Source organism: Stenotrophomonas sp. YJH_SMC_27, from assembly GCF_059369815.1.
In genome coordinates this window covers 615,284-720,027 of sequence record NZ_JCAFTA010000001.1, presented here as the reverse complement: position 1 = coordinate 720,027, position 104,744 = coordinate 615,284, and the positions used below count along the sequence as shown (strand labels likewise).

Below are 104,744 nucleotides of genomic sequence, written 5' to 3'. Positions count from 1 at the left end.
GAAATGGTGATGCCGGGTGACAACGTCAAGATGGTCGTCACCCTGATCAACCCGGTGGCGATGGACGAAGGCCTGCGCTTCGCCATCCGCGAAGGCGGCCGCACCGTCGGCGCCGGCGTGGTCTCGAAGATCATCGAGTAATCTGGTAGTATCTGCGCCCCGATGTTGCCTGGGTAGGGCATCGGGGCGTATCAAATGGGAAAGCAGGCACAGGATGTGCCTTGTGTTCCCCGGACCAGGAAGGGTCAATGCCATTCAGGCGGCGTCAACAGGCGACTGTTGACAGCTGCCTTGTGTGCCATTATGCTTCTACGTCTGGGCAGGCCGGGAAACTGGTCTGCCTACGTTTTTGAGGTCTATGGAGTGACCTTGTCGGCCTGCAGGAGTGTGGGCCGTCCGTATTCAGGAATTTCATGGGGCAAAGCAACCCAGAGGCTTTGTCTGTCGCTCTTTTAACGAAGGAACCTACCGCCATGGCGGACCAAAAGATCCGGATCCGGCTGAAAGCGTTCGATCATCGTCTGATCGACCGTTCGGCCAGCGAGATCGTTGAAACGGCAAAGCGGACCGGCGCGCAAGTGCGTGGCCCGATCCCGCTGCCGACCAAGATCGAGCGCTACACCGTTCTCGTCTCCCCGCACGTCGACAAGGACGCGCGTGACCAGTACGAGACCCGCACGCACAAGCGCGTGCTCGATATCGTTGACCCGAATGACAAGACCGTGGACGCGCTGATGAAGCTCGAACTGGCTGCCGGCGTCGACGTTCAGATCAAGCTGACCTGAGGACTACGACCATGACGAAGAAGTATTCGTTGGGCTTCGTGGGCCGCAAGGCCGGCATGAGCCGCGTGTTCACTGAAGATGGCCGCTCCATCCCGGTGACCCTGATCGAAGCAACCCCGAACCGCATCGCGCAGATCAAGACCGTCGAAACCGACGGCTACAGCGCCGTGCAGGTGACCGTCGGCGCGCGTCGCGCTGCCCTGGTCAACAAGCCGGAAGCCGGCCACTTCGCCAAGGCGAAGGTGGAAGCGGGTCGTGGCCTGTGGGAATTCCGCGTTGAAGACGCGCAGCTCGGCGATTTCGCCGTTGGCGGCGAAGTCAAGGCGGACATCTTCGAAGTCGGCCAGATCGTCGACGTCCAGGGTGTCACCAAGGGTAAGGGCTTCCAGGGCACCATCAAGCGCCACAACTTCCGTATGGGCGATGCAACCCACGGTAACTCGCTGTCGCATCGCGCGCCGGGTTCGCTGGGTCAGCGCCAGACCCCGGGTCGCGTTTTCCCGGGCAAGAAGATGTCGGGCCACATGGGCGCGGTGCAGCAGAGCACCCAGAACCTGGAAGTGGTCAAGGTCGACGTCGAGCGCGGTCTGATCGCCGTTCGCGGCGCCGTTCCGGGCGCGGCCGGTGGCGATGTGATCGTCCGTCCGGCGAGCAAGGCATAAGGAGAGATGACGATGGAACTCGTTATCACGGGTAGCAACAACAAGGTCTCGGTCTCCGAAGCCGTGTTCGGTCGCGATTTCAGCGAAGATCTGGTCCACCAGGTCGTCGTTGCTTACCGCAACGCCGGTCGCGCCGGCACCAAGGCACAGAAGACTCGCTCCGAAGTGGCTGGTACCACCAAGAAGTCGAAGAAGCAGAAGGGCGGCGGCGCGCGTCATGGCGCACTGACGGCTCCGATCTTCGTCGGCGGCGGTGTCACCTTCGCGGCCAAGCCGCGCAGCTTCGAGCAGAAGGTCAATCGTAAGCAGTACCGTGCCGCCATGTGCGCGATCCTGTCCGAGCTGAACCGTCAGGGCCGTCTGACCATCGTGGAGTCCTTCGACGTCGAAGTGACCAACACGAAGGGTCTGGTCGCCAAGCTGGCCGGCCTGGAAGTGGGCAAGCGCCCGCTGATCGTCACCGAAGAAGCGTCCGAGCACCTGTACCTGTCCGCCCGCAATCTGCCGTACGTGCAGGTGCGTGACGTCCAGGGCCTGGATCCGGTCTCGCTGGTGGGTGCCGACACGGTCGTCATCACCGCTGACGCGGTCAAGAAGGTCGAGGAGTGGCTGGCATGAACAGCAACGAAAAAATCTTCAGCGTGCTGCGTGCCCCGCGTGTCTCCGAAAAGACCGCGCGCCTGCAGGAACTCTCCAACCAGTATGTCTTCGAAGTTTCGAACGAAGCCACCAAGGCCGATGTAAAGGCCGCGGTTGAGCAGCTGTTCGACGTCAAGGTCGAAGCTGTCAACGTGGTCAACGTCAAGGGCAAGAACAAGTCCTTCCGTAACCGTGCTGGCCGCCGCGGCGATTGGCGCAAGGCGTACGTTCGCCTGGCCGATGGCCAGTCGATCGATGTAACGGCCAAGGCCTGAGGTACATCCCATGCCATTGATGAAATTCAAGCCCACTTCCCCCGGCCGCCGTTCGGCCGTGCGCGTGGTCACTCCCGACCTGCACAAGGGTGCTCCGCACGCTGCCCTGGTCGAGTCGCAGAGCCGCTCGGGTGGTCGTAACCACCATGGCCGCATCACCGTGCGTCACGTCGGTGGTGGTGCCAAGCAGCACTACCGCATCATCGACTTCAAGCGCAACAAGCTGGGCATTCCGGCGCGCGTGGAACGCATCGAATACGATCCGAACCGCACCGCCCACATCGCCCTGCTGTGCTACGTCGACGGTGAGCGCCGCTACATCATCGCCCCGAAGGGCCTGAAGGCCGGTGATCAGGTGATCGCTGGTTCGGATGCCCCGATCAAGGCTGGCAACACCCTGCCGCTGCGCAACATCCCGGTCGGTACCACCATCCACTGCATCGAACTGAAGCCCGGCAAGGGCGCTCAGATCGCCCGCGCCGCCGGTGCGGCCGTGCAGCTGGTGGCCCGCGAAGGCATCTACGCCACCCTGCGCCTGCGCTCGGGTGAAATGCGCAAGGTGCCGGTCGAGTGCTGCGCCACCATCGGCGAAGTCGGCAACGACGAGCACAGCCTGGAAAAGCTGGGCAAGGCCGGTGCCAAGCGTTGGCGCGGCGTCCGCCCGACCGTTCGTGGTGCTGCCATGAACCCGGTTGACCACCCGCACGGTGGTGGTGAGGCCAAGGCCGGCCAGGGTAACCCGCATCCGGTCACCCCGTGGGGTGTCCCGACCAAGGGTTACAAGACGCGCCATAACAAGCGCACTCAGCAGTTCATCGTCCGCGATCGTAGGGGCTAATCGACCATGGCACGTTCACTCAAGAAGGGCCCGTTCGTCGATCACCACCTCGTCAAGAAGGTGGAGGCCGCTGCGGGCAGCAAGAAGCCGATCAAGACCTGGTCGCGCCGTTCGATGATCCTGCCTGACATGGTAGGCATCACCATTGCCGTGCATAACGGCAAGAACCACATCCCGGTTCTCGTCAACGAGAACATGGTCGGCCACAAGCTCGGCGAATTTGCCATCACCCGGACCTTCAAGGGTCACGGTGGTGACAAGAAGTCGGGCAAGTAAGGAGAGATGACAATGGAAGCGAAAGCCATCCTGCGCACTGCGCGCATCTCCCCGCAGAAGGCTCGTCTGGTCGCTGACCAGGTGCGCGGTCTGCCGGCCGAACGTGCGGTCAACCTGCTGAAGTTCTCGGACAAGAAGGCTGCCCACCTGATCAAGAAGGTGGTGGAGTCGGCTATTGCCAATGCCGAGAACAACCAGGGCGCCGACGTCGACGAGCTGAAGGTTCAGACCATCATGGTTGATGAAGGTCCGACCCTGAAGCGTTTCATGGCGCGGGCGAAAGGCCGCGGTACCCGCATCCTCAAGCGCACCAGCCACATCACTGTGGTTGTGGGCGCCGCCAAGTAAGCGGATAAGGAAAAGACCATGGGTCATAAAGTTCATCCGATTGGTATCCGCCTCGGCATTTCCAAGGACTGGAACTCCAAGTGGTACGCCAACAAGGCCGAGTTCGCCGGTTACCTGGCAGCCGACCTGAAAGTGCGCGACATGCTGCGCAAGAAGCTGGCCCAGGCCGGCATCAGCAAGATCCTGATCGAGCGTCCGGCCAAGACCGCTCGCGTGACGATCCACACCGCCCGTCCGGGCGTGGTGATCGGCAAGCGCGGTGAGGACATCGAGAAGCTGCGCAAGGAAGTGAGCGAGATGATGGGCGTCCCGGCGCACATCAACGTCACCGAAGTGCGCAAGCCGGAACTGGACGCGCAGCTCGTTGCCGAGTCGATCGCCCAGCAGCTGGAGCGTCGCATCATGTTCCGCCGTGCAATGAAGCGCTCGGTCGGCAACGCGATGCGCCTGGGTGCCCTGGGCATCAAGGTCAACGTCGGTGGCCGCCTCAACGGTGCAGAAATCGCCCGTTCGGAGTGGTACCGCGAAGGCCGCGTGCCGCTGCACACCCTGCGTGCCGACATCGACTATGGCTTCGCTGAAGCCAAGACGACCTACGGCATCATCGGCATCAAGGTCTGGATCTACAAGGGCGAGGTCTTCGATTTCTCCCAGGTTGGCCAGGAAAAGCAGGACGACACCCCGTCGCGCAACGATCGTCACGATCGCGGCGACCGTGGTGACCGTCAGCGCCCGGCCCGTGAAGCGAGGTAACGACAATGTTGCAACCCAAGCGAACCAAGTACCGCAAGGTACACAAGGGCCGTAACGATGGCCTGAGCTGGAGCGCCAACGCTGTCAGCTTCGGCGAATACGGCCTGAAGGCAACCGCACACGGTCAGCTGACCGCGCGCCAGATCGAAGCGGCCCGCCGCTCGATCAGCCGCTACGTCAAGCGCGGCGGCAAGATGTGGATCCGCGTGTTCCCCGACAAGCCCATCACCAAGAAGCCCATCGAAGTCCGAATGGGTTCGGGTAAGGGTAACGTGGAATACTGGGTGGCCCAGATCCAGCCCGGCCGCATGATCTATGAAATCGAGGGTGTTTCCGAGGAAGTGGCTCGCGAGGCGTTCCGCCTGGCCGCCGCCAAGCTCTCGGTCACCACCACTTTCGTGACCCGTACGGTGCGCTGATGGATATCAAAACTCTCCGTGAAAAGTCGGCTGACGAACTCAAGGCCCACCTGATCGACCTGCGTAAGGAACAGTTCTCTGTCCGTATGCAGCAGGTCACCGGCCAGCTGCCGAAGACCCACGACATTCGCCGGGTCCGTCGCGAGATTGCTCGCGTCAAGACCCTGCTCGGCAGCACGAAGTAAGGATGGCCGCTATGAGCGACAATACTGAAAAGAAGACGCTGCGCACGGTCGAAGGCCGTGTCGTCAGCAACAAGATGGACAAGACGGTTACCGTCCTGGTTGAGCGTCAGGTCAAGCACGCGCTGTACGGCAAGTACATCAAGCGCTCGACCAAGCTGCACGCCCACGATGCCGACAACGCCTGCAAGGAAGGCGATGTCGTCCGCGTGACCGAGATTGCTCCGATGTCCAAGACCAAGAACTGGCGCGTGGTGGAAGTCATCACGCGTGCGGCTGAATAAGGAGTCTGAATCATGATCCAGATGCAGAGCTACCTTGACGTCGCGGACAATTCGGGTGCCAAGCAGGTGATGTGCTTCAAGGTGCTGGGTGGTTCCAAGCGCCGTTACGCCGGCATCGGCGACATCATCAAGGTCACCGTGAAGGATGCGATTCCGCGCGGCAAGGTCAAGAAGGGTGAAGTGTATGACGCCGTCGTGGTGCGTACCCGCAAGGGTGTGCGTCGCGCCGACGGTTCGCTGATCCGCTTCGACGGCAACGCGGCCGTCCTGCTGAACAACAAGCAGGAGCCGATCGGTACCCGTATCTTCGGGCCGGTGACCCGTGAACTTCGTTCGGAGAAGTTCATGAAGATCGTCTCGCTCGCTCCCGAAGTGCTGTGAGCGACAGGAGATAATCATGGCTAACCGTATCAAGAAGGGCGACCAGGTTGTCGTCAACGCTGGCAAGGACAAGGGCAAGCAGGGCGAAGTCGTCCGCGTCGACGGCGACCGTGTGGTCGTCGCCAACGTGAACATCGTCAAGCGCCACACCAAGCCGAACCCGCAGGCAGGTGTTGCCGGCGGCGTGGTCGAGCGCGAAGCTTCGATCCATATCTCCAACGTGAACGTGCTGAACCCGGCTTCGGGCAAGGGCGAACGCGTTGGCTTCAAGGTGCTGGAGGATGGACGCAAACTGCGTGTGTTCCGCTCCAGCGGTGAGGCGCTCGACGCCTGAGGAATGTGAAGATGACTTCCCGTCTCGAAAAGATCTACAAGGAAGAAGTGGTGCCGGCGCTGATGAAGCAGTTCGGCTACACCAATCCGATGGAAGTACCGAAGCTCGTCAAGGTCACCCTGAACATGGGTGTCGGCGAGGCTGCCACCAACAAGAAGATCCTGGAAAACGCCGTCGCGGACATGACCAAGATTTCCGGCCAGAAGCCGGTTGTCACCAAGTCGCGTATCTCGGTCGCGTCGTTCAAGATCCGTGATGGTTGGCCGATCGGCTGCAAGACCACGCTGCGTCGCCACAAGATGTACGAGTTCCTGGACCGCCTGATCAACATCTCGCTGCCGCGCGTGCGCGACTTCCGTGGTGTTTCCGGCCGTTCCTTCGACGGCCGCGGCAACTTCAACATGGGTGTGAAGGAACAGATCATCTTCCCGGAAATCGACTTCGACGCCGTCGATGCGATCCGCGGTATGGATATCGCCATCACCACCACTGCGAAGACCGACGCGGAAGCGAAGGCGCTGCTGGCAGCGTTCAAGTTCCCGTTCCGTAACTGATCTGTCGAGGAAACCGAAATGGCAAAGACCTCCATGGTCAACCGCGACATCAAGCGGGAAAAGCTGGCCAAGAAGTACGCTGAAAAGCGTGCGGCTCTGAAGAAGATCGTGTCCTCCGTGGACGCGACCTACGAAGAGAAGATCGAGGCCGCAACCAAGCTGGCCAAGCTGCCGCGCGATTCGTCGCCGAGCCGCCAGCGTAATCGTTGCGAGCTGTCGGGTCGTCCGCGTGGCGTCTACAGCAAGTTCGGCCTGGGCCGTAACAAGCTGCGTGAAGCCACCATGCGTGGCGACGTACCGGGTCTGCGCAAGGCCAGCTGGTAACCCCAGCCGGCCCTGCGATCAGGAGCCCCTTCGGGGGTTCCTGAACCGGGCAGGGGAGGCATTCAGCTTTCCCGACGCAAAAAAACCGAGGAGCCCGGCGCAAGCCGGGCTCTTTTGGCGTATACTCCCGCGTCTTGCCCTGCGCAAACGGGGTCGTAGGAGTGGGCTTCCGGCCCGCTGCATCAAGGGACCTGGCCCGTTTCCAGGAGACAACAGATTTTCGCGAAAGCGGATATCGGTGCACTCAAAGGTACTCATATGAGCATGACTGATCCCATCGCCGACCTGCTGGTCCGCATCAAGAATGCGGCCGCGGTGGGCAAGCAGACGGTGAAAGCCCCGTCGTCCAAGATCAAGGTTGCGATCGCCCAGGTCCTGAAGGACGAGGGTTACATCGCCGACCTGCGCGTGACCCAGCTGGAAAACAACAAGTCCGAGCTGGAAATCGTGCTGAAGTATTTCGAAGGCAAGCCGGTCATCGCGACCCTGAAGCGCTTCTCGCGTTCGGGCCTGCGCCAGTACCGCGGCAAGAGCGAGCTGCCGAAGGTCATGAACGGCCTGGGTATCTCCATCATTTCCACCTCCAAGGGCATCATGACTGATGCGCAGGCGCGCCAGCTGGGCGTCGGCGGCGAAGTCCTGTGCTTCGTGGCCTAAGGCGAAAGGAGTAGAACTATGTCCCGCGTAGCCAAGAAGCCGATTACCCTGGGTAAGGTTGAACTGAACGTCCAGTCGGACAGCGTCACCGCCAAGGGCCCGAAGGGCACCCTGTCGCTGGCCAAGCCGGCCGGTATTGCCATCAACGTCGACAACGGCGTTGCCACCCTGAGCACCGAAAGCGCCGACCTGATCGCACTGACCGGTACCGTGCGTGCGATCCTGTCCAACATGGTCAAGGGCGTGTCCGAAGGCTTCGAGCGCAAGCTGGAGCTGGTGGGCGTGGGTTACCGCGCTGCCATGCAGGGCAAGGACCTGAACCTGTCGCTGGGCTTCTCGCACCCGGTCGTGTTCGTGGCGCCGGAAGGCATCACGCTGTCGACCCCGACCCAGACCGAGATCCTGGTCCAGGGCGCTGACAAGCAGGTCGTCGGTGAAGTCGCCGCCAAGATCCGTGCGTTCCGCAAGCCGGAACCGTACAAGGGCAAGGGCGTGAAGTACTCCGACGAAGTCATCATCCGTAAGGAAGCCAAGAAGGCATAAGCGCGAGTCCCTCGCAAGAGCCCGCACATCCCTGTGCGGACTTCTCAGGGAAAAGCTCTTCCTTCAGCTTTCAAGGAATAATCAAAATGAACAAGAACATCGCCCGCCTGCGTCGCGCCAAGTCGACCCGTGCCCACATCCGTGAGCTCGGCGTCGCCCGCCTGTCGGTGCTGCGCACCGGCCAGCACCTGTACGCCCAGGTCTTCACCGCCGACGGCTCCAAGGTGCTGGCTGCTGCCAACACCACCCAGGCCGACGTCATCGAAGGCCTGAAGAACGGCAAGAACGCCGATGCTGCTGCCAAGGTTGGCCGCATCGTTGCCGAGCGCGCCAAGGCCGCCGGCATCGAGAAGGTTGCCTTCGATCGTTCGGGCTACCGCTACCACGGCCGCATCAAGGCCCTGGCAGAAGCCGCCCGCGAAGCCGGCCTGCAGTTCTAAGGGACAAGGGCAGGGGGCCATTGGCCTCCTGCCCACCTGCTCGCCAGCCTGAGTGAGGCTGGACGGCGCCGCTCTTCTGCAGCGGCCCACCGGAACAACGCGTCACGCCACAACCATAAGCGGCTTCGAGCCGTACATACCCAAACAACCAAGGAATCAACATGGCAGAAGAGCGTCAGCAGCGGGGTCGCGATCGCGACCGTAACCGCGAAGAGAAGATCGACGACGGCATGATCGAAAAGCTGGTCGCGGTCAACCGCGTCAGCAAGACCGTCAAGGGTGGCCGCCAGTTCACCTTCACCGCCCTGACCGTCGTCGGCGACGGCGAAGGCAAGGTCGGTTTCGGCTATGGCAAGGCCCGCGAAGTGCCGGTTGCCATCCAGAAGTCGATGGAGCAGGCCCGCAAGAACCTGGTCAGCGTTGACCTGAACAACGGCACCCTGTGGCACACCATCAAGGATGGTCACGGCGCAGCCCGCGTGTTCATGCAGCCGGCTTCGGAAGGTACCGGCGTGATCGCCGGCGGTGCCATGCGCGCCGTGCTGGAAGCCGTTGGCGTGAAGAACGTGCTGGCCAAGGCCACCGGTTCGCGCAACCCGATCAACCTGGTGCGTGCCACCGTGAAGGGCCTGGCTGCTGCACAGTCGCCGGCTCGCATCGCGGCCAAGCGCGGCAAGAAGGTGGAGGAACTCAACCATGGCTAATGAGTCCAACAAGACTGTCAAGGTCCGCCTGGTGCGTGGCCTGCGTGGCACCCAGTCGCGTCACCGCCTGTCGGTGCGTGCGCTGGGCCTGAACAAGCTCAACGATGTGCGTGAACTGAAGGACAGCCCGCAGGTGCGCGGCCTGATCAACAAGGTTCAGTACCTCGTCCAGGTTGAGGAGTAATCGACCATGACTCTGCGTCTCAATGAACTGAGCCCGGCACCGGGCGCCCGCACCGAGCGTACCCGCGTCGGTCGCGGTATCGGCTCGGGCCTGGGCAAGACTGCCGGCCGCGGCCACAAGGGTTCGTTCGCCCGCAAGGGTGGCGGCAAGATCAAGGCTGGCTTCGAAGGCGGCCAGACCCCCATGCAGCGTCGTCTGCCGAAGATCGGCTTCCGTTCGCCGATCGCCAAGGACACCGCTGAAGTGCTGCTGTACGCACTGGACAAGCTGCCGGCCGGTGAGATCGACTTCGCCGCCCTGCGTGCTGCCAAGCTGGTTCCGAGCACTGCCAAGAAGGCCAAGGTCGTCGTCAAGGGCGAAGTGACCAAGGCGTTCACCCTGAAGGGTATTGCTGCCACGGCGGGTGCCAAGGCCGCGATCGAAGCTGCCGGCGGCAGCGTAACGGAGTAAGAAAATCATGGCGCAAGCTGGCATCGGTAACCTCGCGGGCGGAATGGGCAAGTTCACTGAACTTCGCCAACGTTTGCTGTTCGTCGTCGGGGCTTTGATCGTCTATCGCATCGGCTGCTACGTGCCGGTGCCGGGCGTCAATCCCGATGCCATGCTTGCCATGATGCAACAGCAGGGCGGCGGCATCGTGGACATGTTCAACATGTTCTCGGGCGGCGCCCTGCACCGTTTCAGCATCTTCGCGCTGAACGTGATGCCGTACATCTCGGCATCGATCGTGATGCAGCTGGCCGTGCACATCTTCCCCGCCCTGAAGGCGATGCAGAAGGAAGGTGAGTCCGGCCGCCGCAAGATCACCCAGTATTCGCGCATCGGCGCCGTGCTGCTGGCAGTGGTGCAGGGCGGTTCGATCGCACTGGCCCTGCAGGGCCAGGTCTCGCCGTCGGGCGCTCCGGTCGTGTATGCGCCGGGCATGGGCTTCGTGCTCACCGCCGTGGTCGCGCTGACCGCCGGCACCATGTTCCTGATGTGGGTCGGTGAGCAGGTCACCGAGCGCGGCATCGGCAACGGCGTGTCGCTGATCATCTTCGCCGGTATCGTCGCTGGCCTGCCGGGTGCGATCATCCACACCTTCGACGCCTACCGCGACGGCAACATCCAGTTCATCCAGCTGCTGCTGATCGCCATTGTCGTGCTCGCGTTCACCTTCTTCGTGGTGTTCGTCGAGCGTGGCCAGCGCCGGATCACGGTCAACTACGCACGCCGCCAGGGCGGTCGCAACGCGTACATGAACCAGACCTCGTTCCTGCCGCTGAAGCTCAACATGGCCGGCGTCATTCCGGCAATCTTCGCCTCGAGCCTGCTGGCCTTCCCGGCCACCCTGGCCATGTGGTCCGGCCAGGCGGCCAACCAGAGCAGCTTCGGCCAGGTCCTGCAGAAGGTCGCCAATTCCCTGGGCCCGGGCGAGCCGCTGCACATGATCGTGTTCGCTGCGCTGATCACCGGTTTCGCGTTCTTCTATACCGCGCTGGTGTTCAACTCCCAGGAAACCGCTGACAACCTGAAGAAGTCGGGCGCGCTGATTCCGGGCATCCGTCCGGGCAAGGCCACCGCCGATTACATCGACGGTGTACTGACCCGCCTGACCGCAGCCGGCTCGGCCTATCTGGTCATCGTCTGCCTGCTGCCGGAACTGATGCGCACGCAGCTGAACGCCTCGTTCTACTTCGGCGGTACTTCGCTGCTGATCGTGGTGGTGGTGGTGATGGACTTCATTGCCCAGGTGCAGGCGCACCTGATGTCCCACCAGTACGAGAGCCTGCTGAAAAAGGCCAACCTGAAGGGCGGCAACCGCGGCGGTTTTGCCCGCGGCTGATTGGCCTGTTATACTTTCGTCTTCCTGACGTGATGGTCCCTCCGCTTCGCGGACTCCGGCCACACAAACGAAGGGCGGCCCCCGCAGCGGTTCCGGGTGGGGGTGTGATGAGGTGGTCCCGCGCTGGAGTAGCGCGGGCGGCCCCGGGGGATACCCCGGGTCCAACCCCATCCGGCGCCGGAGCCTGGGCACACTCCCCAGGCCGGGTTCATGAAACCAGTGGTTTCACGGGCTTCCATGTAAACCGGAACCTTGTTAGTATCGCTAGTTCACTTTTTTGATCCATCCTGCCGGATTGGCGTGCCCGAGGCGCGCTGTCGGCCATCACTCAGCTGGAGAACCGCGTCATGGCGCGTATTGCAGGCGTCAACCTGCCAGCCCAGAAGCACGTCTGGGTCGGGTTGCAAAGCATTTACGGCATCGGCCGTACCCGTTCGAAGAAGGTCTGCGAAGTCGCAGGCGTTGCTTCGACCACCAAGATCCGCGATCTGTCGGAGCCGGAAATCGAGCGCCTGCGCGCCGAAGTCGGCAAGTACATCGTGGAAGGCGATCTGCGCCGTGAGATCGGCATCGCGATCAAGCGCCTGATGGACCTGGGCTGCTACCGCGGCCTGCGTCACCGTCGTGGCCTCCCGCTGCGTGGCCAGCGCACCCGTACCAACGCCCGCACCCGCAAGGGTCCGCGCAAGGCGATCAAGAAGTAAGGGACTGAGAAATGGCTAAGCCCGCTGCTAAGACCAAGAAGAAGATCAAGCGCGTCGTCACCGACGGCGTTGCCCACGTCCACGCTTCGTTCAACAACACCATCGTCACCATCACCGACCGTCAGGGCAATGCTCTGTCGTGGGCGACCTCCGGTGGCGCTGGCTTCCGCGGTTCGCGCAAGTCGACCCCGTTCGCTGCCCAGGTGGCTGCTGAAAAGGCCGGTCGTGCTGCGCTGGACTATGGCGTGAAGTCGCTGGAAGTCCGCATCAAGGGCCCGGGTCCGGGCCGTGAGTCGGCCGTGCGTTCGCTGAACAACGTCGGCTACAAGATCACCAACATCATCGACGTGACGCCTATCCCGCACAACGGGTGCCGTCCGCCGAAGAAGCGTCGCGTCTAAAGGGAGCGATAAGAAATGGCTCGTTATATCGGTCCTACCTGTAAGCTCGCCCGTCGCGAAGGCGCCGACCTGTCCCTGAAGAGCCCGGCGCGTGCGCTGGACTCCAAGTGCAAGCTGGAGCAGAAGCCCGGCCAGCACGGCGCCACTGCCCGCAAGGGCAAGCTGTCCGACTACGCCACCCAGCTGCGTGAAAAGCAGAAGGTCAAGCGTATCTACGGCCTGCTGGAGCGTCAGTTCCGCAACTACTACAAGAAGGCCTCGACCAAGAAGGGCAACACCGGCGAGAACCTGCTGCAGCTGCTGGAAACCCGCCTGGACAACGTCGTCTACCGCATGGGCTTCGCCGTGACCCGTCCGGCTGCTCGTCAGCTGGTGTCGCACCGCGGCGTCACCGTGAATGGCAAGTCGGTCAACCTGGCTTCGTACCAGGTCAAGGCTGGCGACGCCATCGCCCTGTCTGAAAAGGCTGCCAAGCAGCTGCGCGTCCAGGAAGCCCTGACCGTCGCCGCCCAGCATGACCTGAGCCCGTCGTGGGTTGAAGTGGATTCCGGCAAGTTCACCGGCATCTTCAAGGCCGTTCCGGATCGTTCGGATCTGCCTGCGGACATCAACGAAGCGCTGATCGTCGAGCTGTATTCGAAGTAATTCACATTGGAGAGCCCCCGGCGACGGCCGGGGGTTCACTAGGAGAACCCGCAACATGACGGTTACCGCCAACCAGGTTCTGCGTCCTCGCGGTCCGCAGATCGAACGCCTTACCGACACCCGTGCAAAGGTCGTTATCGAACCTTTGGAGCGGGGTTACGGGCATACGCTGGGCAACGCCCTGCGTCGCGTGCTGCTGTCGTCCATCCCGGGCTTCGCCATCACGGAAGTCGAAATCGACGGCGTGTTGCATGAGTACACCACGGTCGAAGGTCTGCAGGAGGACGTGCTCGAAGTCCTGCTGAACCTGAAGGACGTGGCCATCCGTATGCACTCCGGCGACAGCGCCACCCTGTCCCTGTCCAAGCAGGGCCCGGGCGTTGTCACCGCTGCCGACATCAAGGTCGACCACAATGTGGAGATCCTGAACGGCGACCATGTGATCTGCCACCTGACCAAGGACACGGCGATCAACATGCGTCTGAAGATCGAACGTGGTTTCGGCTACCAGCCGGCTGCCGCGCGTCGTCGTCCGGACGAAGAAACCCGTGCCATCGGCCGCCTGGTCCTGGATGCCTCGTTCTCGCCGGTCCGCCGCGTCGCCTATGCCGTGGAAGCGGCCCGCGTCGAACAGCGTACCGACCTGGACAAGCTGGTCATCGATATCGAGACCAACGGCACCATCGATGCCGAGGAAGCCGTGCGCACCGCCGCCGACATCCTCAGCGACCAGCTGTCGGTGTTCGGTGACTTCACCCACCGCGACCGCGGTGCGGCCAAGCCGGCCAACAACGGCGTGGATCCGGTGCTGCTGCGCCCGATCGACGATCTGGAGCTGACCGTGCGTTCGGCCAACTGCCTGAAGGCTGAAAGCATCTACTACATCGGCGATCTGATCCAGAAGACCGAAGTGGAGCTGCTGAAGACCCCGAACCTGGGCAAGAAGTCGCTCACCGAGATCAAGGAAGTGCTGGCTCAGCGCGGCCTGTCGCTCGGCATGAAGCTGGAGAACTGGCCGCCGGCCGGCGTCGCCAGCCACGGCATGCTGGGCTGATATCGGTAATGCCTGAAGGCTCCACCGTTCGCGGTGGAGCCTTCAACGCAACACACCACGCCACGACGAACCGCAGGTTCGCGGGCAGGCCGTCCAGGACGGAGGGCCAGGACCAACCGCAGTCCGCGCAGCAACGCCAGGATGGCGACAACGATCCGCACAGCCTCATCATTAACCAAGGAATATCACCATGCGTCACCAGAAGTCTGGCCGTAAGTTCAGCCGCACCAGCGCCCACCGCGAAGCGATGTTCAAGAATATGGCCGCCTCGCTGTTCAAGCACGAGCTGATCAAGACCACCCTGCCGAAGGCCAAGGAACTGCGCCGCGTTGCCGAGCCGCTGATCACCCTGGCCAAGGTCGACTCCGTCGCCAACCGCCGTCTGGCCTTCGCCCGCCTGCGCGACAACGAAGCGGTGGGCAACCTGTTCACCATCCTGGGCCCGCGCTACGCGAACCGTCCGGGCGGCTACCTGCGCCTGCTGAAGTGCGGTTTCCGCGCCGGCGACAACGCGCCGATGGCCTACGTCGAGCTGGTCGACCGTCCGGTCGTGGCCGAGGAAGTGGCCGAGTAATCGGACCGCTCCAACGCGACACAGCGAAAGCCCGGCCTCTGCCGGGCTTTTGCGTTCTGGTAGCGCCGGGCCATGCCCGGCGTTTCCGTATCCGCTACGCTCGCCGGGCATGGCCCGGCGCTACCTGCGGCACAATGCGACCCACACCGTTCCGACAGGCGTCACCTGTGGCGGTTCGAATGGCGCGCGCTCTCGGTTACGCTTGGCGCCCTGATCCATTCGAGCGTTGACGATGAATCCACTGCGCTGGCCCTTCCGCGCCCAGTTCTTCCTGGGCTTTCTGATCTGCGCGGGCCTGCTCGGCTACGCGATCTTCCTGCAGCTGCAGATGGGCCTGGAGCCGTGTCCGCTGTGCATCTTCCAGCGGCTGGCCTTCGCCGCGCTGGGCCTGCTGTTCCTGATTGGTGCGCTGCACGGGCCGTCCAACCGCCCGGGACGCGCGACCTACGGGATTCTCGCCTTCATTGCCGCCGCGGTAGGCGTCGGCATTGCCGCGCGCCACGTATACGTGCAGATGCTGCCGCCGGAGATGGGCGCGACCTGCGGCCCGCCGCTGAGCTTCCTGCGCGAGACCATGGGGCCGCTGGAAGTGTTCCGCACGGTGCTCACCGGTACCGGCAACTGCGGCAACATCGACTGGACCTTCCTGGGCCTGACCATGCCGATGTGGTCGGGCGTGTGGTTCGTGCTGCTGGCGCTGTGGGCGCTGGTGGTGTCGCTGCGCAGGGTCAAGCGCTGAACGCAGGGTAGTGCCGGCCGCTGGCCGGCACACCGTGGGAATACCGGCCAGCGGCCGGCGCTACCTCAGAAATCCTGCTGCAGGCTCAGGTAAGCACCTCGGCGCGGTCCCCACTGCGGGGCGAACACGCCGACACCGCCGCCATCGCGCAGCTGGTAGCTTCGGTCCAGGGCGTTGACCACGGCCAGCTGCACATGCAGCGGATGCCCGCTGTCGGCATTGAAGTCGTGCCCGGCGCTGAGGTTCACCTGCAGGTACGACGGCAGCTCGCCGCCGTTGGGTACGCCCTCGATGTCCGAACGCAGGCCGCTGCCGAACACGTAGTTGGCACCGATCCGGTTGTGTCCGGCAAAGGCGTAGCTGAAGCCACCCGATGAGGTCAGCTTCTGGTCGTGATCGAGGTGGATCCAGTGGTCGGCCACATAGGCCAGTGCGTCCGGATCGAGGTTGTACTGGCTGGTGATCACCTGGGTGCCGATGGCCTTGTTGTACGCCGCGTTGAAGTAGGCGCTGAACGGGCCGTTGCTGTAGTCGGCACTGAACTCCAGCCCACGGATGTGGCCACGGCGATAGTTGAACGTCGAGTAGATGTAGGCGGCGCCGAACTGGCCTTCGTCCTGCAGGCGCGCAACGCGGCGATCGTAGGCGTCCAAGCCCAGGGTGAGGTGGTCGCCCACCTGCTGCGACACGCCGATGTCGTAGTAGTCGCTGCGTTCGGCCAGTGGCGTGTTGTTGCCGCCGCTGGGCTGCTGGTTGGTGGTGCCGTCGTATAGGGCGATATCGCTGCTGGCGATCAGCTCACTGGCCGGTGGCGTGAAGTAACGCGAATAGCCGGCATGCACGGTGGTGCTGTCGCTGGCATTCCAGACCACTCCCACGCGGGGGCTGAGCTGGCCCTCGGTGTGGCCAAAGGCCTTGTAGCGATCTCCGCGCAGGCCGTAGTTGACGGTCCAGTCGTCGCCGATCTTCCATTCATCCTGCACGTACAGCGCCAGCGTGCTGGCATGGAAGGCACTGCGGTCAGGTATCAGCAGCGGTGTGGTGCTGGACTGCTGGCCGGCGTCATCGACCGGAAACACCCAGCTGCTGTTGCTGGCCCGCGCATTCTCGTAGTTGCCGTACAGGCCATAGCGCAGCGTGTGGTCGTTGCCCAGTGGGGTGGAGAAATCGGCCTGCAGCGTGTTGGCGCGGTTGCTGCGTTGCACCTGCGAGGCGACGCCACTGAACACCAGGTCGCCGACGACATCCGGATGGAATGCCACATCGCTGTAGCGCTGCCCGGCCGAGAGCTGATATGCGGTGCTGCCCAACGTGCCCTGCAGCACCAGCATGCCGAAGCGGGTGGCCTCGCGCTGGGTTTCATCCAGCTGGCTGGAGTCGAAGGTGGTGGTATCGAGGTAACCGAACTGCGGTGTTTGCCCGGGGTTGACCGGGATCTGGAAGCGATTGTTGGCAAAGCCGGCGAACACGCTCAGGCGGGTGTTCTCGTTGACGAGGTAGGTAAGGTCAGCGAACGCTTTGCCCTGGTGGGTGTCGTCGTGCAGCGGCTTGCGCGAGCGGGTCGGGTTCTCCAGGCCAACCTCGTTCTGGTCGTAGTTGCCAGTCAGGAACCAGCTCCAGCGCCCCTGGTTGCCCCACCACGAGGCGTTGGGATTGATCTTGCCGAACGAGCCTGCGGTCAGCCCGGCGCTGCCGCCGTTGCCGAGCTCGGCGCCGCTGCGGGTGGTGATGTCGACCACTGCAGCGGTGCGCTCGCCGAACTGCGCCGGCAGCGCGCCATCCATCAGGCGGATGCTCTTGATGGTGCGTGCATCCAGCGTCTGGCCGAAGCCCGAGATCGATTCGGGCAGCAGCACGCCGTTGATGCGGTACTGCAGATTGGCGTGGTCGCCGCGCACGTGCACGCCGCCGTAGGAATCCTGGACCACGCCGGGCGCCTGCAGCAGCACCTGGCTGAGCGGCGCGGAGGCGCCCAGCGGCTGCTTCTGGATGTCCTCGGCGGTGATCTGGTACTGGCTGCTGCCGATGTCCGGCGACAGCGTGTTGCGGGCCTGGTCGAGCTGGGCGTGGACGGTGACCGCGTCGAGGTCCTTCACGGGAGCGGCGGCATCGGCGGCCACGGCGAGGGAAGGCAGGCTGGCCAGGGTCAGGGCGAAGGTGATGCCGGTAGCAAGCAGGGAGGGCTTCATGGCGGATAGGCTGTGGAAGGGGCCATTGGGGATTGAGTGTTACTTCGTAACAGTGCGTGGCGAATCATGCGCCTGACCGGCTGGCCGTGGGCATGCCGCTTTTGGCCAATCGCGATGCCCTTTCCCCGGCGTTCAGTCATGTGCAGACGCCGTTCGGCCCTTTGCGACAGCGGTCGGCTCTGCGACCATGAACGTCCCCCACCTCCGGAAGCCTGCAATGAGCCTGTCCGCCGTTTCGCCTGTCCCCGATCCCGTCGCAGCCGCCACCGGCGCTGCCTGGTCGCCGGAGAGCTGGCGTGGCAAGACCGCGCTGCAGATGCCGACCTACCCGGACCCGGTGGCGCTGGACGCTGCCCTGCACGAGCTGAAGCGGCTGCCGCCGCTGGTCACCTCGTGGGAGATCCTGGCCCTGAAGCAGCAGTTGGCGGAGGCCCAGGAGGGCAAGCGCTTCCTGCTGCAGGGCGGCGACTGCGCTGAGAACTTCAGCGACTGCGAATCGGGCACCATCTCCAACCGCCTGAAGGTGCTGCTGCAGATGAGCCTGGTGCTGGTGCATGGGCTGCGCCAGCCGGTGATCCGCGTGGGTCGTTTCGCCGGCCAGTACGCCAAGCCGCGTTCGGCCGATACCGAGACGCGCGACGGTGTGACCCTGCCGAGCTACCGCGGCGATGTCATCAATGCGCCGGCCTTCACTGAAGCAGCGCGCCTGCCGGACCCGAAGCGGATGCTGCAGGCGCACGCGCATTCGGCGATGACGATGAACTTCGTACGGGCGCTGATCGATGGTGGTTTCGCCGACCTGCACCACCCCGAGTACTGGAACCTGGAATGGGTGAGCCATTCGCCGCTGGCCGCCGAGTACCAGAAGATGGTGGCCTCGATCGGCGATGCCGTGCATTTCATGGAGACGTTGGCCGGGGCCCGCGTGCACAACCTCAACCGCATCGACTTCTACACCTCGCATGAAGCGCTGCTGTTGCCGTACGAGCAGGCACTGACCCGCCAGGTGCCCCGCCAGCAGGGCTGGTTGAACCTGAGCACGCATTACCCGTGGATCGGCATGCGCACGGCTGCGCTGGATGGCGCGCACGTGGAATACCTGCGTGGCGTGCGCAATCCGATTGCGATCAAGGTGGGCCCGTCGGTGACGCCGGACCAGCTGCTGCGCCTGATCGATGTGCTCAACCCGCATGACGAGCCGGGCCGCCTGAGCTTCATCCACCGCATGGGTGCCGCGCAGATCGCCGAGAAACTGCCGCCGCTGCTGGACGCGGTCAAGCGTGATGGTCGCCGCGTGCTGTGGGTGTGCGATGCGATGCATGGCAATACCGAAAGCACCGCCAACGGTTTCAAGACACGTCGCTTCGACAACGTGCGTGGCGAGGTGGAGATGTCGTTCGACCTGCATGCGGCCGCCGGTACGCGCCTGGGCGGTGTGCATCTGGAACTGACCGGCGAGGACGTGACCGAGTGCATCGGCGGCGCGCGCGAACTGACCGAGCGCGACCTGGAGCGCGCGTATCGTTCAACGGTGGACCCGCGGTTGAACTACGAGCAGTCGCTGGAGATCGCGATGGCGATCGTACGCAAGCAGGAGCAAGTGCGGTAAGGGTTTTTCGGCAGGGCTTGCAGCCCTGCACCTGCTGCAATCAACGGCAAAAGCCGAAGCGGCATTCCGTGGGGTGGCGGGGTGGTGTGGGTGGTCAGGACACGCCGTAAACCCATCCATGGGGGCTCGATGGCGCCATCCATGGCGCCAACGGTCCTGCCCACCCACACCGCCCCGCCTCTGACAGATTCTGGCGGCTGTGGGTAGGTGTCGACCTTGGTCGACACGGGAGATTCCCGCCATGCGTGGATGAATGTCTGTCAGATTTCGAAATCAGAAAATGAGGTCAGATCCGTTTTCCTCTGGAAAACGGATCTGACCTCAGACTTTGCTGGCAGATCGCGGGAATCTGTCGAAGGCGGGGTGGGTCCGGTTGCGGGAGTGTCCGCGGCATGGATGCCGAGGCCAGGCCCCCATGGATGGGTTCACGGCGTCTCCCGCAACCGGACCCACCCCGCCACCCCACAGGAAACCCGCTTCTGCTTCGGCTGTTGCTGTTGCTCCAGCTCGCAGCAGGGTGCAGGGCTGCAAGCCCTGCCGACCAACACCCTTCTTACGAACGACTGACGTGACGCTCATGCGCCATGCGCGAGGCTGTCCGCTTGGCTGTTCGTGTGGAGGTAGCAACGGTGCATTGGCAAAGCGCACAGGCATATGCATGGCCGCTGGGTCTGGCGGCGTTGGTGGGTGGCATCGGCGCGTGGCTGATCCTGTGGATCTATCACCGGCTGAAAGGGCGTGATCGCCGGCGTGCGCGCATCGGTCGTGTGCTCGGGCTGCCGATGGCCACTGCATGGCCGCTGCTGCTGTTGATTCCCGCCCTGCAGGCCACGCCGCTGCAGGATCCGTTGCTGGGCCATCTGCAGCATGTGCTGCACATCGCGTTGACTGCCTGCTTCATCTGGTTGCTGGTACGTGCGGTGGCGGCGGGCGAGCGCGCAATCCTGCGCAGCCATCCCATTGATGTCTCCGACAATCTGGAAGCGCGCCGCATCCAGACCCAGACGCGCGTGCTCAGCCGGGTGCTGATGGGCGGCATCATCGTGCTGGGCGCATCGCTGGTGCTGCTGACGTTTCCGATGGTGCAGAAGATCGGTACCGCGCTGCTGGCCTCGGCCGGCCTGATCGGCCTGGTGGCCGGTATCGCGGCCAAGCCGGTGTTCGGCAACCTGATCGCCGGCCTGCAGATCGCGTTGACGCAGCCGATCCGCCTGGATGACGTGGTGATCGTGGAAGGCGAGTGGGGACGCATCGAGGAGATCGGAAGCAGTTACGTGGTGGTGCGTATCTGGGATGAGCGGCGGATGGTGGTGCCGTTGACCTGGTTCATCGAGAACCCGTTCCAGAACTGGACGCGGCGTAGTGCCGACCTGCTCGGCACAGCCTTCCTGTGGCTGGATTATCGTGCCCCGATTGCGGCGATCCGTGCTGAACTGGAGCGCATCTGCCGGGGCGAAGCGTTGTGGGATGGCCGAGTCTGCGTGACCCAGGTGACTGAAACCAGTGAGCGTGCAATCCAGATCCGCCTGCTGGTCAGTGCGCGCAGCTCCGGCGACGCGTTCGACCTGCGTTGCCTGGTACGCGAGCGCATGCTCGATTTCCTCGCGCGTGAGCATCCGCAGTCGCTGCCGCAGGTGCGTGCGCGGCTGCAGCATGCAGACGAGCTGGACATGCCGCGTGGTCCTCGTGCACGCACTGCAGATGTGCGTTCGCCGGGGGCTGAAGACGGTGAGGCGGCGATCGTGCCAGCGGAGCCCGACCAGCCGCTGTAGAGCCGAGCCATGCTCGGCTGCTTTCGATTTTCCGTTGAAGCCGAGCGTGGGCTCGGCTCTACAGAAACACGATCACGGCTCGCCAGCGTCGATCAGCGCGTCGGTATCGAAGTGCGGCGGGCGCCGTGCGCGCGTGCGCTGCTCGTAGGCGTAGGCCATCTCGATCAGCTTCGGTTCGCTCCAGGCGGTGCCCATGAACAGCAGGCCGACGGGAAGGCCGTTGATCTGGCCCATCGGCACAGTCAGGCCGGGATAGCCAGCCACAGCGGCAGCGCTGTAGCTCTCGCCGGGGAAGTCGTCGCCTTCGCTGCGGATCGGCCACGCCACGCCGGTGGTGGGGGCCACCAGCGCATCAAGCTGGTGGGCGGCGAGGGCAGCGTCAATGCCTTCCGGGCCCGCCAACCGGCGTGCATCGCTGCGCGCGCGGATATAGGCCGGGTCGGCCAGGCCGGCGGTGGCGTCGGCCGCCACCAGCAGTTCCTGGCCGAACAGGCCCAGCTCCTGCTTGCTGTGCGCCTGGTTGAAGGCGATCAGTTCGGCCAGGCTGCGCAGCGGGGCGCGATGGGCGCTGAAGTAGCGCTCCAGCCCGGCCTTGAATTCGTACAGCAGCAGCGTGCGCTCGGCCTCGGCCCAAGCGCCCTGGTTGGGCAGCTCCACCGGCACCACCACGGCGCCGGCGCGACGCAGCTCGGTCGCCGCCTGTTCGATCAGTGGCGGCATGCCCCGGTACTTCAGCAGGGGTGTCTGCAGCAGTCCGATGCGCTTGCCGCGCAGGCCCTGGGGGTCCAGTCGCGCGGTGTAGTCGTAGACCGCGCGGCCGGGCATGGTCGCGGTGGCCGGGTCGGCATCATCGCGGCCGGCGATCGCGGTCAGCACGGCGGCAGCGTCGGCGACACTGCGCGCCATCGGACCGGCGGTGTCCTGGCTGAAGGAAATCGGGATGATGCCGTCGCGGCTGACCAGGCCTACCGTCGGCTTGAGGCCGACGATGCCATTGATCGCCGCCGGGCAGACGATGCTGCCGTCGGTTTCGGTACCGATTGCTGCGCTGGCGAGGTTGGCGGCCACGGCTACCGCGCTGCCGCTGCTGGAGCCACAGGGCGAATGGCTCAGCCGATAGGGATTGCGGGTCTGGCCGCCGCGCGCGCTCCAGCCGGAGATCGAATCATTGCCGCGGAAATTGGCCCATTCGCTGAGGTTGGTCTTGCCCAGCACGATGGCGCCGGCATCGCGCAGCCGGCGCACCAGGTAGGCATCGTCCGGACGGAAGCCCTGCAGGGCCAGAGAGCCGGCACTGGTGGCCATCGGCGCGGCGTTGATGTTGTCCTTCAACAGCAGCGGGATGCCGTGCAGCGGGCCGCGCAGGTGGCCGCTACGGCGCTCGCGGTCGCGCGCGGCGGCTTCCTTCAGGGCATCGGAGTTGAGCTCGATCACCGCGCGCAGGCGCGGCCCGGCGCGGTCCAGGGCGGCGATGCGCTGCAGGTAGGCCTGGGTCAGGGTGGTGCTGTCCAGTTCACCGGCGGTCATCCGCGCCTGCAGGTCGGCAATATCGGTTTCGGCGTACGGGAACGGCACGTTGCGGCTCGCAGGTTCGGCCGCATGCGCGCTGGGCGTGGCCGGGCTGCAGCCAGCCGAAAGCAGCGCCGGCAGCGCGGCGAGCAGGCAGGTCAGCAGAGGCGGCAAGGACGGGCGCATGGGGCGGCTTGGTCGGCTCCAATCCCCAGTGTAGCGAGTGCTCAGCGGTGGCGCTTGCGCAGGTCGCGGGCGAGTACGTAGACCACGATCAGGTTGATGGCCAGGATCGTCCACGACGGCCAGCCGGGATGGCGGATGATCGCGAAGATGTCGAAGGGCAGGTACAGGGCAGCGGTCAGGCAACCCAGCCAGGAGGCCCAGGCCTTGGCCCGCCACAGGCCCCAGGCTTCGACCAGGTGCAGCAGTCCGTAACCGATCATCCCCGCCGCGGCCAGGTGGACCGCGTCGGGGCTGATCATGTGCAGCAGCGAGGGCAGGGTGCCGTGGTCCGGATCCAGGCTGAAACGCCGGATCAGGGCCATGATGCCGTGCCGCAGCGGCTGCGGTCCGAGCACTTCCAGCCCGGTGGCAGCCAACAGTGCCAGCATCGCCTTGCTCGCTTCGAGCAGGGCGATGACGTGCAGGCCCGGATGCCGGTGTGGATCCGGGTTGTAGCCGCTCTGGCTCACGGGGTGCTGGCTCAGCCGCCGCGCGAAGCCTTCTTGCGGTCGCTCTCGGTCAGGAACTTCTTGCGCAGGCGGATCTCCTTCGGGGTGATCTCGACCAGCTCGTCGTCTTCGATGAAGTCCAGGGCCTGTTCCAGCGAGTACTTGATCGCCGGGGTCAGCTGGATCGCATCATCCTTGCCCGAAGCGCGCATGTTGGTCAGCGGCTTGGTCTTGATCGCGTTGACGGTCAGGTCGTTGTCCTTGGAGTGGATGCCGACCAGCTGGCCTTCATACACGTTGTCACCTTCGGCGGCGAAGAGCTTGCCGCGTTCCTGCAGTGGGCCCAGCGAGTAGGCCGGGGTGACGCCCGGCGCATTGGCGATCATCACGCCGTTGATGCGCTTGGCGATCGCGCCCTGTTCCTTCGGGCCGTAGTGGTCGAACACATGGAACAGCAGGCCCGAACCCTGGGTCAGGGTCTTGAACTCGTTCTGGAAACCAATCAGGCCACGGGCCGGGATCTGGTATTCCAGGCGCACGCGGCCCTTGCCGTCCGATTCCATGTTCTTCAACTGGCCCTTGCGGGTGCCCAGCTTTTCCATCACGCCGCCCTGGTGGACTTCTTCGATGTCCACCACCAACTGCTCGATCGGCTCCATCAGCTGGCCGTCGATTTCCTTGATGATCACTTCCGGGCGCGACACGGCCAGCTCGTAGCCTTCGCGGCGCATGTTCTCGATCAGCACCGACAGATGCAGTTCGCCACGGCCGGAGACCAGGAACTTGTCGGCGTCTTCCAGCTGCTCGACCTTCAGGGCCACGTTGTGGACCTTTTCACGGTCCAGGCGGTCCTTGATCTGGCGGCTGGTCAGGAACTTGCCACCGGACAGGTCCTTGTTGCCGGCGAACGGCGAGTTGTTCACCTGGAAGGTCATCGAGATGGTCGGCTCGTCGACGGTCAGCGCCGGCAGGGCTTCCGGGAAGTCCGGTGCGCAGATGGTGTCGGAGATGGTCAGCTCCTGGATGCCGGAGATGGCCACGATGTCGCCGGCCTCGGCCGAATCCTGCTCGATGCGCTCCAGGCCCATGAAGCCCAGCACCTGCAGCACCTTGCCGTTGCGCTTCTTGCCTTCACGGTCGATGACCGCGACCTGCATGTTCTTCTTCAGGGTGCCGCGCTGGATGCGGCCGATGCCGATCACGCCCACGAAGTTGTTGTAGTCCAGCTGGCTGATGCGCATCTGGAACGGGCCTTCCGGGTCCACTTCCGGCTTCGGCGCGTGCTTCATGATCGCTTCGTACAGCGGGGTCATGTCGCCGTCGCGCACGGTGTCTTCCAGGCCGGCGTAGCCGTTCAGGCCCGAGGCGTAGACGATCGGGAAGTCCAGCTGCTCGTTGGTGGCACCGAGCTTGTCGAACAGGTCGAAGACCTGGTCGATCACCCACTCCGGACGGGCGCCCGGACGGTCGACCTTGTTGACCACGACGATCGGCTTGAAGCCCATCGCGAAGGCCTTCTGGGTAACGAAGCGGGTCTGCGGCATCGGGCCGTCCATCGCATCGACCAGGATCAGCACGGTGTCGACCATCGACAGCACGCGCTCGACCTCACCGCCGAAGTCGGCGTGGCCGGGGGTGTCGACGATGTTGATCCGGTTCTTGATGCCGGTCTTCTTGTCTTCCCAGGTGATGGCGGTGTTCTTGGCCAGGATGGTGATGCCGCGTTCCTTTTCCTGGTCATTGCTGTCCATCACGCGCTCGGCGAGGACGGTACGCTCGGACAGGGTGCCGGACTGCTTCAGCAGCTGGTCGACCAGGGTGGTCTTGCCATGGTCGACGTGGGCGACGATGGCGATGTTGCGAAGATTTTCGATGGACATACGAAAGGGGGCCAGTCGGCGCCGGATTTGGAAAAAGAAGTCCAACATTATACGTCGAACTTGACGATTCGCGAAAAGGTGGATTTCACGCCCGTCACGGGGCCCATTCAGCTGGGCCGCCACACGGCCGAGGCCGCCAGACCGTCGCGCGGGCTGCCCCGCCGGCGGCTGAAGCCCGGGTCTGCGCCCATGGTCGAAGCCGCCGCCGCCGCAAGGCAGGTGTAAACTAGGTGGCTAGACGCGTTCCCCTCTGCATCAAGGATCTTCATGTCCCTCATCGCCACTTTCGACACCACCCAGGGCCCGATCAAGGTCGAGCTGTTCGCCGACAAGGCGCCGCTGACCGTGGCCAACTTCGTGAACCTGGTCAAGCACGGCTTCTATGACGGCCTGATCTTCCATCGCGTGATCGCCGACTTCATGATCCAGGGCGGCTGCCCGCAGGGCCGTGGCACCGGCGGCCCGGGCTACAAGTTCGAAGACGAAAAGAATGGCGTGAAGCACGAGGTCGGCTCGCTGTCGATGGCCAACGCCGGCCCGAACACCAACGGCAGCCAGTTCTTCATCACCCACATCAAGACCGATTGGCTGGACGGCCGCCACACCGTCTTCGGCAAGGTCCTGGAAGGCCAGGCCATCGTCGATTCGGTCAAGCAGGGCGACGTGATCCATTCGATCACCCTGGAAGGCGACGTCGACGCCGTGCTGGCCGCCCAGGCCGACCGCGTCGCCGAGTGGAACAAGCACCTCGCCGCCTGATCCCCCTTCGAAACGGCCACCCACGGGTGGCCGTTTCCCTGTTCCCCGCCGCCCGCCAGGCCTGCGTGGCTCCGCCCGCGGCGTCCCATCAAACGCTTGCAAGCAAGAGGAAACCCCCATGAAAGCACCCGTTCGTGTTGCCGTGACCGGCGCCGCCGGCCAGATCGGTTATGCCCTGCTGTTCCGCATCGCCTCCGGCGAAATGCTGGGCAAGGACCAGCCGGTCATCCTGCAGCTGCTGGAACTGCCGGTCGACAAGGCCCAGGCCGCCCTGAAGGGCGTGATGATGGAGCTGGAAGACTGCGCCTTCCCGCTGCTGGCCGGCATGGTCGGCACCGATGACGCCGAAGTCGCGTTCAAGGACGCCGACATCGCCCTGCTGGTCGGCGCGCGTCCGCGCGGCCCGGGCATGGAGCGCAAGGACCTGCTGCTGGAAAACGCCAAGATCTTCACCGCCCAGGGCGCGGCGCTGAACAAGGTCGCCAGCCGTGACGTGAAGGTGCTGGTGGTCGGCAACCCGGCCAACACCAACGCCTACATCGCCATGAAGTCGGCCCCGGACCTGAAGCCGGAAAACTTCACCGCCATGCTGCGCCTGGACCACAACCGCGCGCTGAGCCAGCTGTCGGCCAAGCTCGGCAAGCCGGTCGGTGGCATGGAGAAGCTGGTGGTGTGGGGCAACCACAGCCCGACCATGTACCCGGACTACCGTTTCGCCACCGCCGATGGTGCGTCGATCGCCGATGCGATCAACGACCAGGAGTGGAACGCCAACACCTTCATCCCGACCGTCGGCAAGCGCGGCGCGGCGATCATCGAAGCCCGCGGCTCGTCCTCGGCTGCTTCGGCCGCCAACGCCGCCATCGACCACGTGCGTGACTGGGTGCTGGGCAGCAACGGCAAGTGGGTCACCATGGGCGTGCCGTCCGACGGTTCCTACGGCATTCCGGAAGGCGTGATCTTCGGTTTTGCCGTGACCACCGAGAACGGCAAGTACACCCTGGTCAAGGATCTGCCGATCGACGACTTCAGCCAGAAGTACATCGACAAGACCCTGGCCGAGCTGGAAGAAGAGCGCGCCGGCGTCGCCCACCTGCTGGGCTGATGCAGGCGGTACCGGCTCCGGACGGTACGTCTTCCATCAAGGTAGGTACCGACCGCTGGTTGGTACGCAGAGAACGGGGAGGCTTCGGCTTCCCCGTTTTCATTTGGAATTCCTGGAACCGCATGATCCACCTGCACTACATCGATGACGCACTGCTGGTGGCCGAGAAGCCGGCTGGCCTGTTGTCCGTACCCGGCCGCAGCGCCGAGAACCAGGACTGCGTGGTCGCGCGCCTGCAGGCGCTGTATCCGGATGCGTTGACCGTGCACCGCCTGGACCAGGTGACTTCCGGCCTGCTGCTGCATGCGCGCGGCAAGGACATGCAGGCGGCGTTGTCGATGCAGTTCGAGCAGCGCCAGGTTGGCAAGCGGTATGAAGCGGTGGTGCAGGGGCTGCTCGAACGCGACACCGGCGAAGTGGACCTGCCGCTGATCGTGGACTGGCCGAACCGGCCGAAGCAGAGGGTCGACCATGAGCGCGGCAAGCCGGCGCTGACGCGTTGGCGCGTGCTGGTGCGCGATGTTGAAGCGCGGCGCACGCGCGTGGCGTTGGAACCGATCACCGGCCGCAGCCATCAGCTGCGGTTGCACATGGCCAGTATTGGCCATCCGATTGTTGGCGACGTGCTGTATGACGCGGCACCGGCGCACCGCGTGCATCTGCATGCGTGCAGCCTGCAGTTCACCCACCCGATGACGGGCGAGGTGCTCGCGTTCGAGTCTGCGGCTCCGTTCTAGGGGTTCGGCAGGGCTTGCAGCCCTGCACCTGCTACGAACCGGAGCAACGCGAAAGGCCAAGGCGGCTCTGGTTTTCTACTTGTTGGGCGGGGCGGTGTGGGTTGGCAGGACACGCCGTAAACCCCCCTCCGGGGTCCGGCCCAGCCGCTGGCGGCTGTGCGTTCGGGCGCTTGCAAAGCAGTGCTTCGCAAGCAAAGCGCCCTCACCCAAGGGGGCTCGATGGCGCCATCCATGGCGCCAACGGTCCTGCCAACCCACACCGCCCCACCCCCGACAGATTCCTGCGGCAGTTGGTAACGGCTGTCGCTGTTGGTGTTGGTAGGTGTCGACCTTGGTCGACACGATTTTTCTGTCAGATATCGAATTGAATATTGAATCTGGGGATCCGACCCCGTGCTCCGACAGATCGCGGAAGTCTGTCGAAGGCGGGGTGGGTCCGGTTGCGGGGGCGTGAGCCGCATGGATGCGGCGACCGAGCCTCCATGGACGGATTCACGGTGTCCCCCGCAACCGGACCCACCTCGCCATCCCACGGGAAACCCGCTGTTGCTTCGGCTGTTGCTTCTGAGGTTGCCGGCCAGCGGCCGGCACTACCGCGGGTGCAGGGCGCAGCCCTGCATGAAAACCCCACCCCCTACCAAGGTAGGGCGGCCCGCGCGCCGGCGCCGGACTATCCTCAAACCCATGACTTCGTCTGGGAGGGCTGCGTCATGAACTACGAGGAAACCTACCGTCGCTCGATCGACGAGCCGGAGGCCTTCTGGGGCGAGGAAGCCAAGCGCATCCATTGGCACAAACCGCCGCAGCAGGTGCTCGACTACAGCAATCCGCCGTTCCGGCGCTGGTTCGTCGGCGGCGAAACCAATCTCTGCTACAACGCCGTCGACCGCCACCTGGCCGAGCGCGCCGACCAGCTCGCACTGGTCGCCATCTCCACCGAAACCAATAGCACCCGCGAAATCACCTATCGCCAGCTGTATCGCGAAGTGAACGACTTCGCCGCCGTGCTCAGGCACCTCGGCGTCGGCCATGGTGACCGCGTGGTGATCTACATGCCGAACATGGCCGAAGCCGTGTTCGCGATGCTGGCATGTGCGCGCATCGGTGCGGTGCACTCGGTGGTGTTTGGTGGCTTCGCCGCGCACAACCTGGCGCTGCGCATCGACGATGCGAAGCCGAAGCTGCTCATCGCCGCCGATGCCGGCATGCGCGGTGGCAAGCTGATTCCGTACAAGCCGATGGTTGACGCGGCCTGCGCCGAAGCGGCTTCGCCGCCACCGCATGTGCTGATCGTGTCGCGCGGGCTGGATGCCGCCGAACCACGCGTGCCGGGCCGTGATGTGGAGTACGCCACGCTGCGTGCACAGATCGGGGAAGTGGATGTGCCGGTGCAGTGGCTGGAAGCGAGTGAGCCGAGCTACCTGCTGTACACCTCCGGCACCACCGGCAAGCCGAAGGGCGTGCAGCGCGATGTGGGCGGCTACGCGGTGGCGATGGGGCAGTCGATGGAAACCGTATTCGACTGCAAGCCGGGGCAGGTAATGTTCTCCACCTCCGATGTCGGCTGGGCGGTGGGCCATTCCTACAACGTGTACGGCCCGCTGATCGGTGGCTGCACCTCGCTGCTGTACGAAGGGCTGCCGACGAATCCGGATCCGGGCATCTGGTGGGCGCTGTGCGAGCAGTACAACGTGCGCACCATGTTCTCGTCGCCCACCGCCATCCGCGTGCTGAAGAAGCACGATGCGGACTTCATCCATCGCCACGACCTGCGCGCCCTGAAGTACCTGTTCCTGGCCGGCGAGCCGCTGGACGAACCGACCGCGCACTGGATCAGCGAAGCGCTGGGCAAGCCGATCATCGACAACTACTGGCAGACCGAGACCGGCTGGCCGGCTCTGACCCTGCTGCCGGGCCTGGAGATGAAGCCGGTGCGCTTCGGTTCGCCGGGCTTCCCCAATCTTGGCTACCGGATGAAGGTGATCGACGAGAACACCGGCGAGGAAGTCGCACCGGGGCAGAAGGGGGTGCTGGTGGTGTCGCCGCCGTTGCCGCCTGGCTGCATGAGCACGGTGTGGAACGACGACAACCGTTTCCTGCAGAGCTACTTCAGCCATTTCAAGGAACTGCTGTACAGCTCGCTGGACTGGGCGATCCGCGACGACGATGGCTACACCTTCATCCTCGGCCGTACCGATGATGTGATCAACGTGGCCGGGCATCGGCTGGGCACGCGCGAGATCGAAGAGGCCATTTCGAGCCACCCGCGCGTGGCCGAGGCAGCGGTGATCGGCGTCAAGGACGAACTGAAGGGGCAGGTGCCGCTGGTGTTCGTCACCCTCAAGCAGGGCCTGGATGGCGAGGATCCGGCGCCGGTGGTGGCCGAGATGATGGCCACGGTGACCACCTCGCTCGGCGCGGTGGCGCGCCCGGCGCACGTGCACGTGGTCAACGCGCTGCCCAAGACCCGTTCGGGCAAGCTGCTGCGGCGCTCGTTGCAGGCGTTGGCCGAGCAGCGCGACCCGGGCGACCTGTCGACGCTGGACGACCCCGGCGCGCTGGAGGAGATCCGCCGGGCGCTGGGCCGTTGATCCGGTAGTGCCGGCCGCTGGCCGGCACCCCCATCAATCCCGAGGTTGCCGGCCAGCGGCCGGCACTACCCGCGGCACTTGCGCTAAGCTCGGCCTGTCATCGACCTGCAATACGCGGCGCGCGCCGGGGAAGGCGCGTGCCGTCCGGGGATGGCACACAGGGGAGCGCGCCCGTCAGGGCGCGCCGGCATTGCGCATCGAGGGAGGGGGAGGCAATGGCATTGCTGCACGCCAAGACGGCTGCTGGCCGTCAGGAAATCGAAGACCGTAGCCGGCGCCTGCCGGCGGCACTGCGCTCGATCCTGCTGATGGTCGATGGCCATCGTGACGACACCGAACTGCGCGGCTTGTGTGAAGGCCTGCGTGCGCCGCCCGATGCACTGGAGCAGCTGGCCGCGCTGGGCCTGATCGAAGTGATCGGCGGAAGTGCAGAGGCCGTGCCGGCGCGTGGCATCAGCACCGGTCGCGAACAGGACCCGGCGCTGTACCAGCAGCTGTACGACGCGATGAGCGATGCGGTGCGGCGCCATCTGGGCCTGAAGGGCTACTTCATGCAGTTGAAGATCGAACGCTGCACCGATGCGCTGGCGCTGGAACGCCTGTGCCCGGAACTGCTGGCAGCGGTGGGCAAGGCGCGCAGCCCGGCGCTGGCACAGCGCTGGTGGCAGGAAACTCAGGCCGCCGTGGTCAAGGGTGGTGGTGAGTTCGTGCAGGCCTGAGCCACCGCGTAAAGTGATCGGTTCACTTCCCCACAAGGAGTCCCGCGTGCAGGACGACCACGACGACACCGATACCCCCGGCTGGGACGCGATCAATGAGGCGCTGGCGCCGCTGTATGCCGGGCAGGAGCCACGTCACTTCGGCACCGCGCTTCCGTACACGCTCGGTGGCCAGGATCCGCTCGATGGCATCAGCGTGTACTGGGCGCATGCGCCGGTACCCCACTGGTACTACGTGACTTACGGCTTCTCCGAGCTGTATGCCAAGGAGAGCAGTGATGCCGCCACCAGCGGCTATGGTTTCGAGCTGACGTTCCGTCTCGCCGCCGAAGCCGCTGAGAACGCCGACAGCACGCCGCCGGTGTGGCCGATGAACCTGCTGCAGAACCTGGCGCGTTATGTGTTCGCCAGCGGCAACGTGTTCGAGGATGGCCACCATCTGAATGCCAACGGCCCGATCGCGCTGGAGACCGACACGCGGCTGTGCCATCTGGCGTTCATTGCCGACCCGCAGTTGCCGGCACGCGACACCGCCAATGGCCACCTGCAGTTCCTGCAGCTGGTCGGGCTGACCGATGAGGAGATGGAAGCGGTCAAGCGCTGGTCCACGCGCGGCGTGCTGCAGGTACTGCAGCCGGCAATGCCACTGTGGATCAGCGACCTGCACCGCGGCAACCTGCTGGAGGAGCCGGCGCTTGCCGCGCAGGTGCGGGAAGGCAGCGAGCGCGAGGGCTCCAGCACCGGCATGCTGTTCATCGAGACGTTGGACTGGCGGCAGGAGGCGGGCGTCACCACGCTGGTGCTCGGCGCCGGCCAGGTGGCCAGCGTGTGCGAGCTGCTGCCCTTGCGCCTGCGCCACGGCAGATCGCTGGAACTGGTCAGCCGCGAGCGGCAGTGGGAGTTCGTCGCGAACGGGGGCGGTGAAGCGGCGGACGTATCCGCCGACAGCGCGCGCTGGTCGCTGGACGAGGCGGGCCTGCAGGCCCTGGCAGGGGTGCGCGCCGAGCGCGGGGTTTACCCGCTGGCGGGGGCGCTGCGCATCGAAGTGATGCCGACCTACCTGCGCGATGCCAACGGTGAAGTGATCCGCCAGATCGGTTGACCACGCCCTGGCGTATCGGCCCCCGCCTGCGCAGGGCAGAGGGGTCAGGCCCGTCCGCCACGCGAACGGCTCTGACCCCGGGTCATGATCAGGCCAGCCCTTCGGCCTTCAGTGCGGCCTGCACGCCGGCATCGGCGTCCATGCGCGCCTTGTAGGCGGCCAGGTTGTCCAGGCCCGACAGGTCGACCTTGGTACCGGCGGCCCAGCGCAGGGTGATGTAGAAGTACGGGTCGGCGAAGCTGCGGAAGCCGGCCAGCCACGGCTTGTCGGCCAGCTGCCTGTCAGCGGTCTCGAACAGGCCACGCAGGCGCTTGTGCGCGGCGGCGCGGATCGCATCGAACTGGCTCTCGTCGGCGATGAACTTGCCCGGCGCGAACAGCGGCGAGAAGGCCGGATGCACGTCGGAATTGACGAAGGCCAGCCAGCGGGTGGCTTCGGCGCGCTGGCGCGGGCTGCCGTCACCGCCGAGGCCGGCCTGCGGGAAGCGATCGGCGATATAGCCCATGATCGCGGCGTTCTGCAGCAGCACGAAGTCGCCGTCGACCAGCGCGGGCACCGCACCGGCCGGATTGATCTTGAGGAATTCCGGACCCTTCAGGGTGTCCTTGTTCAGCAGTTCAACCTCGAACGGCTGGCCGGTCCACTGCAGGGCGATGTGGTCGGCGGTGGAACAGGCACCGGGCTTGCTGTACAGCTTCATGGGAACTCCAGGTGATGCGGGCGGGAAACGCCCACTATCCCAGAGCCTGCCGGCAGGCGGCAACGCTGCCGCCGGCACGGATCGTTACGACTGCCGCGGCTTGAGGTTCTGCACCTTATAGAAGGTGTGATCGCCGATGGTGGCCACCTGGTAGGCATTGCGCCAGTTCGGGCTGGCGATGGACAGCGCGGCGAAGTGGCTGGCACCGGGCACGATCTCGCGGCGCTCGCCGGCCGGCAGCGCCCAGTTGCGCTCGGCGTCGAAAGCGACGTTCATCGCCTCGCTCCACGCCGCGTCATTGCCCAGCTGGGTGCCGGGGGAGACGATGGTCGGTGCGAACTGCTTGCGCGCGGTGACGACCTGGCACATCGAGTCGCCCCACAGGCCGCTGTCAAGGCGACGCAGGGCGACCTCGGCGACGGCCTGCTGGCCGCGCAGGGTCTGGTCGCGGGCTTCCAGGTAAACGGTGGTGCTCAGACACAGTGAATCAGCGGCCGGCTGCGGCAACAACTGCGACAGCCAGAGAATCCAGGCCAGTTTCATATAACTCCTTGCTCCGTATGGGCCGCACCTTCCGGTTCCGGCCGCGGGGGCGACAGGAGGCGGGGTACGACTTGGCGTCATGGGGAGGCGGCCATCGGGGCCGCCCCGTGGGCAGCCCCAAAAAGAATCGATCAGTACTGATCGGTGGGGCCACGCCAGCTCACCGGAAACTGGCTGGTGAGCGGAAAGATGGCGCAAGGTAGGGGGGAATAGCCGAACGCATCGTGAACCGCCCGGCTTGACATTCAGGTTCGACGGAGGTGACGGAAATCACATTCCGTTCCCCATTCAGGCGCTCATCAGAGCGTGGCGGCCACCCGGCTGCCCTGGTCGATTGCCCGCTTCGCGTCCAGTTCGGCGGCCACGTCGGCACCGCCGATCAGCTGCGCGTTGATGCCGGCGGCCTGCAGTTCGGCCTGCAATGCGCGGTTCGGTTCCTGCCCGGCGCAGATCACCACATGGTCTACCGGCAGCAACTGTTCGCTGCCTTCCACGCGGATGCGCAGGCCTTGATCGTCCACGCCCAGGTACTCGACGCCACCGAGCATGCGCACGCCCTTGGCCTTCAGTGTGGCGCGGTGGATCCAACCGGTGGTCTTGCCCAGTCGCGCGCCGGGCTTGCCGGCGCTGCGCTGCAGCAGCCACAGGCGCCGCGGTGACGGCTCGACCTCGGGCCGGCCCAGCGAGCCGCGTGCCTCGAAGCTGGCGTCCACGCCCCATTCGGCCAACCAGCGCTGCGGGTCCAGCGACGGCGACTCGCCAGCGTGGCTGAGGAATTCGCCGACGTCGAAGCCGATGCCGCCGGCGCCGATGATCGCGGCAGTGGCGCCCACTTCGACGCGGCCCAGCAGTACGTCCAGATAACTGACCACCTTGGCGTGGTCGGCGCCGGGGAAGCTGACCTTGCGCGGGGTGATGCCGGTGGCCAGCACCACCTCGTCGAAGCCGGCCAGGCTGGACGCGTCGGCGCGGGTGTTCAGGCGCAGCTGCACGCCGGTTTCGGCCAGCTTGTGGCGGAAATAGCGCAGGGTTTCGTGGAACTCTTCCTTGCCGGGGATGCGCTTGGCCACGTTGAACTGGCCGCCGATCTCATCGTGGGCATCGAACAGGGTGACCTGGTGGCCACGCTGGGCCGCGACAGTGGCACAGGCCAGGCCGGCCGGGCCGGCACCGACCACGGCAACCTTCTTCGGCGCGGGCGTGGGGCGATAGACCAGTTCGGTCTCGTGCGCGGCGCGCGGATTGACCAGGCAGCTGGCCAGCTTGTTCTCGAACACGTGGTCCAGGCAGGCCTGGTTGCAGGCGATGCAGGTATTGATCGCTTCCGCGCGGCCTGCACGGGCCTTGTTGGGCCATTGCGGGTCGGCCAGCAGCGGACGTGCCAGCGACACCATGTCGGCGCCGCCGCCGGCGAGGATGCGTTCGGCGACGTCGGGCATGTTGATGCGGTTGGTCGCCACCAGCGGCAGCGTCACATGCGGTTTCAGTTTGGCGGTGACACCGGCGAAGGCCGCACGCGGCACCGAGGTGGCGATGGTCGGAATGCGCGCCTCGTGCCAGCCGATGCCGGAATTGATGATCGTCGCGCCAGCCGCCTCGATGGCCTGCGCCTGCTGCACGATCTCGTCCCAGTTGCTGCCGTCGTCCACCAGGTCGACCAGCGACAGGCGGTAGATGATGATGAAGTCCGGGCCGCAGGCCTCGCGGATGCGGCGCACGATCTCCACTGCAAAGCGCATGCGTTGGTTGGCGTCGCCACCCCAGCGGTCTGAGCGCTTGTTGGTGCGCGGGGCAATGAACTCGTTGATGAGGTAGCCCTCCGAGCCCATCACCTCCACCCCGTCGTAGCCGGCCTCGCGGGCCAGCTTCGCGCTGCGCGCGTAGTCGGCGATATGCCGCTCGACGCCACTGGCCGACAGCGCGCGCGGGGTGAACGGGTTGATCGGCGCCTTCAGCTTCGACGGTGCCACCGACAGCGGGTGATAGGCATAGCGGCCGGCGTGCAGCAGCTGCAGGCAGATCTTCGCGCCGTGCTGGTGCGCGGCGGCGGTGAGCTGCCGGTGCGGGCGTACCTCCCAGGGCCAGGACAACTTGCCGCCAAAGGGCTTCAGCCAGCCCACCACGTTCGGTGCGAAGCCGCCGGTGACGATCAGGCCAACGCCGCCCTCGGCGCGTTCGGCGAAGTAGGCCGCCAACCTTGGGAAGTCGCGGGCGCGATCTTCCAGTCCGGTGTGCATCGAGCCCATCAGGACGCGGTTGCGCAGCTGGGTGAAGCCCAGATCCAGCGGGGCGAACAGATGGGGATAGGCGCTTTCGTTGGCTGGCGACATGGTCGATACGCTTGCGTACGGAAGCGCGAAGCGTGCCGCGAAATGGCGGCCGGGGCAAGGGCCGCTGGATCGCGCCTGCAGCGCTGCCCCCGAACTCGGGGGGCGGTAGTGCCGGCCGCTGGCCGGCATTCGGGTCAACTCAGGGCGATTGTGGTTGTCGGCCTGCGGTCGGCACGACCGGGCGGCGGCCGATCCCGAACCAGCCCAGGGTGACGCCGCACAGCGGGCCGATCAGCAGGGCGAAGGCGAGGGTGCCGAGGCCGACGTTGCCGCCCAGCCACCAGCCCAGCAGCAGCACGCTGCCTTCGATGAGGCTGCGCACCTTCCAGATCGCCCAGCCGGTGCGGGCATGCAGGCCGGTCATGAGGCCATCGCGTGGACCCGGGCCGAGGCGGGCGCCGATGTACAGGCCGGTGGCCAATGGCACCAGCAGCATGCCCGCGCAGAACATCGTCAGTTGCCAGCCAAGGCCGACGGCCGGCGGCAGCAGCCACAGCCCGAACTGCGCGGAGGGACCGATCAGCATCACGTTGAGCACGGTGCCGACGCCCGGCTTCTGCCGCAGCGGCCACCACAGCAGCAGCACCAGTGCGCCAATCACATTGGTGGCCAGGCCAAACGAGAGCGGGGTCTGCGCGGCGATGCCCTGTGACAGCACATCCCACGGCGCCACGCCGATGGCGGCACGGATCATCAGCGAAGCACCAAAGCCGTACAGGAACAGGCCGGTGATCAGTTGCAGCAGGCGCAGGGGCAGGGCGGTGGGCACGGTGGGCTCGGGGGAGAGGAATCTGTTTCCACCGTAATCCCGATTCAGTCACTTCAATAGATACAGATGCCGACCAATCCGCCGCTACAGGCGGAATCTGTAGAGCCGAGCCCATGCTCGGCTGCTTTGCCTGGCACCATCAGCCGAGCATGGGCTCGGCTCTACATGACGCTTCAGTCGTCCCAGCCCACCAGTGCCAGCTTGCCCACCGTGCGTCCGCTGGCCAGGCGCTGATGCGCAATGTCCAGATTTGCCGCATTGATCGTGCCCAGTGACTCACTGAGCGTGCCGCGCAGCTGGCCAGCATCGATCATGCTGGCGGCGCGGCTGAGGATGCGGTGCTGTTCGATGCGGTCGGCGGTGGCAAAGCGCGAGCGCGCGAACATGAATTCCCAGTGGATGCCGATGCACTTGGCCTTGTAGGGATCGCCGATGCGCAGCGGGCCACGTGGCTCGACAATCAGCCCGACATGTCCCTGCGGCGCCAGCAGCTGGCCCAGCTCATCCCAGTACCGGTCGGTGTCGGCCAGGTTGAGTGCGACCTGCACCGCGTCGATGCCGAGCGCATGCAGCTGGGCCTGGAGCGGCTGCCGGTGATCAATCACGTGCCGGGCACCCATCTGCCGGCACCAGTCGGCCGAGGCTTCGCGCGACGCAGTGGCGATCACCTCGAAACCCGCATGGCGGGCCAGCTGGATCGCCATCGAGCCGACGCCGCCCGCACCGCCGATCACCAGCAGGTTCTGGCCGGCGTGGCGGCAATCATCCAGCCGCAGGGGCATACGCTCGAACAGCAGTTCCCAGGCAGTGAGCGTGGTCAGCGGCAGTGCCGCGGCCTCGGCGAAATCCAGCGTGGTGGGTTTGCGCGCGACCAGACGTTCGTCCACCCATTGGTACTGCGCGTTGCACCCCGGGCGGGTGACATCACCGGCGTAATAGACCTCATCACCGGACGCGAACAGGCTGGCCTCGTCGCCGATCGCCTCCACTACGCCGGCCGCGTCCCAGCCAAGGATGCGAGGTGCCTGGAGCGTGGCTGGATCCGTGCTGGCACGCTGCTTGCCGTCGACCGGGTTGACCGAAATCGCCTCGACCCGCACCAGCAGGTCGCGCCCCCGTGGAGGCAGCGGCGGAGGAAGGCGGATATCGCACAGCGCGGGGGCGGACTCACGACTCAGGGCGACGGCTTTCATCACGGCTCCGGCTGGGTTCGTGGTTTCCATCATAAGGTTCCTCACCTTTTCGCAGAGACGCTGAACTGCTCATCGCAGCGCGCTGCGCAATGTGTCGTTTCCAACGCCTAAACCCCGTCAAACCCTTGCAGCGTGAGGGTCTTGCGGATTTTCATCATCCTGTATAGGGTTTCAACGTCGGACCGATGGACGGTCGGGCGCAACACTTCACATGTTACGGGACTGTTAACATGGCCTTCACCCGCCTGAGCATAATGTTCGCGGCGGTGGCGTGCTGAATCGGCTGTCGTACATCGACGCACTTGTGCTGGCCCATGCCTCTACCGGTTTCATACCCCCGAAATAGGAGCTGTACTCAATGAACAAGAAGATCCTTACTGCCGCGCTGCTGGGCGGCCTGGCTTTCGCCCAGGCAGCTTCGGCGCAGGAGTTCGATGACCGCTGGTACCTGACCGGTTCGGCCGGCTTCAACTTCCAGGACAGCGACCGTCTGACCAATGATGCTCCGTTCGTGACCCTGGGCCTGGGCAAGTTCATCAGCCCGAACTGGTCGCTGGACGGTGAGCTGAACTATCAGAACCCGAACTTTGATTCGAACAAGGACCTGAACTGGTCGCAGTACGGCGTCTCGCTGGACCTGCGTCGCCACTTCATCAAGGAAGGCCGCGGCTGGAACCCGTACATCGTCGGTGGCCTGGGCTACCAGAAGTCGGAAGAAGAGTACCCGGCGCTGAATGCCAACGGTCCGCGCCAGCGTAAGGACGGCAACGTTGCCGCCAAGCTGGGCGTCGGCCTGCAGACCACCTTCGAAAAGCGCGTTGCTGTCCGCGCCGAAGTGGCTTACCGCGCTGACTTCGACGACCAGAGCGTTGCCGCTCCGAACGAAGACTGGTTCGGTGACGTGCTGGCTTCGGTCGGCGTCGTGATCCCGCTGGGCCCGGCTCCGGTCGCGGCTGCTCCGGCTCCGGCTCCGGTTGCCCCGAGCTGCGCCGATCTGGACGACGACGGTGACGGCGTCAACAACTGCGACGACAAGTGCCCGAACTCGCAGCCGGGTCAGACCATCGGTCCGGACGGTTGCCCGGTGCCGGTCTCCATCGACCTGAAGGGCGTCAACTTCGACTTCGACAAGTCGAACCTGCGTCCGGACGCCGTGGCGATCCTGAGCGAAGCCACCGAGATCCTGAAGCGTTACCCGGATCTGCGCGTTGAAGTTGCCGGTCACACCGACTCGAAGGGTACCGACGCTTACAACCAGAAGCTGTCGGAGCGTCGCGCCACCGCCGTGTACAACTACCTGACCAAGAACGGCGTTGACGCCGGTCGCCTGGTCGGCCCGATCGGCTACGGCGAGAGCCGTCCGATTGCTCCGAACACCAACCCGGATGGTTCGGACAACCCGGAAGGTCGCGCCAAGAACCGTCGTACCGAGCTGAACGTCCAGAACTAAGTTCTGACGCTCTGCCAGTAGGACACAGCAGGACCCGGCTTCGGCCGGGTCTTGTTGTTTCTGCGGCACTCAATCCAGGCATCTGGTGGTCTGCAAGTAACCGTTCGTCGGGTTTTTATCCTTAAAACCAATGAGTTGCCGTATTCATTGAAAGTGGCGCTTGAAAGCTGTCGCGGCATTGCTAAACTCGCCGCGTCCCTTCCTTTCCTGGATGCCCCTCATGCTGCGCTCTGCATCGGCCGCCTTCCTGGCGCTGGCCCTGGTTCCCGCCGCCCACGCTGCGGTCGATTGCTCGGTCAACACCAGCGCCTCGCCGCTGCCGTTGCCGGCCACGACCATCGCGCCGGTGGCCGACGAGCTGTACATCCGTGGCAACCAGCTGGGCATGCCGGCCGGTGTGCTGAGCAGCAACTACGATCCGTCGCAGTCGCTGGACCAGGTGCTGCAGCGCCTGCGCATCGACGGCTGCCAGAACATCGCCAAGGCCATCCCTAGCGCACCGGCGGTGAAGCCGAACGATCCGGCGGCCTACAAGCCGCAGACCGAATTCGACAACACGCCCTGGCGCTTCGACATGAGCCAGAACGGCAAGCGCATGACCGCCGAAGAGTTCGACGCCTGGATGAAGGCGCGCGGTGTGCGCGTGGTCAAGGCGCGTCCGGCCCCGGCCGCCACGCCGGCGGCGGCTGAAGCACCGGCTGAGACCAAGCCGGTCGACAAGAAATAAGCACCGCGGGGAGCAGAGGCTTGCGCACGCGCCGCCCACCTGCTGCCCCCGCTGCCCGCTCCCACGCACCGCGTGGGCGTGCGACTTCCGCTGCCGCTTCCGCCGGTGTCCGCCATGGCCTGGCGCGCGTACTGTCCAAGGCCGGCGTGTGCTCGCGCAGCGAGGCCGCGCGCTGGATTGCCGAAGGCCGCGTACGCGTGTCCGGCCGGATCGTGCGCGACCCGGAATTTCCGATTGGCCAGCCGGTGCCGCCGATCGAGGTCGATGGCCAGCCCATGGGCGCGCCACAGCGCCTGTACCTGATGCTCAACAAACCGCGCGGGGTAGTGACCACCGCGCAGGACGAGCGCGGCCGCGACACCGTCTACCGCTGTTTCGATGGCGCGGGGCTGCCGTGGATCGCGCCGGTCGGGCGCCTGGACAAGGCCAGTGAAGGGCTGTTGCTGTTCAGCAACGATCCGCAGTGGGCGGCGCGCCTGACCGACCCGCAGACCGGGCCGGACAAGACCTACCACGTGCAGGTTGATGGCCTGCCCGATGACGCGACGCTGGCGGCACTGCGGGCCGGCGTGGAGGACGAGGGCGAGTTCCTCGCCGCCCGTGCCGTGCGCGTACTGCGCAGTGGCGACAAGACCGCATGGCTGGAGGTGGTCCTCGACGAGGGCCGCAATCGCCATATCCGCCGCCTGTTGGCGGCCTTCGACCTGCAGGTGCTGCGCCTGGTCCGGGTCGCGATCGGCGGGCTGCAGCTCGGCGATCTCGGCAAGGGCCAGTGGCGGGTCCTGCAGGTCAGCGACCAGCAGCGGCTGGGGGCCGCTGCACCGGGCTGATCATCGCCCGTGGCCGGCGTTTGCCGGCCGCCGTTCCAGGCGTAGGGGGCGCCTGGCTGTCGAATATCCCGAACGGAGCCTGCCATGTACCACCTGACCCTCAATCAAACCCTGCGCTGCGCAGGCCTGCTGCTGCCGATGGTGCTGCTGAGCGCCTGTGGTGGCCACAAGAAGGTGGCCAAGGCGGAAACGCCGGCCGAGACCCCGGTGGTGGAAGTGAAGACCCCGGAGCTGGATGGTCGCGGCAGTTACCGCTTCCTGATGAGCAACGGCGACAAGAAGATGACCGCCGATGAGTTCGATGCCTGGATGAAGGCCAACGGTATCCGCGTAGCCAAGGGCAATGGCCAGGATGCCGCCGCCAAGCCGGTGGTGGTGGCCAGCAAGGACGAGCCGAAGGGCAAGAAGAAAAAGAAGTGACGCGCGTCGCGCGTCATTTCGGTAGCGCCGGGCCGTGCCCGGCGAGCGCATGGCGCGGCTTTCGGGAAATCGCCGGGCATGGCCCGGCGCTACCCCTGGGGATCCGACCCCGGTGCGGTCAGCCCTTGACCACGCCCAGTTCGACGCCGATGCGCGTGAATGCATCGATCGCGCGGTCCAGATGCTCGCGGCTGTGCGCGGCGCTGATCTGGGTGCGGATGCGCGCCTGGCCCTTGGGTACCACCGGGAAGAAGAAACCGATCGCGTAGATGCCTTCTTCGAGCAGGCGCTCGGCGAACTTCTGTGCCAGCGGCGCGTCGTACAGCATCACCGGGCTGATCGGATGTACGCCCGGCTTCACGTCGAAACCGGCCGCGGTCATTTTTTCGCGGAAGTAGGCGGTGTTCTCGGCCAGCGTGCTGCGCAGGTCGTCGGCGGCGGCCAGCATTTCGAATGCCTTGATGCCTGCGGCCACCACGTGCGGCGGCAGCGAGTTGGAGAACAGGTACGGGCGCGAGCGCTGGCGCAGCAGTTCGATCACTTCGGCGCTGGCGCAGGTGAAGCCGCCAAGTGCGCCACCCATGGCCTTGCCCAGGGTGCCGGTGATGATGTCGATCTTCTCCAGCACGCCCTTGACCTCGGCCGAACCGCGGCCGGTGGCGCCAAGGAAACCGGTGGCGTGGCATTCGTCGATGTGCACCAGCGCGTTGTACTTCTTCGCCAGCGCAGTGATCTCGTCCAGCGGCGCGATGAAGCCGTCCATCGAGAACACGCCGTCGGTGGTGATCAGCTTGGTCTTGCAGCCGGCGGCATCGGCGGCCTGCAGCTGGGCTTCCAGGTCGGCCATGTCGCAGTTGGCGTAGCGGAAACGCTTGGCCTTGCACAGGCGCACGCCGTCGATGATCGACGCATGGTTCAGTGCGTCGGAAATGATCGCGTCATTCTCGCCAAGCAGTGGCTCGAACAGGCCGCCATTGGCATCGAAGCAGGCCGCGTACAGGATGGTGTCCTGCTTGCCGAAGAAATCGGCGATCTGCTTCTCCAGCTGCTTGTGCAGGTCCTGGGTGCCGCAGATGAAGCGCACCGACGCCATGCCGAAGCCGTGGCTGTCCAGCGCGTCCTTGGCGGCCTGGATCAGGTCCGGGTGGTCGGCCAGGCCCAGATAGTTGTTGGCACAGAAATTCAGCACCGTGCGGCCGTCGTCGAGGGTGATCTCGGCCGACTGCGGGCTGGTGATGATCCGCTCGGACTTGAACAGGCCCTGGGCGCGGATGGCGTCCAGTTCCTCGGCGTAGTGGCGGGTCAGGGCGGAGGAGGGGTCGGTCATGGCGTGGGCACGGTTCTGAGCGGGGAAACCGCTGATTCTACCGGGCATCGCCGCTTGCCAACCGGCGCAGTTGCGGCGTCACCAGAGCGGACACATGTTGCATCGCAATAGCAAACGGGTTAAAAATTCGTGAACCGGCGCTGTCCCGCTCCGGCCGCCCCGCCTTCCGCGCCACGCCACCGCCCCCACCGGAGACGCTCATGAAGCACGCCCGTGCCTGCCTCGCCATTGCCGCTGCCCTGTCCATGGCCGCCCCGTTCACCGCCAGTGCCCAGGAAGACGAATCGCCGTACAGCTGGAACGTCACCGCCGTTTCCGATTACCTGTTCCGTGGTGTCTCACAGACCGACGAAAAGCCGACCCTGCAGGCGGGGTTCACCTACACCTCGCCGGTCGGCCTGTATGCCGGTGTCTGGGGTTCGGGCGTCGACTTCGGTCCGGGCGACCCGAGCACCGAGGTCGACTACCAGATCGGCTATGGAGTTGACGTCACGCCCCGCGTCAATTTCGACGCCCTGCTGAACCGCTACACCTACCTCGGTGCCAGCGAGCTGAACTACAACGAGCTGATCACCACCACCACGCTGGATGAGACCTACAAGCTGACGGTGGCCTACACCAACGATGTCTGGAACAGCAGCACCGATGGCTGGTACTTCGGCCTGGGCGGCAGCTGGGGCCTGCCGAAAGACTTCACGCTGAATGCCAACGTCGGTCGCAGCACCTTCGAGGACGGCATCGCCAAGGACTACACCGACTGGAACGTCGGCGTCGCGCGCCAGTTCGGCCTGTTCAACGTCGGCCTGGGCTACTACGGCACCGATGGCAACGGCCGTGACAACTCCGGCAAGCTGGCCCACAGCCGGGTGATGCTGAGCGTGGCCGTCGGCAAGTAACGCCGCAGGCGTTACGGCAGGTGCCAGGCTTGCCTGGCACGCATTGCGAAAAAGGCGCCCATCGGGCGCCTTTTTCATTCCGGTGACGCCGGGCATGGCCCGGCGCTACCGTGGGGCGGATCAGTTCCAGCTCAATACCACTTTGCCGGCCTTGCCTTCTTCCATCAGGTCGAAGCCCTTCTGGAAATCGTCAATCGGCAGCTGGTGGGTCATCACCTTGCCGAGCGGGAAGCCGGACAGCACCAGCTGGGTCATCTTGTACCAGGTCTCGTACATCTTGCGGCCGTAGATGCCCTGCACGGTCAGGCCCTTGAAGATGATCTTGTCCCAGTCGCAGCCGGCGCCCTTGGGCATGATGCCGAGCATGGCGATCTTGCCGCCGTGGTACATGCAGTCGAGCATGTCATTGAAAGCGCGCGGGTTGCCGCTCATTTCCAGGCCCACGTCGAAGCCTTCCATGTGCAGTTCCTTCATCACGTCCTTCAGCGACTGGTTGGCCACGTTGACCACGCGGGTAGCGCCCATGTCGGCGGCCAGCTTCAGGCGGAAGTCGTTGACGTCGGTCACCACTACGTTACGCGCGCCGATGTGCTTGCAGATGCCGGCGGCGATGATGCCGATCGGGCCGGCACCGGTGATCAGCACGTCCTCCCCGATCACATCGAATTCCAGCGCACAGTGCGCGGCGTTGCCGTAAGGATCGAAGAACGCGGCCAGCTCCGACGGAATCTGGTCCGGGATCGGCCACAGGTTGCTGGCCGGCATCACCATGTATTCGGCGAACGCGCCGTTGACGTTGACGCCGATGCCGACGGTGTTCGGACACAGGTGCGGGCGGCCGCCCCGGCAGTTGCGGCAATGACCGCAGACGATGTGGCCTTCGGCCGAGACGCGCTGGCCGATCTCATAGCCGGTCACTGCCGAGCCCAGCGCGGCGACGCGGCCGACGAATTCGTGGCCGATGGTCAGGCCCGGCTTGATGGTGCGCTGGCTCCACTCGTCCCACAGGTAGATGTGCAGGTCGGTACCGCAGATCGCGGTCTTCTCCAGCTTGATCAGGACCTCGTTCGGGCCGGGGGTCGGCACCGGAACTTCTTCCAGCCAGATGCCCTTGGCTGCTTCGCGCTTGACCAGGGCCTTCATCGTTTGCTGCGCCATCGGGGTGGAACTCATCAGGGGGAAAGCGCGGATTATAGGGTGCCGGACGGAATTCCCATGTTGCGCTGCGGGTGCTTTGGCGGAACGAAAGGCGTGCGCAGGCGGGCGTTTCGAACGTGCTGCAGACAGCAGCGCCGCTTCGCTCGCCGGGCATGGCTCTGCGCTACCGTCCGAGGCCAGGGGACTGTGGGGAGGCGAGAGGCCAGGCCGATGCAGGACCGTAAGCGCCATGGATGGCGCGACCGAGCCCCCATGGGTGAGGGCGCTTTGCTTGCGAAGCACTGCTTCGCAAGCGCCAGAACGCACAGCCGCCAGCGGCTGGGCCGGGCCGCGGAGCGGGGTTTACGGCGTGTCCTGCATCGGCTTGGCTTCTCGCCTCTGACCGATCGCAATGGAAACGCTGAACGGTGGAGGCACCTGATTGCATGACTTCCGGGGTTCGGGCCGCGGCGGGGCGGCGGGCTACAATCGAGGGTTCCACTACCAGGGGCCGCTCCATGCGCTCGAACCTGCTTGCATTTTCCATCGTCGCCAGCCTCGGGCTGGCCCAGGTCGCCCATGCCGCTGAAGGCATGTGGGTGCCGCAGCAGCTGCCGGAAATCGCCGGCCCGCTGCAGAAGGCCGGCCTGAAGCTGTCCCCGCAGCAGCTGTCCAACCTGACCGGCGACCCGATGGGCGCGGTCGTCGCCCTCGGCGGCTGCACCGCCAGCTTCGTCTCGCCGCAGGGTCTGGTGGTCACCAACCACCATTGCGCGTATGGCGCCATCCAGCTGAATTCGACCGCGCAGAAGAACCTGATCAAGGACGGCTTCAACGCGCCGACCCTGAAGGACGAACTGAGCGCCGGCCCGAACGCCCGCGTGTTCGTGCTCGACCAGATCACCGACGTCACCGCCCAGGCCAAGGCCGCCATCGCCGCCGCCGGCAATGACCCGTTGGCCCGCAGCCGCGCGCTGGACGCCTTCGACAAGGCCCAGGTTGCCGCCTGTGAGGCCGATGCCGGTTTCCGCTGCCGCCTGTACAGCTTCTCCGGCGGCAACACCTACCGCCTGTTCCGCAACATGGAAATCAAGGATGTGCGCCTGGTCTACGCGCCCCCGGGCAGCGTCGGCAAGTTCGGCGGCGACGTCGACAACTGGATGTGGCCACGCCACACCGGCGATTTCTCGTTCTACCGCGCCTACGTCGGCAAGGACGGCAAGCCGGCCGCCTTCGCCGCCGACAACGTGCCGTACCAGCCCAAGCACTTCCTGAAGTTCGCCGACCAGCCGCTGGGCGCCGACGACTTCGTGATGGTGGCCGGCTACCCGGGCCGCACCAACCGCTACGCGCTGGCCGGTGAGTTCAACGAAACCGCCAGCTTCACCTACCCGACCATCGCCAAGCACTACAACGCGGTGCTGAAGCTGATCGCCGACGCCGGCAAGGCCGACGCCGACGTCAAGGTGAAGTACGCCGCCACCGCCGCCAGCATGAACAACGTGGCCAAGAACTACCTGGGCCAGCTGGAAGGCTTCAAGCGCATCGACGCCGCTGGCCAGAAGCAGGCTGAAGAAGCCGCCGTGCTGGCGTGGCTGAAGAAGCAGGGCGCTGCCGGCAAGCCGGCCCTGGCCGCACACGCGCAGCTGCTCAAGCATCTGGATACCAGCAAGGCCACCCGCGAACGCGACCTGTTCGTCGGCCAGTTCAACAACACCTCGGCCGTTGGCGCGGCGATCACCCTGTACCGCCTGTCGATCGAGCGCAGCAAGCCGGATGCCGAACGCGAAGCCGGTTACCAGGAACGCGACCTGACCACCATCGAAGGTGGCCTGAAGCAGATGGATCGTCGCTACGTGGCGAAGATGGACCAGCAGCTGCAGGCCTACTGGCTGGAGCAGTACGTGGCCCTGCCGGCCGCGCAGCGCGACAATGACGTGCTGAACAAGTGGCTGGCCGGCAGCGATGCCGCTGCGGTGAAGTCGGTGGTGGCCAAGCTGTCGGGCACCGAGCTGGGCAGCCTGGATGCACGCCTGAAGTGGTTCAAGGCCGACCGTGCCGCGTTTGAAGCCAGCAGCGATCCGGCCATCCAGTACGCCGTAGCTGTCATGCCGGCACTGCTGAAGCAGGAAGAGCAGAAGAAGATCCGCGAAGGCGAATCGCTGACCGCGCGCCCGCTGTACCTGCAGGCCGTGGCCGACTACAAGAAGAGCCAAGGTGAGTTTGTCTACCCGGACGCCAACCTGTCGCTGCGCATCACCTTCGGCAACGTCATGGGCTATGGCAAGGATGGCGTGACGTACACCCCGTTCACCACCCTGGAAGGCGTGGCGGCGAAGGAGACCGGTGAAGATCCGTTCGATTCGCCGAAGGCGCTGCTCGATGCGGTCAAGGCCAAGCGTTACGGCGGCCTGGAAGACAAGCGCATCGGTTCGGTGCCGGTGAACTTCCTGTCCAACCTGGACATCACCGGCGGCAACTCGGGTTCGCCGGTGCTGGACGCCAACGGCAAGCTGGTCGGCCTGGCCTTCGATGGCAACTGGGAATCGGTCAGCTCCAACTGGGTGTTCGACCCGGTGATGACCCGCATGATCGCCGTCGACAGCCGCTACATGCAGTGGATCATGCAGGAAGTGGCGCCGGCGCCGCAGCTGCTGAAGGAACTGAACCTGGCGAAATAAACCGGTTGCGGTAGTGCCGGCCGCTGGCCGGCAAACACGACCCGATGGCCGGGAATTCCGAAACCCCGCGACCCACGTCGCGGGGTTTTTTCATGCCCGGCCCGGCCCGGTGCGCCGAACAGGTATCATCCCTGTTCCGCGTGCTTCACAGGATGTGAACGAAACGCGGAAACCTCCTCCCCCCAGGACCCCTTGCACGCATGCGCATCCTGCTTGCCCGCCACGGCGAAACGCCGTGGAACGCCGAAGGCCGCTACCAGGGCCAGATCGACATCCCGCTTTCGCCGATCGGCGAAGCCCAGGCCCAGGCCCTGGGTGCCCGCCTGGCCTCGGTGGACATCACCCGTGCCGTCGCCTCGCCGCTGTCGCGCGCGCAGCGGACCGCGCAGCTGGCGCTTGGCGCCGCCCGCGCCGACATGCTGCTGACCGAGCCGGAGCTGCAGGAAATCGCCCACGGTGAATGGGAAGGGTTGCTGGCCAGCGAGATCCACGAGAAGGATCCGTCGCGCCTGCAGGCCTGGCGCGAGGAGCCGGATACGGTGTTGATGCCCGGCGGCGAATCGCTGCGCCTGGTGCTGGAGCGCAGCTGGCGTGGCCTGGCCCGCGCCACCGAAGGCCTCGGCGAGCACGACACCCTGCTGGTGGTTGCGCACGATGCGGTCAACCGCGTGATCCTGTGCAAGGTGCTGGGCCTGCCGCTTTCCCGGCTGTGGACCTTCCGCCAGGCACCGACCACGCTCAACCTGCTCGAAGGCGCCGACCTGGACAGCCTGGAAGTGGTGCGCCTGAACGACTGCGCCCACCACACGCCGTTCTTCGGCGAAGCCAAGCACCGCGCCCTCTGATTCCCGAACCACCTGCTTCTGCTGGAACCCCTGCCGTGACGAACACCCCGACCACCCTGGCCGACTGGCTGGACTACATTGAACGCCAGCACCCGGCGACCATCGACATGGGCCTGGAGCGCGTGCGCGCCGTGGCCACCGCGATGGGCCTGGGGGCGCCGGGCAAGCGCACCATCGTGGTTGGTGGCACCAACGGCAAGGGCTCGACCGTCGCCTTCATCGAAGCCATTGCACGTGCCGCCGGCTGGAAGGTTGGCGCATACACCTCGCCGCATCTGCTGCGCTACAACGAGCGCGTGCGCATCGACGGCCAGGACGTGGACGATGCGGCGCTGGTTGCTGCGTTCAACGCCGTCGAGGCCGCACGCGGCGAGACCACGCTGACCTATTTCGAGTACGGCACGCTGGCCGCGCTGCAGCTGTTCGCCGACGCCGGGCTGGACCTGGCGGTTCTGGAAGTGGGTCTGGGCGGTCGCCTGGATGCGGTCAACATCGTCGACGCCGATGTGGCCGTGATCACCACTGTGGACATCGACCATGCGGAATGGCTGGGCGAAGACCGCGAAGCAATCGGCACCGAGAAGGCCGGCATCATCCGTGGCTGGAAGCCGGTGATCCTGGGTGAGACCGACCCGCCGTCGAGCGTGCTCGCACGGGCCTACCTGGTGGGTGCCAACGCGATCCGCGGCGGCAGCGACTATTTCTACGAGCCGATCGATGCCCAGCGCTGGCGCTGGCGGGACGTTGGCCTGCGCATGGAACTGCCAACCCCGGCGCTGGCCGGGCCGATCCAGCTGGCCAATGCGGGTGCCGCCATTGCTGCGCTGCGCGCGCTGGACAAGCCGGTGCCGCGCGCGGCGTGGGCCGCTGGTATCGCGGCGGCGCGTATCCCGGGTCGGCTGCAGGCGTTCGAGCGAGATGGCGTGCAGATCCGCGTCGACGTCGGGCACAACCCGCAGGCGGCGGGCCAGCTGGCCCGCGCGCTGAAGGCCGAAGCGTCGGCCGGGCGCACCTTGGCGGTGTATGCCGCATTGCAGGACAAGGACGCGGTGGGTGTGGTGCAGGCATTGCAGGGCGTGGTTGGCGAGTGGACCCTTGCCGGCCTGGACGGCCCGCGCGGCCAGAGTGCCGCCCAGTTGCAGGCGCGCCTGGCCGAGACCGATGCTGGCAGCGCGCAGCTGGCCGCTTCGGTCGAGCAGGCGCTGGCGCAGGTACTGGACCGGGCCGAGCGCGGTGACCGCGTACTGGTGTTTGGCTCCTTCCATACCGCCGCCGCCGCGTTGCAGTGGCTGCAGCGCAACGCCTGAGCCACGTTCAGCCAATCCCGACGCCGTCCGGTCCGGCACCCGTATAATCGACCGCAACCTCCGGACAGTTGCCGCCTCACGTGGATACGCCTCTGAAACAGCGTCTGATTGGTGCCATCGTGCTGGTCGCACTGGCCGTGATTTTCCTGCCGATGCTGGTCAAGGGACCTGCACCGGACAGCGGTGTGGCCTCGGTGCCGATCGCCGCGCCGGATGCGCCGGCCGATGGCCAGTTCGAAACCCGTGAACTACCGCTGGTGGCTCCGGCCGGTGGTGCCACCGGCCTGCAGACCGGGCAGGCCAAGCCGCTGCAGGACGCCGCCACGCCAGCCACGCCGCCGACCGTGGACACCTCCCCGGCGGTTGCTGCCGGCAACTACGCCGTCACCTTCGGCGCCTACGGCAGCAAGGCCGACGCCGATGCCGTGATTGCCTACCTGCAGCGCTCGCAGCTGCCGGGCTTCGCAGAAGCGACCACCATCAACGGCCGTCAGGCATGGCGTGTGCGCGTGGGGCCGTACGCCGACCGTGCACAGGCCGAGGCCGCCCGCCTGCAGGCGGTGAAGATCCGTGCCGATGTGAAGGCCGAAGTGATCACCCTGGATGCCGCAGCGGACAGCAGCGCCCCGGTGGCAGCCACCCCGGCACCGGCTACGCCGAGCGCCAGTACCCCATCCGCCGCCACCGCGCCGTCGGCCAGCAGCAACCCGGTGCGCAGTGAAAGCCTGTCGCCGAGTACGCCGACTGCAACGACCACTCCGGCGGCCAAGCCCGAGCCGCCGAAGCCGGCGCCGAAGCCCGAAACCCCGAAGCCCGAGCCGAAGCCGGAGGCCACCGCGAGCAAGCCGGCAACGGCCCCGGCCACGCCGGCAGCACCGGCCGCCAGCGGCGTCGGCTTTGCCGTGCAGCTGGGCGCGTTCGGCCAGGCCAACGATGCCAACGCCCTGCGCGACAAGGTCCGCGCCGCCGGCTTCAGTGCTTTTGTCGAGCAGGTGCGCACCGAAAAGGGCACCCTGCATCGCGTCCGCGTCGGGCCGGTGGCCAACCGTGGCGATGCCGAGCAGCTGAAGGCGCAGGTCGCCGCCAAGGTCGGCGTCGCCGGCATGGTCCGGCCGCACCCATGACCCACGCGCAGCCGCGTTGCCAGCGCCGCCGAAGGAGCGGGGCGCCATGATCGACGTGGTGCTGCTGATCGTGATCGCCGCCTCCACCCTGCTGGGGATGCTGCGCGGCTTCGTCGGCATCGTCATTGGCACCCTGTCGTGGCTGCTGGCCGCGTGGGCGGCCTTCGCCTTCGGCAATGATGCCGCCCATTGGTGGGCTGCCCCGGCGGCCCCCGGTGGCGAACACTTCGTCGGCGGCTACCTGGGCGTCGGCATCGGCGTGATGATCGTGGTTGCGGTGATCGGCATGGTCATCAAGGCTCTGGTCCACCGCAGCATGCTGACCAGCCTGGACCGCCTGCTGGGCGGGGTGCTGGGGGCCGTGCGGGGCGGCCTGATCGCCGCGATCCTGCTGCTGCTGGGCAGTTTCACCCCGTTGACTGCCGAGCCCTCCTGGCAGCGCTCGGCGGTGCGGCCACTGCTGAATCCCACCGTTGCCTGGATGAACAGCAAGCTGCCGCACTGGGAGGTTCCCGGGGCCGATCTGCTGCCCAAGGCCTTGCCGACCGACGCGCTGTCCCCATCTGCATTGATGGAGTTGGGCAAGAACGCAGGCGCCGGGTTGGGAAAGCCGGGCGCGGCAGGCGATAATGGCATCCTCAACCAGGTAGTGGCAGGCAGCGGATGGCTGCGGCCTGCGAAAGCGGAACAGGGCGATTCCTACGATCCGGCGGAAGTGCGCCCGGATGCTCCTGCACTGCCGGACAGTATCGAGCCGGGCGATCCGGCCAACGTCGACCGCGTGCGCGGCGACCACCGCGGCCAGGTACGGCCACCTTCCTTGTAACTGGGCACAGCCCAGCGGAGACCTCGCATCATGTGTGGCATCGTCGGAATCGTCGGCAACCAGAACGTCGCCGGGCAGTTGTATGACGGCTTGACCGTCCTCCAGCACCGTGGCCAGGATGCGGCGGGCATCGCCACCGCCAGCGGCAGCCGCCTGCGCGTGCAGAAGGCCACCGGCCTGGTCCGCGATGTGTTCGATGCCCGCACCATGTCCACCCTGGAAGGCAGCGTGGGCATTGCCCACGTGCGCTACCCGACCGCCGGTTCGGAAGGCATGGACGAGGCGCAGCCGTTCTACGTCAATTCGCCGTACGGCATCGCGCTGGCCCACAACGGCAACCTGATCAACACCGAGGTGCTGCGCCAGCAGGTGTTCGAACAGGACCGCCGCAACGTCAACACCGATTCGGACAGCGAAGTGCTGCTGAACGTGTTCGCCTACGAACTGGAACAGCAGCGCCAGCTCAGCCCGGAAGCGGCCATCCGCGCGGTGGCCGGCGTGCACCGCCGCTGCAAGGGTGGCTATGCAGTGGTCAGCGTGGTGCTGGGCCTGGGCCTGGTCGCCTTCCGCGACCCGCATGGCATCCGTCCGCTGGTGCTGGGCAAGCGCAGCCATGCCGAGGGCGACGAGTACATCGTGGCGTCCGAGTCGGCCGCGCTGGACGTGCTGGGCTTCCAGCGCGTGCGCGATGTGCAGCCGGGCGAAGCGCTGGTGATCACCGCGCGTGGCGAGCTGTTCTCGGAGATCTGCGCCGAGCCGGCCGAGCACACCCCGTGCATCTTCGAATACGTGTACTTCGCGCGCCCGGACTCGATGATCGACAACGTCTCGGTGCACAAGGCGCGCATGCGCATGGGCATCAAGCTGGGCGAGAAGATCCTGCGCCTGCGCCCGGACCATGACATCGACACCATCATCCCGATCCCGGACACCTCGCGCGACGCGGCGCTGGAAATCTCCAACGTACTTGGGGTGAAGTACCGCGAAGGCTTCATCAAGAACCGCTACATCGGCCGTACCTTCATCATGCCGGGGCAGGGCGAACGCGTGAAGTCGGTGCGTCGCAAGCTCAACCCGATCCACCTTGAGTTCCGCAACCGCGTGGTGCTGCTGGTGGACGATTCGATCGTGCGTGGCACCACCAGCCAGCAGATCGTGCAGATGGCCCGTGACGCGGGCGCGCGCAAGGTCTATCTGGCCAGCGCCGCGCCGCCGGTGCGCTACCCGAACATCTACGGCATCGACATGCCGGCGGCCGAGGAACTGGTCGCGCACAACCGCACCGTGGAAGAGATCGAAGCCCACCTGGGCTGCGACTGGCTGATCTACCAGGACCTGGAAGACATGGAAGCGGCAGTGAGCGAAGGCAACCCGGCGCTGCGCAGCTTCGATTCGTCCTGCTTCAACGGCCACTACCCGACCGGCATTGAACCGGGCTACTTCGAGCGCATCCAGCAGCTGCGGTCGGACGACGCCAAGCACAAGCGCCGCGCCTGAGGACCAGGCGTGGTCGATGTACCCGACGTTGGTGGCGACCTGCTGCGCGCAGCGCAGCAGTGCCTGGCCGAAGCCGACCCGCTGCGCAAGGTTGCGCTGACCCAGGCGTATGCGGCCGCGTTCCGTGCCGGTCGCCTGAAGGTGGCGGCCGATGCGCCACCGCCGGAACCGATCCGCATGCCGGGCCGGCCAGCGCAGCTGATGCTGGTGCATCCGCGCGAAGTTCCGCGGCGCGGACTGGGTGGCGTGGAAGGTCGGGCTGCCTTCATCCACGCCATCGCCCATATCGAACTCAACGCGATCGACCTGGCCTGGGACGCGGTGTACCGCTTCCGTGGCCTGCCGTCGGCGTTTCATGCCGACTGGGTCAGCTGTGCCGACGACGAATCGCGGCATTTCATGCTGCTGCGCGAGCGCCTGCAGGTGCATGGCCACGACTACGCTGATTTCCCCGCACACAACGGTCTGTGGGAAATGTGCGAAAAGACGGCGCACGATGGTCTGGCACGCATGGCGCTGGTGCCACGCGTGCTGGAAGCGCGCGGCCTGGACGTCACCCCGGGCATGATCGGGAAGCTGCGCAATGTCGGTGATGGCGAAACCGCCGATGTGCTGGAGGTGATCCTGCGTGAGGAAGTGGCGCATGTTGCCGCCGGTTCGCGCTGGTACCGCTGGTACTGCGACCGCGCCGGTGTCGAGCCGCGCGCACGTTTCAAGGAACTGCTTGTGGAGTATGCCGGCGGCTACCTGCACGGGCCGTTCAACATGGAAGCGCGCCTGCTGGCCGGGTTCGATGCGGATGAGCTGGCCAACCTTGTCGAGCAGGCCGGCTGAGAACAGGGGAGGTCCCCTTTTCTTATGCGTTCGGCAACACCACGCGCTTGCCATCCACGGTTGGCCGGTTGATATAGAACAAGCCAGGGCCTGGCCGGTACGGCAGTTCGCTGACGCCGGCATCGGCGGCGTAGGTCAGTGCGGTGTCGCCCAGCGCATCGAAGTTCCAGTGCGCCGACTGCATCAGGTAACGCCGACGCAGCAGCGCCTCCTGTGTCGCCGTCAGTGGCTGTCCGGCCACCAGGCGCCGTGCGATAGGCCGCAGGGCGGACGGCAGTTCCCAGCCGGGAACCTCGGCGGCATTTGCAGTCCATTGCACGCCGGCATCGATGGCCTGCTGCTGCATCACCTGCAGTGCGATCAGCTGGTAACGCCAGTCGATGGGCCGGCGCAGTACCACGGCGGCGGTCACATACAGCACCGGTGACAACAGCACGCTGCGGCTGCCGGCGCGTCGCTGCTGCTGCCACTGGTGCCAGACATCCACCCAGATCTCCTTCTCGTCCACGCCCAGCTGCTGTCGCCAGCGTTCGGCATCGGCCTGTGTTTCAGCATAGGCCGTGGTGGCCTGCAGCATCGCCATTGGAGGAATCTGGTAGTCGGCAACCGCGGGGCGGCGCAGCAACTGCCGGCGCGGGCGACTGAGCAGCTTGGGCCCTTCGTCGAGCTGGTTGTAGCCGCCACCGATGTTGGCGTGCACGCCGGGCAGAGCAATCTCGGTGAACGGCGGCGCCACGCTGGTCAGTGCATAGTGCTGGCGATGTTCATCACGCGCGGTGAGCTGCACGACGTGGCGTGCGATGCCACTGCGCAGCGCCAGTTGCGGCTGTTCCTCGGCGCGGCCGCCATTGACCGCGACCACGGTGTCGAACAGCCCGATGAAGCGCAGCACCGGCGTGGCCGGGGCGAAGTTCGCAGTGCAGGACAGGCCGGCGGCCTGTAGCAGCTGGCGCCAGCGCACGCCGTCCCAGCCCTGAAGTTGGTTGGCGATGTCACGTGCGGCCGCAGCGCCGCGTGAATAACCGAACAGGTCCAGCTGCACGCCATGCAGCGGTTGCTGCCAGCGTGCGGATAGTCCCGACAGTGCGGCCGGAAGCAGCACCTGCAGCGCGCGCTGCACTTTCGCGCGCACACCACTGGCGCCGATGCCGAACGCCAGTCCGATCAGGTCGTCGTCGGCATCGTCGCGGGTGCCCACGCCTTCCACGTAGATCGACAGCGAAGGTGTGGCCATCGCATCGCGGCGGCTGTCCGGATACAGCTGCTGCAGGCGTGCGATGTTGGTCAGGCCGTTGTCGTAGCTGCTGGTCAGCCGGCTCTGGTAGGTCGAATCGTCATCCGCACGCAGCTGCGCAGGACGTGGCTGCGGAACCCGGGGGCGACCGCGTGCCAGGTTGTGTGCGTTGTTGCGGGTGCCATCGAAGAACAGGCCTATCCGCAGCAAGCCGACATCTTCGTCCGTGTCCTGCGATGGAGCCATGTGCATGTCCCGTCGTGGCTACGTCACGGTAGCGCGAAAGCGGTGTATTGGCGAAGTGTAGTGACGCTTTTGACCTTAATTAACGTAGATGCGGTGGATCACAGTTCCTGATTTTCATCTCCGTCTTCTATTGAATTCACACGGCCCACGCAGGCCATATGGCCAAACCCGGCAAACCCGGGCGTGCTGCATCAACGCTGTTCACATCATTCAAGGAGCGACGCAATGTTGTCCAGATCGATTGGCAAAGCGGCAGGTGGCCTGGTGTTGGGTTTGTCGGTGGCAGCGGCCGCGCAGGCGGCACCGTTGTTCGAGCCAGTGACGGTCATCAGCCGTGCATCGGCAAACAGTGAGCCCGCGCTGGGCAAGCTGCTGGCCACCCCGTCCACCGCGACGGTACAGGAAGTGCGTGTCGATGCAGCTGCCACCGCGCAGCCGCAGCTCGAGTTCGAACTGCTCGGCCGGCGCGTGCAGGCGGTGCGCAGCAAGGTGGAGGCGCTGCCCGATGGCGGCAGCATCTGGTACGGCCAGTTCCGCTCCCCTTCGGACAAGCTGACCGCTGCCACGTCCAATGGCCAGGACGATCCGGGCAATTCGCTGATCCTGGTGCGCTCGGGCGACACCATCACTGGGTCGATCCGCAAGGACGGCAAGCTCTATCGCCTGCGCCCGCTGGGCAACCGCCACGTGCTGGTGGAAGTGGACGAATCGCGGATGCCGGCCGACCATCCGGCCGACTACAACCAGCTGCCGAAAATCCCGATGGGCGCCAACGATCGCATCGGTACCGCACAGGCGTCGTCCGGCACCCCGGCCACCATCCGCGTGCTGGTGGTGGCGACCAATGCGGCCGTGGCGGCCTATGGCGGCAACATGCAGTCGCTGGTGCAGCTGGCCGTGGCCGAATCCAACCAGGGGTATGTCAACAGCAACGTGGGCATCACCATGCAGCTGGCCCGCTACGAGACCACCAACTACACCGAATCGGGCAGCTTCGATACTGATCTGGCCCGCTTCCGTGGCACCAGCGACGGCTACATGGACAGCATCCACACCAGCCGGAACACCTACACGGCGGACGTGGGCGTGCTGCTGATCAACAACAGTGCGTACTGTGGCCTGGCCTCGGGCATAGGCTCGACGGCTTCCACCGCCTTCGCGGCGGTGTACTGGGATTGCGCGACAGGCTATTACTCGTTCGCGCACGAGATCGGCCACCTGCAGAGTGCACGGCATGATATCGCCACCGACCCGAGCACCTCGCCGTACGCCTATGGCCATGGTTATCGCTATGAGCCGTCCAGCGGCACCGGCTGGCGCACGATCATGGCCTACAACTGCACCCGCAGCTGCCCGCGCCTGAACTACTGGTCCAACCCGAACATCAGCTACAACGGCATCCCGATGGGCAACGCCAGTACCGCCGACAACCAGCGCGTGCTGGTCAATACCAAGGCCACCATCGCGGGCTTCCGCTGAGGTCAGGCGCCGGCCAGGGGCGGTGTCTGCCCGGGTGCGTGCACCTGCCCGGGTAGATGCCAACCCTGGTTGGCACCCTGCGATCCATCATTCGCGCGCGAGCGTATCCAGCGACCAGCTGCCGGCATCCACGCGCAGCACCGACCCCTGTTCGTACCAGTCGCCCAGTACGATGCGGGTGCAGGTGCGTCCACCGGCCTGCAGCGTGTGCACCGCCGGGCGGTGGGTGTGGCCATGGATCATCGTATCCACGCCGTGGCGCACGAAGGTGGCATCGACTTCGGCCGGGGCCACGTCGGTGACGGTCTCGAACTGTGCGCGGTCACCCTGCTTCATTTCCGCCTGGCGTGCCTGGCTGGCATCACGCGCCTTCTGCGCGAAGGCGATGCGCGCGGCCAGCGGCTGCGACAGGAACTGCGCCTGGAATGCCGGGTCGCGCGTCTGCGCGCGGAACTGCTGGTAGGGAATGTCGTCGGTGCACAACAGGTCGCCGTGCTGCAGCAGCACCGGGCGGCCGTACAGTTCGATCACGCAGGGGTCGGGCAGGATGCGCAGGCCGGCGCGGCGGGCATAGTCCTCGCCGAGCAGGAAATCGCGGTTGCCGCGGATGAAGTACACCGGCACGCCGCTGTCGAAGAGTGCCTTCAGTGCGTCGGCCACCGCATCGGCGGCGGGTGAGGGCGTGTCGTCGCCGATCCAGGCCTCGAACAGGTCGCCCAGGATGTACAGCGCATCGGCGCCGGGCGCCTGGTCGCGCAGGAAGCGCAGGAACAGGTCGGTGATCTCCGGACGGCTGGGGTCCAGATGCAGGTCGGAAATGAACAGCGTGGTCATGCCTGCATTCTAGGCCATCAACGATGACGGTAGCGCCGGGCCACGCGCGGCCGGTGCAGCGGCCATCACACCGGCAGCGGCAGCCAGGCCAGGCTGGCCGAGGCCAACAGGATGGCGATGCCGGTGGCGGCCAGTACATCGGACGGGTAGTGCAGGCCCAGTACCACCCGCGACAGCGCGACGCCGAAGGTGAAGGGAACCAGCAGCGGTGCCAGCCACGGGTAGTAGGCCAGCGCGACGATGGTGAACGACACCGCGTGCAGGGTGTGCCCGGAAGGGAAGCTGAACTCGTCCAGCGGCGCCACCCAGGCGCGGATGCGCAGATCGGCCGCATACGGGCGAGGGCGTCGGGTCCAGCGCTTGAGGCCCTTGTAGAGCAGCAGTGCGGCCAGCCCGGTGGCGGCCATGTGCACCGATGCACGCAGTCCGTCGAAGCCGTCCAGCAGCACCAGTGCGCCCATCAGCACGTACCAGAACACGCCATCGCCGAGCCGGCTGATGACCGAGAACAGCCGGCGCACACGGCGACGCCGGCAGTAGTGGTTGGCCCGGCGGCACAGCCGTGCTTCGCGGCCGGCCAGCAGCTCAAGCGGCGTAGTGCGCATGGCCGCTCCTCCGCGACTGGGCCAGCTCGGCCAGCAGCGCATCGAATTCGGCAACCACCTGTTGTGGATGCAGGCGCTTCATCGCACGCGCGGCGCTGCTGCCCAACTCGCGGCGCCGTGCATCATCGGCGGCCAGCTGCACGGCTGCCTCGATGAACTGCTCATCGTTTTCCACGGCCGCGCCGTTCTCGCCGTCACGCAGGTATTCGCGAGCCGCGCCATAGTCGAAAGCGACGGTGGCCAGGCCGCTGGCCATGCTTTCCAGGGTCACGTTGCCAAAGGTCTCGCTGCGGCTGGGGAACAGGAACAGATCGCCGCTGGCGAAATGCCGGGCCAGCGCATCGCCGCGCTGGATGCCGCAGAAGATGAAATCCGGGTTTTCATGTGCCAGTTTTTCGCGGGCTGGGCCATCGCCCACCCATACGAAGCGGGCTTTGGGCCGGATCTGCTGCAGGCGTCGGAAGGCTCTCACCGCCAGGCCAAGGTTCTTTTCCGCGGCGATGCGGCCGACGTAGATCGCGACCAGGCCATTGCCGTCCACGCCCCATTCCTCGCGCAGCGCCGGGTCGCGCCGGCCGGGATCGAACTGCTGGCTGTCGACCGCGCGCGCCAGCAGGCACACGCGGTCGAAGCCCTGTTCAACAAGGAACTGCTGCAGTTCGCGGGTGGGCACCAGGGTTGCATCGGCCTGATTGTGGAACCGGCGCATCCAGCGCATCGCCGCGGCCTGCAGCCAGGCCACGCCGTAGTCGGGCAGGTACTCGTCGAAGCGGGTGTGGAAACCACTGGCGACCGGAATGCCAAGGCGGCGTGCGGTGCGCAGCGCCGACCAGCCCAGCGGGCCCTCGGTGGCAATGTAGACCGCATCGGGACGCCGCTGCTGCCAGTGGCGGTTGAGCCGGATCGGCGCAGGCAGGCCGAAGCGCAGGCCGGGGTAGCGCGGCAGTGCGGCGCCCGGAACCAGCAGCGCACCTGGCGCCGAGTCCGGTGCTTCGCTGGCCTGGCGTGGCCGGATCAGGTCGATTTCATGGCCGGAATTGCGCAGTCCCTGCTCCAGGCCCTGCACGGTGAGGGCAACGCCGTTCACTTCCGGCGGGTAGGTCTCGGTGACGATGGCATAGCGCATGGCGGGCCTCCGGGTTTCCGGCATGCTCGGGCCTGGCGATGTAGCGGATATGACCGCTTTGCGACCACGGGATGACGGCCGTCCGGTTGCCGTGGAGCCACGGCCCCGAAGGGCCGTGGCGGTGCTGCAGCAAGCGCGGTGGATCAGAAGCGCTGCTGGTATTTCATGTAGATGAAACGACCAATGTCGAAGCCACCGTAGTAGGAGAAATTGGCGCTCGGCTGGCTGTACATGACCGGACCCTGGCGGCCGAACACATTGTTGGCACCGATCGAGACGGTCGCATCCCATGGCAGGTTGTAGCGTGCCTGCACGTCGTGGAAGGTGACCGATCCGCGACGGTTGTAGTCACGGCTGCCGCTGAACCATGGTGCGCGCTGGTCGGGGTGCGAACACTCGTTCGGATACTCATCAACGCCCAGGCAGCGCTCCTTGACCGCAGAGAAGTAGCGCAGGCCCCAAGTCAGGCCGAGGTTGCCGCGTTCCCAGCCCAGCGATGCGTTGGAGCGCACGCGGAAGCCGATGCCACCGTCGGTGGCGATGCCATTGCTGGGAATCGGCGGTACATCCGCCTCGTTGGTGGTCCGTTGCTCCGCAGCGACCACATAGGTGGTCTTCCAGTCGGCGCTCAACGTGCCCCAGGAGGTTTCGATCTTGTGGCCGATCTCCAGGTCATAGCCTTCGGCCTGGCGGAAACCGCTGTTGCGGCTGCCATAGCTGAGCGTGTTGACGATGCCCAGCTCCGGGTCGCGGGTAAAGCTGCCGCAGCGCTCGGCGATGCCCAGTTCGTAGCAGTCGCGGAGGATGTCGTTGGGGTGGTCGGCGACAATGGTGTTGTCGATGCGGATCTTCCACCAGTCCAGCGCGATGTTCAGCCCTTCGGCAAACGTCGGGCTCCACACCAGGCCCAGGGTGCGGCTGGTAGACGTTTCCGGCTTCAGGTCGGGATTGGAACCGTTGGTGAAGGGCAGCGGTGTCTGCCCGCTGCTGCCGGTGATCGCCTCATTGCCCTGGCCGAGCTGGCGGTAGCTGTCTGCATTGGCGATGTCGGCGGCGCAGCGTGCACGCACCTCCGGGCTGCTGGCGGCCGCGCCATACACCGTATCGCAGGGGTCACGGAAGCCGGTGGTGAAGGTCTGCGAACCCCCACCGTACAGATTCGCGATGGTCGGTGCACGGAAGCCCTGCGCCCAGGTGCCACGGACCAGCAGCTGGTCGATCGGCTTCCACGACACGCCGAACTTGCTGTTGAGGGTTCCGCCGAAGGTGGTGTAGTCCGAGTAGCGCGTTGCCGCGTCGAGGGTCAGCTGGCGTGCACCGGGGAGGTCGTGCAGCAACGGCACGCTCAGCTCCAGGTAGGCCTCGTCGACGCGGTAACCCCCTCCAGTGGGGCCCGCCGCCAGGTTGGTGGTGGCACCGGTCTGGGCCAGCGCGTCGGGAATGAAGCGCCCCTCCTCGCGGCGGCTCTCCACGCCCAGGGCGAAGCCCAGTTCCCCCGCAGGCAGCGTGGCAAGGCCTCCACTGAGGCTGGCGAACAGGTTGCGGGTGGTGTTTCTGCCACGGGTGATTTCCTCGGGGAACAGCCAGTCCTGCAGTTCGCTGTTGCCGGTCAGGCCGTAAGGGTCATCCTGGCCATACGGCACCAGCGGATTCCAGGGCTTGCAGCCGGCAATCGGTGCCTCCGGTGTACCGCATTCCACCTTGCCGGTGGCCGGGTTGTAGAACGAAGGGCCGGTGGAATCGGCGACGCGCTGCTTGTGCAGGTTGCCGGTGGCACGCTGCTCCAGTTCGCTGCGGTTGTACTGGTAGCCGGCTTCCCAATCGAACTCGCGACCGACGAACTGGAAGCTGCCTTCAAACGCGGCCACACCCTGCCAGGTGGTCAGTTCGCTGATGCTGACCCGCGGAATCTCCCAGGTGCGGCGGTTCCAGTGCACGTCGCTTGGGTGTTCATAGCCGTGGTGGCTGCCGAACGGGTTGAACCAGCTGTCGGCGGACATCGGCGTGATGCCGGCCGCAGCGGACTGGAACGGATAGCCGGCGACCTGGCGCGTGGTGGTACGCCGGTTGTAGGCCAGCTGCGTACTGAAGCGGACCTGGTCGTTCATATCCATGCGTGCGTCGACAAAGAGCGAATCGCGCTTGATCGGTGTCTGCACGTGCATCTGCTCGTTGCTGTTGCTGACATCACCGGTGAACGGTGTGTTGTCACTGAGGTGGAAACTGTCCGGCCCGCCCGGCTGGCTGCCGCGGTCGAGGGAATAGCTGCAGCCACGGCTGCTGCTGCAGCCCGGGCCCTTGAAGCCGACGATGCGCCCCCACTGGCCGACCGTGGTCCAGCCATCGTCCGGATGACGATCGGTGTAGCTGTAGGCGCTGAAGCCGCGGTCCTTGGCCCATACGCCCTTCTCTTCGACATGCTCGGCGGCGACGCTGATCGAGGCGCGGTCGTTCGACCAGCCGGCAACCACGTCGTACTGGGTGCGCGCACCGTCACCTTCGCTGAACTGCCCGTGGTAGACGTTGGCCGCCACGCCCTGGACGTTGCGCCGGGTGATGATGTTGACCACGCCGGCCATCGCGTCGGAACCGTAGATGGCCGAAGCGCCGTCCTTCAGCACTTCCATGCGCTCCACGGCAGCGGCGGGAATGCTGGAAATGTCCTGGTAACCCGAAGTGGTCATGCCCAGGCGCTTGCCGTTGACCAGCACCAGCGTGCGCTGCGCCCCCAGCCCGCGCATGTCCACGTAGCTGCCGCCGGAGGCTTCGCCACTGCTGAGCGGGCTGGCGCGGCTGAGCGCGGGGCTGCCGGTCGCGGTCAGGTTCTGCAGGATGTCCGCGACGGAATTGAAGCCCTGCCGCTCGATGTCGGCGCGGCTGATGGTCAGCACCGGCTGTGCGGTTTCCAGGTCGACCTGGCGGATGCGCGAACCGGTGATCTCGATACGGTCCAGCGTGGTGGCTTCCGGTGCATGCTGGGCGAATGCGGGGGCGGCCAGTGCGGTGGTGGCCGTCATCGTCAGTGCACGACGGATCGCCAACCCCAGTTCGGGAATACGGATGGTCATGGGTCTCTCTCTCGGTCTTCGAAGTCTTCGGAACACAGCCAAGCGGGGCTGCGTCAATGCCACCGCGGTGGTGGACGTTCGAACCTAGTGAAGACGGGCGCGGAGACGTATGGGCAAGCGACGAAAGTCGTGCAGACAGGTGTGACGTTTCTGCACAAAGCGGAAGCAGATCAATCGATTGCTCCGGCCTGCGGCGTTACGGCGGAGGCGAGGCAGCGGGCCGGGTCCCTGATGGAACGCAGCACGGGCAATGTGGAAAGCGACAGTCTGCGCAGAATCAGAAAGAACCACGGCCCCGAAGGGCCGTGGTCGACAAGCGTCAGCAACGCGGGTGGATCAGAAGCGCTGCTGGTACTTCATGTACATGAAACGACCGATGTCGTAGCCACCGTAGTAGGAGAACGACGAGTTCGGCTTGCTGTACATCACCGGCGCTTCCTTGCCGAACACATTGTTCGCGCCCACCGACACGGTTGCATCCCACGGCAGGTTGTAGCGGAACTGCACGTCGTGGAAGGTCACCGCGCCGCGCTCGTTGTAAGCGGTCGGCGACTTCAGCCACGGAGCCAGGAAGGTCGGATCGGAGCATTCGTCCGCATACCGCGAGGCGTTGAGGCAGCGCTCCTTCACACCGGAGTAGTAGCGTGCCGTCCAGCTGACGCCGAAGTCACCCACATCCCAGCCCAGCACCAGGTTCGAGCGCACGCGGAACGCAAGGCTGGTAGCGGTGCCGATGGTGTTGGCCACGCCGTTGATCGGCGTGATCGCATCGCGGACATCATTGGTGGAGCGGTAGACGTTCTTGCTCACATAGGTACTGGTCCAACCTGCGCTCAGCTTGCCGTAGCCGGTGTCGACGCGATAGCTGACATCCAGGTCGTAGCCCTCGGTCTCGGCGAAACCGGCATTGCGGTTGCCGAACTTCAGGCCGGTGACGATGCCGTTGGACGGATCGCGGGTGAAGCGGCTGCAGCGCGATTCGATGCCCTGCTCATAGCAATCCTTCAGGATCTGGTTGGGGCTGTCACCGACGATGGTGTTGTCGATGCGGATCTTCCACCAGTCCAGCGCCACGTTGAAGTTGCTGAGGAAGGTCGGGCTCCACACCAGGCCCAGCGTTTTGCTGGTCGAGGTCTCCGGAACCAGTAGCGGGTTGGAGCCGGACACGAACGGCGTCGGGGTGGCATCCTGCGCCGTGGTTACCGGCGTGTTGCCCTGCTTCAGCTGGCGGAAGTTGGCTGCATCGGCGATGTCACGTGCGCACCGTGCGCGGACTTCGGCACTGCCTTTGGCCGAGCCGAACACGGTGTCGCACGGGTCGCTGAACTGCGCGAAGGTTTCCGAACCACCACCGTACAGATCGTTGATGGTCGGTGCGCGGAAGCCCTCGGCCCAGGTACCACGGACCAGCAGCTGGTCGATCGGCTTCCACTTGAAGCCGAACTTGCTGTTGAGCGTGTTGCCGAAGGTGTTGTACTTGGAATAGCGGGTAGCGGCATTGAAGCTCAGCTCGCGTGCGCCGGGCAGGTCGGCCAGCACCGGCACGTTGAGTTCCAGGTAGGCTTCCTTCACGTTGTAGCTGCCACCGGTCGGGCCAGCGGCCAGGTTGGTGGTGGCACCGGTCTGGGCCAGGGCATCGGGGGTGTAGCGGCCATCTTCCTTTCGGCTTTCCACACCGAAGGCGAAGCCCAGGTCGCCGGCCGGCAGGGTCAGGATGCTGCCGGACAGATTGGCGAACGCGTTCTTGGTGGTGGTCCGGCCGGTGGTGTGCTCCGCCGGGAACAGCCAGGCCATCAGCTCTTCATTGCCGGTCAGTCCGTTCGGATCGTTTCTGCCGTAGGGCACCAGCGGGTTCCACGGCGTGCAGCCGCTGATCACCGCGCCCGGACGGCCACACATCACCTTGCCGGTGGCCGGATCCAGGAACGACGGGCCCACGGCGTCGCGCACGCGCTTCTTGTGCAGGTTGCCGGTGGCGGTGGCGGTCAGCTCGTTGCGGTTGTACTGGTAGCCCACGTCCCAGTCGAAGTAGCGCTGGCCGATCTCGAAGCTGCCATCCAGCGACACTACCGCACGGTAGGTCTTCAGTTCGCTGGTGCTCACGCGCGGGATTTCCCAGGTGCGGCGGTTCCAGGCCACGTCGGTTGGCCTGGCATAGCCGTGCTGGGTGCCGAACGGGTTGAAGTAGCTGTCCTTGGACATCAGGCCGGTGGCGGTCGGGTCACCGGAGATGGACACCGAGCTGGACTGCAGCGGGTAGCCTGCAATCTGGCGCTCGGCCGAACGCTTGTTGTAGCCGAATTCGGTGCGCAGGTTGACCTGGTCGGTGATCTTGAAGCGACCGTCGAAGTACACCGAATCACGCTTGAGCGGATACATGACGTGCATCTGTTCGTTGGCGTTGCTGACGTCGCCGGTGAACGGGGTTGCGTCGGTCAGGTGGTAGTTGGCCGGGTTGGTCGGGTCAGCGCCGCGGTTGAGCGAGTAGCCACACCCCTGGGTGGCGTTGGTGCAGCCCGGGCCGCCCTTCAGGCCGGTAACCTGGCCCCACTGGCTCAGCGTGGTCCAGTTGGAGGCGTCGTTCGGGTGGCGGTCGCTCACGCCGTACTTGCTGAACCAGCGGTCCTTTGCCCAGACGCTCTTTTCTTCGGAGTGCTCCAGTGCCAGGGTCAGCGACACGCGATCGTTGCTCCAGCCGCCGACCACATCGAAGCGGTCACGGGCACCGTCGCCTTCGCTGTACTGGCCGTGGTAGACATTGGCGGTCACGCCGTTGACGTTGGAGCGGGTGATGATGTTGATCACGCCCGCCATCGCGTCGGAACCGTAGATGGCCGAGGCGCCGTCCTTCAGCACTTCAATGCGCTCCACCGCAGACACCGGCAGCGAGGACACGTCCTGGTAGCCGGAGGTGCTGATGCCCAGACGCTTGCCATTGACCAGCACCAGGGTGCGCTGCGCGCCCAGGTTGCGCATGTCGATGTAGGTGCCGCCGGTGTTTTCGCCCGAGCTCAGTGCGTTTGCGCGGCTGATCGCCGGGCTGCCCATCGCGGTGACGTTCTGCAGGATGTCGGCCACCGAGCTGAAGCCCTGGCGCTCGATGTCCAGCCGGCTCAGTGCCAGGACCGGCTGTGCGGTCTCCACGTCCACCTGGCGGATGCGCGAGCCAGTGATCTCGATGCGATCCAGGGTGGTCGGCGCGGCAGTGCTGCCACTCTGGGCGAACGCAGGCAGCGCGGCCAGCGTCGCAGTGGTTGCCAGGGCGTAGCGGATGGCCTGCCCCAGGGGGTGGTGCGTGAAGTCATGACGAGCTCTCTCTCTCAGGTCGTGCAGGGACGCCAAAAGGGGCGTCGAAGAAATCGGTCGCCGATAAGCGGACCGATGACCCGATAGTAGTCTCGTTGGTTAAGTCTCTGTAAAGAGGATATGTCGGTTTGTACCAGCTTTCTTCATCAGATTTCACGAAAGCTCAACAAAAGCAGTCGCTTAGCGGTCACGCTGAATGCGCTTGCTCGACATGATCTGCTGCATCGCAGCAGATCTATGCGGGGCACGTGCGCGAACTGTAACGGTGTGTGACCTACTCCCCTCGTGGAGGCGCGGCGCTCAGGCCACGAACGGCCGGAACTGGATGCCCAGCCCGGCGATGCCATCGGTCTCGCCGATCAGGTCCGCGCGCAGCAGCGGCCGGGCATCGATGAAGGCCTGCGGCACGATCAGCGACAGGCGGTTGTCGTCGGCGGTCAGTTCCAGTGCCGGCAGCGGATCGTCCTCATGGGCACGGTTGAGCAGCACCGCCAGGCGCAGCAGGGCTGCCAGCCGGCGTGCGGTCAGCAGCAGGCGCTCGGGCAGGGCGTCGAAGGCGGTCTTGGTCACGCTGCGGCGGTGGCTGCGCACCAGCGCGGCCAGCATCTGCTGCTCCTGGCGCGAGAAGCCGGCGATATCCGAGTGCTCCAGCACATAGCTGCCGTGCACGTGGTAGCCGCTGTGCGCGATCATCAGGCCCAGCTCGTGCAGGCGCGCGGCCCAGCCGAGCATGCGCGCATCGTCGGCATCGAGCCTCCAGCGATCCTGCACCTGTTCCAGCAGCGACAGCGCGGTCTCCTGCACCCGCTCGGCCTGCACGGTATCGATGCCGTAGCGCTGGCTGAGTGCGGCCACCGATTCATCACGCAGGTCGTTCTCGCCGGCGCGGCCGACGATGTCATACAGGATGCCTTCGCGCATCGCGGCCTTGCTCACCAGCAGTTTCTGCAGGCCCAGCGCCTGGAACGCGGCTTCCAGTACCAGGATCCCGCCTGCGATGATCGGGCGGCGGTCGCTGGACAACCCGGGCAGCTGGATGTCGTCGATCTTCTTCGCCTTCAGCAGTTCATCGCGCAGCTGCGGCAGGGCCTCGGCGGTGATCGCGCCCTTGCTCAGCTTCATCGTTGCGCAGATCTCGCTGATCGCCTTGTGCGTGCCTGAAGAACCCAGGGCTTCCTGCCAGCCCAGCGCACGGTACTTGCTGGCGAAGGGCTGGAACTCACGGCCGATCTCGGCCAGCGCATCCTTCCAGCGCTTCTTGCTCAGCTTGCCGCCAGGGAAGAAACGCCGTGTGCTGGCGATGCAGCCGGCCTGCAGGCTTTCGCGCTCCAGGGTCTGCATGCCCATGCCGATGATGAACTCCGTGGAGCCGCCGCCGATATCGATCACCAGCCGGCGCTGGCCGGGCTTGGGTGGTTGCGCATGGGCCACGCCCAGGTAGATCAGGCGCGCTTCTTCGCGACCGCTGACCACTTCGATGGCATGCCCGAGCGCGGTTTCGGCGGGAACCAGGAACGACTGCGGCGAGCGCAGCTGGCGCACGGTGTTGGTGGCCAGCGCACGCACCCGGTGCGGCGGCACATTGCGGATGCGCTGGCCGAAGCGGGCCAGGCATTCCAGGGCACGTTGGCGTGCAGCGGAAGAGAGACCACCCTTGCCATCCAGGCCATCGGCCATGCGCACCGTCTCGCGCAGGCGGTCGATCACCCGCAGCTGACCGAGCGTGTAGCGCGCGATGACCATGTGGAAACTGTTGGAGCCAAGGTCGATGGCGGCCAGCAGGTCGCCATCCTGCAATGCGGGCGGAGTCGTGGTGGTATGCGGCATGGACGAATGTTAGCCGAAGGGGCGGTGTGCTCGTCACCGCGCGGCCTTCACATTTTGGAAGGAGGCGTGCAGCACGATGGCAAGGGGTCAGATCCCGCTGTGGGTGGGTGCCGACCGTTGGTCGGCACTGATCGAATCCCGACCAGCGGTCGGGATCCACCGGGGCAGGACTACAGCCCCTGCATCAATGCCATCTGCGCGGAATGCGGCGCTTCGTCGTGCGCCGGCGCGCGCTTGTGGTAGATGCCGTCGGCATCCAGTTCCCAGGCGTTGAGATTGTCGTCCAGGTAGTTCTGCAGCACTTCGCGATAGACCCGCTTGGCCAGCTCCGGGTCGAGGATCGGGAAGCAGGTCTCGACCCGGCGCAGCAGGTTGCGCTCCAGCCAGTCGGCGCTGGCGCAGTACATTTCCGGAGCGCCGTCGTTGCCGAACCAGTAGACGCGGCTGTGTTCCAGGAAGCGGCCGACGATCGAGCGCACGCGGATGTTGTCCGAGATGCCCGGCACACCCGGGCGCAGGGTGCAGGCGCCGCGGATGATCAGGTCGATCTGCACGCCGGCCTGCGAGGCCGCGTACAGGGCGCGCACCACCTGCGGTTCGTTCAACGCGTTCATCTTGGCGATGATCCGCGCCGGGCGGCCGGCGGCGGCGATGCGCGTCTCGCGCTCGATGCGGCCGAGGATGCCGGTATGCAGAGTGAAGGGCGACTGCAGCAGGCGCTTGAGCTTCATCTTCGAGGCGAGGCCGGACAGCTGCTGGAACAGCAGGTGCACGTCGTTGCCGATGTCCGGGTCAGCCGTGATCAGGCTGATGTCGGTGTACGCGCGGGCGGTACCGCTGTGGTAGTTGCCGGTGCCCAGGTGTACATAGCGGCGCAGTTTGCGGCCTTCGCGGCGCACGATCAGCAGCATCTTGGCGTGGGTCTTGTAGCCGACCACGCCGTACACCACCTGCACGCCGGCCTCCTGCAGGCGATCGGCCAGGCCCAGGTTGGCTTCCTCGTCGAAGCGCGCGCGCAGTTCAACCACCACGGTCACGTCCTTGCCGTTGCGCGCGGCCTGGATCAGTGCATCGACGATCAGCGAATCCTTGCCGGTGCGGTACAGGGTCTGCTTGATCGCCAGGACGTTCGGATCGATCGCCGCCTGCCGGATCAGGTCCAGCACCGCGGTGAAGGCATCGAACGGATGGTGCAGCAGCAGGTCCTGGCGTGTCACTGTCTCGAAGATGCCGTCGCTGTCGCGCAGGGTGCGCGGGGTCATCGGCGGGTACTTCAGGTCCGGCTGCGCGATCAGGTCGTACAGCTGGATGATGCGGTTGAGGTTGACCGGGCCATCAATGCGGTAGACCGCGTTCTCGGTCAGGCCGAAATTCTGCAGCAGGGTGCGCACGATCTCACGCGGCATGTCGTGGGCGATCTCCAGGCGCACCGCCGGCCGGTAGCCGCGGTCCACCAGCTCGTCGCGCAGCGCCAGCGCCAGGTTTTCCACTTCCTCCTCATCCACCACCAGCTCGGAGTTGCGGGTGACGCGGAACTGGTAGGCGCCCTGGACTTCCATGCCCGGGAACAGCTCATCGACGAAGGTGGACAGCACCGACGACAGGAACACGAAATTCTGTGATCCGCCCAGCTTTTCCGGCAGCTGGATGATGCGCGGCAGTGAGCGCGGCGCACGCACGATGGCCAGGTGGCCGGCGCGGCCGAACGCGTCGGTGCCTTTGAGCACCACCACGATATTCAGCGACTTGTTGAGGATCTTCGGGAACGGATGCACCGGGTCCAGGCCCAGCGGCGACAGCACCGGCATGATCTCGTTGCGGAAATAGGCGCGCAGCCAGCGCCTTTGCCTATCGGTCCAGGAATGGCGGCCGAGCACGCCGATGCCGGCGTCCATCAGCGCCGGGCGCAGCGTCTCGTTCCAGCAGCGGTACTGCTGGTCCACCAGTTCGGCGGCGCGGTCATGAATGGCGCTGAGGATGGCCTGCGGGCTCATCCCGTCCGGTGCCGGCGGCAGGCCGAACTCCTGCGCGTGGCGCACGGCGGCGGCGCGGATCTCGAAGAACTCGTCGAGGTTGGTGCAGGAGATGCACATGAAGCGCAGGCGCTCCAGCAGCGGCACCTGCGGGTCCATCGCCTGGGCCAGCACGCGGAAGTTGAAATCCAGCTGCGACAGCTCACGGTTGATGTACAGCGCCGGGTCGCGCAACGGATCGTTGTCCGGGCTCACGGGGAGGGGGAGGGATCCGAGGCTGCTCATGGCGTCATTCTTCGATGGAGGTCAGGGGGGCGGACTCGCGCGGGCGCACGTGGTCGGCATCGAAATGGCAGGAGAACACCGAGCCCTTGCCGACTTCGCTTTCGATCTCCAGCCGTGCGTGGTGCAGGCCGAGGATGTGCTTGACGATCGACAGGCCCAGTCCGGTACCGCCACTCTCGCGTGAGCGGCTGCTGGAAACCCGGTAGAAGCGTTCGGTCAGGCGCGGCAGGTGCGTGGCGGGAATGCCGTAGCCGGAATCGCGCACGGCCAGCACGGCGCCGTCGCCCTCGCGGCGGAACTCCACCGCGATGCGGCCACCGGCCGGGGTGTAGCGCACCGCGTTGGTGACCAGGTTGGAGAAGGCGCTGTGAAGCTCCTTGGTCGAGCCCTGCAGGTCGACGCCGGCCAGATCGTCGATGCTGATCTGGTGGCGGCCCTGGCTGTGCGCTTCGGCCTCGCGGCGCAGGGTTGCCAGCATCGGCTGCATGGCCACGGTCTCTTCCTCGCTGTGTTCCTGCGATTCCAGGCGCGACAGCGTCAGCAGGTCTTCCACCAGCTGGGCCATGCGCTGGCTCTGCTTGCGCATTTCCTCCAGCATCGGTCCGGTTCCCGGGAAATCCTCCGGGTCCATCATGTCCAGGTAGCCGTGGACCACGGTGAGCGGCGTGCGCAGTTCGTGTGAAACATTGGCCACGAAGTCGCGGCGCACCTGTTCCAGGCGAAGCAGCTTGCTGACGTCACGCGCGATCAGCAGCCAGTAATCCGACGAATAGGGAATCAGGCGCAGATTCAGGCGGATCGCCGGGTCGACCGGCGAGGGCACGTCCAGGATCGGCTCGGCGTTGCGGCCACCGGCCAGCCAGTGCGCCAGCGGCATTGGCTGCAGGCGTTCGACCAGGGCCTCGCCAAGGTCGCCGGGATGGTGCAGGCCGAGCAGGGCAGTAGCCGCTTCGTTGAACCACTGCACGCGCTGGCTGTTGCGGTCCAGCACCACCACCGCATCGGGAAGCGCGGCGGCAGCGGCGCGGTAGCTGCGCAGCATGTCCAGCAGGCGGCGCTTGCGTACGCGCATTTCCACCTGGTTGCGGTACAGCAGGCGGTCCAGCTCGTTCCAGACGCCGCTGCCTTCCTCGGCGGTGTCCCAGCGCTGGCGCGCGGTCAGCCGCCGCAGCACGCTGCGCAGCCGCCAGTAGTGCCAAGCCAGGGTGGCCAGCGCGCCCAGTGCGATGCACAGCCACAGATGCCCCGAGAGCCACCCCACCAGTCCGGCGAACAGCAGCACCGCGGCAACGGTGGCCAGGGTCTTCAACCAGGCAGAGCGGATGTGGCGGGGCATTGCGATCTCGTCGTTGAGGTGCGGCGGTTCACTGGGGTGAACCGAGGGTTATAGCAGAGTTGCCGGCGCCGGCACCCGCAGGTGCTTGGCGCCGGCACGACGAGACTCAGGTGGCAGTGGAGAAACGGTAGCCGGCGCCGCGCACGGTCTGCACCATGTTCTCGGCGTTGAACGGTTCCAGCGTCTTGCGCAGGCGGCGGATGTGCACGTCGATGGTGCGCTCCTCCACGTACACGCTGCCGCCCCACACATGGTCCAGCAGCTGGGCGCGGGTATAGACGCGCTCCGGGTGGGTCATGAAGAAGTGCAGCAGGCGGTATTCGGTCGGGCCGATCGGCACCGGCTGGTCATTGGCGAATACGCGATGCGCCGCGCCATCGATGCGGATCGGGCCGACCGCCACGCTGCCGTCCTCGTCGTCCTCGCGGGCGCGGCGCATCACCGCGCGGATGCGGGCCAGCAGTTCGCGCGCCGAGAACGGCTTGACCACATAGTCGTCGACGCCGGCTTCAAGGCCGCCAACGCGGTCGTTCTCTTCGCCGCGCGCGGTCAGCATGATGATCGGCACTTCGCGGGTCAGCGTTTCCTTGCGCCAGCGACGGGCCAGGTCCAGGCCACTCGTACCGGGCAGCATCCAGTCCAGCAGGATCAGGTCGGGGACGCGGTCGGCGATCGCAGTCTGGGCCTCCCGGGCATCGCCGGCGTGGACCGGTTCGTAATCGCCCTTGCGAAGGGCGAAGGCGACCATTTCACGGATCGCGGGCTCGTCATCGACGATCAGGATGCGTTTCTGCACGAGGACACCGTAGGGCTCGGTTACTGGAGTGGTGCCAGTAGACTACGGTTTGATGACATGTTTGTGACTACCCGGCCTGGAACCGGCTGGGACTGCCATCGGCCGGTCATGCAGCGCTCAGCGCCGGTCCAGGTCCGGATCCTGCACACCCTGGCGGCGCAGCTCCAGCACGGTCGGGGTGATCGATTCGATGCGCGCGTCAACCCGCGCACGGCCGATGTAATCCAGTGCCGGGTTGCGCTTGAGCGCCTGCAACTGCAGCAGCGCCTGCTCCGGCCGTCCGCTGAGGAAGGCCGCCTCGGCATAGGCCTCGCTGGCACGCACGCTGTCGCCGGCCAGCTCGCTGGCGCGGGCATATCGCTGCTGGAAGACCGGATCGTTACCGCTTTGCGACAGCAGGGGCCGCAGCATGGCCTGCGCGCGCTGGCCGGCCTCGCGGGTACCCTGTTCGTTCAGGATCTCGGCATAGGTCAGTGCCACCGGGCGGCTGTTGGGGTGCTGGCGCAGCAACTGCTCGAAGCGGCTGTTGGCCTGGGCGGCCTGGCCGGCCCGTGACTCCGCTTCGCCCAGCGCCAGCGCCAGCCACAGGTTGTCCGGCCGGGCCTGCAGCAGGCCGGCCAGGGTCTGCCGGGCCTGGGTGGCGCCGGCGCGACCGCCGCGCATCACAGCCAGCGCCTGGCCATAGCGCTGGGCATCGTTGAGGCCGTCCTCCTGGCGCTTGGCCAGGTCGGCATACTCGCGTTCCAGCTCGGGCGCGGAGTCCGCGCTGAGCACGCGCAGGCGCTCGCGCGCCCAGTCGAAGTCGCCACTGGCGCCGCGGCTGAGCTGGCCCATCGGGATGCGCAGCACGTTGCTGGGCAGCAGCGGGTTGTTTCCGCGCAGCAGGGGCTCGGCCAGGCTGGGGTCGGCCGGGTCCACGCGCTCCCTGCGCTCGCCGCTGGGGGTGGTGGTGGTCAGCAGCACCGTGTCCTTCTTCATCTGCTCGGCGCGGGCCTTGGCCTCGCTGATGCGGGTGATGTTGACCGGGTGGGTGCGCAGGAACTCGGGCACGCTGTAGCCGCCTTCGTTGCCGCGCATCGCCGATGCCATCCGTTCGAAGAAGCCGGCCATGGCATCCACGTCGTAGCCGCTGCGCGACAGCGTGCGGATGCCGAGGCGGTCGGCCTCGGACTCGTTGGAACGGGTGTAGTTGATCTGCCGCTGCTGCATCAGGCCCATGCCGGAACTGATCGCGGCCATGGTCGCGTTGCCGGAGGACGTGCTGTTGCTGGCCTGCGCGGCCACCACCGCCGCCAGCATGCCCAGCAGGATCGGGATCTGGTCGCGCTGGGCGCGCTCTACCCCGCGCAGCACGTGCTGCTGGGTAACGTGGGCGATTTCGTGGGACAGCACCGCGGCCACCTCGTCCTCGCGCTCGGCGGTCAGCACCAGGCCGGCATTGACCCCGATGTAGCCGCCGAGGGTGGCGAAGGCGTTGATCTGCCGGTCCTTCATCACGAAGAAGGTATAGGGCTGCCGTGGCTGGTCACTGTTGGAGCCGAGCCGGGTACCCATGGTCTGCAGCCAGTCGTTCACCAGCGGGTCGTCCAGCAGGTAGCCATAGTTGCGCAGCTCGCGCAGCATCATCGCGCCGTACTCGGCCTGGCGGGCCGGGGTCAGCAGCTCACCGGCCGAGGAGCCGATGTCGGGCAGCTTCTCCTGGGCCTGGGCCAGCGGCACGGCCAGGGCCAGGGTGACGGCGGTAGTCAGCAGCAGGGCTCGCAAGCAGGGGGTCCTCGGGCGGGGCGCGCCAAGCGTGGCAGGGCAGGGGGCAACCATTCGTTAATCCACAGTGTTGCGGCCGTGGCGTGGAAATTCCAGCGCACCGGTACCATATGTAGACCGTCGATACATCGTGGAGTTTCCCGTGACAGCCCAGACCGCCGGCGGTGCCCCCGCCATCACCATCTATTCCACCGCCGTCTGCCCGTACTGCGTGGCCGCCAAGAACTTCCTGAAGAGCAAGGGCCAGCAGTGGACCGAGGTCCGCATCGACCTGGACCCGGCCGAGCGGGAGAAGATGGTGGCCAAGACCCGCCGTACCAGCGTGCCGCAGATCTTCGTCGGCGACGTCCATGTCGGCGGCTACGACGACATGATGGCCCTGCACCGTGAAGGCAAGCTCGAGCCGCTGCTGGCCGGGCAGGGTCAGGCATGAGCGCGGCCGACGACGGCAGCAAGGACCGCATCGCCGAGTTCACCGACTTCCGCAAGCGCATGAACGAACGCATCCTGGGCGAACCGAACCAGGTGGTGCGGCGCTTCTTCGCGCTGGACACGCAGACCTATCAGGCCGGCGCGCTGGACGTGAAGACCAAGGAACTGCTGGGCCTGGTGGCTTCGATGGTGCTGCGCTGCGACGACTGCATCAGCTACCACGTGGCCCAGTGCAAGGACGCCGGGGTGACCCGCGAAGAGTTCTTCGAGACCTTCTCGGTCGGCCTGGTGGTCGGCGGTTCCATCGTGATCCCGCACCTGCGCCGCGCGGTCGACTTCCTCGACCAGCTCGAAGGCGGCGCCGCCGCGCCAGCCGCGCACGAGCACTGAGGTAGCGCCGGGCCATGCCCGGCGGAGACCTGAACGAAAAGCCGCCGGGCATGGCCCGGCGCTACCGGATCACGGCCGCGCGCCGGGGCATTTCCCGCGATCCAACCGCCCAGGAGCCCCTTCTTGTTGAAGGGGCGCGCCGACAGGCGGGGGTAGAGGAGAAATGCGCGGGCAATTCTGCCTTACCCGGCTCGGACTAATTGCCTATTTGGGGTCTCCGAGCCGGGTAAGGCATAATTGCCGGTGAAACTTCCTTTGCGCCGGCGTTTCCGGGCACGTCCGGACGGCGTTTTTCCCCCTGTTCGGAACATCGATCAATGACGCAGAAAATTACGGTCATCCGCGGCGACGGCATTGGCCCGGAAATCATGGACGCCACCCTGTTCGTGCTCGACCAGCTCAAGACTGGCCTGGAGTACGAAGACGCTGACGCCGGCCTGGTGGCCCTGGAAAAGCACGGCGACCTGATGCCGGCGGTGACCCTGGAATCGATCGCGCGCAACAAGGTCGCGCTGAAGAGCCCGCTGACCACCCCGGTCGGTGGTGGCTTCACCTCGATCAACGTCAGCCTGCGCCGCCATTTCGATCTGTACGCCAACGTGCGTCCGGCCCACACCTTCCCGAACACCAAGTCGCGTTTCGACAACGTCGACCTGATCACCGTTCGTGAGAACACCGAAGGTGCCTACCTGGCCGAAGGCCAGGAAGTGTCTGCCGACGGCGAGACCGCGTTCTCCGGCACCCGAATCACCCGCAAGGGCTCCGAGCGCATCGTGCGCTACGCCTTCGAGCTTGCCAAGAGCACCGGCCGCAAGAAGGTCACCGCCGTGCACAAGGCCAACATCATCAAGTCGACCTCGGGCCTGTTCCTGAACGTCGCCCGTGAAGTGGCCGCGCAGTACCCGGACATCGAATTCCAGGAAATGATCGTCGACAACTGCTGCATGCAGCTGGTGATGCGTCCGGAACAGTTCGACGTGATCGTCACCACCAACCTGTTCGGCGACATCATCTCCGACCTGTGCGCCGGCCTGGTCGGCGGCCTGGGCCTGGCCCCGGGTGCCAACATCGGCAAGGACGCGGCGATCTTCGAAGCCGTGCACGGCACCGCGCCGGACATCGCCGGCCAGGGCAAGGCCAATCCGTGCGCGCTGCTGCTGGCAGCCGCGCAGATGCTGGACCACATTGGCCAGCCGGAAAACGCCGAACGCCTGCGCAAGGCCATCGTGGCGACCATGGAAGCCAAGGATTCGCTGACCGGCGACCTGGGCGGCACCGGCACCACCATGAGCTTCGCCAAGGCCATCGCCAGCCGCCTGTAAGCGACCGGTCGGCCTCGGTTGGATCCCAGCGGGGCGCCTTCGGGCGCCCCGTTGCGTTTTCCGGTAGATCCACGCCATGCGTGGATGACGGAATGATCGGTTGTGCGGTTTTCGCACAGGTCATGTGCCCCCGCACGGCTGGTTCGTGCGCCAATCGCTCCGCATCCTGTGCCCCACACCCACCGCACAGGAACCCTCCCATGAACCTCACCGCCTTCGGCCTGGCCAGCCTGATCGGCATGGCCGCCACCGCCCCGGTCGCTGCCGTCGAACCGGCCCATCCCACCATCCGCCATATGGCGGGCGCGCCGGTCGCGGCCTCGCTGGATGCGGCGAAGACTGCGGTGTTGGTGATCGACTTCCAGAACGAGTACTTCGACGCCAGCGCCGCGCCGGGCTTCGCCGGTGGCCGCATGGTCATTCCCGATGGCGTGGCCGCACTGCGCCAGGCCAAGCGGGTGGTCGCGTTCGCCGATGCCCACGGCATCCGCGTGATCCACGTGCAGCATGTGTTGCCGGCCGGCGCACCGCTGTTCGCGCTGGGCAGCGTCAATGCCGACTTCCATCGCGACCTGCAGCCGCGCAAGGGCGAGACCGTGGTGCAGAAGGACAACGTCAGCGTGTTCGCTGGCAGCTCGGCCGCGGTGCTCGACACGGTGCTGAAGCATGCCGGTATCGACACCCTTATCGTCACCGGCCTGCAGACCCATGCCTGCGTCGCCGGTGCTGCGCGCGACGCAGCGGCCGCACCACGTGGCTACCGGGTGATCGTCTCGTCCGACGCCAGCGCCAGCCGCGACCTGGACCTGGCCGGTGGCCAGCGCATCGGCCATCGCGCGCTGCATGACGCCTCGCTGGCGCAGATCGAAGACGCGTTCGGGGATGTCATGAGTACCGACGCGATCCTGGCGTTGCCGGTGCGCAAGGCTGGCGACGGCGCTTGATAAGCTGGCGGGGCCCGCATGCCGTGGGCACCGCAACGTGGAGCCATTAGCCGATGGATCACTTCGCCGCCCTGCGTGCGCTGCGCGCCATCGTTGACGCGGGCAGTTTCACCGCGGCCGCTGAACGCCTGGGAACCACCCACTCGGCGATGTCACGGCAGTTGCGCCAGCTGGAAGAACATCTGCAGGTTCGCTTGCTCGATCGCAACAGCCGCCGGCTGTCATTGACCGAGGCCGGGCGCGACTACTATCGCGAGGCGGCAACGCTGCTGGACCGCCTGCAGGAGGCGGACGATCGTGCCCGCGCCGGGCAGGCGCAACCCCGTGGCAGGGTGCGGATCAGCGTGCCGCAGGTGGTGGCCAGCCAGGAGCTGCCGCATTGGTTGCCGTCCTTCCTGCAGCGCTACCCGCAGGTCGCGCTGGATCTGTCGGCCGATGATCAGCTCGTCGATGTCGTCGGTGGTGGCTTTGACCTGGCGCTGCGTATTGCAGCCTCGCTACCGGACAGCCAGCTGGTCGCGCGCGAGCTGGCCAGCTGCCCGCGCATCCTGGTCGCCGCACCGGCCTACCTGGCGCGTCATGGCCTGCCGCGTCAGCCGTCGGACCTTGCGCAGCACGCGCTGCTGGGGTTCAGTCCTGCAGCGGCGACGTCGCCCTGGCAGCTGCAGGGGCCGCGCGGCGCCAGCGCGAGCATCGAGGCCGGGCAACGCCTGCGGGTGGATGCAACGCCGGCGCTGTATGCCGCCGCGCTGGCGGGCATGGGCATCAGCCTGTTCACCGCACTGACCGTGCAGGAAGACCTGCGCGCCGGTCGTTTGATCCGTGTGCTGCCCGCCTGGCACGCCGGGCAGCGGCGCTACTTCGCGCTGTATCCGCATGCGCGGGCGCTGGCGCCGAAAGTGCGCGCGCTGGTCGAGCACCTTGCGGCGCACTACGCTGCACAGGTGGGCGCGACTGGCTAGCCGGGAAATGCAGCGATGCGTAACAAAGAGAAAAGGGCGCCCAGAAGGCGCCCTTTGTCGTTTATGGCTCTATCCGGTTCAGCGCTGCTGGATCTTCGACAGCAGGCGCAGGAACTCCACATATAGCCAGACCAGGGTCACCATCAGGCCGAATGCGCCATACCACTCCATGTACTTCGGCGCGCGCTGGGCGACACCGGTCTCGATGAAGTCGAAGTCCAGCACCAGATTCAGCGCGGCCACGACCACCACGAACAGGCTGAAGGCGATGCCCAGCCAGCCGGAGTCATGGATCACCGGCACGTTGATGTTGAAGAAGCCCAGCACGAACGAGGCCAGGTAGAGCAGGGCGATGCCGCCAGTGGCCGCGATCACGCCCAGCTTGAAGTTCTCGGTGGCCTTGATCAGGCCGCTGCGGTACGCGAACAGCAGCGCGAACAGGGTGCCGAAGGTCAGCAGCACGGCCTGGAACACGATGCCGGGGAACTTGGCGTTGAACACGGCCGAGATGGCGCCGAGGAACAGGCCTTCCACCAGCGCGTACATCGGCGCGGTGACCGGCGACCATTCCTTCTTGAAGACGGTGATCAGCGCCAGCACGAGGCCGCCGATGGCGCCGCCCATGGCATACAGCTTGGCTCCGGCCATGACCTGGCCGTAGTCATCGATGGTCTGGTTCCAGGCGAAAGCGGCCGTCAGCACGGTCAACAGCAACAGGAAGCCGGTCTTGTTGACGGTGCCGTTGAGGGTCATTGCCTGGTCGGGGCTGGTCACCACCGAGCCGCTGGCGAGGTCGAGGAAGGTCGACTCGGAAAGAGCCGGATTGCCGCTGCGCATGCGTGTTCTCCGTGCGAATGAAAGGTCGGGACGGCCGTCCGGCCGATGTCTGCGAGCATAGCCGATGACCACGCATGGCGCCGTGGCGGTTTCATGGCTGGTCTCGCCTGCGTTGACAGCTCACGATGTGCTTGGCCACAATGAACGACTCCCCGGGCCTGGCCCGAGGGGATTGCAAGACCGGGGTATAGCGCAGTCTGGTAGCGCGCCTGCTTTGGGAGCAGGATGTCGGGGGTTCGAATCCCTCTACCCCGACCAATCCCACTTCACGTCGGATTGGACACCGTTCCGGTTCGGGCGCCCGTAGCTCAACTGGATAGAGCACCGGCCTTCTAAGCCGGCGGTTACAGGTTCGATTCCTGTCGGGCGCGCCATTTAAATCAATAACTTAGGCTTTGTTCGGTCGCAGCGGCGCGCGGCGTCCGTAATTGTCTCCGTAATTGCGGCGCCGAAAACGGCAGTGCTATGGCATGATTCCGTCTTCACACGGAGTGCATCGCCCATGGACCGTCGGCTGCAGGTATTCGTCTCGAGCACGTATACAGACCTCATCGCAGAGCGCCAAGCCGCTGTGGGGGCCATCCTGAAGGCCGGGCACATCCCCGCCGGTATGGAGCTGTTCACCGCTGGCGATCAGGGCCAGATGGAAATCATTCGGCAGTGGATCGATGAATCCGACGTGTACATGCTGATCCTGGGCGGGCGTTACGGTTCCATTGAGCCCACCTCGGGCCTCAGCTACACCGAACTGGAGTTCGACTACGCAGTTAGCCAGAACAAGCCGCTATTTGCGGTTGTGATGAGGCCCCACGTGCTAGACGCTCGGGTTAAGGCTCACGGCTTGGCAGTTGCTGAGACAGACAATAAGGCACTTCTGAAAGCCTTTGAGCAGAAAGTCCTCTCTAACGTGTCTTCGTTCTTTGAGGATGAGAAAGACATCAAGCTGGCCGTTTTTGAAACCTTGCCCGTGCTGCAAAAGAAAAGGGACATGGTTGGCTGGATTCGTGGAGATCAGGTCATCGACTCGGCGCCGTTCCGGGAGCAGAACGAGCGTTTGCAGAAGGAGGTCGAGAACCTGCGTGCGCAGTTGGCGGTTGCACGAGAGAAGGTAGAGCGAACCCGTGATCCTGACCAGGAGAAGATCGAAGAGGTAATGAAAGCTCTCGAGAGCACCCCTTTGACAGTTCCTATCAATGTTCTACCGGCAGGCACCACCAAACCTTGGGAGACAACCCAGTTGACCTTCCTTGCGGCCAATAGCAGTCGTTTGGTTGGCGGACTCTCAAATCGTGTGGGCAGCAGCGACCGAGACATATTCCTTTACTGGAACGTTGCCAACGTGCTCGCTGTCTACGGCATTCTAAAGAACGTGAAGCTGCAAGGCACTGTTCGTGGCTACGAACTGACTCCGTTTGGACAGAAATTTCTGGCTTTCGTAAGCAGTCGCTATCAGAAGGTACTGGCAAGAGATTCTTCGTCATCGACCGATATGATTCCGGCAGGGGCGGAGCCAGGATCTAGTGCTGCCGCCCCACCTCCTGCTGAGACGAGCTCTGCTAACGCAGCGAAGCCTCGAAAGGCCGCAGCGCGTCGTGCCTCTGCGCCGAAGCCCGCGAAGGGCGACTGAGAGTTTGCCCTGGTGTAGCAGGCATGCACTCACTTCCCGGATTCATCGACCGTCGGAAGCGAGTGGTCATAGACATTTAGCATTGAATCTGTCACGTGCCCACTTGCTTCCTTCTTGTTTCTCCTGGTATCGGTAACCCCGCGATGCTTTAGTCCATGCAGCGCGAAGCGTTCTTGTTCAGTGATAACGCCGTCCCTGACGGCATTACGCATCAGTCTTCCCCAGGCGGTGTGCCAGCCATGCGCGGTCAGCATCTCGCCGTCCTCGCTTACGATGAGGGGCCGGCGCTTTGGATCAAGCGGCGCACTCAACGGTGAGATACCCCGTTTCGCCCATATTTCTGTTCTGCGCTGCTGTAGCACTTTGATCGCCGCCTCAGTTTGTTCACCTTTCCGCACCAGGTTGTCACGGCTGCCTTTGCGACGGTTGGTCTTCAACACCTCCCCTTCAATGTGGTGATCGGATAGGGTGCGCACCTCGATGCCGCGCAGGCGTGCGCGATAGGCCAGCTCCATCGCAGCCCAGAGGTAGGCAGGAAGCGAGCCTTTCTCCCGGGCGCCACGGGTGCTGCATTGTCGAGCGTAGTCCTGCACCCTCTGGAAGGTCTCTGCTTCGGGCATGCGATGATCGCGCCGTTCCTTCACCTTCTTGATGCCTGCGGCCGGGTTAGTTGCCACGTGATCATGTTCGCGGGCCCAACCAAACACACGACGCAGGTAGCTCAACCAGTGGTTCGCTTTCGTTGGATACCCTGGCGTTCCGGCTTCGCCTGGCTTTGTCCCAGGACGTCCTTGGGCAATCAAGTCGATCAGCTTCCGAATGAAGCCAGGTGAGAGGCGGTCCACCACTGCGTCACCGAGCATCGTTCCGTTCTTTAAAGGGTGCACCTTGATGGCTTTTGCATAGTCCCGATAGTGCTGCTGTGTGCTTGCACCCAACTGCTCGAATGCCAAGCTTTTCGCATGGAGGTCTATCACATAGGCGATGGTGCCTCGCTGCGCCTCACCGCTACGAGCCTCTGCGATCGCGTGCAGGTCAGAGAGCCGCGCGCCCGGGCCTGCGACGGTGCGGCGTTTTGCGCCGTGACCATCCGGGTGGGGGTCAAACGCAAACCAACGGCCATGGCCGGTACGATCCCAATAAATGCCCTTCGGCACCATGGTGTAGTCAATGTGGGAGGGTAGATTCGAGGGAACCTTGCGAGGTCGTGCCATGTTATGCGGGCTTTTCCGTTAGAGCAGATCGAGCGAGTAGGTGTCGGAGTTGCTTGCGGGGCCCTTTATCCCGAGGGCCTCATTTAACGCCGTTGTCGTGGTCCAGATTCCGCCGGACGCGTCGTACTGAAATCGGATGTGGCGATCGCGCGCCCAGCGCTCGACCGTTGCCAGTCGTGGGCGCTTCCCGGGCTGGCAGAGTTCCTGCAGGTCACGGAATTGGAGAATCTCGCCGATCAAGGCGTTGCTCCTTCGGCAGCCCGGAATCGAGACGGCGACCAGTCACAGCTTTCGTCTGCAGGGATGTGGCCGAACATGGCGGTGCAGCGCCGGCAGTGCACGCAGTCGCCGCATGTCTTGCCCTCGGGCAGATCCATATCGTCGCCAGTGCGGCCATACGGCTTTCGCTCAGCCATGGGTGGGCTCCTTCTTGCATTGGTTGCACTGGGCACTGTGGGGCGCCCGAATAGAGAACCTGGTGCCGCGCACGTGCTCCCCCGGCCGCATGACGATGTGGCCGCAATCTAGTTCGCACTGGAAGCGACCCTCAAGCACGGACACACCGGGACTCGCAACGAACTTCGCGTTCACCACTACGCGCACTGGATGCACGTTGAGCAGCTGGTCAGCCATGGGCAGTCACCTCGCCGTCATGCTCGGGGCCTATACCGGTTTCATGCTCCAGTGCATCCGCTGCCGCGAGACGTTCGCCGGGTTCGCCCAGGTCGAGGCCGCCATCGACAGCTTCGGGCTGCACTTCACGTGTCCCAGCTGCGGCAGGCGCAACGAACTGCGAGTGGTCGGCTATGACCGATGTGCACCCCTGATCGAGCAGTGCGAGACGAAGCCCCTCCCCAGTAACGCTGACGGCATCCCGCGACGTCGCTGACGGGCAGCGGACCAGAGGGCGCGCCTGCTGGCACTTCTCGCACCAGGCCGGAGCCTGCACCATGTTGATTCGGGCCAGCCACCACCCGCCCCGAGGCAGCATGTGGCCGAGTAGCCTCACCCTGCTCAGGGTAGGGTTGTGCCCGCAGAGCGCAGCGTTCTGGCCTTTCGGAAGCAAGTGGATCTTCGTGCCACCCTTCGCCTTTACGAAGCGCAAGCCGTCCGGCGTCTCGGTGATGTGATCAGCCATTGCCCACCGCCTGGCTGTCGATCAGGGGAGCGCCCGGCAGCGGTGTGTCGAAGTGCAGGGCGTTCTTCGCCTCCTGCTTGGCCCGGATCTTCGCCATTACCTCGGGCTGGCTGATACGGGCCAGCTCGGCGTCGCCAGCAGCGTGCATGTCGAGGCCCGCCACCCAGCAGTAGCCAGCAAGGGTCACCATGACGCCACCGACTTCCTGCGCAGGCTCGCCGACTGGGCGGCCGAACACGTAGTCGACCAGAGTGGGCACACGCGCGCTGTCGTAGCCGTGGGCCTGCAGCAGCTCCAGCACCTCTTCCAGCAGGCGGTCGCCGCGCTCGGTCATGTTGCTGTAGAGCGAAGGTAGGAAGCACTGGCCCATCCACTCGGCCACGCCAGCTTGGAAGGTCTGCCCCAGGTCCACGGCCTGCGCGGTCGGGGCGGCGTGGCCTGCGCATGCTCTACCCAAGTCACAGTCCGGGCAGCAGATGTTGCGGCCCTCATCGTTCTGGCGGATGCCAGTTCGATCGCATGCATCGCAGCCTTGGGGCACAGCCCCCACCGGCTGGCGGGCGGCGAGGGAGTTGTGCAGCGCCTGCAGCCTTGACACGTGACTCTCATTGCCGCCCTCCGCCATCGTGTTGATCGCATCCTGCAACCACCACAGCGTGTCGGAATCGACCTGACCACCCGGGGAGGGCTGGGCTGAGAGGGCGGCGCGTGCGTAGTCCCGCATCTGCTCTGCAGTGAAGCCGGGCATAGGAATTCTGCGCAGGATCGAATCGAATCCGTATCCCGTCACGCTCGGCTCAGGCAGAGGCGGCAGGGAATCCCCCAGCCTCACCCTCCCACCGGGCTGCACGTCCGCCAGGGTCTTCTTGTCGTTGCTCATGCCTGGATGTCCTTGTTGTTGCTGGGAAGGCGCGCGAGACGCAGCGATTCCCAGGTGAGGGGATAGGGACCACGCTTCACCCGCGTGTCTGCAGTGGTCATCGACACGCCCAGTTCGTCAGCGATCTGGCGCATCGTGTAGCGCTTGTTCTCGACCACGCGCGCGTAAAGCGCCGCCTTTGCTCTGCCAGCCCTAACGCGGTATCGGTGGTGCCGCTCGCTCAGCGTGGGGTCCATCAGGCAGCCTCCAATTGCGGCTGCACCGCCGCGCCAACGTTCGCTTCCAGGATCGCGATCAACGGTGGAGGGCTCACGCTGTTGCCAACCATTGCAACGGCGCGGCTGTTGCTGACCTGTCGACCGTCCTGCGTGCGATCGATGATGTAACTGGCCGGGAAGCCCTGGGCGCGGAACAGCTCATGCGGCTTGAGCATGCGCAGCCCGATATCCACGATCACATACGGAACGCCGCTCAGATGTACCGTGACCAGCGCCAGCCGGTCTTTCGTGGTGATGGTCGCCAGCGGCTCGTCCAGTTCGCCATGCTGCCCGCCCGTGCCGTAGTAGCGCATCAGGAATGCAGCGACGCGCAGCGCGCCGGCTTCCTGCTCTGGGCTCAGGACGCACTCGATGACCCCATGATGAGTAGCGCCAGCGCAGATGGTGCTGAGCGGTTCAGTCGAAGTCTGACCGTCCAGGTTCCGGCGCAGCGTCACCAGGTGCGCGGTGGTGAGGCGTTGGTGGCTTCCATTGGCACAGATGGTCGGCATGGGCTCATCGGCGGCACTGCCGGCGCCCTGGTAGAACCCGCCGTTGGCCTGCTCCAGAAACGCCGCCATGACCCCCATGGCATGGGCGGCACCAGCTGGACGCGCCGCGCCAGCACCGCTGGTGATGGTCGGCATCGGGTGGCCGGCGTCCGCACCATCGCTGGTACCTCGGAACTTGACGAGGGACGCTGCAGCGAGGGCATAGCCGCCGCTGCCGCTGGCGGTGATGGTGCCCGCAGGCTCGTCGGCAGGCCGAACCCCGGCGCCCCAGCGCTTTGCGCCTCCGGGTTTGCCTTCGCCATGTGCGGCCTGCACCAGCATGGGAGCGACGACCGCGTGTGAGCCGCCGCGCGGCCAAGCCGTGATAGTGCCCAGCGGATCGCCGCCGGATGCGACACCGTTGGCAGACGCATTCGCGCACTGCACGATGGTGGGCGACACGATCATCATCTCTCCACGGTTGGCAGCGGTGATCGTTGGCATCGGCTCGCCGATCCCGTGCGGCCTCCGTTCCCCACCGTGGGTTGCGTGGACGATGAACGGCTCGGCGGCGTCCAGCACAAAGCGCTTGATGCCTCGGACAATGCGTGCCTGCGTCGCCTCTGCGAGTGGCTTCTTGCGTCCGAAAATGCTGGGGCAGGGAATGGACCAGTCGATGCTGGATGCCGCCGACACGTGCGGCTGTGCGCGGTCTGGTCCATGGGTGGGTTTGGGCCAGGTGATAGCCTCACCATCACATCGGGCGATCATGTAGAGCCGCTCCCGCGTGGTCCCGGCACCGTAGTCGCAGGCCCGCAGCACACGCCACTCCACCTGGTACCCGAGCGTCCGCAGCACAGCAACGAAGTGACGCCAGGTGCTGCCCTGGCGCTTCTTGTCTGGGATCAGGAACTGCCGGTCCAGTGGAACGCGTTCGCCAACAGCGGCGACCGTGCCGTCCAGCTTGACCACGCGGCCGGTGGCCTTGTCGCGCTTGGCGATCAGCGGGCCCCACTTCAGGATCTGCTTCACGTTCTCCAGCGTGATAATGCGCGGACGCACACTGCCGGCCCAGCGTGACACCACCCACGAAAGCGAGCGGGTCGCCCGGCTGCGCGGCTGACCGCCCTTGGCTTGGCTGAAGTGCGTGCAGTCCGGGCTGGCATGAAGCGCGCCAACAGGGCGGCCGCCGCACTCGACACGCGGGTCGGCTTCCCACACGTCTTGGCACAGGTGGCGGGTGAAGGGGTGATTGGCAGAGTGCAGTCCCACAGCCCAGGCGTTGTGGTTGATCGCAATGTCTACCGCTCGGGCCAGTGCTGTCTCCATCGCGTGACTGGCACCGCCTCCACCGGCGAACAGGTCAACGGTGATCTCGTCAGCGCGCAGCCGTGATTTCAGGTCATGCAAGGGGAAGCGGAAGCCGCCGGAGCCGTCAGCCATGTGCAGTCTCCTTCGCCGCCATTGCAGCGATCGCCAGAGGCCGCACGAACCACGCAGCGAGGCCGTCTTCCGTCTCGCCTAGCCACGCCAGACGCCAGTCCTCTCCAGGTCCCTCCGGGTTCCAATCGTGCAGCTCCTGTGCGGCGTTGTAAGCGCCCGATCCGATGCCCTCTTCGGAAAATTCACCCTCGACCACGACCAGGTCGAAGCCCTGTGCGAGGAACAGCGGCCGCAGCGATACTTCGCGACCGTCAGCCCACATTGGCACGTCCGGGTGGCACAGAATCTCGCCGTCGGCGTTGCGCGCTGGGAGGCGACTCGGGTGGTACATGCCACGCCAAGGGTCCGCTGGGTCGACCACAGTGCGAGCCTGATTCCTGACCAATTCCAGCAGTTCATCCGCCTGCGCCAGCCGGGCGCGGGTGGTATCGCAGAGCGGCGTGTCCCCGTCTTGCATGCTGCTGCGCAGGGTTGCGCGATAGGCGGTGACGGCGGCTTCGAACACGCGCAGATCCTGCTGGCGCGGCAGCCGGTGGTGCAGATCCCGCAGCGCGGTCTGGGCCTGCGCGAGGGTGATGGCCTTCGCCTGGTTGGGCAGCCACACAGCCTCGACAGCGATCGCGCTGATCGTCTCAAATGCGTCGCGCAGAACGGGACAGGTCGTAGGAAGAAGCATGAGGTTCGCAGTCATTGGCGGGCCTGATCGAAGAGGGTGAAGGTGTTCACGAAGGCACCAGCGAGTGGCGCGTCGCATACGGCATGTGCGTTCGCGGAGGGGCGTCTAGGAAACGGCGGCATACGGCGGTACCGGCAGTTGGGATCAGCGGCGTACTTGCCGTCGCGGAGCAGCACCGCCTGGTACTGGGGGAACGCCTCATCAGGCAATGCCTGGCGCGCCTCTTGGATTAGCGCGACAAAGCGCGCCTGCCAGTCGATGGGCATGGATTGCAGGGTGCGGCGCGGCACCACCAAATAGGCGGCGCGGCTGAGACCGAAGGCATGCCACACCGGGCCATCGGAGTAGGTGCTGCCGGGCCTACCGGGCTCGGTGGTGGCCGCTGCGTGCGAATCGCTGCTCATGGCGCCTCAGTCGATGTCGTGGGCAACCATGCGCTCGGCATAGCTGCCATGGGCGGCCGCGTGCCGGCTCATCAGCGGGCGAAGTGGGGTGTGCCCCAGCACCTCGATGTGCCCGCCCGCTGCGAGGAAAGCGTCCAGGTCGTCGGCCAGCTGCTGCCGGTCGAGTTCCCGGTGTCGGATCGTGGTCGCCGCGTCACTGACGCCTGTAAGCGGACCTGGCGTGCAGGCCGGCTGCACCCGGGCAGGTGCCGCGCGCAGCGGGGCGATCGCATGTTGCGTGTGGCTGGAGAGGCGCCAGATCCCGCGCACGCCCGAGCGGTGACAGATGGCCTGGCCGCTGCGCGCCAACCCCTTCAACGTGTAGCCGATAGCCTGGTGCGTGCTGTTGATGCGACCAGCGGTCTTGATCTGTTCGACCGTAGCGCCTTGCGGGAACATGGACAGGACCTTGCGCACTTCGGCGGCCCGGCCGATCTGTTGCGGGCGGGCGCTCATGCGCGGGCTTCCGCGAGCATTTCGCGCATTGCCCAGCCGTGGTGCAGGACACGCGATGAGTGGTGAGCAACGGCATCCGGATTGTTGGTCAGGACGAGCGTGTCCTCCAGTGGATACGCGGTGTGGCCGTCCCAGTCGTCCAGTACCTCACGCAGGCCAAAGTGCGTGCGCAGTTCCTGTGCGTTGGAGGTCTTGCCGCAGCGTTGCGGCCCGTAGATGACAACAGAGCGGTTCATGCGGCGATTCCTCGCGTGCGGCGCGTAGCGCGGTTGTTGGGGGAGATCGAACGAACACGCACGCCTTGGCGGTCGAGCCAGCGGTGCGCGGCCTGGGCGGCAAGTCGGTTGAGGGAAAATGAGACGCCGCCGAGGGTGAGCGAGTGGTGCGATACCCCCACGCTCCGGCTGGCGCTGGCGGCGACCTTCAGGAGCGACTCGCGCGGCGCGGCGGTGTAGAGGCCGGCCCATAGCCAGCCCTGGCAGACCATCAATACGAGTGACTCGCCCTGATGGCCGGTGGCGAATTGCTGCTCCACTGGCAGAGTGGGTTGCACGCTCATGCCGTCATTGCCAGGTCGCGGGCCTTGGCGATTTCTGCCTCGGCGGCGGCGATGCCGGTGGCGGTCAAGGTCGCCTTACGCGGCAGCTGCGGGTCGTCGTACCTGATCAGGACGCGCTCATCCAGCCAGTTCATGACGCGGCGCGTGAAAAGCTTCTCGGGGCGGTTGCGGGGCGCGAATCCGTTGGCGGTGCGGTGGAGGCTGAGGTCGGAAGCGCCATGCGCTGCGAGCAACGCGGCTTTTTCCTTCGGCTTGAGTGGAGCGGACATGGGTTGTTCTCCTGGTCAGGCAGCGATGGGCGTGGAAGGGGAGTCGGCGGCGATCTCGGCCAGGACCTCGCCGCGATGGCGGGCGAGCAGGGAGATCGGGATGCGAAGGTGCGCGAGGCTTGGGTCCGTCCAGCGCAGCTCTGCCAGCGCGGCTTTTTCCATCGGTACCGGGCGGGTGGCGAGGCCACACCTATGACATTCGATGTGCAGCAGCGGCGGGCAGGGAGCACCCAGGCGGTGGCCGGTCGGGGCGCCTTCGGTCACGACGATCTGCGGTCGATGGCCTAGCCCGCACAGAGGCACTGAGTCGGGGAGAGGGCGAGCGTTCTGGCGCATGGTCAGCCCCTCACCGAGGTGGTGATCGGCCAGCGTGCTTTGGCTGCATCACGGTCGCTGTGTGCCTGGTGGATCTCGGCGATACGCAGTGGCACGACAACTGCCGCCACCAGCGCGACGGCTGCCCAGGCAAGGCGGAGGCGGCGGGTCATGCAGCGCCTCCTTTGGCACGGGCGAGCGCGGCATCGAAGGCGACCAACGACTCTTCGCACGCTCGGGCGAGCCGCGAGCGATTGATCAGGCTGTTGTCGACGCCCAGTGCCCGGAACGCAGTGGTCAGGCGGTCGCCCTGCACGACCAATTCCGATAGCAGGGCATGTGCCTTGCGCAGATCGGCGGATTGCTTCTTCAACATGGATTCGCCAACGCGAATCATGAAGTCCGGCGTGGCAGCTGCAACGGCGCCGAACTCGGCGTTTGTCCCTGCAATGCGTTCCAGGGTTGCCAGCGCGGTTTCGGCGGCGCTCATGCCCGCACCTCAGCCGACAGGTCGCGCGAGCAGGCCTCCAGGCGGAGGCTGGCGACGCCCATGCGCCGGGAGCGGCGCAGCTGGTTGCGGTTGTGTTCGCCCTTGCTGCGAACCCAAAGGGTCCGGGCGGTGCTGTGATCGCGGGCTGCCACGGCCCGCAGGGCCTTCACGGCCAACAGCGGCAGCAGGCAGGGGCTTGGATCGGCGTAGCGATGGGACATGGCGCGCTCCTGTTCGAAGGAGGGCGCCGGCGGGTCAGGTGCCGAGGGGGCGGCTATTGCCGGCGAGGGGAGGGGCCGGCAGGGTGGCGACCCGCCGGTCGCCCGCCGGCTGATGGCCGGCGGGAGAATTTATCCCACAGCTAAATTCTGATTGCAATAGCTGACAGCTAAATTATGGCGCGGGGCTGAAAATAAGCCGGTCTCGCCTGATAATTCCTAGGCATACAGGGGCCATGGAGGCTGACATGTGGAGCAGGTTGATGGTGCTAGGGGTTGCGCTTGCGTGCGCGCCATGGGCTTCGGCCGAGGTGTTCAAGTGCAAAGGGAGGAGTGGCGAGACGGTCTACTCGCAGGCGCCATGTTCCGCAGATGCGGCCCCAATGAAGCTGCGGTCGAACCGCGCTGCCACGGAGAGTTCGGGCGAGGCTGCAAATCGCGCGGCGGTGTACCAAACGACAGAGCTTGCTGATGCAGGCATCGCCGAGCGCAACTGTGTGTCCTCGGAGCAGAGCAGGATCTACGGCCCGGTCAACGCCCGGGGGCAGGATGTGTCGCGTCAGATCGCCGCGCTGAACCGTGAACTGGCTACGGCAAGGAACAACCTTGCCGGCGCCACTTATGCGTCTGGTATACGGTCTCAGATTGCTAGCTTGCAGCAGGCCCAGACCGCTGACAGGATTTCTGCGGACAGCCAGATGGCCGAGGCAAGGAAGCGGTGCGGTGACGCTCGGGCTGAGCGAGAGCGAGCAACGCGGGAAAAATATTCGGGTGCCAGCACGCCGTAAGTGTGGGCGCTTTGCGCGCCCACTTGCTCTGGTTCAGGGTCACGCGTCCTGGATGGAAATGTCCCGGATGAAGCCAGCCTCATCCAGCGGAACTCCGTCCATGCAGCATTCCCTCGCGGCTTCCATTTCTCGGTGCAGACGCACCAGCGCGTCGTTTTCAAGGCAGTCGATGCCTGGCGTGTTGAACGTTGCCTGATCGATCAAGCAACCCAGGTTGTAGTGATCGCGGAGCCAGCGGATACGCCGGAGGATGCTGTCTCGCGTCACGCCATCGATGGTCGATGGCCTAGGGTTCTCGACCAGACGCAGCTTGGGCCTTTGCCCATCACGCCTTGCGACGCGCTGAGCGATCACCTGGGCCAATGCTTCGAGTGTCCCCGCGGCTGGGGGCTCCTTCTTCTGCTTCTCCATCCTTCTCCCTGAGCCTTTGCGCAAGCGCCTTGCTGAAGTCGATCAGGTTGTCGGGCGTTACCGTTGCCTCACCTCGCTGATAGAGGTACTCGTAGGCATAAGCCAGTGGTGTACCGTCTTCTTCATTGCTGAAGTCATCAATTCCGAGGTTGGCGAAGGTCAGCCTCACAAGCCTAATCGCGGAGGCGATGATCTCAGGGTCGATTCGCAGATCCTGAGAACCAGCAGAGGCCCCAGCACCAGCGTCGTCGTCGGACCTCGGCTGGTCCAGCCAGCCATGGGATAGCCCGGCCGCGCGTTCGATCTTGCGCGCAACGTCATCCCCCATCTTCTTGCCGTTCAATAGCTGGTTCAGATAGGAAGGCGCCATGTCCAGGTGGATGGCGATCGCTTTCTGCGTCCCCAACTGGGGTTTTAGCGTGGCGACCAGGGCCTGGAGGTTGAGGTGTCTGGCGGTGATGGCATCCATACGCCAAGCGTAGCTAGTAGCTAAACAGGGAAGTTGCGCTGAGAGCTTGACAATGGGGTTTAGCTCCGGGCTAAATACTGCCCCTATGGACCTACTCACCTTCATTTCGGACCCCGAACGTAAGCGGCGCCTCGCTGCCTTGACCGGCAGTTCTGAGGGATACCTGTGGCAGTGCGCGACCGGATGGAGGAACAAGAAGCCCAGCCCGGTCTTGGCGCGAAAGATTCAGCTGGCATCGGTCGAGATCGGTGTCGCGCTGGGTTGCGAGCCGTTGGCGCTCGCCGCAATCCGTCCCGACATTTGGTCGGCTGAAACTGCATGACCGCCTCGGCAGACATGAGCCAGGTTTGCGGGCGCAAACAGCACCGCTACTACTCCGCCGACGCCTGCTGCGGCGTCATAGGTGCGGACAGCGGTGAAGCGCATGCGCTGCGGGAAACTGATGATCTCTGCCATGCGGTCAATGTTGTCCCCGCCGCAGTCAGCTTTTCCACGATGATCGATGGCGCATTTCAGGGGGCCGCATGACGTGCCGTCGCTCTGACCTCTACTGGCGGGACGCGCTGCACAACGCAGTGACCCGTGCTCCTGGGGGGCTGCAGGACGCGGCCGCGCACATTAGCAAGCGCCGTGGCAAGTCGATCTCGGCGGAAACGCTGAGGAAGAAGCTCAGGGGCGTCGATGGCGAGGCCGTTTCGATGGAGATGGCCGAGATCCTGACGGACTACCTGCAGCTATTCGTCGGTACCCAGGAGATTGCAACTGACTGGGTCTGCTCCCTTGCTGCCCAGTACGACCTGATGGTCGATTACGTACCGCCACCGCCGCAGGGTGGTTGGCCTGACGAGCTGGCCGCGATCCAGGCGAAGCTGCTGGAACTGCACAAGCTGACGGGGGCGTTGGCTGGTGCGGGCATCGACGCGATAGCGGATCAACGCCTGAGCGTTCCCGAGGCAGATCGAATCCAAGACCTTTCGCGCGAGGTGCGCAAGCTCTGCTACCGCTTGGAGCGCAATGCGTGCCGTGCGGCTGGGCAGCTGGGGACGGAGGACTGACGTGGGTACGGACCACGCCCGTCGATCTCAGTATCGAAGGCGTGGCATAGCCAGCGCATCCGCGCGGCGAGCCATGGAGCTTGCGGCACTTGCGTTGACCGATGCAGTGCCGGGGCTGATAGGCGAGGAAGCATTGGCAGAGCGAGAGCGCATCCGCCAGCGACAAGAGCAGCACGACAACCGGCAGCACTGTCTGCCTTTGGGGAATCCAGATGTACCAAGCAAGCATTGATTCGGCCCCATCCCCCCGGGTGGCTTGTGAAAGGCCGCGTGCAGACCGTGCTACTGAATCCGCCTTGGCATTGCGAGCCATTCGCGATACCAGCGATGGGTCCTCCCTGGACCTGACGAGCGCGGGTATTCCGACGCGCATTTCCTGGGTACATAGCGGCTCGGGAAACTACTGAATGTCTGAGAATTATGGGGATGTGCTGCAGCAGCTGCAGTCTGCCGGCCTGCTGGTCACCGAGCTGGACACCACCGGGCGCATGGTCCGGTGCCGCGTCGAAGGTTCACGCGAGCGCCGGGGCTGGTACGCGCTCCACGAACTCAACACCTCGGCCGGCGAAGTTTTGGTCGTCGGCACCTACGGCGTCTGGCACGGCAACGAGAACGGCGCGACCAAGGTTGATCTGCGTAAGCGCGACAAGACCTTCTCCGATGAACAGCGCGAAGCGCTGCGCAACCGCCTGGCCGAGGATCGGCGCAGGGCGGAGACCGCCCGGCAGACCCAGGCGAAGCGAGCGGCAGAGCGAGCGTCGTCTGCCTGGGCCAAGGCCAATGCCGTTGGCGAGGCCGACTACTTGGTCAGCAAGGGCGTGCAGGGTTTCGGCCTGCGCTATGGCACCACGGGCGCCGCACTTGTCCCGCTGCTCGACGTCAACGGACAGGTGCATGGCCTGCAGGTGCTGCGCAGCGCGAAGCTGGCGGCGGCAGGGCACAAGCCTGCGAAGGAATACTGGCCGGCTGGTATGGTCAAGAAGGGCCACTTCCACCTGATCGGCGGAAGTCCCCAGTGGATCCTGCTGGTGGCCGAGGGCTACGCCACTGCGGCCACGCTGCACATGGCTACGGGCTACCCGGTGGCCGTGGCGTTCGATGCCGGCAACATGCTGGCCGTCGCCTCGGCCCTGGCGAAACGCTATCGCGGCAGCAAGATGCTGCTGTGCGCCGACGACGACGTGTTGCAGAAGTGCCGGCACTGCAAGAGCCGCCTAGTGCTGGCCGATCATCCGCAGTTCTGCCCATCGTGCGCGCAGCCGCATGGCGCATCGAATGCCGGCCTGCTCGGTGCCGAGGCCGCAGCGCTCGACGTGGGCGGAGCGGTGCTGCACCCGGTCTTTGCCGATGAGCCGGCCAGGCGTGAGCGCTTCATCGACACTGGCCGCAAGATCAGCGACTTCAACGATCTGCACGCCCACGAAGGCCTGCATGTCGTGCGCGCGCAGGTCGAGGCCCGTCTCACGGAGCTTTCATGGCGGGTTCCTGCAGAAAAACGCGCGCCTTCCCTCACCAGCAACGGGGGCGAGGGGAATGATCGTCTTGCTCCCATCCACTCGCTGACCGAGCTGCTTGAGCGTTTCGCACTGGTGTACGGGCAGGGCGGCACGGTGTTCGACCACAAGGAACACATGCTGGTTGCGCTGGGCGACATGCGCGACGCCTGCGTGCGCAAGGAATTGCACCGTGCGTGGATGGAGCACTCGGATCGGTCCATCGTGCGTGTCCGCGAGGTCGACTTCGACCCCTCGGGCGAGAAGCCGGGCGTGACCTGCAATCTCTTCGCAGGCTGGCCGACGGTGCCGCAGGAGGGCAACTGCGACCGGCTGCTGCAACTGCTCTGGCACATGTGCGGGAACGAGGCCAACCAGAAGGCGCTGTACGACTGGGTGGTCAAGTGGCTGGCGTACCCGCTGCAGCATCCGGGTGCCAAGATGAAATCGACCATCGTCATCCATGGTCCGCAGGGCACCGGCAAGAACATGTTCTTCGATGAGTACATGAAGCTTTACGGTGAGTACGGCCGCGTGCTTGACCAGGCCGCCCTTGAAGACAAGTTCAACGACTGGGCAAGCCGCAAGCTGTTCCTGCTGGCCGACGAAGTGGTTGCACGCACCGAGGTCTACCACCTCAAAAACAAGCTCAAGGCGCTGATCACCGGTGATCGCATCCGCATCAACCCGAAGAACATCCAGGCCTACGAGGAAGACAACCACGCCAACCTGGTGTTCCTCTCAAACGAGGCGATGCCGGTCGTGCTGGAAGAGGATGACCGCCGCCATGCGGTGATCTGGACCCCGGACAAGCTGAGCCTGGAGTTCTACACCGAGGTGCTGGCCGATATTCGCAACGGCGCGACGGCGGCGCTGCACCACTACCTGCTGCAGGTTGACCTGACCGGCTTCACCAACGGCACCAACCCGCCGATGACGCAGGCCAAGGAAGAACTGATCGGCCTGAGTCAGGACAGCCCGCAGCGGTTTCTGGACGAGCTCTACGGCGATGACATTCCCGGGCTGAAACCCATGCCGGCGCTGTCGAAGGAGTGGTACGAGGTCTACAAGGCGTGGTGCGCGCGCGAAGGCATGCCACGCCCGGCGCCGTCACCAAAGTTCATCAACGCGCTGGTGCGCAAGCGCCAGATCCTTCACCCCGACCGGGCGCGGAAGCGCTACCAGATTGAGCAGACCGTCAATGGGCCACATGGGTTCCTGATGCTGGGCGACTGCACGGTGCCTGACGGCAAGACAGAGGCCGCGTGGCTGGGCGACCAGGTCGTGTTGTTCCGCCGCATGTACGCCGACTACAAGGGGCGTGCGTGATCACTATGCCCATCAATGTGCGGGGTGTGCGGGATGTGCGGGCAGATGTGCGGGCATTGAATTGCTGCGAATCGCTTGCGGCAGTAGACGTGTGTGGGACGTGCGGGTATTGGCCTACATGGGCGGGCGCGGGCGCGAACGGGTATCGCGATCCCATGACGCAATGCGCCTCGCGTGCATATATGGGTGACCGCACATCCCGCACACGCCGCACACGCCTTGTGCCACGTCGATTCAGCGGCTATCGCGTCCCGCACATGACGCCGCACAGCCCGCACATGCTCACGCGCGCGCGTTTTTCCGCTTTAACGATCTTCGAAGGAAATGGAGTAGGGGGGAAGCAATGGCTGAAGAAGACGTGACGATCACTGGCAAAGAGCTGGCCTCGCTGATCGGCTGCAAGCCGTCCTACGTGGTAGAGCTGAGGAAGAAGGGCAGGGTGGTGGTGGGTCAGGGCGGCAAGGGATTCCTGAAGTCCGCCTCCCTGGAGCTCTACGCACGCACCGCAGACCCGGTCTATGCCGGTGTCGCCCAGCGCCACGCAGATGAGCGCGGTAGCGCGCTGGTGGGGAGCGGGGAGGGGGCCGATGCAGTCGACGCCGACATCGATGACGACGAAGACGATGGCGACGACGACGATGCCAAGCCTTCACGGGGGGGGCGGCCCCAGACCCCGGACTCTGCGCGCAAGGCCAAGGCGCTGGCCGACAAGGCAGAAACCGACGCGCACATGGCCCACATCGCGCTGCAGAAGGAGCTGGGGCTGCTGCTGCCGCGCGCGGACGTGGAGGCGTTTCTCGCTGAGCATGCGACGACGTTCCGGGGTGCGATGGAGCGCCTGGCCGATACGCTGGCGCCGCAGCTCGCCGCGACGCTGGATGAGGCCGGTTGTCGGCGGCTGGTCTGGGATGAGGTGAGCCACGCCCTGGAAGAACTCAGCCAGGGCTTCCGCACGTTGGCGGCCAAGGCAGCGGAGGCTGCGGAATGATGGAGGCACAGAGCTGCATGGCGTCCGTGCTGGCGCGATCGCTGCAGCCGCGGCGGCCCATGAGCGTTTCGCAGTGGTGCGACGAACACATGCGCCTGTCCACCAAGAGCGGCAGCAAGCCCGGGCGCTGGGTGACGGACCGCAACCCGCCACTGCGTGAGCCGATGGACAACATGTCCGCCCGCAGCCCGGTGCATGACCAGGTCTGCATGTTCCCGATCCAGTTCGGCAAGAGCCAGCTGGCGACCAATGCCATGGCCTACTGGATGGACTATGCGCCGGGCCCGATGATGTACGCGCTGCCGGGTGAGGTGTCCATGAACAAGTGGATCGCCCAGAAGCTCAACCCGATGATCGAGGTGTGCGCTGCGGTCAAGAAGGCGCTGACCAGCACCGCCAGCCGCGACAGCGCGAACCAGCGCACGTTCAAGGACTTCGCCGGTGGCCAGCTGTTCGTGGAGCACATGGGTAGCCCGCAGCGCCTGAAGTCCTCGACGGTGAAGTACTTGCAGGTGGATGAGATCGATGAGGCGCCGCAGCAGCTCTCCACCGGCGACGACCCGGTGAAGATGCTGGACGGCCGCACGTCGTCCTTCCCGACCACCTACAAACGCCAGTACATCAGCACGCCGGGCATCACCGGACTCAGCCGGATCGCGAAGCTGTACGACAAGAGCGATCAGCGCCGGTATCACGTGCCGTGCCCCCACTGCGGCCATTACCAGGCGCTGCAGTGGAGCGGTCTGGTGTGGTCGCCCGACAAGACCCACGCGTGGTACGCGTGCTGCGAGTGCGGTGTCGCCATCGAGGAGCACTTCAAGACCGAAATGATCGCCAACGGGCGATGGGTGGCGGCCAACCCAGAGTCGCCAATTCGCGGCTACACCATCAATTGCCTGTACTACCAGTTTGGCCTGGGGCCGCGCTGGTTGGACCTGGTGAAAGAGTGGCTGGAGGCGCAGGGCGATCCAGCTTCCCTCAAGACCTTCGTGAACGACCGCCTGGCCGAGACCTGGGAAGACCCGGCAATGAGGGCGGTCAAGCACAACGTCATCAAGGACCGTGCCGAGCCCTATGCGCTTCGCTCGGCTCCGCAGGGTGTGCTGGCTATCACCGTAGGTGTGGATACACAGGACAACCGCCTTGCTGTTCACGTCGTCGGCTGGGGGCGGGGTATGACCGCCTGGACGCTGGACTATGTGGAACTGCAGGGCGATCCAGCCGAAGAAGCGGTGTGGGTAGCCCTGACCGATATGCTCAACCGCGCAATCGAGCGCGAAGATGGCGCTCTGCTCCGGCCGATGGCAGTGGCCATCGACGCTGGTGGCCACCGCACCGAGGCCGTCAAAAACTACGTCCGTCAGCGGCGCATCACCCGGCCAATGTGCATCTTTGGTGCTGTACCCAACAACGCTCCTGTGCTGTCCAAGGGCAAGTTGGCTGATGTCACCTGGAAGGGCAAGACTGACAAGCGCGGCATCACCATCAACCACGTGGGGACCGTTGCAGCCAAGCACTACCTCTACAGCCGTCTGTCGGCCGACGCCGAGCGCAAGCCCGAGAATCGCATGGTCCACCTCAGTGACCAGCTACCGGAGGAGTTCTTCCCGGGCTTGGTGTCGGAGGTCTACAACCCAGTCAAGAATCGCTTTGAGAAGAAGGTAACTCGAAACGAGCCATTGGACACATGGGTGTATGCCTACGCGGCGACCCATCACCCAGAGGTCCGTATCAACCGCTTCACGCGTTCCGATTGGGACCTTTTGGAACAACGGTTGGCTGCGCCGCCAAGCGTGAGCGTTTCACGCGAAACGCCAGCTGCTGCGTCGGAGGCCGACGCTTCCACTGATTCCCGTGAAACATCGAGTTTGCCTCGCCGGCAGCGGCCCGCGCAGCCTCGCAGCATGGGGAGGCAGTGGTGAGCAGGAACACAGTCCGAAACAAGGTGCGAATCAGTGAGCTGACGGAGGAGCTCGCTGTCGGCGCCGCGCTGCGCCTGCGATGTGACAGCGACGACATACGCAACGTTGTGGAGGCCGTGGTGGCCTACCTTGTCGAGGAGTACCCAGCCCAGGATCTGTACATTCCCGCCAGCATGCAAAACAGTGCCTACCCTGTGGATGCGATCCGGAAAGGGATGCAGGAACAGGAGTCGGTACGGTCGCTGTGTAGGAGGTTCAGAATCGACAGACGGACGCTGTACCGCTTGCTTGATGAGCCTTGCGCCAATGGGTAAGGGTGCGGGTGAGTTCCCCGAGACTCACCCGCACTTGATCAGGAAACTGGCATCCATGATCTCGCGGATGCCTCACTGATGAGCTGGACCAAAGACGATGTGCAGAGGCTGAAGGCCGCCATCGCTAGCGGCCAGTTGTCCGTTCGGCATGGTGATCGTCAGGTCACCTATCAGTCCGTCGAAGCAATGTTGACGGCATTGGACCGCATGGAAGCTGAGGTTGCCGCCACGACGGCTGGGCGACGGAAGTCGGCCACACGCCACTACCGCTTCACGACGCTGAGGGGCTTCTGACATGGCGGCCTCGCTGCTGGACAGGGTCATCGGCGCCATTTCTCCGCTGGCAGCCCTGAAGCGTCACCGCGCCAGGGCAACGCTGGACGCTGTGCGTGCCTACGAGGGCGCCTCGCGCACTGACGGTTGGCGTGTTCGTAGGGCGGGGGCTAGCGCGAACACCGATCACTTGGCAGACGCCCGCGAGCTGCGCAACCGCGCTAGGGCGCTGGTGCAGAACGTTCCGTACTGCGCACGGTCCCTCCAGGTACTGGTGAGCGCAACGATCGGGACTGGCATTACTCCCAAGGCCGAAGGCCCGAACGCTTCCGCGCTGGACATTCTGTGGGGCCGCTGGGCCGATGTAGCGGACGCGGATGGAAAGTCGGACATCTACGGCCTCATGGCTACCGCGTATCGCGCGATGGAGCAGGACGGTGAGGTCATGATTCGCCGCCGCACCAGGCGTCAGTCGGACGGTCTCGCGGTCCCGCTGCAGCTTCAGGTGCTGGAGATCGACTGGCTGGACGGGAACAAGAACGGGTCTGCGTCGGGCGGTGGTCAGATCATCAACGGCATCGAGTACGACCCGATCGGTCGGATTCGCGGCTACTGGTTGTTCGGAGCTCATCCCGGTGATGCTGTACGTGGCTCTGTACGCCTGAGCAGTTCATTGGTGCCGGCATCCGACATCATTCACCTCTACAACCCCGTCCGCCCCGGGCAGGGACGCGGCATTACGCGCTTCGCCCCGGTGATCGCGCGAGTGCGCGACTTGATGCTGTACGAAGACGCCGAGCTGGCGAGGAAGAACCTGGAAGCGCGGCTTGGTGTGATCGTCAGTGGCGACATCGACTCGATGGCCAATGCGGACGATGACGGCCCTTCGCAGCTCGGCTTAGATCGTGACCAGGTCACCGACCTTGGGCCACTGCCCAGCGGTGGTGTCACCCACATCACTGGCGCCACCGCCTTCCAGACTGTCGAGCCAAAGCCAGCCGGGGGCTACGTCGAATACTGCAAGTTTAACGCGCACATCATCACTGCCGGCATTGGTGTCCCGTACGAGTCGGCCACCGGTGATATGCGTGAGGTGAACTTCTCCAGTGCCCGCATCCGGCAGATGGAGTTTCGCCGTGATTGCGAGCAGATGCAGTGGCTTGTGCTAGTTCCACAGATGTGTAAGCCAATCTGGCGCTGGTTTGACGAAGCAGCTGCGCTTGGCGGTGGGGTGCGTTCTGCGGGAAGCACTGCCGACTGGAGCACGCCGCGCTGGGACTACGTCAACCCCAAGCAGGACATCGAATCGGAAATCGCAGCGATGGGCGCCGGTCTCAACTCGCCCAGTGAGGCGCTGCGTCGGCGTGGCTACGACCCGGATGCGGTTTACGTCGAGATGGGCAAGGACTTCAAGCGGATGAAAGAGACCGGCGCCCTCGGTCTGATGACTTTCCTTCAATCCAGTGGCGCCCGGACCGGCCTGGTCGACGCCTCAACAACCAACGAGGAATGACCATGCCCCAGCCAATCCAGGCTCCAACGCAAGACGGTACGACACGCCTCATGCCCCCGCAGTTGCGTGAGGCCGAGCTGCAGCCGACCAGCTTCGATAGCGAGGCACGCACGATCGAACTCCAGTGGACCGCCGGTACCAGAGTGCGCCGCTACGACTGGTGGAACGACACTTACTTCTGGGAGGAGCTGGTCGTTGATGAGACGGCCTGCAACATGGAGCGTCTGTCGTCCGGTGCTGCACCGGTCCTGGACAGTCATAACATCTGGGGCATCGGATCACAGATGGGAGTGGTGGATCGCGCCTGGCTCGCCAATGGTGAAGGCCACGCCGTCATCCGTCTCTCCGGTCGCGAGGAGCTGGCCGGCGTCATCGCCGATATCGGCGCAGGAATCATCCGCAACATCTCGGTCGGCTACACCGTGCAGCGCTATGAGATCGAGCGGGCCGTCAACCCGGGCGATCTGCCGATCTACCGCGCAGTGGAGTGGACTCCGAGCGAAATCAGCTTCGTCACTGTCCCGGCTGACCCGGCAGCAGGTACCCGTAGCAATCAACCCGCACAGGGGACCCCCTGTGTATTCACCCGTAGCGCATCGTCGCAGGAGCACACCATGCCTCAGCCCGCCGCCCGCGCCGCCGAATCGGCGGTCCAGCAGGAACCCATCAACAACGCCCCGGCTCCGGCAGCGCCGGCCGCAGCTCAGGCACCGGAAGGTGACACGCGGGCAGCCGACATTGTGGAGCTGGCAACCCGCCACGGCCAGACCGAGCATGCCGCTGGTTGGATTCGCGCAGGTCACTCGGTCGACCACGTGCGCGGCCTGATCTTGACGACGTTGGAGCAGCGTGATGCCGCCGCTGGCGGCAACATCAACCGCATCAGCGTCACGGAGGACGAGCAGGATCTGCAGCGCTCCGCCGTGACGCACGCGCTTCTGCATCGTGCTCAGGTGATCGATCCCGCGACCAAGCGAATCTTCGCCCTCACCGGTGACAACCCGGTGCGCGGCCTGACCCTGATGGACCTGGCCCGTCGCAGCCTGGAGCGTTGCGGCGTACGCACCGATGGAATGGCCAAGCTGGAACTGGTCGGCCGCGCATTCACCCAAAGCGGCAGCGATTTCCCGGTGCTGCTCGAAAACACGATGCACAAGGCACTGCAGGCGGCCTACGCCGTTGCGCCGGACACCTGGTCCCGCTGGTGCGTCACGGGCACGGTCAGCGACTTCCGTGAGCACTCGCGTTACCGCGTGGGTAGCATCGGCAATCTCGACAAGCTGACCGAGGCTGGCGAGTTCAAGAACAAGAAGATCCCGGACGGTGAGAAGGCAACCATCAGCGCCGGCACCAAGGGCAACACCATCAACCTGACGCGTCAGGCGATCATCAACGACGATCTGGGCGCGTTCCTCGGCCTCGCCACCGCCTTCGGGCGTGCCGCAAAGCGGACCATTGAGGCCGATGCGTATGCGTTCCTGGCCAGCAATCCGAAGCTGGATTCCAACAAGACGCTGTTCCATGCCGACCACGGCAACATCCTGGCAGCAGCAGTGCCGAGCGTCGCCTCGGTAGACGCGATGCGTGTCCAGCTCGCCCAGCAGAAGGATGTGGGCGGGAATGATGTGTTGGATCTGTCGCCGGCGCTCTGGCTCGGCCCGACCAAGTACGGCAGTGCCGCGCGTGTCACCAACAAGGCCGAGTACGACCCGGATGCCGAAGGGAAACTGCAGCGACCGAACGCAGTGCAAGGCCTCTTCCGCGACATCGTGGACACCGCGCGCATCAAGGACGACAAGTGGTACCTGTTCGCCGATCCGAACGACTGCCCGGCCATTGAGGTCGCATTCCTCGACGGGATCACCGAACCCTTCCTGGACTACGAGGAAGGGTTCACCGTCGACGGCGTGCGCTGGAAGGCACGCCTCGATTTCGGCATCGCCGCCCTCGACTATCGCGGCGTGCAGCGCTGCGGCTGATCCCCAACTGGAGCACTGAGACATGGCACAGAACTTCGTATCCGATGGGGACGTGATCCCTTGGACCAACACCACCGATCAGCCGGTTGCATCGGGTCAGCCGGTTGCCGTCGGGCACCAGCTGGGGGTCGCCCTGGTCAACATCGCAGTCGGCGCGACCGGCAGCGTAGCCCTGGGCGGTGTGTTCACGCTGCCGAAGGTGCCGGCGTCGGTCTTCGAGCAAGGTGAAAAGCTGGTGTGGAGCGCGAGCGCCAAGGCATTCGACGGAAGCGCCGCGACCGCCGCTGCCGGCGACATCACCGGTGCGGCGTTTGCCTGGGCTGCCGGCTCCGCCGGTCAGGCGACGGCCGAGGTGCGGCTCTCGCCGGGCAACGCCACCAAGGCTTAACCGAATAGACCGGCACCGCTCACAGATGCCCGTGTGGCGTGAGCGGTGCCGGTTCTTCCACAGCGACAACGGGGGATCGCATGGGTACCACCGGCACGCCGCGCGGCGTACGCAACAACAATCCTGGCAACATCGACCGTACCAGTACGCCATGGCAGGGTGAGGATCGGTCGGCTGCTGCCGTCGCCCGCGAGGCCCGCTTCTGCGTCTTCCTGACCCCGCAGGCGGGGTTCCGGGCCTTGGGCAAGACCCTGCTCACCTACCAGCGCAAGCATCGCCTGCGAACGGTGAAGGAGATCATCGGTCGCTGGGCGCCAGCGGTGGAGAACAACACCACCGCATACGTGCAGCAAGTTGCTAACGCCGTAGGCGTGTCGCCGTCCGAAGTGATCCGGTTGGACAACCCTGTGACGCTGGGTCGACTCGCGACCGCCATCGCCAAGCACGAGAACGGTGGCATGTACTGGAACGCCGACGTTGTCGCCGCAGGCATTGCCGAGGCGCTGAAATGATCGGGAGCGACGTGGGGGATGGCGCACCTTGGTGGTTGGCTGCCAGCGCAGTCGCGCTATGGCTGGTCCGGGAAACGTGGGGTGCGGTTCTGGCGCGCCGAAAAGAGCGCACCGAAACCGACGCCAACGTGGATCTGCTCAATGGGCTCGTCGAGCGGGTGAAGTCGTTGGAGACGTCCCAGGCTGAGGTGGTCAAGCAGTACAACGAGGAGGTTCGCTTGCGCATGAAGGCGCAGGAGGATGCTCATCGCCTGCGGTTGCGTGTCATCTCGCTGGAGTCGGCGCTCAAGCAGTTGGGAGTGGTGGTCCCGCCTGTTGAGGAGTCTGTGGCATGACGCGGGTACTCCTAGCGCTACTGCTCGGTCTGAGCGTCTTGGTTATCTGGCAAAGGGGTTCGGTTGCCCAGGCTCACCGGGCTGCCGACATCGCCTTGGCTGCCCGAGACAAAGCCCGCAATGAGCGTGATGCCGCTGCGACGGCACTGGCCGATGCAAATGGTGTGCTTGCAGCAGAGCGCGGACGTGCTCAGGCAGCCAATGACTTGGCTGCCACATATGAGAAGGAAAAGAACGATGCACAGAAAGCGTCTGATCGTCTCGTCGCTGATCTTCGCGCTGGCAACCAGCGCCTGCACCAGCGTTGGCAAGCGTCCGTCGCCACCGCAGAGCTGTCCGAGGCCGCCGCTGCCGGCAGCCAGCCTGATGGTCGAGCCGACGACCGAATTGAAAGTGCGGGCCGAGCTATTGGCGCCGCCGCCCAGTGCGACGCCCAGGTGAGGGCGCTGCAGGCTTACGCGATGCTCTGCTCGGGAGGTGCACGGTGAGCGAGCTGGAGTTCCTGCGCCACATGGACGTGACCATCCACGGCGCGTTGTCGCTGGCCGGTATGGTCTCAACTGCTAAGGTGACGTCGGTCAAGAGCGGCACCGTGACCAATGGCGTGCGGGTCTACGTCGACCGTGACGTGGAGACCATCGGGGATCAGCAGCAATTCGTTGCTGGACGGGTCGAAATCGCCTACCTGCGAGCCGATGTTGACCCGGAGCAGGGTGATCGCGTCGAGGTCGATGGCGAGGCCTTCGTGAACGTGAAGAAGCTCAGTGACGACGGCTCACGCAGCCGCTGGCTGGTGCGCCGTGGCTGAGCTGGCTGAACCCCTCTCCTGGCAGCTGGTCGAGTTCTTGCGTGATCGCGTGAAGCTGATCCGCACGTCGGCCGGATTCCGCACCGACATCGGGAGCGGGCTGATCGTGGTGGACGATGATGAGGTGCCCGAGGACCAGTCCGAGCCCGCCACCGTCATCTCGGTCCAGCAGCTCTCGCGGAGTGGAGGCGGTAGCGCCCAGGCCAGTTCCGACGCCGCTATCACCATCGAGTTCGAAGTTCCTCGCGGGAGCGGTCGGGAGAACCCACGGTTGCTGGTTCACCGTGCCAGGCACGACCTGATCCGCGCCCTGACGCTGAACGCCAAGATGCTGCCGATGGGCGTCACCGCCTTCGAACTGCTGACAACCCAGATGGCAACTCTAGAAGACGACGCAGGGCACTCCGCCGTAGTCGCTCAGATCACCGCGCGGGCTGGTCTGACCGAGACCTTCGAGCCCGTCCCCAACCCGAACCCGTAGGAGCAACACCATGGCACAGCCCAAAGTCCGCAAGTTCGCAGGCGATCTGCGCTTCTGGGAGCACGGCGCGAACGGCGCCCGCATTCCCGTTATCCCCGAGCCGGCCGACAAGTTCGGCAACCAGCCGCTGGAACAGTCGTCGCTGACGTTCAGCTATGAAGCCGGCGACTCGGTGGAGATCAAGAGCAAGCGCCGCGATGCGCGCTATCAGCAGATCATTCACAAAGACTCCAATCCTGGTGTCACCAGCGTGTCCATCACCGCGCTGGAAGTGCCGACCGCCATCCTGGCCCGCATGCTGTACGGCACCTTGGTGGCTACCCAGGTCGCCGCTGGTACCGCCACCGACGTGTCCGTGACCGTGGGTAGCGTGGACACCCCGGTCAAGCTGCCGCACAACTTCCTGCTGGCCGACACCGCGCCGGTCTTCAAGAAGGGTGCCGTCGACTTGGTGGAGGGCACCGACTACACCCTCGATCCGGTGCACGGCCTTCTGATTCCGAAGGCCGGCGGCGCTCTGCAGGCCGGCAATACCGTGGTGGCCAGCTACACCTACGACGCCTACTTGGAAACCGCCATCAGCGGCGGCACCACGCCCAGCAAGTCCTTCCAGATCCTGGGCGACATGCAGGACCGCATCAGTGGCGATGAAGGCCTGCTCACGATCCCGAATGTCGACCTGACCGTGGATGGCGACGTGGACTGGTTCAGCGATGAGCCGATCCAGGTGACCCTGACCGGCCCGGTGATCTTCCAGTCCGGCGAGACCGATCTCTACACCTTCAAGATCGCGGCGCAGTCGGCGGATTGAGCGGGGCGGTGACCTCGGCAAGGGGAG

General features: G+C 65.5%; 114 protein-coding genes and 2 tRNA genes. 74 read left to right on the top strand and 42 right to left on the bottom strand.

The window, feature by feature from the left end; genetic code table 11:
- The 29 genes from AC5P7R_RS03525 to AC5P7R_RS03385 form a co-directional block, all read left to right on the top strand.
- Positions 1–141: EF-Tu C-terminal domain-related protein (locus AC5P7R_RS03525; RefSeq protein ID WP_487247787.1), on the top strand; the 141-nt coding region annotated here is incomplete at its 5' end.
- A gap of 332 nt (positions 142–473) precedes the next feature.
- Positions 474–785, top strand: a complete 312-nt coding sequence (gene rpsJ, locus AC5P7R_RS03520; protein ID WP_005408208.1) for a 30S ribosomal protein S10 — start codon at positions 474–476, stop codon at positions 783–785.
- Between the two features lie 11 nt (positions 786–796).
- A complete protein-coding gene (gene rplC, locus AC5P7R_RS03515; RefSeq protein WP_004145336.1) occupies positions 797–1,447 on the top strand; it encodes a 50S ribosomal protein L3 in 651 nt (216 codons plus the stop codon).
- A 12-nt stretch (positions 1,448–1,459) separates the two neighbouring features.
- Entirely contained in the window at positions 1,460–2,065 is a 606-nt protein-coding gene (rplD, locus tag AC5P7R_RS03510) for a 50S ribosomal protein L4 (RefSeq protein WP_019659578.1), read from the top strand.
- Positions 2,062–2,361, top strand: a complete 300-nt coding sequence (gene rplW, locus AC5P7R_RS03505; protein WP_004145338.1) for a 50S ribosomal protein L23 — start codon at positions 2,062–2,064, stop codon at positions 2,359–2,361. Before rplD ends, rplW begins: the two co-directional genes overlap by 4 nt.
- 10 nt (positions 2,362–2,371) lie before the next feature.
- Positions 2,372–3,199, top strand: a complete 828-nt coding sequence (gene rplB / locus AC5P7R_RS03500; protein ID WP_004145339.1) for a 50S ribosomal protein L2 — start codon at positions 2,372–2,374, stop codon at positions 3,197–3,199.
- Positions 3,200–3,205: 6 nt separating this feature from the next.
- Positions 3,206–3,475 (top strand): 30S ribosomal protein S19, encoded by a 270-nt coding sequence (gene rpsS, locus AC5P7R_RS03495; RefSeq protein ID WP_005415413.1) that lies wholly within the window; start codon positions 3,206–3,208, stop codon positions 3,473–3,475.
- 12 nt (positions 3,476–3,487) lie between these two features.
- On the top strand, positions 3,488–3,823 hold the full coding sequence (gene rplV, locus AC5P7R_RS03490) for a 50S ribosomal protein L22 (protein WP_004145348.1): 336 nt from the start codon (positions 3,488–3,490) through the stop codon (positions 3,821–3,823).
- Positions 3,824–3,841: 18 nt separating this feature from the next.
- On the top strand, positions 3,842–4,576 hold the full coding sequence (gene rpsC, locus AC5P7R_RS03485) for a 30S ribosomal protein S3 (protein WP_005415414.1): 735 nt from the start codon (positions 3,842–3,844) through the stop codon (positions 4,574–4,576).
- A gap of 5 nt (positions 4,577–4,581) precedes the next feature.
- Complete coding sequence (gene rplP, locus AC5P7R_RS03480; protein WP_004154486.1) at positions 4,582–4,995, top strand: 50S ribosomal protein L16; 414 nt, start codon at positions 4,582–4,584, stop codon at positions 4,993–4,995.
- Entirely contained in the window at positions 4,995–5,180 is a 186-nt protein-coding gene (gene rpmC / locus AC5P7R_RS03475; RefSeq protein ID WP_004154487.1) for a 50S ribosomal protein L29, read from the top strand. Before rplP ends, rpmC begins: the two co-directional genes overlap by 1 nt.
- 11 nt (positions 5,181–5,191) lie before the next feature.
- Positions 5,192–5,461 (top strand): 30S ribosomal protein S17, encoded by a 270-nt coding sequence (gene rpsQ / locus AC5P7R_RS03470; protein WP_004154489.1) that lies wholly within the window; start codon positions 5,192–5,194, stop codon positions 5,459–5,461.
- A gap of 12 nt (positions 5,462–5,473) precedes the next feature.
- The gene (gene rplN / locus AC5P7R_RS03465) at positions 5,474–5,842 is read left to right on the top strand and encodes a 50S ribosomal protein L14 (protein ID WP_010483978.1); all 369 of its coding nucleotides are present in this window, start codon (positions 5,474–5,476) and stop codon (positions 5,840–5,842) included.
- Between the two features lie 16 nt (positions 5,843–5,858).
- Positions 5,859–6,176, top strand: coding sequence for a 50S ribosomal protein L24 (gene rplX / locus AC5P7R_RS03460; RefSeq protein ID WP_004154490.1), 318 nt, complete (start codon positions 5,859–5,861; stop codon positions 6,174–6,176).
- Between the two features lie 11 nt (positions 6,177–6,187).
- Positions 6,188–6,730: a 50S ribosomal protein L5 gene (rplE, locus tag AC5P7R_RS03455; RefSeq protein ID WP_005415416.1), complete on the top strand. Its 543-nt coding sequence runs from the start codon at positions 6,188–6,190 to the stop codon at positions 6,728–6,730.
- A gap of 18 nt (positions 6,731–6,748) precedes the next feature.
- Complete coding sequence (gene rpsN, locus AC5P7R_RS03450) at positions 6,749–7,054, top strand: 30S ribosomal protein S14 (protein WP_019659577.1); 306 nt, start codon at positions 6,749–6,751, stop codon at positions 7,052–7,054.
- A 258-nt stretch (positions 7,055–7,312) separates the two neighbouring features.
- A complete protein-coding gene (gene rpsH / locus AC5P7R_RS03445) occupies positions 7,313–7,711 on the top strand; it encodes a 30S ribosomal protein S8 (RefSeq protein ID WP_021204581.1) in 399 nt (132 codons plus the stop codon).
- Between the two features lie 18 nt (positions 7,712–7,729).
- A complete protein-coding gene (gene rplF / locus AC5P7R_RS03440) occupies positions 7,730–8,254 on the top strand; it encodes a 50S ribosomal protein L6 (protein ID WP_021204580.1) in 525 nt (174 codons plus the stop codon).
- An 80-nt stretch (positions 8,255–8,334) separates the two neighbouring features.
- On the top strand, positions 8,335–8,694 hold the full coding sequence (rplR, locus tag AC5P7R_RS03435) for a 50S ribosomal protein L18 (protein WP_026346969.1): 360 nt from the start codon (positions 8,335–8,337) through the stop codon (positions 8,692–8,694).
- Positions 8,695–8,855: 161 nt separating this feature from the next.
- Positions 8,856–9,398 (top strand): 30S ribosomal protein S5, encoded by a 543-nt coding sequence (gene rpsE / locus AC5P7R_RS03430; RefSeq protein WP_004154496.1) that lies wholly within the window; start codon positions 8,856–8,858, stop codon positions 9,396–9,398.
- Positions 9,391–9,582, top strand: coding sequence for a 50S ribosomal protein L30 (gene rpmD, locus AC5P7R_RS03425; RefSeq protein WP_005408214.1), 192 nt, complete (start codon positions 9,391–9,393; stop codon positions 9,580–9,582). The genes rpsE and rpmD overlap by 8 nt, the downstream gene beginning before the upstream one ends.
- Before the next feature lie 6 nt (positions 9,583–9,588).
- A complete protein-coding gene (gene rplO, locus AC5P7R_RS03420) occupies positions 9,589–10,032 on the top strand; it encodes a 50S ribosomal protein L15 (protein WP_004154498.1) in 444 nt (147 codons plus the stop codon).
- A gap of 7 nt (positions 10,033–10,039) precedes the next feature.
- Positions 10,040–11,407: a preprotein translocase subunit SecY gene (secY, locus tag AC5P7R_RS03415; protein WP_227854455.1), complete on the top strand. Its 1,368-nt coding sequence runs from the start codon at positions 10,040–10,042 to the stop codon at positions 11,405–11,407.
- Positions 11,408–11,754: 347 nt separating this feature from the next.
- Complete coding sequence (gene rpsM / locus AC5P7R_RS03410; RefSeq protein WP_004154500.1) at positions 11,755–12,111, top strand: 30S ribosomal protein S13; 357 nt, start codon at positions 11,755–11,757, stop codon at positions 12,109–12,111.
- 11 nt (positions 12,112–12,122) lie between these two features.
- Positions 12,123–12,512, top strand: a complete 390-nt coding sequence (gene rpsK / locus AC5P7R_RS03405) for a 30S ribosomal protein S11 (protein WP_004145443.1) — start codon at positions 12,123–12,125, stop codon at positions 12,510–12,512.
- A 15-nt stretch (positions 12,513–12,527) separates the two neighbouring features.
- On the top strand, positions 12,528–13,157 hold the full coding sequence (rpsD, locus tag AC5P7R_RS03400; protein WP_004145446.1) for a 30S ribosomal protein S4: 630 nt from the start codon (positions 12,528–12,530) through the stop codon (positions 13,155–13,157).
- A gap of 55 nt (positions 13,158–13,212) precedes the next feature.
- Positions 13,213–14,211 carry a DNA-directed RNA polymerase subunit alpha gene (locus AC5P7R_RS03395; protein WP_005408216.1) on the top strand — a complete coding sequence of 333 codons (999 nt, stop codon included), beginning with the start codon at positions 13,213–13,215 and terminating at the stop codon, positions 14,209–14,211.
- Positions 14,212–14,401: 190 nt separating this feature from the next.
- Positions 14,402–14,785, top strand: a complete 384-nt coding sequence (gene rplQ, locus AC5P7R_RS03390) for a 50S ribosomal protein L17 (protein WP_005408217.1) — start codon at positions 14,402–14,404, stop codon at positions 14,783–14,785.
- A gap of 232 nt (positions 14,786–15,017) precedes the next feature.
- Positions 15,018–15,524, top strand: a complete 507-nt coding sequence (locus AC5P7R_RS03385) for a disulfide bond formation protein B (protein ID WP_021204579.1) — start codon at positions 15,018–15,020, stop codon at positions 15,522–15,524.
- Between the two features lie 65 nt (positions 15,525–15,589).
- On the opposite strand, the gene AC5P7R_RS03380 is transcribed toward AC5P7R_RS03385, so the two are convergent.
- Positions 15,590–17,713, bottom strand: a complete 2,124-nt coding sequence (locus AC5P7R_RS03380; protein ID WP_021204578.1) for a TonB-dependent receptor — start codon at positions 17,711–17,713, stop codon at positions 15,590–15,592.
- Between the two features lie 217 nt (positions 17,714–17,930).
- Here AC5P7R_RS03380 and AC5P7R_RS03375 point away from each other — a divergent pair, with 217 nt between their 5' ends.
- Both AC5P7R_RS03375 and AC5P7R_RS03370 read left to right on the top strand, forming a co-directional pair.
- Positions 17,931–19,322, top strand: coding sequence for a class II 3-deoxy-7-phosphoheptulonate synthase (locus tag AC5P7R_RS03375; protein ID WP_019659572.1), 1,392 nt, complete (start codon positions 17,931–17,933; stop codon positions 19,320–19,322).
- Between the two features lie 584 nt (positions 19,323–19,906).
- Positions 19,907–21,094 (top strand): mechanosensitive ion channel family protein, encoded by a 1,188-nt coding sequence (locus AC5P7R_RS03370; protein ID WP_194445329.1) that lies wholly within the window; start codon positions 19,907–19,909, stop codon positions 21,092–21,094.
- Between the two features lie 72 nt (positions 21,095–21,166).
- On the opposite strand, the gene AC5P7R_RS03365 is transcribed toward AC5P7R_RS03370, so the two are convergent.
- From AC5P7R_RS03365 to typA, 3 genes are read right to left on the bottom strand one after another with little or no spacing between them, the layout of a single operon-like run.
- Complete coding sequence (locus AC5P7R_RS03365; protein WP_227854096.1) at positions 21,167–22,789, bottom strand: amidase; 1,623 nt, start codon at positions 22,787–22,789, stop codon at positions 21,167–21,169.
- Between the two features lie 41 nt (positions 22,790–22,830).
- Positions 22,831–23,298, bottom strand: coding sequence for a DUF2127 domain-containing protein (locus tag AC5P7R_RS03360; protein ID WP_019659569.1), 468 nt, complete (start codon positions 23,296–23,298; stop codon positions 22,831–22,833).
- An 11-nt stretch (positions 23,299–23,309) separates the two neighbouring features.
- Positions 23,310–25,157: a translational GTPase TypA gene (gene typA, locus AC5P7R_RS03355; protein ID WP_026346967.1), complete on the bottom strand. Its 1,848-nt coding sequence runs from the start codon at positions 25,155–25,157 to the stop codon at positions 23,310–23,312.
- 267 nt (positions 25,158–25,424) lie between these two features.
- Between typA and AC5P7R_RS03350 the strand changes: the two genes are divergently transcribed.
- From AC5P7R_RS03350 to AC5P7R_RS03325, 6 genes are all read left to right on the top strand, one after another.
- Positions 25,425–25,916, top strand: coding sequence for a peptidylprolyl isomerase (locus AC5P7R_RS03350; RefSeq protein ID WP_005408225.1), 492 nt, complete (start codon positions 25,425–25,427; stop codon positions 25,914–25,916).
- 118 nt (positions 25,917–26,034) lie between these two features.
- Positions 26,035–27,021 carry a malate dehydrogenase gene (locus AC5P7R_RS03345; RefSeq protein ID WP_005415428.1) on the top strand — a complete coding sequence of 329 codons (987 nt, stop codon included), beginning with the start codon at positions 26,035–26,037 and terminating at the stop codon, positions 27,019–27,021.
- A gap of 122 nt (positions 27,022–27,143) precedes the next feature.
- On the top strand, positions 27,144–27,758 hold the full coding sequence (locus tag AC5P7R_RS03340; protein WP_227854097.1) for an RluA family pseudouridine synthase: 615 nt from the start codon (positions 27,144–27,146) through the stop codon (positions 27,756–27,758).
- Positions 27,759–28,468: 710 nt separating this feature from the next.
- Positions 28,469–30,349 carry a propionate--CoA ligase gene (prpE, locus tag AC5P7R_RS03335; RefSeq protein ID WP_495213763.1) on the top strand — a complete coding sequence of 627 codons (1,881 nt, stop codon included), beginning with the start codon at positions 28,469–28,471 and terminating at the stop codon, positions 30,347–30,349.
- Between the two features lie 215 nt (positions 30,350–30,564).
- On the top strand, positions 30,565–31,068 hold the full coding sequence (locus AC5P7R_RS03330) for a hypothetical protein (RefSeq protein ID WP_021202252.1): 504 nt from the start codon (positions 30,565–30,567) through the stop codon (positions 31,066–31,068).
- Positions 31,069–31,114: 46 nt separating this feature from the next.
- Positions 31,115–32,170: a suppressor of fused domain protein gene (locus AC5P7R_RS03325; RefSeq protein WP_227854098.1), complete on the top strand. Its 1,056-nt coding sequence runs from the start codon at positions 31,115–31,117 to the stop codon at positions 32,168–32,170.
- A gap of 88 nt (positions 32,171–32,258) precedes the next feature.
- On the opposite strand, the gene AC5P7R_RS03320 is transcribed toward AC5P7R_RS03325, so the two are convergent.
- The 5 genes from AC5P7R_RS03320 to AC5P7R_RS03300 all read right to left on the bottom strand — a co-directional run bounded on the left by AC5P7R_RS03320 (position 32,259) and on the right by AC5P7R_RS03300 (position 37,705).
- A complete protein-coding gene (locus AC5P7R_RS03320; protein ID WP_019659563.1) occupies positions 32,259–32,870 on the bottom strand; it encodes a glutathione S-transferase N-terminal domain-containing protein in 612 nt (203 codons plus the stop codon).
- A gap of 84 nt (positions 32,871–32,954) precedes the next feature.
- Positions 32,955–33,413 carry a cell wall hydrolase gene (locus AC5P7R_RS03315; protein ID WP_004154513.1) on the bottom strand — a complete coding sequence of 153 codons (459 nt, stop codon included), beginning with the start codon at positions 33,411–33,413 and terminating at the stop codon, positions 32,955–32,957.
- 299 nt (positions 33,414–33,712) lie between these two features.
- Entirely contained in the window at positions 33,713–35,743 is a 2,031-nt protein-coding gene (locus tag AC5P7R_RS03310; RefSeq protein ID WP_227854099.1) for an NADPH-dependent 2,4-dienoyl-CoA reductase, read from the bottom strand.
- A gap of 139 nt (positions 35,744–35,882) precedes the next feature.
- A complete protein-coding gene (yczE, locus tag AC5P7R_RS03305) occupies positions 35,883–36,512 on the bottom strand; it encodes a membrane protein YczE (RefSeq protein ID WP_478436223.1) in 630 nt (209 codons plus the stop codon).
- Positions 36,513–36,685: 173 nt separating this feature from the next.
- Positions 36,686–37,705 carry a zinc-binding alcohol dehydrogenase family protein gene (locus tag AC5P7R_RS03300; RefSeq protein WP_021202255.1) on the bottom strand — a complete coding sequence of 340 codons (1,020 nt, stop codon included), beginning with the start codon at positions 37,703–37,705 and terminating at the stop codon, positions 36,686–36,688.
- A gap of 358 nt (positions 37,706–38,063) precedes the next feature.
- On the opposite strand from AC5P7R_RS03300, the gene AC5P7R_RS03295 reads away from it, so the two are divergent.
- The 4 genes from AC5P7R_RS03295 (at position 38,064) to AC5P7R_RS03280 (ending at position 41,132) form a co-directional block, all read left to right on the top strand.
- Positions 38,064–39,155, top strand: coding sequence for an OmpA family protein (locus AC5P7R_RS03295; RefSeq protein WP_019659558.1), 1,092 nt, complete (start codon positions 38,064–38,066; stop codon positions 39,153–39,155).
- 220 nt (positions 39,156–39,375) lie between these two features.
- Positions 39,376–39,882 carry a hypothetical protein gene (locus AC5P7R_RS03290; protein ID WP_014646073.1) on the top strand — a complete coding sequence of 169 codons (507 nt, stop codon included), beginning with the start codon at positions 39,376–39,378 and terminating at the stop codon, positions 39,880–39,882.
- Positions 39,883–39,902: 20 nt separating this feature from the next.
- The gene (locus AC5P7R_RS03285) at positions 39,903–40,712 is read left to right on the top strand and encodes a pseudouridine synthase (RefSeq protein ID WP_019659557.1); all 810 of its coding nucleotides are present in this window, start codon (positions 39,903–39,905) and stop codon (positions 40,710–40,712) included.
- Between the two features lie 84 nt (positions 40,713–40,796).
- Positions 40,797–41,132: a hypothetical protein gene (locus tag AC5P7R_RS03280; RefSeq protein ID WP_019659556.1), complete on the top strand. Its 336-nt coding sequence runs from the start codon at positions 40,797–40,799 to the stop codon at positions 41,130–41,132.
- A 118-nt stretch (positions 41,133–41,250) separates the two neighbouring features.
- Here AC5P7R_RS03280 and kbl read toward each other — a convergent pair whose 3' ends face one another.
- Complete coding sequence (gene kbl, locus AC5P7R_RS03275; RefSeq protein ID WP_021202257.1) at positions 41,251–42,459, bottom strand: glycine C-acetyltransferase; 1,209 nt, start codon at positions 42,457–42,459, stop codon at positions 41,251–41,253.
- Between the two features lie 200 nt (positions 42,460–42,659).
- On the opposite strand from kbl, the gene AC5P7R_RS03270 reads away from it, so the two are divergent.
- Positions 42,660–43,355: a TorF family putative porin gene (locus AC5P7R_RS03270; RefSeq protein WP_021202258.1), complete on the top strand. Its 696-nt coding sequence runs from the start codon at positions 42,660–42,662 to the stop codon at positions 43,353–43,355.
- 120 nt (positions 43,356–43,475) lie between these two features.
- Here the strand turns inward: AC5P7R_RS03270 and tdh are convergent, their stop codons facing one another.
- The gene (tdh, locus tag AC5P7R_RS03265; RefSeq protein ID WP_026346966.1) at positions 43,476–44,498 is read right to left on the bottom strand and encodes an L-threonine 3-dehydrogenase; all 1,023 of its coding nucleotides are present in this window, start codon (positions 44,496–44,498) and stop codon (positions 43,476–43,478) included.
- 512 nt (positions 44,499–45,010) lie between these two features.
- On the opposite strand from tdh, the gene AC5P7R_RS03260 reads away from it, so the two are divergent.
- The 7 genes from AC5P7R_RS03260 to AC5P7R_RS03230 all read left to right on the top strand — a co-directional run bounded on the left by AC5P7R_RS03260 (position 45,011) and on the right by AC5P7R_RS03230 (position 53,606).
- Positions 45,011–47,173, top strand: coding sequence for a S46 family peptidase (locus AC5P7R_RS03260; protein ID WP_111097983.1), 2,163 nt, complete (start codon positions 45,011–45,013; stop codon positions 47,171–47,173).
- 200 nt (positions 47,174–47,373) lie between these two features.
- Positions 47,374–48,018: a histidine phosphatase family protein gene (locus AC5P7R_RS03255; protein WP_005408242.1), complete on the top strand. Its 645-nt coding sequence runs from the start codon at positions 47,374–47,376 to the stop codon at positions 48,016–48,018.
- 35 nt (positions 48,019–48,053) lie between these two features.
- Positions 48,054–49,325: a bifunctional tetrahydrofolate synthase/dihydrofolate synthase gene (gene folC / locus AC5P7R_RS03250; RefSeq protein WP_134730175.1), complete on the top strand. Its 1,272-nt coding sequence runs from the start codon at positions 48,054–48,056 to the stop codon at positions 49,323–49,325.
- 80 nt (positions 49,326–49,405) lie between these two features.
- Positions 49,406–50,449, top strand: coding sequence for an SPOR domain-containing protein (locus tag AC5P7R_RS03245; RefSeq protein ID WP_227854102.1), 1,044 nt, complete (start codon positions 49,406–49,408; stop codon positions 50,447–50,449).
- Between the two features lie 46 nt (positions 50,450–50,495).
- A complete protein-coding gene (locus tag AC5P7R_RS03240) occupies positions 50,496–51,275 on the top strand; it encodes a CvpA family protein (RefSeq protein ID WP_019659549.1) in 780 nt (259 codons plus the stop codon).
- A 30-nt stretch (positions 51,276–51,305) separates the two neighbouring features.
- Positions 51,306–52,772 carry an amidophosphoribosyltransferase gene (gene purF / locus AC5P7R_RS03235; protein ID WP_019659548.1) on the top strand — a complete coding sequence of 489 codons (1,467 nt, stop codon included), beginning with the start codon at positions 51,306–51,308 and terminating at the stop codon, positions 52,770–52,772.
- A 9-nt stretch (positions 52,773–52,781) separates the two neighbouring features.
- Positions 52,782–53,606, top strand: coding sequence for a ferritin-like domain-containing protein (locus tag AC5P7R_RS03230; protein WP_111097982.1), 825 nt, complete (start codon positions 52,782–52,784; stop codon positions 53,604–53,606).
- A 22-nt stretch (positions 53,607–53,628) separates the two neighbouring features.
- On the opposite strand, the gene AC5P7R_RS03225 is transcribed toward AC5P7R_RS03230, so the two are convergent.
- Positions 53,629–55,086 (bottom strand): T6SS phospholipase effector Tle1-like catalytic domain-containing protein, encoded by a 1,458-nt coding sequence (locus tag AC5P7R_RS03225; protein ID WP_227854103.1) that lies wholly within the window; start codon positions 55,084–55,086, stop codon positions 53,629–53,631.
- A gap of 225 nt (positions 55,087–55,311) precedes the next feature.
- On the opposite strand from AC5P7R_RS03225, the gene AC5P7R_RS03220 reads away from it, so the two are divergent.
- Entirely contained in the window at positions 55,312–56,565 is a 1,254-nt protein-coding gene (locus AC5P7R_RS03220; protein ID WP_019659545.1) for a M12 family metallo-peptidase, read from the top strand.
- A gap of 87 nt (positions 56,566–56,652) precedes the next feature.
- Here AC5P7R_RS03220 and lpxH read toward each other — a convergent pair whose 3' ends face one another.
- From lpxH to AC5P7R_RS03170, 10 genes are all read right to left on the bottom strand, one after another.
- Entirely contained in the window at positions 56,653–57,399 is a 747-nt protein-coding gene (gene lpxH / locus AC5P7R_RS03215) for a UDP-2,3-diacylglucosamine diphosphatase (RefSeq protein ID WP_021202987.1), read from the bottom strand.
- 65 nt (positions 57,400–57,464) lie between these two features.
- On the bottom strand, positions 57,465–58,004 hold the full coding sequence (locus AC5P7R_RS03210) for a phosphatase PAP2 family protein (RefSeq protein WP_010483928.1): 540 nt from the start codon (positions 58,002–58,004) through the stop codon (positions 57,465–57,467).
- The gene (locus AC5P7R_RS03205; protein WP_021202985.1) at positions 57,985–59,130 is read right to left on the bottom strand and encodes a glycosyltransferase family 4 protein; all 1,146 of its coding nucleotides are present in this window, start codon (positions 59,128–59,130) and stop codon (positions 57,985–57,987) included. Before AC5P7R_RS03205 ends, AC5P7R_RS03210 begins: the two co-directional genes overlap by 20 nt.
- 143 nt (positions 59,131–59,273) lie before the next feature.
- A complete protein-coding gene (locus AC5P7R_RS03200) occupies positions 59,274–62,198 on the bottom strand; it encodes a TonB-dependent receptor domain-containing protein (RefSeq protein WP_495213762.1) in 2,925 nt (974 codons plus the stop codon).
- Between the two features lie 336 nt (positions 62,199–62,534).
- Complete coding sequence (locus AC5P7R_RS03195; protein ID WP_495213765.1) at positions 62,535–65,531, bottom strand: TonB-dependent receptor domain-containing protein; 2,997 nt, start codon at positions 65,529–65,531, stop codon at positions 62,535–62,537.
- A 273-nt stretch (positions 65,532–65,804) separates the two neighbouring features.
- Positions 65,805–67,331, bottom strand: coding sequence for an exopolyphosphatase (ppx, locus tag AC5P7R_RS03190; RefSeq protein WP_019659539.1), 1,527 nt, complete (start codon positions 67,329–67,331; stop codon positions 65,805–65,807).
- Between the two features lie 170 nt (positions 67,332–67,501).
- Positions 67,502–69,589, bottom strand: coding sequence for a polyphosphate kinase 1 (gene ppk1 / locus AC5P7R_RS03185; RefSeq protein ID WP_019659538.1), 2,088 nt, complete (start codon positions 69,587–69,589; stop codon positions 67,502–67,504).
- A 4-nt stretch (positions 69,590–69,593) separates the two neighbouring features.
- Positions 69,594–70,925, bottom strand: coding sequence for a phosphate regulon sensor histidine kinase PhoR (gene phoR, locus AC5P7R_RS03180; protein WP_019659537.1), 1,332 nt, complete (start codon positions 70,923–70,925; stop codon positions 69,594–69,596).
- Between the two features lie 106 nt (positions 70,926–71,031).
- Entirely contained in the window at positions 71,032–71,721 is a 690-nt protein-coding gene (phoB, locus tag AC5P7R_RS03175) for a phosphate regulon transcriptional regulator PhoB (RefSeq protein WP_005408258.1), read from the bottom strand.
- 117 nt (positions 71,722–71,838) lie between these two features.
- Positions 71,839–73,485 carry a M48 family metalloprotease gene (locus AC5P7R_RS03170; protein WP_111104129.1) on the bottom strand — a complete coding sequence of 549 codons (1,647 nt, stop codon included), beginning with the start codon at positions 73,483–73,485 and terminating at the stop codon, positions 71,839–71,841.
- A gap of 142 nt (positions 73,486–73,627) precedes the next feature.
- Here AC5P7R_RS03170 and grxC point away from each other — a divergent pair, with 142 nt between their 5' ends.
- From grxC to AC5P7R_RS03145, 5 genes are all read left to right on the top strand, one after another.
- Complete coding sequence (gene grxC, locus AC5P7R_RS03165) at positions 73,628–73,918, top strand: glutaredoxin 3 (RefSeq protein WP_019659535.1); 291 nt, start codon at positions 73,628–73,630, stop codon at positions 73,916–73,918.
- A complete protein-coding gene (locus tag AC5P7R_RS03160; RefSeq protein WP_005408260.1) occupies positions 73,915–74,307 on the top strand; it encodes a carboxymuconolactone decarboxylase family protein in 393 nt (130 codons plus the stop codon). Before grxC ends, AC5P7R_RS03160 begins: the two co-directional genes overlap by 4 nt.
- Positions 74,308–74,624: 317 nt before the next feature.
- The gene (locus AC5P7R_RS03155) at positions 74,625–75,629 is read left to right on the top strand and encodes an isocitrate dehydrogenase (protein WP_012479261.1); all 1,005 of its coding nucleotides are present in this window, start codon (positions 74,625–74,627) and stop codon (positions 75,627–75,629) included.
- A gap of 200 nt (positions 75,630–75,829) precedes the next feature.
- On the top strand, positions 75,830–76,573 hold the full coding sequence (locus tag AC5P7R_RS03150) for a cysteine hydrolase family protein (protein ID WP_227854104.1): 744 nt from the start codon (positions 75,830–75,832) through the stop codon (positions 76,571–76,573).
- Positions 76,574–76,626: 53 nt separating this feature from the next.
- Positions 76,627–77,535 carry a LysR substrate-binding domain-containing protein gene (locus AC5P7R_RS03145; RefSeq protein WP_171952405.1) on the top strand — a complete coding sequence of 303 codons (909 nt, stop codon included), beginning with the start codon at positions 76,627–76,629 and terminating at the stop codon, positions 77,533–77,535.
- Between the two features lie 78 nt (positions 77,536–77,613).
- On the opposite strand, the gene AC5P7R_RS03140 is transcribed toward AC5P7R_RS03145, so the two are convergent.
- A complete protein-coding gene (locus AC5P7R_RS03140; protein ID WP_021202979.1) occupies positions 77,614–78,372 on the bottom strand; it encodes a Bax inhibitor-1/YccA family protein in 759 nt (252 codons plus the stop codon).
- A gap of 181 nt (positions 78,373–78,553) precedes the next feature.
- Between AC5P7R_RS03140 and AC5P7R_RS03135 the strand changes: the two genes are divergently transcribed.
- From AC5P7R_RS03135 to AC5P7R_RS03125, 3 genes are all read left to right on the top strand, one after another.
- Positions 78,554–78,630, top strand: a tRNA-Pro gene (locus tag AC5P7R_RS03135).
- A 39-nt stretch (positions 78,631–78,669) separates the two neighbouring features.
- A tRNA-Arg gene (locus AC5P7R_RS03130) sits at positions 78,670–78,746 on the top strand.
- Positions 78,747–78,874: 128 nt separating this feature from the next.
- The gene (locus AC5P7R_RS03125) at positions 78,875–79,999 is read left to right on the top strand and encodes a DUF4062 domain-containing protein (protein ID WP_495213761.1); all 1,125 of its coding nucleotides are present in this window, start codon (positions 78,875–78,877) and stop codon (positions 79,997–79,999) included.
- Between the two features lie 29 nt (positions 80,000–80,028).
- Here the strand turns inward: AC5P7R_RS03125 and AC5P7R_RS03120 are convergent, their stop codons facing one another.
- The 16 genes from AC5P7R_RS03120 to AC5P7R_RS03045 all read right to left on the bottom strand — a co-directional run bounded on the left by AC5P7R_RS03120 (position 80,029) and on the right by AC5P7R_RS03045 (position 88,851).
- Positions 80,029–81,159, bottom strand: coding sequence for a site-specific integrase (locus AC5P7R_RS03120; protein ID WP_495213760.1), 1,131 nt, complete (start codon positions 81,157–81,159; stop codon positions 80,029–80,031).
- 72 nt (positions 81,160–81,231) lie between these two features.
- On the bottom strand, positions 81,232–81,453 hold the full coding sequence (locus AC5P7R_RS03115) for a hypothetical protein (protein WP_495213759.1): 222 nt from the start codon (positions 81,451–81,453) through the stop codon (positions 81,232–81,234).
- Positions 81,454–81,838: 385 nt separating this feature from the next.
- Entirely contained in the window at positions 81,839–82,351 is a 513-nt protein-coding gene (locus AC5P7R_RS03110; protein ID WP_495213758.1) for a hypothetical protein, read from the bottom strand.
- Positions 82,344–83,231, bottom strand: coding sequence for a hypothetical protein (locus AC5P7R_RS03105; protein WP_495213757.1), 888 nt, complete (start codon positions 83,229–83,231; stop codon positions 82,344–82,346). Before AC5P7R_RS03105 ends, AC5P7R_RS03110 begins: the two co-directional genes overlap by 8 nt.
- Positions 83,228–83,467: a hypothetical protein gene (locus AC5P7R_RS03100; RefSeq protein WP_495213756.1), complete on the bottom strand. Its 240-nt coding sequence runs from the start codon at positions 83,465–83,467 to the stop codon at positions 83,228–83,230. Before AC5P7R_RS03100 ends, AC5P7R_RS03105 begins: the two co-directional genes overlap by 4 nt.
- Positions 83,467–85,422 (bottom strand): DNA cytosine methyltransferase, encoded by a 1,956-nt coding sequence (locus AC5P7R_RS03095; protein ID WP_495213755.1) that lies wholly within the window; start codon positions 85,420–85,422, stop codon positions 83,467–83,469. Before AC5P7R_RS03095 ends, AC5P7R_RS03100 begins: the two co-directional genes overlap by 1 nt.
- Positions 85,415–86,113, bottom strand: coding sequence for a hypothetical protein (locus tag AC5P7R_RS03090; RefSeq protein WP_495213754.1), 699 nt, complete (start codon positions 86,111–86,113; stop codon positions 85,415–85,417). Before AC5P7R_RS03090 ends, AC5P7R_RS03095 begins: the two co-directional genes overlap by 8 nt.
- The gene (locus tag AC5P7R_RS03085; protein WP_495213753.1) at positions 86,110–86,502 is read right to left on the bottom strand and encodes a hypothetical protein; all 393 of its coding nucleotides are present in this window, start codon (positions 86,500–86,502) and stop codon (positions 86,110–86,112) included. Before AC5P7R_RS03085 ends, AC5P7R_RS03090 begins: the two co-directional genes overlap by 4 nt.
- Positions 86,503–86,508: 6 nt before the next feature.
- The gene (locus AC5P7R_RS03080) at positions 86,509–86,997 is read right to left on the bottom strand and encodes a hypothetical protein (RefSeq protein WP_495213752.1); all 489 of its coding nucleotides are present in this window, start codon (positions 86,995–86,997) and stop codon (positions 86,509–86,511) included.
- Complete coding sequence (locus AC5P7R_RS03075) at positions 86,994–87,233, bottom strand: hypothetical protein (RefSeq protein WP_111007519.1); 240 nt, start codon at positions 87,231–87,233, stop codon at positions 86,994–86,996. Before AC5P7R_RS03075 ends, AC5P7R_RS03080 begins: the two co-directional genes overlap by 4 nt.
- On the bottom strand, positions 87,230–87,556 hold the full coding sequence (locus AC5P7R_RS03070; RefSeq protein ID WP_111007518.1) for a hypothetical protein: 327 nt from the start codon (positions 87,554–87,556) through the stop codon (positions 87,230–87,232). Before AC5P7R_RS03070 ends, AC5P7R_RS03075 begins: the two co-directional genes overlap by 4 nt.
- A complete protein-coding gene (locus tag AC5P7R_RS03065) occupies positions 87,553–87,825 on the bottom strand; it encodes a hypothetical protein (RefSeq protein WP_308306407.1) in 273 nt (90 codons plus the stop codon). The genes AC5P7R_RS03070 and AC5P7R_RS03065 overlap by 4 nt, the downstream gene beginning before the upstream one ends.
- Before the next feature lie 15 nt (positions 87,826–87,840).
- Positions 87,841–88,089: a hypothetical protein gene (locus AC5P7R_RS03060; protein WP_308306406.1), complete on the bottom strand. Its 249-nt coding sequence runs from the start codon at positions 88,087–88,089 to the stop codon at positions 87,841–87,843.
- A 74-nt stretch (positions 88,090–88,163) separates the two neighbouring features.
- Positions 88,164–88,313, bottom strand: a complete 150-nt coding sequence (locus tag AC5P7R_RS03055; RefSeq protein ID WP_495213751.1) for a hypothetical protein — start codon at positions 88,311–88,313, stop codon at positions 88,164–88,166.
- Positions 88,310–88,630, bottom strand: coding sequence for a hypothetical protein (locus AC5P7R_RS03050; protein ID WP_308306405.1), 321 nt, complete (start codon positions 88,628–88,630; stop codon positions 88,310–88,312). The genes AC5P7R_RS03055 and AC5P7R_RS03050 overlap by 4 nt, the downstream gene beginning before the upstream one ends.
- Positions 88,627–88,851: a hypothetical protein gene (locus AC5P7R_RS03045; RefSeq protein ID WP_049420713.1), complete on the bottom strand. Its 225-nt coding sequence runs from the start codon at positions 88,849–88,851 to the stop codon at positions 88,627–88,629. Before AC5P7R_RS03045 ends, AC5P7R_RS03050 begins: the two co-directional genes overlap by 4 nt.
- Before the next feature lie 233 nt (positions 88,852–89,084).
- On the opposite strand from AC5P7R_RS03045, the gene AC5P7R_RS03040 reads away from it, so the two are divergent.
- The gene (locus tag AC5P7R_RS03040) at positions 89,085–89,636 is read left to right on the top strand and encodes a DUF4124 domain-containing protein (protein ID WP_495213750.1); all 552 of its coding nucleotides are present in this window, start codon (positions 89,085–89,087) and stop codon (positions 89,634–89,636) included.
- A gap of 39 nt (positions 89,637–89,675) precedes the next feature.
- Here the strand turns inward: AC5P7R_RS03040 and AC5P7R_RS03035 are convergent, their stop codons facing one another.
- The 3 genes from AC5P7R_RS03035 to AC5P7R_RS03025 all read right to left on the bottom strand — a co-directional run bounded on the left by AC5P7R_RS03035 (position 89,676) and on the right by AC5P7R_RS03025 (position 90,972).
- Entirely contained in the window at positions 89,676–89,990 is a 315-nt protein-coding gene (locus tag AC5P7R_RS03035) for a hypothetical protein (protein WP_239504091.1), read from the bottom strand.
- The gene (locus AC5P7R_RS03030) at positions 89,962–90,516 is read right to left on the bottom strand and encodes a helix-turn-helix domain-containing protein (protein WP_495213749.1); all 555 of its coding nucleotides are present in this window, start codon (positions 90,514–90,516) and stop codon (positions 89,962–89,964) included. Before AC5P7R_RS03030 ends, AC5P7R_RS03035 begins: the two co-directional genes overlap by 29 nt.
- Before the next feature lie 225 nt (positions 90,517–90,741).
- Positions 90,742–90,972, bottom strand: a complete 231-nt coding sequence (locus AC5P7R_RS03025) for a hypothetical protein (protein WP_495213748.1) — start codon at positions 90,970–90,972, stop codon at positions 90,742–90,744.
- Positions 90,973–91,040: 68 nt separating this feature from the next.
- Here AC5P7R_RS03025 and AC5P7R_RS03020 point away from each other — a divergent pair, with 68 nt between their 5' ends.
- From AC5P7R_RS03020 to AC5P7R_RS02950, 15 genes are all read left to right on the top strand, one after another.
- Complete coding sequence (locus tag AC5P7R_RS03020; RefSeq protein ID WP_495213747.1) at positions 91,041–91,571, top strand: hypothetical protein; 531 nt, start codon at positions 91,041–91,043, stop codon at positions 91,569–91,571.
- A 407-nt stretch (positions 91,572–91,978) separates the two neighbouring features.
- Positions 91,979–94,393, top strand: a complete 2,415-nt coding sequence (locus AC5P7R_RS03015; RefSeq protein ID WP_495213746.1) for a DUF5906 domain-containing protein — start codon at positions 91,979–91,981, stop codon at positions 94,391–94,393.
- 343 nt (positions 94,394–94,736) lie between these two features.
- Positions 94,737–95,381, top strand: a complete 645-nt coding sequence (locus tag AC5P7R_RS03010; protein ID WP_495213745.1) for a hypothetical protein — start codon at positions 94,737–94,739, stop codon at positions 95,379–95,381.
- Positions 95,378–97,303, top strand: a complete 1,926-nt coding sequence (locus tag AC5P7R_RS03005) for a phage terminase large subunit family protein (RefSeq protein WP_495213744.1) — start codon at positions 95,378–95,380, stop codon at positions 97,301–97,303. Before AC5P7R_RS03010 ends, AC5P7R_RS03005 begins: the two co-directional genes overlap by 4 nt.
- A complete protein-coding gene (locus AC5P7R_RS03000) occupies positions 97,300–97,617 on the top strand; it encodes a helix-turn-helix domain-containing protein (protein ID WP_204302082.1) in 318 nt (105 codons plus the stop codon). The genes AC5P7R_RS03005 and AC5P7R_RS03000 overlap by 4 nt, the downstream gene beginning before the upstream one ends.
- A 78-nt stretch (positions 97,618–97,695) precedes the next feature.
- Positions 97,696–97,911 (top strand): phage head-tail joining protein, encoded by a 216-nt coding sequence (locus AC5P7R_RS02995; protein WP_049420695.1) that lies wholly within the window; start codon positions 97,696–97,698, stop codon positions 97,909–97,911.
- 1 nt (position 97,912) lies between these two features.
- Positions 97,913–99,403 carry a phage portal protein gene (locus AC5P7R_RS02990; protein ID WP_495213743.1) on the top strand — a complete coding sequence of 497 codons (1,491 nt, stop codon included), beginning with the start codon at positions 97,913–97,915 and terminating at the stop codon, positions 99,401–99,403.
- Between the two features lie 50 nt (positions 99,404–99,453).
- Complete coding sequence (locus tag AC5P7R_RS02985) at positions 99,454–101,382, top strand: prohead protease/major capsid protein fusion protein (RefSeq protein ID WP_495213742.1); 1,929 nt, start codon at positions 99,454–99,456, stop codon at positions 101,380–101,382.
- Between the two features lie 22 nt (positions 101,383–101,404).
- The gene (locus tag AC5P7R_RS02980) at positions 101,405–101,770 is read left to right on the top strand and encodes a capsid cement protein (RefSeq protein WP_495213741.1); all 366 of its coding nucleotides are present in this window, start codon (positions 101,405–101,407) and stop codon (positions 101,768–101,770) included.
- A gap of 80 nt (positions 101,771–101,850) precedes the next feature.
- The gene (locus AC5P7R_RS02975) at positions 101,851–102,282 is read left to right on the top strand and encodes a structural protein P5 (RefSeq protein ID WP_495213740.1); all 432 of its coding nucleotides are present in this window, start codon (positions 101,851–101,853) and stop codon (positions 102,280–102,282) included.
- Positions 102,279–102,617 (top strand): hypothetical protein, encoded by a 339-nt coding sequence (locus AC5P7R_RS02970; protein WP_206619755.1) that lies wholly within the window; start codon positions 102,279–102,281, stop codon positions 102,615–102,617. Before AC5P7R_RS02975 ends, AC5P7R_RS02970 begins: the two co-directional genes overlap by 4 nt.
- The gene (locus tag AC5P7R_RS02965) at positions 102,614–103,105 is read left to right on the top strand and encodes a lysis system spanin subunit (RefSeq protein ID WP_262246417.1); all 492 of its coding nucleotides are present in this window, start codon (positions 102,614–102,616) and stop codon (positions 103,103–103,105) included. The genes AC5P7R_RS02970 and AC5P7R_RS02965 overlap by 4 nt, the downstream gene beginning before the upstream one ends.
- Complete coding sequence (locus AC5P7R_RS02960) at positions 103,102–103,425, top strand: head-tail joining protein (RefSeq protein ID WP_495213739.1); 324 nt, start codon at positions 103,102–103,104, stop codon at positions 103,423–103,425. Before AC5P7R_RS02965 ends, AC5P7R_RS02960 begins: the two co-directional genes overlap by 4 nt.
- Complete coding sequence (locus tag AC5P7R_RS02955; protein ID WP_414607140.1) at positions 103,418–103,906, top strand: hypothetical protein; 489 nt, start codon at positions 103,418–103,420, stop codon at positions 103,904–103,906. The genes AC5P7R_RS02960 and AC5P7R_RS02955 overlap by 8 nt, the downstream gene beginning before the upstream one ends.
- 10 nt (positions 103,907–103,916) lie before the next feature.
- Positions 103,917–104,717 (top strand): phage tail tube protein, encoded by an 801-nt coding sequence (locus AC5P7R_RS02950; RefSeq protein ID WP_495213738.1) that lies wholly within the window; start codon positions 103,917–103,919, stop codon positions 104,715–104,717.
- Positions 104,718–104,744: the final 27 nt, after the last annotated feature.

Excerpts from the sequence above, each read along its gene's own strand:
- rpmD (WP_005408214.1), top strand. The coding sequence starts at position 9,391 with ATGGCTAATGAGTCCAACAAGACTGTCAAGGTCCGCCTGGTGCGTGGC.
- AC5P7R_RS03020 (WP_495213747.1), top strand. The coding sequence starts at position 91,041 with ATGACGTGCCGTCGCTCTGACCTCTACTGGCGGGACGCGCTGCACAAC.
- AC5P7R_RS03260 (WP_111097983.1), top strand. The coding sequence starts at position 45,011 with ATGCGCTCGAACCTGCTTGCATTTTCCATCGTCGCCAGCCTCGGGCTG.
- typA (WP_026346967.1), bottom strand. The coding sequence starts at position 25,157 with ATGTCCATCGAAAATCTTCGCAACATCGCCATCGTCGCCCACGTCGAC.
- AC5P7R_RS02985 (WP_495213742.1), top strand. The coding sequence starts at position 99,454 with ATGCCCCCGCAGTTGCGTGAGGCCGAGCTGCAGCCGACCAGCTTCGAT.
- AC5P7R_RS02970 (WP_206619755.1), top strand. The coding sequence starts at position 102,279 with ATGATCGGGAGCGACGTGGGGGATGGCGCACCTTGGTGGTTGGCTGCC.
- rpsJ (WP_005408208.1), top strand. The coding sequence starts at position 474 with ATGGCGGACCAAAAGATCCGGATCCGGCTGAAAGCGTTCGATCATCGT.
- AC5P7R_RS03350 (WP_005408225.1), top strand. The coding sequence starts at position 25,425 with ATGTCCCTCATCGCCACTTTCGACACCACCCAGGGCCCGATCAAGGTC.
- AC5P7R_RS03205 (WP_021202985.1), bottom strand. The coding sequence starts at position 59,130 with ATGCGCTATGCCATCGTCACCGAGACCTACCCGCCGGAAGTGAACGGC.
- AC5P7R_RS03270 (WP_021202258.1), top strand. The coding sequence starts at position 42,660 with ATGAAGCACGCCCGTGCCTGCCTCGCCATTGCCGCTGCCCTGTCCATG.
- rpmC (WP_004154487.1), top strand. The coding sequence starts at position 4,995 with ATGGATATCAAAACTCTCCGTGAAAAGTCGGCTGACGAACTCAAGGCC.
- AC5P7R_RS03365 (WP_227854096.1), bottom strand. The coding sequence starts at position 22,789 with ATGCGCCCGTCCTTGCCGCCTCTGCTGACCTGCCTGCTCGCCGCGCTG.
- AC5P7R_RS03330 (WP_021202252.1), top strand. The coding sequence starts at position 30,565 with ATGGCATTGCTGCACGCCAAGACGGCTGCTGGCCGTCAGGAAATCGAA.
- rpsS (WP_005415413.1), top strand. The coding sequence starts at position 3,206 with ATGGCACGTTCACTCAAGAAGGGCCCGTTCGTCGATCACCACCTCGTC.
- AC5P7R_RS03160 (WP_005408260.1), top strand. The coding sequence starts at position 73,915 with ATGAGCGCGGCCGACGACGGCAGCAAGGACCGCATCGCCGAGTTCACC.
- rpsH (WP_021204581.1), top strand. The coding sequence starts at position 7,313 with ATGAGCATGACTGATCCCATCGCCGACCTGCTGGTCCGCATCAAGAAT.
- AC5P7R_RS03210 (WP_010483928.1), bottom strand. The coding sequence starts at position 58,004 with ATGCGCACTACGCCGCTTGAGCTGCTGGCCGGCCGCGAAGCACGGCTG.
- kbl (WP_021202257.1), bottom strand. The coding sequence starts at position 42,459 with ATGACCGACCCCTCCTCCGCCCTGACCCGCCACTACGCCGAGGAACTG.
- AC5P7R_RS03125 (WP_495213761.1), top strand. The coding sequence starts at position 78,875 with ATGGACCGTCGGCTGCAGGTATTCGTCTCGAGCACGTATACAGACCTC.
- rpsC (WP_005415414.1), top strand. The coding sequence starts at position 3,842 with ATGGGTCATAAAGTTCATCCGATTGGTATCCGCCTCGGCATTTCCAAG.
- ppk1 (WP_019659538.1), bottom strand. The coding sequence starts at position 69,589 with ATGAGCAGCCTCGGATCCCTCCCCCTCCCCGTGAGCCCGGACAACGAT.
- rpsQ (WP_004154489.1), top strand. The coding sequence starts at position 5,192 with ATGAGCGACAATACTGAAAAGAAGACGCTGCGCACGGTCGAAGGCCGT.
- rplO (WP_004154498.1), top strand. The coding sequence starts at position 9,589 with ATGACTCTGCGTCTCAATGAACTGAGCCCGGCACCGGGCGCCCGCACC.
- rplF (WP_021204580.1), top strand. The coding sequence starts at position 7,730 with ATGTCCCGCGTAGCCAAGAAGCCGATTACCCTGGGTAAGGTTGAACTG.
- rpsE (WP_004154496.1), top strand. The coding sequence starts at position 8,856 with ATGGCAGAAGAGCGTCAGCAGCGGGGTCGCGATCGCGACCGTAACCGC.
- AC5P7R_RS03050 (WP_308306405.1), bottom strand. The coding sequence starts at position 88,630 with ATGAGCGCCGCCGAAACCGCGCTGGCAACCCTGGAACGCATTGCAGGG.
- rpsM (WP_004154500.1), top strand. The coding sequence starts at position 11,755 with ATGGCGCGTATTGCAGGCGTCAACCTGCCAGCCCAGAAGCACGTCTGG.
- AC5P7R_RS03155 (WP_012479261.1), top strand. The coding sequence starts at position 74,625 with ATGACGCAGAAAATTACGGTCATCCGCGGCGACGGCATTGGCCCGGAA.
- AC5P7R_RS02950 (WP_495213738.1), top strand. The coding sequence starts at position 103,917 with ATGGCACAGCCCAAAGTCCGCAAGTTCGCAGGCGATCTGCGCTTCTGG.
- AC5P7R_RS02980 (WP_495213741.1), top strand. The coding sequence starts at position 101,405 with ATGGCACAGAACTTCGTATCCGATGGGGACGTGATCCCTTGGACCAAC.
- rplN (WP_010483978.1), top strand. The coding sequence starts at position 5,474 with ATGATCCAGATGCAGAGCTACCTTGACGTCGCGGACAATTCGGGTGCC.
- rplQ (WP_005408217.1), top strand. The coding sequence starts at position 14,402 with ATGCGTCACCAGAAGTCTGGCCGTAAGTTCAGCCGCACCAGCGCCCAC.
- AC5P7R_RS03220 (WP_019659545.1), top strand. The coding sequence starts at position 55,312 with ATGTTGTCCAGATCGATTGGCAAAGCGGCAGGTGGCCTGGTGTTGGGT.
- AC5P7R_RS03075 (WP_111007519.1), bottom strand. The coding sequence starts at position 87,233 with ATGAACCGCTCTGTTGTCATCTACGGGCCGCAACGCTGCGGCAAGACC.
- AC5P7R_RS03105 (WP_495213757.1), bottom strand. The coding sequence starts at position 83,231 with ATGAGCAACGACAAGAAGACCCTGGCGGACGTGCAGCCCGGTGGGAGG.
- rplD (WP_019659578.1), top strand. The coding sequence starts at position 1,460 with ATGGAACTCGTTATCACGGGTAGCAACAACAAGGTCTCGGTCTCCGAA.
- rplC (WP_004145336.1), top strand. The coding sequence starts at position 797 with ATGACGAAGAAGTATTCGTTGGGCTTCGTGGGCCGCAAGGCCGGCATG.
- rplV (WP_004145348.1), top strand. The coding sequence starts at position 3,488 with ATGGAAGCGAAAGCCATCCTGCGCACTGCGCGCATCTCCCCGCAGAAG.
- lpxH (WP_021202987.1), bottom strand. The coding sequence starts at position 57,399 with ATGACCACGCTGTTCATTTCCGACCTGCATCTGGACCCCAGCCGTCCG.
- rplE (WP_005415416.1), top strand. The coding sequence starts at position 6,188 with ATGACTTCCCGTCTCGAAAAGATCTACAAGGAAGAAGTGGTGCCGGCG.
- AC5P7R_RS03090 (WP_495213754.1), bottom strand. The coding sequence starts at position 86,113 with ATGACTGCGAACCTCATGCTTCTTCCTACGACCTGTCCCGTTCTGCGC.
- rplX (WP_004154490.1), top strand. The coding sequence starts at position 5,859 with ATGGCTAACCGTATCAAGAAGGGCGACCAGGTTGTCGTCAACGCTGGC.
- rplB (WP_004145339.1), top strand. The coding sequence starts at position 2,372 with ATGCCATTGATGAAATTCAAGCCCACTTCCCCCGGCCGCCGTTCGGCC.
- AC5P7R_RS02995 (WP_049420695.1), top strand. The coding sequence starts at position 97,696 with ATGAGCTGGACCAAAGACGATGTGCAGAGGCTGAAGGCCGCCATCGCT.
- secY (WP_227854455.1), top strand. The coding sequence starts at position 10,040 with ATGGCGCAAGCTGGCATCGGTAACCTCGCGGGCGGAATGGGCAAGTTC.
- AC5P7R_RS03345 (WP_005415428.1), top strand. The coding sequence starts at position 26,035 with ATGAAAGCACCCGTTCGTGTTGCCGTGACCGGCGCCGCCGGCCAGATC.
- AC5P7R_RS03385 (WP_021204579.1), top strand. The coding sequence starts at position 15,018 with ATGAATCCACTGCGCTGGCCCTTCCGCGCCCAGTTCTTCCTGGGCTTT.
- AC5P7R_RS03315 (WP_004154513.1), bottom strand. The coding sequence starts at position 33,413 with ATGAAACTGGCCTGGATTCTCTGGCTGTCGCAGTTGTTGCCGCAGCCG.
- AC5P7R_RS03080 (WP_495213752.1), bottom strand. The coding sequence starts at position 86,997 with ATGAGCGCCCGCCCGCAACAGATCGGCCGGGCCGCCGAAGTGCGCAAG.
- AC5P7R_RS02975 (WP_495213740.1), top strand. The coding sequence starts at position 101,851 with ATGGGTACCACCGGCACGCCGCGCGGCGTACGCAACAACAATCCTGGC.
- AC5P7R_RS03045 (WP_049420713.1), bottom strand. The coding sequence starts at position 88,851 with ATGTCCCATCGCTACGCCGATCCAAGCCCCTGCCTGCTGCCGCTGTTG.
- AC5P7R_RS03150 (WP_227854104.1), top strand. The coding sequence starts at position 75,830 with ATGAACCTCACCGCCTTCGGCCTGGCCAGCCTGATCGGCATGGCCGCC.
- AC5P7R_RS03015 (WP_495213746.1), top strand. The coding sequence starts at position 91,979 with ATGTCTGAGAATTATGGGGATGTGCTGCAGCAGCTGCAGTCTGCCGGC.
- purF (WP_019659548.1), top strand. The coding sequence starts at position 51,306 with ATGTGTGGCATCGTCGGAATCGTCGGCAACCAGAACGTCGCCGGGCAG.
- AC5P7R_RS03110 (WP_495213758.1), bottom strand. The coding sequence starts at position 82,351 with ATGGCTGATCACATCACCGAGACGCCGGACGGCTTGCGCTTCGTAAAG.
- prpE (WP_495213763.1), top strand. The coding sequence starts at position 28,469 with ATGAACTACGAGGAAACCTACCGTCGCTCGATCGACGAGCCGGAGGCC.
- AC5P7R_RS03100 (WP_495213756.1), bottom strand. The coding sequence starts at position 83,467 with ATGGACCCCACGCTGAGCGAGCGGCACCACCGATACCGCGTTAGGGCT.
- AC5P7R_RS02990 (WP_495213743.1), top strand. The coding sequence starts at position 97,913 with ATGGCGGCCTCGCTGCTGGACAGGGTCATCGGCGCCATTTCTCCGCTG.
- AC5P7R_RS03375 (WP_019659572.1), top strand. The coding sequence starts at position 17,931 with ATGAGCCTGTCCGCCGTTTCGCCTGTCCCCGATCCCGTCGCAGCCGCC.
- AC5P7R_RS02965 (WP_262246417.1), top strand. The coding sequence starts at position 102,614 with ATGACGCGGGTACTCCTAGCGCTACTGCTCGGTCTGAGCGTCTTGGTT.
- AC5P7R_RS03370 (WP_194445329.1), top strand. The coding sequence starts at position 19,907 with ATGCGCGAGGCTGTCCGCTTGGCTGTTCGTGTGGAGGTAGCAACGGTG.
- AC5P7R_RS03300 (WP_021202255.1), bottom strand. The coding sequence starts at position 37,705 with ATGAAAGCCGTCGCCCTGAGTCGTGAGTCCGCCCCCGCGCTGTGCGAT.
- AC5P7R_RS03010 (WP_495213745.1), top strand. The coding sequence starts at position 94,737 with ATGGCTGAAGAAGACGTGACGATCACTGGCAAAGAGCTGGCCTCGCTG.
- AC5P7R_RS03025 (WP_495213748.1), bottom strand. The coding sequence starts at position 90,972 with ATGGCAGAGATCATCAGTTTCCCGCAGCGCATGCGCTTCACCGCTGTC.
- AC5P7R_RS03200 (WP_495213762.1), bottom strand. The coding sequence starts at position 62,198 with ATGACCATCCGTATTCCCGAACTGGGGTTGGCGATCCGTCGTGCACTG.
- AC5P7R_RS03055 (WP_495213751.1), bottom strand. The coding sequence starts at position 88,313 with ATGACCCGCCGCCTCCGCCTTGCCTGGGCAGCCGTCGCGCTGGTGGCG.
- AC5P7R_RS03030 (WP_495213749.1), bottom strand. The coding sequence starts at position 90,516 with ATGGATGCCATCACCGCCAGACACCTCAACCTCCAGGCCCTGGTCGCC.
- AC5P7R_RS03310 (WP_227854099.1), bottom strand. The coding sequence starts at position 35,743 with ATGTCGCCAGCCAACGAAAGCGCCTATCCCCATCTGTTCGCCCCGCTG.
- ppx (WP_019659539.1), bottom strand. The coding sequence starts at position 67,331 with ATGCCGCATACCACCACGACTCCGCCCGCATTGCAGGATGGCGACCTG.
- AC5P7R_RS03280 (WP_019659556.1), top strand. The coding sequence starts at position 40,797 with ATGTACCACCTGACCCTCAATCAAACCCTGCGCTGCGCAGGCCTGCTG.
- AC5P7R_RS03005 (WP_495213744.1), top strand. The coding sequence starts at position 95,378 with ATGATGGAGGCACAGAGCTGCATGGCGTCCGTGCTGGCGCGATCGCTG.
- rpsN (WP_019659577.1), top strand. The coding sequence starts at position 6,749 with ATGGCAAAGACCTCCATGGTCAACCGCGACATCAAGCGGGAAAAGCTG.
- AC5P7R_RS03255 (WP_005408242.1), top strand. The coding sequence starts at position 47,374 with ATGCGCATCCTGCTTGCCCGCCACGGCGAAACGCCGTGGAACGCCGAA.
- AC5P7R_RS03070 (WP_111007518.1), bottom strand. The coding sequence starts at position 87,556 with ATGAGCGTGCAACCCACTCTGCCAGTGGAGCAGCAATTCGCCACCGGC.
- AC5P7R_RS03320 (WP_019659563.1), bottom strand. The coding sequence starts at position 32,870 with ATGAAGCTGTACAGCAAGCCCGGTGCCTGTTCCACCGCCGACCACATC.
- AC5P7R_RS03225 (WP_227854103.1), bottom strand. The coding sequence starts at position 55,086 with ATGGCTCCATCGCAGGACACGGACGAAGATGTCGGCTTGCTGCGGATA.
- AC5P7R_RS03295 (WP_019659558.1), top strand. The coding sequence starts at position 38,064 with ATGAACAAGAAGATCCTTACTGCCGCGCTGCTGGGCGGCCTGGCTTTC.
- tdh (WP_026346966.1), bottom strand. The coding sequence starts at position 44,498 with ATGAAGGCCCTGGTCAAGCGCGAAGCAGCCAAGGGCATCTGGCTGGAA.
- AC5P7R_RS03395 (WP_005408216.1), top strand. The coding sequence starts at position 13,213 with ATGACGGTTACCGCCAACCAGGTTCTGCGTCCTCGCGGTCCGCAGATC.
- AC5P7R_RS03240 (WP_019659549.1), top strand. The coding sequence starts at position 50,496 with ATGATCGACGTGGTGCTGCTGATCGTGATCGCCGCCTCCACCCTGCTG.
- AC5P7R_RS03145 (WP_171952405.1), top strand. The coding sequence starts at position 76,627 with ATGGATCACTTCGCCGCCCTGCGTGCGCTGCGCGCCATCGTTGACGCG.
- AC5P7R_RS03040 (WP_495213750.1), top strand. The coding sequence starts at position 89,085 with ATGGAGGCTGACATGTGGAGCAGGTTGATGGTGCTAGGGGTTGCGCTT.
- AC5P7R_RS03095 (WP_495213755.1), bottom strand. The coding sequence starts at position 85,422 with ATGGCTGACGGCTCCGGCGGCTTCCGCTTCCCCTTGCATGACCTGAAA.
- rplP (WP_004154486.1), top strand. The coding sequence starts at position 4,582 with ATGTTGCAACCCAAGCGAACCAAGTACCGCAAGGTACACAAGGGCCGT.
- AC5P7R_RS03140 (WP_021202979.1), bottom strand. The coding sequence starts at position 78,372 with ATGCGCAGCGGCAATCCGGCTCTTTCCGAGTCGACCTTCCTCGACCTC.
- phoR (WP_019659537.1), bottom strand. The coding sequence starts at position 70,925 with ATGCCCCGCCACATCCGCTCTGCCTGGTTGAAGACCCTGGCCACCGTT.
- rpsD (WP_004145446.1), top strand. The coding sequence starts at position 12,528 with ATGGCTCGTTATATCGGTCCTACCTGTAAGCTCGCCCGTCGCGAAGGC.
- AC5P7R_RS03065 (WP_308306407.1), bottom strand. The coding sequence starts at position 87,825 with ATGTCCGCTCCACTCAAGCCGAAGGAAAAAGCCGCGTTGCTCGCAGCG.
- AC5P7R_RS03120 (WP_495213760.1), bottom strand. The coding sequence starts at position 81,159 with ATGGTGCCGAAGGGCATTTATTGGGATCGTACCGGCCATGGCCGTTGG.
- rplW (WP_004145338.1), top strand. The coding sequence starts at position 2,062 with ATGAACAGCAACGAAAAAATCTTCAGCGTGCTGCGTGCCCCGCGTGTC.
- AC5P7R_RS03085 (WP_495213753.1), bottom strand. The coding sequence starts at position 86,502 with ATGAGCAGCGATTCGCACGCAGCGGCCACCACCGAGCCCGGTAGGCCC.
- AC5P7R_RS03380 (WP_021204578.1), bottom strand. The coding sequence starts at position 17,713 with ATGAAGCCCTCCCTGCTTGCTACCGGCATCACCTTCGCCCTGACCCTG.
- rpsK (WP_004145443.1), top strand. The coding sequence starts at position 12,123 with ATGGCTAAGCCCGCTGCTAAGACCAAGAAGAAGATCAAGCGCGTCGTC.
- AC5P7R_RS03290 (WP_014646073.1), top strand. The coding sequence starts at position 39,376 with ATGCTGCGCTCTGCATCGGCCGCCTTCCTGGCGCTGGCCCTGGTTCCC.
- AC5P7R_RS03340 (WP_227854097.1), top strand. The coding sequence starts at position 27,144 with ATGATCCACCTGCACTACATCGATGACGCACTGCTGGTGGCCGAGAAG.